This is a genomic window from Stenotrophomonas sp. FR024, assembly GCF_047500745.2.
In the GTDB taxonomy this organism is placed as follows: Bacteria; Pseudomonadota; Gammaproteobacteria; order Xanthomonadales; family Xanthomonadaceae; genus Stenotrophomonas; species Stenotrophomonas maltophilia_A.
Genome location: NZ_JAXAXM020000003.1, coordinates 54,943 through 167,855 on the forward strand (window position 1 = coordinate 54,943; position 112,913 = coordinate 167,855).

Annotated in this window: 103 protein-coding genes, 1 pseudogene and 2 riboswitches (2 of these 106 only partly in view); of the genes and pseudogenes, 56 read left to right on the forward strand and 48 right to left on the reverse strand. The window is 67.1% G+C overall.

What is annotated here, in order from left to right; all coding sequences use genetic code 11:
• Both ACMZ91_RS04315 and ACMZ91_RS04320 read right to left on the reverse strand, forming a co-directional pair.
• Window positions 1–637 carry the 5' end (the start) of an EAL domain-containing protein gene (locus ACMZ91_RS04315; protein WP_049424052.1) on the reverse strand. Its footprint begins 1,250 nt before the window's first position, so the window shows 637 of its 1,887 coding nt (coding positions 1–637); its start codon is at window positions 635–637; its stop codon lies beyond the left edge, outside the window.
• 44 nt (window positions 638–681) lie between these two features.
• Window positions 682–1,299: a DUF4126 domain-containing protein gene (locus ACMZ91_RS04320; protein WP_005411305.1), complete on the reverse strand. Its 618-nt coding sequence runs from the start codon at window positions 1,297–1,299 to the stop codon at window positions 682–684.
• 179 nt (window positions 1,300–1,478) lie between these two features.
• Here ACMZ91_RS04320 and ACMZ91_RS04325 point away from each other — a divergent pair, with 179 nt between their 5' ends.
• The 5 genes from ACMZ91_RS04325 (at window position 1,479) to ampE (ending at window position 5,189) form a co-directional block, all read left to right on the forward strand.
• Window positions 1,479–2,222, forward strand: coding sequence for a DUF6776 family protein (locus ACMZ91_RS04325; RefSeq protein WP_019336613.1), 744 nt, complete (start codon window positions 1,479–1,481; stop codon window positions 2,220–2,222).
• 4 nt (window positions 2,223–2,226) lie between these two features.
• Window positions 2,227–2,691: a bactofilin family protein gene (locus tag ACMZ91_RS04330; RefSeq protein ID WP_006398829.1), complete on the forward strand. Its 465-nt coding sequence runs from the start codon at window positions 2,227–2,229 to the stop codon at window positions 2,689–2,691.
• A gap of 31 nt (window positions 2,692–2,722) precedes the next feature.
• Window positions 2,723–3,115, forward strand: a complete 393-nt coding sequence (erpA, locus tag ACMZ91_RS04335; protein ID WP_005419789.1) for an iron-sulfur cluster insertion protein ErpA — start codon at window positions 2,723–2,725, stop codon at window positions 3,113–3,115.
• 146 nt (window positions 3,116–3,261) lie between these two features.
• Window positions 3,262–4,167: an NAD(+) diphosphatase gene (gene nudC / locus ACMZ91_RS04340; RefSeq protein WP_049424057.1), complete on the forward strand. Its 906-nt coding sequence runs from the start codon at window positions 3,262–3,264 to the stop codon at window positions 4,165–4,167.
• A gap of 134 nt (window positions 4,168–4,301) precedes the next feature.
• Window positions 4,302–5,189, forward strand: a complete 888-nt coding sequence (ampE, locus tag ACMZ91_RS04345; RefSeq protein WP_032127176.1) for a regulatory signaling modulator protein AmpE — start codon at window positions 4,302–4,304, stop codon at window positions 5,187–5,189.
• A 568-nt stretch (window positions 5,190–5,757) separates the two neighbouring features.
• On the opposite strand, the gene ACMZ91_RS04350 is transcribed toward ampE, so the two are convergent.
• The 10 genes from ACMZ91_RS04350 to ACMZ91_RS04395 all read right to left on the reverse strand — a co-directional run bounded on the left by ACMZ91_RS04350 (window position 5,758) and on the right by ACMZ91_RS04395 (window position 22,405).
• Window positions 5,758–6,183, reverse strand: a complete 426-nt coding sequence (locus ACMZ91_RS04350) for a DUF2752 domain-containing protein (protein WP_006473646.1) — start codon at window positions 6,181–6,183, stop codon at window positions 5,758–5,760.
• Window positions 6,184–6,226: 43 nt separating this feature from the next.
• Window positions 6,227–6,505, reverse strand: coding sequence for a CD225/dispanin family protein (locus tag ACMZ91_RS04355; protein WP_032127177.1), 279 nt, complete (start codon window positions 6,503–6,505; stop codon window positions 6,227–6,229).
• Window positions 6,506–6,539: 34 nt separating this feature from the next.
• Entirely contained in the window at window positions 6,540–6,827 is a 288-nt protein-coding gene (locus ACMZ91_RS04360; RefSeq protein WP_005419784.1) for a CD225/dispanin family protein, read from the reverse strand.
• A gap of 182 nt (window positions 6,828–7,009) precedes the next feature.
• Window positions 7,010–8,899: an MFS transporter gene (locus ACMZ91_RS04365; RefSeq protein ID WP_414578146.1), complete on the reverse strand. Its 1,890-nt coding sequence runs from the start codon at window positions 8,897–8,899 to the stop codon at window positions 7,010–7,012.
• A gap of 139 nt (window positions 8,900–9,038) precedes the next feature.
• Window positions 9,039–9,833 (reverse strand): SDR family NAD(P)-dependent oxidoreductase, encoded by a 795-nt coding sequence (locus ACMZ91_RS04370; protein ID WP_049461643.1) that lies wholly within the window; start codon window positions 9,831–9,833, stop codon window positions 9,039–9,041.
• A 140-nt stretch (window positions 9,834–9,973) separates the two neighbouring features.
• Entirely contained in the window at window positions 9,974–12,151 is a 2,178-nt protein-coding gene (yccS, locus tag ACMZ91_RS04375; RefSeq protein ID WP_149908981.1) for a YccS family putative transporter, read from the reverse strand.
• Between the two features lie 129 nt (window positions 12,152–12,280).
• A complete protein-coding gene (locus tag ACMZ91_RS04380; protein WP_248858381.1) occupies window positions 12,281–14,338 on the reverse strand; it encodes a TonB-dependent siderophore receptor in 2,058 nt (685 codons plus the stop codon).
• A 363-nt stretch (window positions 14,339–14,701) separates the two neighbouring features.
• Window positions 14,702–17,824, reverse strand: a complete 3,123-nt coding sequence (locus ACMZ91_RS04385; protein WP_049461640.1) for an efflux RND transporter permease subunit — start codon at window positions 17,822–17,824, stop codon at window positions 14,702–14,704.
• Window positions 17,825–17,855: 31 nt separating this feature from the next.
• Window positions 17,856–21,089, reverse strand: coding sequence for an efflux RND transporter permease subunit (locus ACMZ91_RS04390; RefSeq protein ID WP_100437674.1), 3,234 nt, complete (start codon window positions 21,087–21,089; stop codon window positions 17,856–17,858).
• Between the two features lie 74 nt (window positions 21,090–21,163).
• Window positions 21,164–22,405: an efflux RND transporter periplasmic adaptor subunit gene (locus ACMZ91_RS04395; protein WP_049461638.1), complete on the reverse strand. Its 1,242-nt coding sequence runs from the start codon at window positions 22,403–22,405 to the stop codon at window positions 21,164–21,166.
• Window positions 22,406–22,591: 186 nt separating this feature from the next.
• Between ACMZ91_RS04395 and ACMZ91_RS04400 the strand changes: the two genes are divergently transcribed.
• From ACMZ91_RS04400 to ACMZ91_RS04460, 13 genes are all read left to right on the forward strand, one after another.
• Complete coding sequence (locus tag ACMZ91_RS04400; RefSeq protein ID WP_414578148.1) at window positions 22,592–23,911, forward strand: M20 family metallopeptidase; 1,320 nt, start codon at window positions 22,592–22,594, stop codon at window positions 23,909–23,911.
• A 552-nt stretch (window positions 23,912–24,463) separates the two neighbouring features.
• A complete protein-coding gene (queF, locus tag ACMZ91_RS04405; protein ID WP_132810899.1) occupies window positions 24,464–25,282 on the forward strand; it encodes an NADPH-dependent 7-cyano-7-deazaguanine reductase QueF in 819 nt (272 codons plus the stop codon).
• 215 nt (window positions 25,283–25,497) lie between these two features.
• The gene (locus ACMZ91_RS04410; RefSeq protein ID WP_049401651.1) at window positions 25,498–25,791 is read left to right on the forward strand and encodes a LysM peptidoglycan-binding domain-containing protein; all 294 of its coding nucleotides are present in this window, start codon (window positions 25,498–25,500) and stop codon (window positions 25,789–25,791) included.
• 45 nt (window positions 25,792–25,836) lie between these two features.
• Window positions 25,837–26,346 (forward strand): hypothetical protein, encoded by a 510-nt coding sequence (locus tag ACMZ91_RS04415; RefSeq protein ID WP_049401650.1) that lies wholly within the window; start codon window positions 25,837–25,839, stop codon window positions 26,344–26,346.
• A gap of 162 nt (window positions 26,347–26,508) precedes the next feature.
• Entirely contained in the window at window positions 26,509–26,739 is a 231-nt protein-coding gene (locus ACMZ91_RS04420) for a hypothetical protein (RefSeq protein ID WP_134951482.1), read from the forward strand.
• A 1-nt stretch (window position 26,740) separates the two neighbouring features.
• The gene (locus tag ACMZ91_RS04425) at window positions 26,741–27,295 is read left to right on the forward strand and encodes a hypothetical protein (protein WP_223224701.1); all 555 of its coding nucleotides are present in this window, start codon (window positions 26,741–26,743) and stop codon (window positions 27,293–27,295) included.
• 228 nt (window positions 27,296–27,523) lie between these two features.
• Window positions 27,524–29,746, forward strand: coding sequence for an NADP-dependent isocitrate dehydrogenase (locus ACMZ91_RS04430; RefSeq protein ID WP_049463298.1), 2,223 nt, complete (start codon window positions 27,524–27,526; stop codon window positions 29,744–29,746).
• A gap of 308 nt (window positions 29,747–30,054) precedes the next feature.
• Window positions 30,055–31,020, forward strand: coding sequence for a hypothetical protein (locus tag ACMZ91_RS04435; protein ID WP_049463297.1), 966 nt, complete (start codon window positions 30,055–30,057; stop codon window positions 31,018–31,020).
• A complete protein-coding gene (locus ACMZ91_RS04440; RefSeq protein WP_049463296.1) occupies window positions 31,013–31,561 on the forward strand; it encodes a GTP-binding protein in 549 nt (182 codons plus the stop codon). Before ACMZ91_RS04435 ends, ACMZ91_RS04440 begins: the two co-directional genes overlap by 8 nt.
• Window positions 31,554–31,970, forward strand: coding sequence for a roadblock/LC7 domain-containing protein (locus ACMZ91_RS04445; RefSeq protein ID WP_049463295.1), 417 nt, complete (start codon window positions 31,554–31,556; stop codon window positions 31,968–31,970). Before ACMZ91_RS04440 ends, ACMZ91_RS04445 begins: the two co-directional genes overlap by 8 nt.
• A 53-nt stretch (window positions 31,971–32,023) precedes the next feature.
• Complete coding sequence (locus ACMZ91_RS04450) at window positions 32,024–32,383, forward strand: hypothetical protein (RefSeq protein ID WP_005419760.1); 360 nt, start codon at window positions 32,024–32,026, stop codon at window positions 32,381–32,383.
• A gap of 96 nt (window positions 32,384–32,479) precedes the next feature.
• Complete coding sequence (aceK, locus tag ACMZ91_RS04455) at window positions 32,480–34,210, forward strand: bifunctional isocitrate dehydrogenase kinase/phosphatase (protein ID WP_049463294.1); 1,731 nt, start codon at window positions 32,480–32,482, stop codon at window positions 34,208–34,210.
• A gap of 61 nt (window positions 34,211–34,271) precedes the next feature.
• Entirely contained in the window at window positions 34,272–35,162 is an 891-nt protein-coding gene (locus ACMZ91_RS04460) for an energy transducer TonB (protein WP_032130286.1), read from the forward strand.
• A gap of 34 nt (window positions 35,163–35,196) precedes the next feature.
• Here the strand turns inward: ACMZ91_RS04460 and ACMZ91_RS04465 are convergent, their stop codons facing one another.
• The 3 genes from ACMZ91_RS04465 to trxA form a co-directional block, all read right to left on the reverse strand.
• Window positions 35,197–36,771: a sensor domain-containing diguanylate cyclase gene (locus tag ACMZ91_RS04465; RefSeq protein ID WP_032130287.1), complete on the reverse strand. Its 1,575-nt coding sequence runs from the start codon at window positions 36,769–36,771 to the stop codon at window positions 35,197–35,199.
• Window positions 36,772–36,981: 210 nt separating this feature from the next.
• On the reverse strand, window positions 36,982–38,727 hold the full coding sequence (rho, locus tag ACMZ91_RS04470) for a transcription termination factor Rho (RefSeq protein WP_005414668.1): 1,746 nt from the start codon (window positions 38,725–38,727) through the stop codon (window positions 36,982–36,984).
• A 228-nt stretch (window positions 38,728–38,955) separates the two neighbouring features.
• Window positions 38,956–39,285 (reverse strand): thioredoxin, encoded by a 330-nt coding sequence (gene trxA / locus ACMZ91_RS04475; RefSeq protein ID WP_005411275.1) that lies wholly within the window; start codon window positions 39,283–39,285, stop codon window positions 38,956–38,958.
• A 511-nt stretch (window positions 39,286–39,796) separates the two neighbouring features.
• On the opposite strand from trxA, the gene rhlB reads away from it, so the two are divergent.
• The 5 genes from rhlB (at window position 39,797) to ung (ending at window position 44,909) form a co-directional block, all read left to right on the forward strand.
• Complete coding sequence (rhlB, locus tag ACMZ91_RS04480; RefSeq protein ID WP_032129537.1) at window positions 39,797–41,521, forward strand: ATP-dependent RNA helicase RhlB; 1,725 nt, start codon at window positions 39,797–39,799, stop codon at window positions 41,519–41,521.
• Between the two features lie 177 nt (window positions 41,522–41,698).
• The gene (ftsE, locus tag ACMZ91_RS04485; protein WP_005411273.1) at window positions 41,699–42,385 is read left to right on the forward strand and encodes a cell division ATP-binding protein FtsE; all 687 of its coding nucleotides are present in this window, start codon (window positions 41,699–41,701) and stop codon (window positions 42,383–42,385) included.
• A 3-nt stretch (window positions 42,386–42,388) separates the two neighbouring features.
• Window positions 42,389–43,336, forward strand: coding sequence for a permease-like cell division protein FtsX (ftsX, locus tag ACMZ91_RS04490; protein WP_005414664.1), 948 nt, complete (start codon window positions 42,389–42,391; stop codon window positions 43,334–43,336).
• A gap of 7 nt (window positions 43,337–43,343) precedes the next feature.
• Window positions 43,344–44,186 carry a response regulator gene (locus tag ACMZ91_RS04495; RefSeq protein ID WP_005411271.1) on the forward strand — a complete coding sequence of 281 codons (843 nt, stop codon included), beginning with the start codon at window positions 43,344–43,346 and terminating at the stop codon, window positions 44,184–44,186.
• A gap of 9 nt (window positions 44,187–44,195) precedes the next feature.
• Window positions 44,196–44,909 (forward strand): uracil-DNA glycosylase, encoded by a 714-nt coding sequence (ung, locus tag ACMZ91_RS04500; RefSeq protein ID WP_414577518.1) that lies wholly within the window; start codon window positions 44,196–44,198, stop codon window positions 44,907–44,909.
• Between the two features lie 37 nt (window positions 44,910–44,946).
• Here ung and ACMZ91_RS04505 read toward each other — a convergent pair whose 3' ends face one another.
• From ACMZ91_RS04505 to ACMZ91_RS04515, 3 genes are all read right to left on the reverse strand, one after another.
• Window positions 44,947–46,482 carry a serine hydrolase domain-containing protein gene (locus ACMZ91_RS04505; protein WP_414577520.1) on the reverse strand — a complete coding sequence of 512 codons (1,536 nt, stop codon included), beginning with the start codon at window positions 46,480–46,482 and terminating at the stop codon, window positions 44,947–44,949.
• A 128-nt stretch (window positions 46,483–46,610) separates the two neighbouring features.
• A complete protein-coding gene (locus ACMZ91_RS04510; protein WP_414577522.1) occupies window positions 46,611–48,140 on the reverse strand; it encodes a M56 family metallopeptidase in 1,530 nt (509 codons plus the stop codon).
• Complete coding sequence (locus tag ACMZ91_RS04515) at window positions 48,137–48,529, reverse strand: BlaI/MecI/CopY family transcriptional regulator (RefSeq protein ID WP_032129544.1); 393 nt, start codon at window positions 48,527–48,529, stop codon at window positions 48,137–48,139. The genes ACMZ91_RS04510 and ACMZ91_RS04515 overlap by 4 nt, the downstream gene beginning before the upstream one ends.
• A gap of 357 nt (window positions 48,530–48,886) precedes the next feature.
• Between ACMZ91_RS04515 and rpoH the strand changes: the two genes are divergently transcribed.
• The 3 genes from rpoH (at window position 48,887) to ACMZ91_RS04530 (ending at window position 50,638) form a co-directional block, all read left to right on the forward strand.
• Window positions 48,887–49,762: an RNA polymerase sigma factor RpoH gene (rpoH, locus tag ACMZ91_RS04520; protein WP_180838257.1), complete on the forward strand. Its 876-nt coding sequence runs from the start codon at window positions 48,887–48,889 to the stop codon at window positions 49,760–49,762.
• A gap of 176 nt (window positions 49,763–49,938) precedes the next feature.
• Complete coding sequence (locus tag ACMZ91_RS04525) at window positions 49,939–50,322, forward strand: type II toxin-antitoxin system RelE/ParE family toxin (protein ID WP_414577525.1); 384 nt, start codon at window positions 49,939–49,941, stop codon at window positions 50,320–50,322.
• The gene (locus tag ACMZ91_RS04530) at window positions 50,306–50,638 is read left to right on the forward strand and encodes a helix-turn-helix domain-containing protein (protein ID WP_019338970.1); all 333 of its coding nucleotides are present in this window, start codon (window positions 50,306–50,308) and stop codon (window positions 50,636–50,638) included. Before ACMZ91_RS04525 ends, ACMZ91_RS04530 begins: the two co-directional genes overlap by 17 nt.
• 123 nt (window positions 50,639–50,761) lie before the next feature.
• Here ACMZ91_RS04530 and purD read toward each other — a convergent pair whose 3' ends face one another.
• The 3 genes from purD to purH are packed head-to-tail and all read right to left on the reverse strand — an operon-like array spanning window position 50,762 to window position 54,582.
• A complete protein-coding gene (gene purD, locus ACMZ91_RS04535) occupies window positions 50,762–52,045 on the reverse strand; it encodes a phosphoribosylamine--glycine ligase (protein ID WP_414577528.1) in 1,284 nt (427 codons plus the stop codon).
• A gap of 58 nt (window positions 52,046–52,103) precedes the next feature.
• Window positions 52,104–52,982 carry a hypothetical protein gene (locus tag ACMZ91_RS04540; RefSeq protein WP_414577530.1) on the reverse strand — a complete coding sequence of 293 codons (879 nt, stop codon included), beginning with the start codon at window positions 52,980–52,982 and terminating at the stop codon, window positions 52,104–52,106.
• Window positions 52,983–52,998: 16 nt separating this feature from the next.
• Window positions 52,999–54,582: a bifunctional phosphoribosylaminoimidazolecarboxamide formyltransferase/IMP cyclohydrolase gene (gene purH / locus ACMZ91_RS04545; RefSeq protein WP_049423484.1), complete on the reverse strand. Its 1,584-nt coding sequence runs from the start codon at window positions 54,580–54,582 to the stop codon at window positions 52,999–53,001.
• 209 nt (window positions 54,583–54,791) lie between these two features.
• Between purH and ACMZ91_RS04550 the strand changes: the two genes are divergently transcribed.
• The 6 genes and pseudogenes from ACMZ91_RS04550 to ACMZ91_RS04575 all read left to right on the forward strand — a co-directional run bounded on the left by ACMZ91_RS04550 (window position 54,792) and on the right by ACMZ91_RS04575 (window position 60,592).
• Complete coding sequence (locus ACMZ91_RS04550) at window positions 54,792–55,409, forward strand: CDP-alcohol phosphatidyltransferase family protein (RefSeq protein ID WP_071229372.1); 618 nt, start codon at window positions 54,792–54,794, stop codon at window positions 55,407–55,409.
• Between the two features lie 34 nt (window positions 55,410–55,443).
• Window positions 55,444–57,195 (forward strand): bifunctional alpha/beta hydrolase/class I SAM-dependent methyltransferase, encoded by a 1,752-nt coding sequence (locus tag ACMZ91_RS04555; protein WP_277778238.1) that lies wholly within the window; start codon window positions 55,444–55,446, stop codon window positions 57,193–57,195.
• 23 nt (window positions 57,196–57,218) lie between these two features.
• Window positions 57,219–58,523, forward strand: a pseudogene (locus ACMZ91_RS04560) (phosphatase PAP2/dual specificity phosphatase family protein).
• Window positions 58,520–58,957, forward strand: a complete 438-nt coding sequence (locus tag ACMZ91_RS04565; RefSeq protein ID WP_277778239.1) for a hypothetical protein — start codon at window positions 58,520–58,522, stop codon at window positions 58,955–58,957. Before ACMZ91_RS04560 ends, ACMZ91_RS04565 begins: the two are co-directional and overlap by 4 nt.
• Before the next feature lie 13 nt (window positions 58,958–58,970).
• The gene (locus ACMZ91_RS04570; protein ID WP_005411260.1) at window positions 58,971–59,600 is read left to right on the forward strand and encodes a lysophospholipid acyltransferase family protein; all 630 of its coding nucleotides are present in this window, start codon (window positions 58,971–58,973) and stop codon (window positions 59,598–59,600) included.
• A complete protein-coding gene (locus tag ACMZ91_RS04575; protein ID WP_414577533.1) occupies window positions 59,597–60,592 on the forward strand; it encodes a phosphatidate cytidylyltransferase in 996 nt (331 codons plus the stop codon). The genes ACMZ91_RS04570 and ACMZ91_RS04575 overlap by 4 nt, the downstream gene beginning before the upstream one ends.
• 185 nt (window positions 60,593–60,777) lie before the next feature.
• On the opposite strand, the gene fis is transcribed toward ACMZ91_RS04575, so the two are convergent.
• From fis to prmA, 3 genes are all read right to left on the reverse strand, one after another.
• On the reverse strand, window positions 60,778–61,053 hold the full coding sequence (fis, locus tag ACMZ91_RS04580) for a DNA-binding transcriptional regulator Fis (protein ID WP_005419706.1): 276 nt from the start codon (window positions 61,051–61,053) through the stop codon (window positions 60,778–60,780).
• A gap of 114 nt (window positions 61,054–61,167) precedes the next feature.
• Entirely contained in the window at window positions 61,168–61,938 is a 771-nt protein-coding gene (locus ACMZ91_RS04585; protein WP_182266793.1) for a DUF3426 domain-containing protein, read from the reverse strand.
• Between the two features lie 42 nt (window positions 61,939–61,980).
• Window positions 61,981–62,901: a 50S ribosomal protein L11 methyltransferase gene (gene prmA / locus ACMZ91_RS04590; protein ID WP_049463300.1), complete on the reverse strand. Its 921-nt coding sequence runs from the start codon at window positions 62,899–62,901 to the stop codon at window positions 61,981–61,983.
• Between the two features lie 164 nt (window positions 62,902–63,065).
• On the opposite strand from prmA, the gene ACMZ91_RS04595 reads away from it, so the two are divergent.
• Window positions 63,066–64,031: a hypothetical protein gene (locus ACMZ91_RS04595; protein WP_032129558.1), complete on the forward strand. Its 966-nt coding sequence runs from the start codon at window positions 63,066–63,068 to the stop codon at window positions 64,029–64,031.
• Entirely contained in the window at window positions 64,028–64,402 is a 375-nt protein-coding gene (locus tag ACMZ91_RS04600; protein ID WP_010481078.1) for a hypothetical protein, read from the forward strand. The genes ACMZ91_RS04595 and ACMZ91_RS04600 overlap by 4 nt, the downstream gene beginning before the upstream one ends.
• 129 nt (window positions 64,403–64,531) lie before the next feature.
• Here ACMZ91_RS04600 and accC read toward each other — a convergent pair whose 3' ends face one another.
• The 5 genes from accC to ACMZ91_RS04625 form a co-directional block, all read right to left on the reverse strand.
• On the reverse strand, window positions 64,532–65,899 hold the full coding sequence (accC, locus tag ACMZ91_RS04605) for an acetyl-CoA carboxylase biotin carboxylase subunit (protein ID WP_032129559.1): 1,368 nt from the start codon (window positions 65,897–65,899) through the stop codon (window positions 64,532–64,534).
• 10 nt (window positions 65,900–65,909) lie between these two features.
• Complete coding sequence (accB, locus tag ACMZ91_RS04610) at window positions 65,910–66,389, reverse strand: acetyl-CoA carboxylase biotin carboxyl carrier protein (RefSeq protein ID WP_032129560.1); 480 nt, start codon at window positions 66,387–66,389, stop codon at window positions 65,910–65,912.
• Between the two features lie 53 nt (window positions 66,390–66,442).
• Window positions 66,443–66,868, reverse strand: a complete 426-nt coding sequence (locus ACMZ91_RS04615) for a lysozyme inhibitor LprI family protein (RefSeq protein WP_097048608.1) — start codon at window positions 66,866–66,868, stop codon at window positions 66,443–66,445.
• Entirely contained in the window at window positions 66,865–67,314 is a 450-nt protein-coding gene (gene aroQ / locus ACMZ91_RS04620; RefSeq protein WP_049423471.1) for a type II 3-dehydroquinate dehydratase, read from the reverse strand. Before aroQ ends, ACMZ91_RS04615 begins: the two co-directional genes overlap by 4 nt.
• Window positions 67,315–67,664: 350 nt before the next feature.
• Complete coding sequence (locus tag ACMZ91_RS04625) at window positions 67,665–68,393, reverse strand: DOPA 4,5-dioxygenase family protein (protein ID WP_049401742.1); 729 nt, start codon at window positions 68,391–68,393, stop codon at window positions 67,665–67,667.
• 165 nt (window positions 68,394–68,558) lie between these two features.
• Between ACMZ91_RS04625 and ACMZ91_RS04630 the strand changes: the two genes are divergently transcribed.
• A complete protein-coding gene (locus ACMZ91_RS04630) occupies window positions 68,559–69,386 on the forward strand; it encodes an isocitrate lyase/PEP mutase family protein (RefSeq protein WP_253145254.1) in 828 nt (275 codons plus the stop codon).
• A 73-nt stretch (window positions 69,387–69,459) separates the two neighbouring features.
• Here the strand turns inward: ACMZ91_RS04630 and ACMZ91_RS04635 are convergent, their stop codons facing one another.
• Window positions 69,460–69,993 (reverse strand): hypothetical protein, encoded by a 534-nt coding sequence (locus tag ACMZ91_RS04635; RefSeq protein WP_414577537.1) that lies wholly within the window; start codon window positions 69,991–69,993, stop codon window positions 69,460–69,462.
• A 126-nt stretch (window positions 69,994–70,119) separates the two neighbouring features.
• On the opposite strand from ACMZ91_RS04635, the gene ACMZ91_RS04640 reads away from it, so the two are divergent.
• Complete coding sequence (locus tag ACMZ91_RS04640) at window positions 70,120–70,716, forward strand: NAD(P)H-dependent oxidoreductase (protein WP_414577538.1); 597 nt, start codon at window positions 70,120–70,122, stop codon at window positions 70,714–70,716.
• 16 nt (window positions 70,717–70,732) lie between these two features.
• On the forward strand, window positions 70,733–71,326 hold the full coding sequence (locus tag ACMZ91_RS04645) for a TetR/AcrR family transcriptional regulator (RefSeq protein WP_032129566.1): 594 nt from the start codon (window positions 70,733–70,735) through the stop codon (window positions 71,324–71,326).
• Between the two features lie 5 nt (window positions 71,327–71,331).
• Here ACMZ91_RS04645 and ACMZ91_RS04650 read toward each other — a convergent pair whose 3' ends face one another.
• Window positions 71,332–72,126 (reverse strand): D-alanyl-D-alanine carboxypeptidase family protein, encoded by a 795-nt coding sequence (locus ACMZ91_RS04650; RefSeq protein WP_414577541.1) that lies wholly within the window; start codon window positions 72,124–72,126, stop codon window positions 71,332–71,334.
• A gap of 118 nt (window positions 72,127–72,244) precedes the next feature.
• On the opposite strand from ACMZ91_RS04650, the gene ACMZ91_RS04655 reads away from it, so the two are divergent.
• Window positions 72,245–73,792: an alkaline phosphatase gene (locus ACMZ91_RS04655; RefSeq protein WP_414577543.1), complete on the forward strand. Its 1,548-nt coding sequence runs from the start codon at window positions 72,245–72,247 to the stop codon at window positions 73,790–73,792.
• On the opposite strand, the gene ACMZ91_RS04660 is transcribed toward ACMZ91_RS04655, so the two are convergent.
• Window positions 73,789–73,974, reverse strand: a complete 186-nt coding sequence (locus ACMZ91_RS04660; protein WP_049463275.1) for a hypothetical protein — start codon at window positions 73,972–73,974, stop codon at window positions 73,789–73,791. The two genes, ACMZ91_RS04655 and ACMZ91_RS04660, sit on opposite strands and share 4 nt — an antisense overlap.
• Before the next feature lie 98 nt (window positions 73,975–74,072).
• Here ACMZ91_RS04660 and ACMZ91_RS04665 point away from each other — a divergent pair, with 98 nt between their 5' ends.
• The gene (locus ACMZ91_RS04665) at window positions 74,073–74,972 is read left to right on the forward strand and encodes a LysR substrate-binding domain-containing protein (protein WP_049463274.1); all 900 of its coding nucleotides are present in this window, start codon (window positions 74,073–74,075) and stop codon (window positions 74,970–74,972) included.
• Window positions 74,973–75,044: 72 nt separating this feature from the next.
• On the opposite strand, the gene ACMZ91_RS04670 is transcribed toward ACMZ91_RS04665, so the two are convergent.
• From ACMZ91_RS04670 to ACMZ91_RS04680, 3 genes are all read right to left on the reverse strand, one after another.
• Window positions 75,045–75,761 (reverse strand): ABC transporter substrate-binding protein, encoded by a 717-nt coding sequence (locus tag ACMZ91_RS04670; RefSeq protein ID WP_277778248.1) that lies wholly within the window; start codon window positions 75,759–75,761, stop codon window positions 75,045–75,047.
• 62 nt (window positions 75,762–75,823) lie between these two features.
• Complete coding sequence (locus ACMZ91_RS04675) at window positions 75,824–77,347, reverse strand: carotenoid oxygenase family protein (RefSeq protein WP_414577545.1); 1,524 nt, start codon at window positions 77,345–77,347, stop codon at window positions 75,824–75,826.
• Window positions 77,348–77,372: 25 nt separating this feature from the next.
• Window positions 77,373–77,795: a DUF2141 domain-containing protein gene (locus ACMZ91_RS04680; RefSeq protein ID WP_049463271.1), complete on the reverse strand. Its 423-nt coding sequence runs from the start codon at window positions 77,793–77,795 to the stop codon at window positions 77,373–77,375.
• 156 nt (window positions 77,796–77,951) lie between these two features.
• Between ACMZ91_RS04680 and ACMZ91_RS04685 the strand changes: the two genes are divergently transcribed.
• Genes ACMZ91_RS04685 through ACMZ91_RS04695 form a run of 3 tightly spaced genes read left to right on the forward strand, consistent with a single transcriptional unit; the run spans window position 77,952 to window position 80,081 of the window.
• The gene (locus ACMZ91_RS04685) at window positions 77,952–79,052 is read left to right on the forward strand and encodes a sensor histidine kinase (protein WP_049463270.1); all 1,101 of its coding nucleotides are present in this window, start codon (window positions 77,952–77,954) and stop codon (window positions 79,050–79,052) included.
• Window positions 79,049–79,687: a response regulator transcription factor gene (locus ACMZ91_RS04690; RefSeq protein ID WP_032129575.1), complete on the forward strand. Its 639-nt coding sequence runs from the start codon at window positions 79,049–79,051 to the stop codon at window positions 79,685–79,687. The genes ACMZ91_RS04685 and ACMZ91_RS04690 overlap by 4 nt, the downstream gene beginning before the upstream one ends.
• A 22-nt stretch (window positions 79,688–79,709) precedes the next feature.
• Complete coding sequence (locus tag ACMZ91_RS04695; protein ID WP_125895608.1) at window positions 79,710–80,081, forward strand: VOC family protein; 372 nt, start codon at window positions 79,710–79,712, stop codon at window positions 80,079–80,081.
• Window positions 80,082–80,172: 91 nt separating this feature from the next.
• Here the strand turns inward: ACMZ91_RS04695 and ACMZ91_RS04700 are convergent, their stop codons facing one another.
• Window positions 80,173–81,012: an arylamine N-acetyltransferase family protein gene (locus ACMZ91_RS04700; RefSeq protein WP_049463269.1), complete on the reverse strand. Its 840-nt coding sequence runs from the start codon at window positions 81,010–81,012 to the stop codon at window positions 80,173–80,175.
• Between the two features lie 202 nt (window positions 81,013–81,214).
• Here ACMZ91_RS04700 and ACMZ91_RS04705 point away from each other — a divergent pair, with 202 nt between their 5' ends.
• Window positions 81,215–83,752: a methyl-accepting chemotaxis protein gene (locus ACMZ91_RS04705; protein ID WP_414577548.1), complete on the forward strand. Its 2,538-nt coding sequence runs from the start codon at window positions 81,215–81,217 to the stop codon at window positions 83,750–83,752.
• Window positions 83,753–83,830: 78 nt separating this feature from the next.
• On the opposite strand, the gene ACMZ91_RS04710 is transcribed toward ACMZ91_RS04705, so the two are convergent.
• The 5 genes from ACMZ91_RS04710 to ACMZ91_RS04730 form a co-directional block, all read right to left on the reverse strand.
• The gene (locus ACMZ91_RS04710) at window positions 83,831–86,353 is read right to left on the reverse strand and encodes a PepSY domain-containing protein (RefSeq protein WP_414577550.1); all 2,523 of its coding nucleotides are present in this window, start codon (window positions 86,351–86,353) and stop codon (window positions 83,831–83,833) included.
• A 670-nt stretch (window positions 86,354–87,023) separates the two neighbouring features.
• Window positions 87,024–87,587 carry a TlpA family protein disulfide reductase gene (locus ACMZ91_RS04715; RefSeq protein ID WP_414576806.1) on the reverse strand — a complete coding sequence of 188 codons (564 nt, stop codon included), beginning with the start codon at window positions 87,585–87,587 and terminating at the stop codon, window positions 87,024–87,026.
• Complete coding sequence (locus tag ACMZ91_RS04720; RefSeq protein ID WP_049462805.1) at window positions 87,584–89,965, reverse strand: protein-disulfide reductase DsbD family protein; 2,382 nt, start codon at window positions 89,963–89,965, stop codon at window positions 87,584–87,586. Before ACMZ91_RS04720 ends, ACMZ91_RS04715 begins: the two co-directional genes overlap by 4 nt.
• The gene (cutA, locus tag ACMZ91_RS04725; RefSeq protein ID WP_014648595.1) at window positions 89,962–90,300 is read right to left on the reverse strand and encodes a divalent-cation tolerance protein CutA; all 339 of its coding nucleotides are present in this window, start codon (window positions 90,298–90,300) and stop codon (window positions 89,962–89,964) included. The genes ACMZ91_RS04720 and cutA overlap by 4 nt, the downstream gene beginning before the upstream one ends.
• 68 nt (window positions 90,301–90,368) lie before the next feature.
• Window positions 90,369–92,159: an endonuclease gene (locus ACMZ91_RS04730; protein ID WP_049462804.1), complete on the reverse strand. Its 1,791-nt coding sequence runs from the start codon at window positions 92,157–92,159 to the stop codon at window positions 90,369–90,371.
• Between the two features lie 312 nt (window positions 92,160–92,471).
• On the opposite strand from ACMZ91_RS04730, the gene ACMZ91_RS04735 reads away from it, so the two are divergent.
• The gene (locus ACMZ91_RS04735) at window positions 92,472–92,759 is read left to right on the forward strand and encodes a co-chaperone GroES (protein WP_005411227.1); all 288 of its coding nucleotides are present in this window, start codon (window positions 92,472–92,474) and stop codon (window positions 92,757–92,759) included.
• 81 nt (window positions 92,760–92,840) lie between these two features.
• Window positions 92,841–94,490, forward strand: coding sequence for a chaperonin GroEL (gene groL, locus ACMZ91_RS04740; protein ID WP_014038666.1), 1,650 nt, complete (start codon window positions 92,841–92,843; stop codon window positions 94,488–94,490).
• 88 nt (window positions 94,491–94,578) lie between these two features.
• Here groL and ACMZ91_RS04745 read toward each other — a convergent pair whose 3' ends face one another.
• Window positions 94,579–95,502, reverse strand: a complete 924-nt coding sequence (locus ACMZ91_RS04745; RefSeq protein ID WP_134951419.1) for a LysR substrate-binding domain-containing protein — start codon at window positions 95,500–95,502, stop codon at window positions 94,579–94,581.
• 246 nt (window positions 95,503–95,748) lie between these two features.
• On the opposite strand from ACMZ91_RS04745, the gene ACMZ91_RS04750 reads away from it, so the two are divergent.
• From ACMZ91_RS04750 to ACMZ91_RS04785, 8 genes are all read left to right on the forward strand, one after another.
• A complete protein-coding gene (locus tag ACMZ91_RS04750; RefSeq protein WP_414576809.1) occupies window positions 95,749–96,384 on the forward strand; it encodes a glutathione S-transferase family protein in 636 nt (211 codons plus the stop codon).
• A gap of 13 nt (window positions 96,385–96,397) precedes the next feature.
• Window positions 96,398–97,426, forward strand: a complete 1,029-nt coding sequence (locus tag ACMZ91_RS04755) for an LLM class oxidoreductase (RefSeq protein WP_134951421.1) — start codon at window positions 96,398–96,400, stop codon at window positions 97,424–97,426.
• Window positions 97,427–97,481: 55 nt separating this feature from the next.
• Window positions 97,482–97,982, forward strand: a complete 501-nt coding sequence (locus tag ACMZ91_RS04760) for a MarR family winged helix-turn-helix transcriptional regulator (RefSeq protein ID WP_414576811.1) — start codon at window positions 97,482–97,484, stop codon at window positions 97,980–97,982.
• On the forward strand, window positions 97,979–98,719 hold the full coding sequence (locus tag ACMZ91_RS04765) for a DNA alkylation repair protein (protein WP_414576813.1): 741 nt from the start codon (window positions 97,979–97,981) through the stop codon (window positions 98,717–98,719). The genes ACMZ91_RS04760 and ACMZ91_RS04765 overlap by 4 nt, the downstream gene beginning before the upstream one ends.
• Window positions 98,720–98,774: 55 nt before the next feature.
• Window positions 98,775–99,113: a DUF6616 family protein gene (locus ACMZ91_RS04770; RefSeq protein ID WP_149908988.1), complete on the forward strand. Its 339-nt coding sequence runs from the start codon at window positions 98,775–98,777 to the stop codon at window positions 99,111–99,113.
• A 112-nt stretch (window positions 99,114–99,225) separates the two neighbouring features.
• Window positions 99,226–99,483, forward strand: coding sequence for a hypothetical protein (locus tag ACMZ91_RS04775; RefSeq protein WP_005414620.1), 258 nt, complete (start codon window positions 99,226–99,228; stop codon window positions 99,481–99,483).
• Window positions 99,484–99,778: 295 nt separating this feature from the next.
• Window positions 99,779–100,852, forward strand: a complete 1,074-nt coding sequence (locus ACMZ91_RS04780; protein ID WP_094001122.1) for a 3-deoxy-7-phosphoheptulonate synthase — start codon at window positions 99,779–99,781, stop codon at window positions 100,850–100,852.
• 452 nt (window positions 100,853–101,304) lie between these two features.
• Window positions 101,305–101,616 (forward strand): DUF5076 domain-containing protein, encoded by a 312-nt coding sequence (locus tag ACMZ91_RS04785; RefSeq protein ID WP_080356512.1) that lies wholly within the window; start codon window positions 101,305–101,307, stop codon window positions 101,614–101,616.
• Window positions 101,617–101,659: 43 nt separating this feature from the next.
• Here ACMZ91_RS04785 and ACMZ91_RS04790 read toward each other — a convergent pair whose 3' ends face one another.
• The 4 genes from ACMZ91_RS04790 to ACMZ91_RS04805 all read right to left on the reverse strand — a co-directional run bounded on the left by ACMZ91_RS04790 (window position 101,660) and on the right by ACMZ91_RS04805 (window position 109,859).
• Window positions 101,660–104,719 (reverse strand): efflux RND transporter permease subunit, encoded by a 3,060-nt coding sequence (locus ACMZ91_RS04790; RefSeq protein WP_414576816.1) that lies wholly within the window; start codon window positions 104,717–104,719, stop codon window positions 101,660–101,662.
• A complete protein-coding gene (locus ACMZ91_RS04795; protein ID WP_414576817.1) occupies window positions 104,716–107,793 on the reverse strand; it encodes a multidrug efflux RND transporter permease subunit in 3,078 nt (1,025 codons plus the stop codon). The genes ACMZ91_RS04790 and ACMZ91_RS04795 overlap by 4 nt, the downstream gene beginning before the upstream one ends.
• The gene (locus ACMZ91_RS04800) at window positions 107,790–108,956 is read right to left on the reverse strand and encodes an MdtA/MuxA family multidrug efflux RND transporter periplasmic adaptor subunit (protein ID WP_006396352.1); all 1,167 of its coding nucleotides are present in this window, start codon (window positions 108,954–108,956) and stop codon (window positions 107,790–107,792) included. Before ACMZ91_RS04800 ends, ACMZ91_RS04795 begins: the two co-directional genes overlap by 4 nt.
• Before the next feature lie 285 nt (window positions 108,957–109,241).
• On the reverse strand, window positions 109,242–109,859 hold the full coding sequence (locus ACMZ91_RS04805; RefSeq protein ID WP_005411215.1) for a trimeric intracellular cation channel family protein: 618 nt from the start codon (window positions 109,857–109,859) through the stop codon (window positions 109,242–109,244).
• An 84-nt stretch (window positions 109,860–109,943) separates the two neighbouring features.
• A riboswitch (glycine riboswitch) is annotated at window positions 109,944–110,047 on the reverse strand.
• Between the two features lie 13 nt (window positions 110,048–110,060).
• A riboswitch (glycine riboswitch) is annotated at window positions 110,061–110,150 on the reverse strand.
• A gap of 40 nt (window positions 110,151–110,190) precedes the next feature.
• Here ACMZ91_RS04805 and ACMZ91_RS04810 point away from each other — a divergent pair.
• From ACMZ91_RS04810 to ACMZ91_RS04820, 3 genes are all read left to right on the forward strand, one after another.
• Entirely contained in the window at window positions 110,191–110,457 is a 267-nt protein-coding gene (locus ACMZ91_RS04810) for a GIY-YIG nuclease family protein (RefSeq protein ID WP_005419660.1), read from the forward strand.
• A gap of 94 nt (window positions 110,458–110,551) precedes the next feature.
• Window positions 110,552–110,944, forward strand: a complete 393-nt coding sequence (locus ACMZ91_RS04815; protein WP_279913387.1) for a hypothetical protein — start codon at window positions 110,552–110,554, stop codon at window positions 110,942–110,944.
• A 68-nt stretch (window positions 110,945–111,012) separates the two neighbouring features.
• On the forward strand, window positions 111,013–111,450 hold the full coding sequence (locus ACMZ91_RS04820) for a nuclear transport factor 2 family protein (RefSeq protein WP_049400992.1): 438 nt from the start codon (window positions 111,013–111,015) through the stop codon (window positions 111,448–111,450).
• Window positions 111,451–111,466: 16 nt separating this feature from the next.
• Here ACMZ91_RS04820 and ACMZ91_RS04825 read toward each other — a convergent pair whose 3' ends face one another.
• Entirely contained in the window at window positions 111,467–112,078 is a 612-nt protein-coding gene (locus ACMZ91_RS04825; protein ID WP_049400993.1) for a hypothetical protein, read from the reverse strand.
• 130 nt (window positions 112,079–112,208) lie between these two features.
• Window positions 112,209–112,913: the 3' portion of an NAD(P)/FAD-dependent oxidoreductase gene (locus tag ACMZ91_RS04830; RefSeq protein ID WP_414576820.1), read on the reverse strand. The gene runs 576 nt beyond the window's last position; the window shows 705 of its 1,281 coding nt (coding positions 577–1,281); its start codon lies off the right edge, out of view — the gene reads right to left on this strand; it ends in the stop codon at window positions 112,209–112,211.

Here is a 112,913-nt window from a genome sequence, read left to right on the forward strand (position 1 = left end):
CACCAGGCAGGGTCGCTGCCTGCGCACGTGCGCGGCGGATGCGGTTGGCCACGGCGGCGATCAGGTGGCGGGGGCGGATCGGCTTGCTCAGATAATCGTCGGCGCCGCTGTCGAGCACCTCGAACTGGCGTTCCGGGTCCGGATCGCCGCTCAGGAACACGATCGGCAGCAACTGCAGGCCAGGCTGCTGGCGGATCAGCGCGGTCAGGCGCATGCCGTCCAGGCCGGGCAGGTGCAGGTCCATCAGGATCAGGTCGGGCCGATGCTCCTTGATCGCCTGCAGCGCGCCGTCGGCATCGCTGTGCACGATCGCCTGCATGCCGGCGCCATGCAGCACGCTCTGTGCGAACAGGGCCTGCGCGCGGTCGTCCTCGACGATCAGCACGCGGTAGGGCGAATCGGAGGGCGGCGGCGCCTGGTCGTTGTTGCCAGCCTCGGCCAGCACGGCCGGGGCCGGCAACGGCGGCGGTGCGCTGCCGATCGATGCGGGTGCGTCGGAGGCGGCCAGCGGCGGAACCGCGGCCGGCGCTGCGGCGACCGCGCTCGCCGGTTCAGCGGTCCAGCGTTGCCAATGATCGGCCGGAGGGGTTTCAGCGCGTCCCGGGCGGGCGCCCGCGGGGGATTCGTTTGCGGCCATCGGTGCTCCTGGTGTTCGCGTCCATTATGCGACAAGCCCGGCGATCAACCGGTACCGGGCTGGCGTGGACTGTCGGGCGACGCACTGCGTGCCAGCCAGCGCACGCCCTTCCACAAGGTGCGCCAGACCAGCCACACCAGCAGCGCGCCGGCCAGGCTGCAGGCCAGCACCACGATCAGCGCGATCCACGGGTGTGCCAGGGCCAGGGCCAGGCCACCGACCACCACGGTGTCCTCGGCGGCGGAGGCCACCCAGTTGCTGGCAGGCTCGGGCGATGTATTGAGCAGGGCGCGGGTGCCGGCCTTCAGGCCATGGCTGGCCAGCGCGACACCGGCACCGGCAGCAAGTGCGCCGGTGCCCAGCTGCCCATCCGGCGACAGCGTGGCTGCGGCAAGGAAGGCACCTGCGGGTACGCGTGCCAGGGTCTGCACCAGATCCCACGCCGAGTCGACGCCGGGAATCTTGTCGGCGAAGAATTCGGTCACCGCCAGCGCTGCCGAGGTGCCCAGCACCCACCACGATTCCGTGGCCTGCAGGGCCGGCGGCAGGTCGACCCAGCCGAGCAGGCCGGCCAGGCCGACACCGAACACGGTGAGGTAGACGCGGATGCCGGCCAGCCAGGCCAGCAGGATGCCGATCACGAACAGGTGGGCTTCGGTCATGGCGATGCTCCGGCGACGGAACTGTGCAGGGGACCACACTATCGACGATGGCATGCCTGAACGCCACAGACGGTGGCTCGCCACTGCGCAGGAAACCCACCCGTCCTGTCATACACTAGCCCGTCGTTTGCCACAGGGGCCGTACCGGTGTCGCCCTCGCGATGCCCCGGAATCCACCCATGACCAACCGTCCTCCCATGCGCGTGCAGGTGCGCCTGCCCGGCGCGCCGCAACCGCCGGCCGACCGTCGCCGCCTGCTGGTGATCGGCGGCATCTGGCTGCTCAGCCTGGTGCTGGCCGTGCTGGGTGGCTGCTGGATGGCCACGCCGCGCGATGCACAGGGCCAGCGCCTGCAGGCCGCCGAGAAGCGCGCCGAGACGTTGCAGGCGCAGCTGACCGAACTGCGCCAGAAGCAGGCCACGCTGGAAGCCTCCGACCGCATCAGCCGCGCCGCCAACACCGAGGTGCAGTCCTCGCTGGCCGAACGCGATGAGGAAATCGCCGGCCTGCGTGCCGACGTTGCCTTCTATGAGCGCCTGGTGGGTTCGACCAGCCAGCGCAAGGGCCTGAACACCCATTCGATCGAGTTCAGCCCGGAAGCGGCCGGCACCTGGCAGTACACCGCCGTGCTGACACAGAACCTCAACCGCGGCGCCATCAGCCAGGGGCAGATGCGTTTCACCGTGGAAGGCGTCAAGAACGGCAAGCTGGCCACGATCAGCTGGGATGATCTGCACCAGCGCAGCAAGGTACCGGGACAGGATTACTCGTTCCGGTACTTCCAGCAGCTCACCGGCAGCGTGATGCTGCCGGCTGACTTCACCCCGCAACGCGTGCGGGTGACATTGGGGAGTGGTACGGGGGGTACCACCCAGGTATTCGACTGGAAACAGGCCGGTGCGCCGGCCGCCAAAGGGGAGTAGGCAGATGTTCGGAAGCAGCAAATCCAACCGTGAAGGCCAGCTGGTGGTGGATGCCCTGATCGGCAACCAGGTGGTGATCCGCGGTGATGTGGAATTCAGTGGTGGCCTGTATGTGGAAGGCCGCATCCACGGCAAGGTGATCGCCGCCGAAGGCGCCAGCGGCGCGACCTTGACGGTCGCCGAGCATGGCGTGATCGAAGGTGAGATCCGTGCCCAGGTGGTGGTCATCAGTGGACGCCTGGACGGCGACGTGCATGCCACCGAGAAGGTCGAACTGACCCCGAGCGCGCGGGTCAATGGCAACGTCCATTACCAGGTGGTGGAGATGAATGCGGGTGCCCAGCTGAACGGCCGCCTGATCCATGCCAGCGCCCCGATGGCGGCCCTGCCGGCCCCGGAAGGTGATGAGGCCAATGGCGGCAAGGGTGACACCGCCGCACGCCGCAAGCTGGCCGAGGCGATGGCTTGAAAGCCATCGTCGGCACCCCCATGCTGACACCATGAGCACGCTAGTCTCCCTGCCCGGCGCCACCCCGGTTGCCGCGCCCGATTACCAGTCGCTGGAGCGCCCGCTGAACTTCACCGAGTCGGCGGCCGCCAAGGTCAAATCCCTGATCCAGGAAGAGGGCAACCCCGACTTGGCCCTGCGCGTGTACATCGAAGGCGGTGGCTGTTCGGGCTTCCAGTACGGGTTCGAGTTCGACGAGAACCGTGCCGAGGATGACCTGGCGGTACAGACCAGCGGGGTGACCCTGCTGGTCGACCCGCTGAGCCTGCAGTACCTGATGGGCGCCGAGGTGGACTACACCGAGAGCCTGACCGGTGCCCAGTTCGTGATCCGCAACCCGAACGCCAAGACCACCTGCGGCTGCGGCAGCAGCTTCAGCATGTAAGAGACCTGTGGCCGGAAGGTGCCAACCAAGGTTGGCACCTCTGTAGATCCACGCCATGCGTGGATGCTGTGCCTGCACGCCCACACCGGCAGATTGCGCACAGCGCCGAACTTGCCACCTGCATCGATTGGCGGCACGCTTGCCGGATGCCCAATACTCCTTCGCCGCTTTCCGGTTTCGCTTTCGTTGGCGAACCGCTGGAGCGCGCCGATGCCCTGCGCGACGATGCCGATGCACTGGCGCGCCTGTGGCCGGGCGCGCGCATTCTCGTGCTCGATCAGGACGGCAGCGCCTTCACCGGCGATGACGACCAGCCGCTGGCGCTGACCGGCGCCGACATCGGCGGCGGCCCCGGTGCCGCGATCTTCCTTGGCCTGCGTGGCGAGCAGGCCTGGTTCTCGGTCGAAGCCGCCAACGTTACCGTCACGGCCCCGCGCCGCCTCGACCTGCGCCAGGCCGCACTGCTGTGGCCGATGGCCGATGCGACCGCCTTCAGCTATGCCCGCGGCATGTCCTACTGGCATTCGCGCACCCGCTTCTGCGGCGTGTGCGGCGGTGCCGTGGCGTTTGCCCGTGGCGGCTTCGTTGGCCGTTGCGCGCAGTGTTCCACCGAGCATTACCCGCGTGTCGATCCCGCCGTGATCGTCGCCGTGGAAAACCAGGGCCGGCTGCTGCTGGGCCGGCAGTCGAACTGGGCACCGCGGCGTTACTCGGTGCTGGCCGGCTTCGTGGAACCCGGCGAGACCTTCGAGCAGACCGTGGTGCGTGAAGTGCACGAGGAGAGCAAGGTACGGGTGACCGCCTGCCAGTACCTCGGTTCGCAGCCGTGGCCGTTCCCGGGCGCGCTGATGATCGGTTTCCGTGCACAGGCGCAGGATGACCTGCCGACCGTGGATGGCGAGCTGGAAGATGCGCGCTGGTTCAGTGCCGACGAGGTCGGCGCGGCACTGGCACGCGATGTGGAGGACGATGGCCAGGGCATCCGCCTGTCGCCGCCGATCTCGATTTCGCGCGGCCTGATCGAACACTGGTACCGGCAGCAGAAGGGCTGAGCGGGGCTGACGGTGGCGCCTGTATTGCCGCCACCTGAACACGGCCCGGGTTACAGTCCGGTTCACCGCTGAGGGCGCCGCTGCGACAGGTAAGGTAGCGACGCCGAGCGTTCTGTTTCGTAGGGAGACCTGCCATGTTCACCACCCTGGCCGCCGTGCTGGTGGCACTGGCCCTGGGCCATGTTGCCCCGGCCGCTGCCGCCTCGCTGCGCCGTTTCGACGGCTTCCGGCGTTGGCTGGGCTGGCTGGACGCGCGCGGTGGCAAGGCCTGGCAGGGGCCGGCAGGCGTTGCCCTGGCACTGCTGCCGCCGCTGCTGCTGATGGCGCTGCTGGCGTGGCTGCTGCGTGGGGTGCTGTTCGGCCTGCCGTCGCTGCTGCTGGGCGTGGCGGTGCTGGCGTGGTGCTGGGGCCCGCGCGATCTGGACCGCGATATCGAAGCGATCATCGATGCCGATGACGCGGCGACGCGCCAGGCCGCGGTGCGTAACCTGCAGGCGGCCGGTGGCAGCCTGCGCGAGGACATTCCGTCACTGGTCGAGGCAACCGTGCTCAACGCCTTGCGGCGCTGGTTCGCGGTGCTGTTCTGGTTCCTGCTGCTGGGCCCGGCCGGTGCTCTCGGTTACCGGCTGCTGGCGCTGATGGCGGAAAGCCCGATGCGTGCCCGCGTGCCGGTGGAGCCGCTGGCGCTGGCGCAGCGCCTGCTGGGCTGGATCGAGTGGCCGGTGGCGCAGCTGATGGCATTTTCGATGGCGCTGGTGGGCAACTTCGATACGGCGTGGAAGGCCTGGCGCCAGGCCCACGGCGAGCGCCTGGCCGGCAACATCGGCTTCCTCGGCGCGGTGGCGCGGGCCAGCGTCAATGCCGAGCTGCGCGAGGATGCGCACGATTACACCGAGGCGGGGCTGTTGCCGGTGTGGCAGCGGTTGCCGGACCTGCGGGATGCGATGAGCCTGGTGTGGAGGATGCTGCTGCTGTGGCTGGCGATCCTGGCCCTGCTGGTGATTGCAGGCTGGGTGACGTAGTTGCTTTGCAGGGCTTGCAGCCCTGCACCTGCAGAAGCAACGGCAACGGCAACGGCAACGGCAGGATTGCTGCGGGCTGGCGGGGTGGATCGGATGGCGGGGGACGCCGTGAATCCGTCCATGGAGGCTTGGTCGCCGCATCCATGCGGCTCACACCCCCGCCATCCGACCCACCCCGCCTTCGACAGATTCCCGCGGCTGTTGGTAGGTGTCGACCTTGGTCGACACGGTAGATCCACGCCATGCGTGGATGCAGAGCGAAGCGATCCGCTTCCGCTTTTGATCTTCTCTTTCTTTTCCGTGGTGGACGCGCACGGAAACTGTCCGTGGCCGGGCGGGATGGGTTTGCGGGGGTGTCCGCGGCATGGGCCCGAGGCATGCCTCGGGCGGGTTGGGCAGGAGGCTCAACCCCGGTCTTGCCGTGTGCGCAGGACAGCGCACACGAGCAAGCCGCGGCCAAGCCTCCACGGACGGATTCACGGCGTCCCCCGCAAACCCATCCCGCCCGGCCAACCCCATGATCGACAAACGCCGCCCACCACGAGGGGCTGCGCCGTTGGCTGGAAACCTAGATCGGTGCCAGTGCGGTGAACGGTGCCCACGGCAGGTTGCGCAGCAGCGCATACCCGGGCAGCACCCAGAGCCAGAACACGGGATTGGCCAGCACCCGCATCAGCGGGTCGAGCACACGCGGGCGGATGCCGGCGATGTTCAGCAGCATCAACAACAGGAACGGCAGGCTGATGACCAGCAGCGGGTTCATCGCCATCGCGCCGGGCAGGTCGAAGTGGACCAGGGAATACAGGCAGCGCGTGCTGCCACAGCCCGGGCAGTACAGGCCGGTCAGCGCGTACAGCGGGCAGCTCGGCAGGGGATTGCCGGCGACATACGGATTGACGTTGCGCAGCACCACCGTGGCACCCACGGCCAGGCCGGCGGAAACCAGCAGCGGTGCCCAGCGGGCGAGTCGGGAACGAGCGGGAAGCGCGGACATGCAACAACGGATCCGGCGCAGGCGCCGGATCCGTCCAGGCGTATCAGTAGTTGCCGTTGCTCATCGCGCCCATGCCGCCGAGCACAACGAAGAACAGCACGTACAGCACGACCAGCACGACCCAGGCGATGGCCGACCACATGGCCCACTTCTTGGCCTTGGCGGCGGAGTCCTGGGCGCCGGCGATGTCGCCGGCCGCCAGCTTGCCGTTGACCTGGGCGGCGTAGACGATCGACACGATGCCGGCCGGCAGGCAGCAGAACAGGGTGGTCAGGATCGCCCAGACCAGGTTGTTCGGGACCTGCGGAGTAGCAGTATTCATGGGTTCAAGCTCCTTGATGGGTGGTGGTGGTGAATCATTGGTCGGAAAGAGCGCCCAGTACGGCCAAGCCGCCGAACAGCCCGAACCACAACAGCAACAGGACCGGCAGGGCCACGGCCGAAGCCACCGCCCACCAGCCCGCTTTGCGCGACGCACTGTAGGCCCCCGGCAGGTCGCCGGCCGCGCGGCGGCCATCGACCTGGGAGGCGTACACGATCGACACCACGCCCAACGGCAGGCAGCAGAACAGCGTCGTCAGGATCGCCCAGACCAGATGGTTGGGGATGTAGACCGGACGGCTGAGCGGTGGTGGTTGATTCAAAGCGAGACTCCATTCCTTGGTGGCCGGCCATGATGAATCGGCCGGACCTCCCCCCTGTGGGTGCGTAATCTACCGCAACCTGCGTTGCATGTATGCGTTTACAGTCACGACATGTCGCGTACACCACTGGACGGTGACGTATGTGGGGGAGTCCGCTGGGCCCGCTCGGCGGGCCCATCTCGTCAGGCGTGATCGCCGCGCAGGGCCCGCACCTGGGCCTCCAGCACCGGCGCGCTGGTGCTGTGGCCATCCACGGCCGCTGCCGCCACCACCTCGACGGTGGCGCGGAAACGGCGCGGCACGCGCATGCGGCCCAGGCGGCTGTCGCGCCGGCTCCACATGCTCGACCACATGCCGCGCAGCGCCATCGGCACCACCGGCACCGGCCGCCGTTCGAGGATCTTCTCGACACCGGACTTGAACGGTGCCATCGCACCATCCTTGGTCAGCGCGCCTTCCGGGAAGATGCAGACCAGCTCGCCTTCGGCCAGCGCAGCGTCGATGTCATCGAACGCGCGCTGCATCAGCGCCGGGTCTTCGCGCGCACCGGCGATCGGGATCGCTTTGGCGGTCCGGAAGATCCAGCGCATCACCGGGATGTTGAAGATCTTGTAGTACATGACGAAGCGCACCGGGCGCGGGATCGTCGCCGACAGGATCAGTGCGTCCATGTAGCTGACATGGTTGCAGACCAGCAGCGCGGCGCCCTCGTCCGGCACGTTGGCCTCGATGCTGTGCGGGCGCAGGCGGTACAGGGTGCGCACCATCAGCCAGCTGAGGAAGCGCATCAGGAATTCGGGGACGATGGTGAAGATGTAGATCGCCACCAGTGCGTTGGCGATGGCCAGCGCCAGGAACTGCTGCGGGATGGTCCAGTGCAGCAGCTTGTGCGCGGCCAGCGACAGCAGGGCTGCGCCGACGATGAAACCGGAGTTCTGGATGTTCAGCGCCGCAAACACGCGCGACATCTGCGCCTTCGGCGTGCGGCTCTGGATCAGCGCGAACAGCGGCACCACGAAGATGCCGGTGAACAGGCCGATGCCGATCAGGTCGATGACGATGCGGATGCTGCCCGGCTGCTGCAGGAACGTCCCGATGGTCAGTCCGTGCACGGTCGCTTCGCCACTGCGGGCGAAATACAGGTCGAGCAGGAACGCGGTCATGCCGAACGCACCCAGCGGCACCAGGCCGATTTCCACCGTGCGCGCCGACAGCTTCTCGCACAGCAGCGAGCCAACGCCGGTGCCGACCGAGAACAGGGCCAGGGCGAACAGATACAGCTTGGGTTCGCCGCCGAGGTTGGCCAACGCGTAATTGGGCAGCTGCGATGTCAGCACGGTACCGACGAACCAGAACCAGGATACCCCGAGGATGGCGTTGCGCACCGCCTTCTGCTGCCGTGCCATGCGCAGCACGACCCGCGACTCCGGCAAGGGGTTCCAGTTGATCTTCAGGTTCGGATCGCCGGCGTCGACCTTGGGAATCAGGCGCGCCGCGATGTTGCCGCAGATGGCCAGAGCGATCACCGCTGTGGCTGCCACGATCGGACCGTGGCTGCCCGCAAGCAGGAACACAGAGCCGCCGATGATCATGCCGGACAGGATCGAGATCGAAGTACCCATCTCGACCAGGCCGTTGCCGCCCGTCAGTTCCTCGGGTTTCAGCACCGAGGGCAGTACCGAGTACTTTACCGGGCCGAACAGGGTCGACTGCATGCCGGTACAGAACAGCGCGACCAGCAGGAACGGCAGGCTCTCGGTGATGAAACCGACAGCCGCCATCGACATGATCACGATCTCCATGGTGGTGGTGATCACGATCAGCCGCGATTTCTCCAGTTTGTCGGCGATCTGCCCGGCCAGCGCCGAAAACAGGAAGTACGGCAGGATGAAGATGGCTGGCGCCAGCGTGGTGTAAAGCGAACGCTGCTCCTCCGAAACGCCCAGATAGAACAACAGGCCGATGATCGCCTGCCGGTACACGTTGTCGTTGAACGCTCCGAGCGCCTGGACGACGAAGAACGGCAGGAAACGGCGCTGGCGCAGCAGGGCGAACTGGTTGTGACCGGACATGGAGCCTCCTTGACCGGCGCAGCCTAGCATTCCTGCCTATCCGCCGGGACCATGGCGGGATGCATCCACGCATGGCGTGGATCTGCTGAAGCCCCACAACTGTGGGTGCGGACCGTTGGTCCGCACACCCTGATAGGTCTCAGACGATATCGTCGACCACGCCGCCATCCACGCGCAGCGCCGCACCCGAGGTCGCCGAGGCTTGCGGCGAGGCCAGGTACACCACCATGTTGGCCACTTCCTCGACCGTGGCGGTGCGCTGGATCACCGAAGACGGCCGGTGAGCCATCACGAACTCGCGGCCGATCTGCTCCAGTGGCTTGCCGCTGCGCTGGCGTTCATCTTCGAACATCGCCGCGAAACCGTCGGACAGGGTCGGGCCGGGCAGCACCGCGTTGACGGTGACGCCGCTGCCGGCCACGCGCTTGGCCAGGCCGCGCGACAGCGACAGCTGCGCGGTCTTGCTGACACCGTAGTGGATCATGTCGGCCGGAATGTTGCGTGCCGATTCGGACGAGATGAACAGCACGCGACCCCAGCCGGCATCGACCATCGCCGGCAGCAGTGCCCGCGACAGGCGCACGCCGGACATCACGTTGGTCTGCCAGTAACGTTCCCAGGTCGCGTCTTCGGTCTCGAAGAAGTCCTCGGGGCCGAAAATGCCGGCGTTGTTGACCAGGATGTCGACCTTGGGCAGGCCTGCCAGCAGCGTGTCGACGCCGGCCGCATCGGAGAGGTCGGCGGCCACGCCGAGCACGTCGGCACCCGGAACGGCGGCGAGCAGGCGCTGGCGGGCGCGTTCGACGCTGTCGGTGCTGCGGCCGTTGAGAATGATCCGCGCGCCCGCGTTGGCCAGGCCCTGGGCAATCGCCAGGCCGATGCCGGCGGTGGAGGCGGTGACCAGCGCGGTACGGCCGGTGAGTTCGATCTTCATGGAGGAATCCGGGGCAGGGGATCACCCAGTATCCGCGCGGGAACGTGATCGGGATGCATCGCCATACGCAACGCACGGTTGCACGCGATGCAGTAGATCCACGCCATGCGTGGATGGAATGTCCGACCAGCGATGAGGGATCAGGTCAGGCTGCGCACCGCTTTATTCGCCGCCGCCCGCACCTTCGGCAGCATCCGCAGCACCAGCGCCATCTGCGTGCGGATCAGCTGCAGCTTCGGCGGCATCGCCTCGTCGATCTGTTCCAGTTCGGCGGCCACCGCGCGGTCGGCATCATTGTCCTCTTCCGCGACCGGCTGCCGAGCGGTCAGGGCCGTCGCCAGCTGCTGCAGCGCCTTGCGCACGCGCTCACCGGCAGCCAGCGCCAGCGGATCGCCGGCGTAGCTGTCCACCTGGTCGCGGTGCGCACCCAGCGCCGACAGGTGCCCGAGCAGTGTGTTGGACAGCGCCAGGAAGTGGAAGCCGGCATCCAGATTGCGGCGCACATGGCCGGGCTCACGCAGCATGTTCGACAACGCGGTGGACAGCGCGGCGTCGGCGTTGTGCATGTCGCGGCGGGCGATGCGGTAGGCCAGATCGTCACGCATGCCGCTGCGGTACTGGCCCAGCACCGAATCCAGATAGCGCGCGGCGGTGTCCAGCACCCGCGCCAGCACAAGATGCAGCTGCCGGCCCTGCCAGTCGGGCAGGATCAGGAAGGCGGCCGCGGCGGCGATCGCACAACCCAGCAGCGTATCGACCATGCGCGGCACGATCAGCACGAAGCCGTCGCCGATCAGGTTGAAGCAGGTCAGGGCCATCACCGTGATCGCCGCCGACGCCACCAGGTAGCGGTCGGTGCGGGTGAAGAAGAACAGCAGCGCCGACAGCAGCGCGATCAGCAGCTGCACGTGCAGTTGCGGGAACAGCTGCAGCAGTGCCCAGGTCAGCACCAGGCCGGCCACGGTGCCGACGATGCGTTGTGCAAGGCGCTGGCGGGTCGCGCCGAAGTTGGGGCGGCACACGAACACGATGGTCAGCAGCACCCACGAGCCGTTCTGTGCATTGAACAAGCGGATTGCCGCGAAGCCGGCGATCAGGGCCAATGCCATGCGCAGGCCGTGGCGGAACAGGACCGAGCCGGGCGTGAGCTGCTGGCGCACGCGCACGCCCATCTCGCGCAGGGTGTGCGGGTTGCTGTCGCGCAGGCGGGTATCGACGTTGTCCAGGCTGGCCTCGGAGCGCTCGGCATCCAGCAGGCGGCGCTCGATGCTGCGCAGGTTGTGCACCAGCAGATCCAGCGAGCCAAGCAGTCGCTGCCACTGCGGCCGCTGCTGGTCGCGCAGATAGGCCAGCGCATCGGCCAGGTCGCGCCCGGCCTGCTGGTTGCTTTCGCCATACACGAACGGACGGCGCAGGCGGATCGCCTCGCCCAGTCGCGCGCAGGCCTGGCCCTGCAGGTCGAGCAGGCGCTGGCAGCGGTACAGCACGTCGCTGTGGAAGAAGGCATCGACCAGCGCGCCGTACGGGTAATGCGAGGAGCTGGCGCGCTCGTGGAAATCCTGCGCCATGTAGTACAGGCGCAGGTACAGGCCGGAATTGACGCCCGGCCGCCCGGAGCGGCCGAAGCGGGCCAGGATCGCGGTCTTGGCTTCGTTGAGCGCACCGACCACGCGCCGGTTCTGTTCGGCCAGGTCGAGCTGGCGACGCTGCAGGTCGGCCTCGCGCACCGGCTCGAACAGTGTTGCCTTCAACTGCAGGTAGCGGCCCAGTTCAACGTACAGTCGCGCCACGCGTTCGCGTACCGGACGGTTGGCGAACAGTGCGGTCCACAGGATCGACAGCAGGCCGTACCAGACCGCACCGGCCAGCAGGTGGCTGACCGCGTCCAGCGCGCTGTGCAGGTCGCTGGCGCCATGCTGCTCCAGCCCGATCATGGTGTAGATCGCCAGCGTTACCGTGGCCTGGGCGATGGACGCATAGCGCTCGCCGAGCGCACCCAGCAGGGTCAACCCGAAGGTGGACAGCGCCAGCGCGCCGATGAAGATCCATGGCCAGGGGAACAGCCAGATCACCGAAGCGGCGGCGAGGCAGAAGCACAGCAGCGACAGCAGTACCGCCTTGGTACGGCCCCACCAGTTGTCATCGGTCTCGGCGATGGCGCTGGCGATGATGCCGAGGAACACGCCGGGCAGGGCAGTGAGCGCGTCCAGCTGCCAGCACACGGCAAGCGCTGCGGTCAGGGCGATGAACACCCGAAGGCCATAACTGGCCTTTTCGTGGGCCCACAGGCGGCTGAGGCGGGATTCGCGGGCGGGCATGCAGGCTCGGTGGAAGGGTCTCCCACCATTATTGCGGGTGCGGGGTGAAATATGGAGTGCGGACCAACGGTCCGCACCCACCGTCCATGTGCGGGCCCGTCGTCCGCATGGACGGCGGGGACCGGCACCTTACATCTCCCAGCGCACGCTCACCGCGAACGTGCGCGGCAGGCCGGCGCCGGCGTTGGACCAGTACTTCCGGTTGGCCAGGTTCTCGACGCTGGCACGCAGGGTCACCGGATGGCCGGACGCCAGCAGGCGATAGCCGATGCCTGCATTCACCAGCGTGTAGTCAGGCAGCTTCAGGGTGTTGTCGGCGTCGTACCAGACATCGCCGTAGTAGCGCACGGCGGCATAGGTCTCCAAGCCGTCTACCCACGGCAGCTGGTAGGTGGCGTGCAGTACGCCGCTCCAGCGCGCAGCACCGGCGGTACGGTTGCCTTCCTGTGCGGCGCTGCCCGGGGACAGCTTGTCGTAGGTCGGATCCAGCCAGGTGACGCCGCCGCCGACGGTCAGTGCATCGTTGAGGTGCAGGTCGGCACTGGCTTCAATGCCTTCGTACAGCGTGATGCCGTCCTGCACCAGGCGCTTGCCGGCCGGCGTGAGCTCATCGATGTTGGCACCACGTTCCAGCCGGAACGCGGCCACGTTCGCATTCCAACGCGCCGCTTCGACCTTGGCCCCGATCTCGTACTGCTTGCTGATGGTGGGATCGAGCACGTCACCGGCGTTGATGTAGCTGTTGCCTACGCGGCTGCCCGCTTCGAGCGACTCGATGTAGCTGGCGTAGAGGGTGACCGCCTCGCTGGGCTTGAACATCACGGCGTAGGTCGGGGTGACCGGGTAGGTGTGGTACCGCCCCTTGGTTTCGAAGTCGTTGTAGCGCCAGCCCGCCAGCACCGACCAGCCGCTGCCGAGGTTCACCGTATCGCTTGCGAACACCGCCTGCTGCACCGTCTCGTCGCCGCGGGTCATCACCCGCGAACCAACGGCGTCGTGGCGGATGGCATGGCGCTGGTACAGGTTGGCGCGGCCAATCAGGTTCCACTCGTAGGGGCGGTCCCAGCCCAGTCCGGTCTGGTGGCTGATGCCCGCCACCACCTGATGCTGAAGGGGGCCGGTGCGGAAGCTGCCCTGCAGCATCGCCTGGGCCAGCTTCCACTCGCTCTTGCCACCCAGTTCGTAGACGTTGACGTCGTAGTCGCCGTTGAGATCGTCGATGTAGGCGAAGATCTTGTTGACGTCATTCCACGAGGTGGTGACGCCGTAACTCAGGCTGGCTTTCCAGTCGCTGTTGATCTGCCAGTTCAAGCCGGTCGACAGCAGGCTGGAGCGTGTGTCGTAGTAGGTGCCGGGCACGCTGTTGTCGGTATCTCCGGCGATCGGCCGCGGCAACGAGGTCAGGCCACGGAAGTAGTACTGCGGCGATTCCTCGCGCAGGTCGCGCGACTGGAACACACCGTCGAAGGTCCAGGTAAGCGCATCGCTCAGGCGCGCGTCCAGCGACAGTGCGCCCACCTTGCGATCGACGTGTCCGCCATTGAAGGTCTCGCCTTTTTCCTGGAAGGCGTTGAAGCGGTAGCCGAACATCTGCTCGTTGCCGAAGCGGCCGCCAACGTCGATGCCGCCGCTGACGATGCCTTGTTCGCGCCAGCCCAGCTGGGCGGAGAAGGTGGGCGTGTCCGTCGGCTTCTTGGTGATGTAGTTGACGATGCCGCCGGGGGTGCCGAAGCCATACAGGAATCCGCCCGGGCCTTTCAGCAGATCGACCTGTTCCATCACTTCCAGCGGCCATTCGGTGCCCCAGGAAGAGACCTGCAGGCCATTGACCCGGTAGCTGTCGTAGTTCAGCTCCAGACCGCGGTTGCGGATGGGCGAGCTCCAGCCACTGGCATAGGCGCTGACCTGGGTGCTGACCGAAGGGTCGAGCAGGAAGGCTTCGCCCAGCGAGACCACCTGGCGCTGCTCGATCTGCTCGCGGCCAACAGCGGTGATCGCGAACGGAGTGTCGCGCAGGGCGCGGTCGCCCAGTGCGCCAGCGTCGGTATGGGTGCGTTCGGCGGTGACCTTCACCGCATCCAGATCGGTGGCGTTACGGCTGACGGCCGGCGCTTCGGCATGGGCAGCGCAGGCGGCTGACAGGGCGATGGCCAGCAGGGCCAGGCGGGGGGAACGGGAAGGCAGCATCGATGGTGGTCCTCGACGGACGGCCACAGGCCATCCGCCCACGGGTGGGGGAAGGGGCAGTGGCTGGGATCACGCAGGCTGGCCGGAGATGGCAGCGGGGCGCCGCGAAGGGGCGCAGGACCATGGCTGGATGAGAATTGTTCTCTTTTCGTTACGGCACGTCAAACCCGGAGGTATGCGGACCAACGGTCCGCACCCACCATCCGTGCCCACGGTCCGCACCCACGGTCCGCGCTCACGGTCCGTACCCACCATCCGCTCCCACGGTAGTGCCGGCCGCTGGCCGGCAGATTGGCTGTACGGAGAACGCCGGCCAGCGGCCGGCGCTACCAGTAGATCCACGCCCTGCGTGGAAGGGCCCTTCTACGCCCGTTGCGCGCGCTTGAGCAGCTTCGCTTCGCGCCTGCGTGCGCGACGTGCGCGCCAGCGCTCGGCCAGGCACGAGAAGATCACGTACAGCGCCGGCGTGCTGAGCAGGGTCAGGCTCTGCGAGAACAGCAGGCCGCCGATCATCGCGATACCCAGCGGACGCCGCAGCTCGGACCCTTCGCCGAGGCCGATCGCCAGCGGCACAGCAGCCAGGATCGCCACCATCGTGGTCATCATGATCGGGCGGAAGCGCACGATGCTGGCCTCGCGGGCGGCGTCGCGGGGCGCCAGCCCGTGCTCGCGCTGCGCCACCAGCGCGAAGTCGATCATCATGATCGCGTTCTTCTTGACGATGCCGATCAGCAGCACCAGCGCGATCATCGAGATCACCGACAGTTCGGTATTGGTGCCGAACAACGCCAGCAGCGCACCTACGCCCGCCGCCGGCAGCGTGGACAGGATGGTGACCGGGTGGATCAGGCTCTCGTACAGCATGCCCAGCACCAGGTACACGGTCAGGATCGCGGCAAACACCAGGATCAGCATGTCGCTGGGGTCGGAGTTGAAGCCGAAGCCCGCATCATCGGCCAGGCGGATGTCACCGGGCATGCGCATGCCGGCCACGGTCGCGTCGATGATCGCCTTGGCCTCACCCATGCTCACGTTCGGAGCCAGGTTGTAGCTGAGGTCCATCGTCGTGTACTGGTTCTCGTGGGTGATCTGCGACGGGGCCAGGCCGGGCATCTGCGTGGCCACCGCGGTGATCGGCACCATGTCGCCGTTGCGCGCACGCACGTACACCTCGTCCAGCGCGGCGGGGGTGGCGGTCTGCGAGGGCAGGGCGTTGACCACCACGCTGTACTGGTTGATGTCCGAATAGATGGTGGAGATCTGGCGCTGGCCGAACGCACCGTACAGCGCACCGTCGATGGCACCCACGGTGATGCCCAGGCGTGCGGCCTTGGCGCGGTCGATCTGGATGTTCTGGCGCAGGCCGGCGTTGTCCACGTCGGTACCGACATCGCGCAGCTTGGGGTTCTTCTTCAGCTCCGCCTGCAGCTTGGGCAGCCATTCCTGCAGCGATGCCAGGTCGTTGCCCTGCAGCGAGATGCGGTACTGCGCGCCCTGGCTGGAACCGCCGCCATCGTTGCTGGGCAGATCCTGGATCGCGCGCAGGCGCAGCTGCAGGTCGGGGTAGCGGTCGGCCTTGGCGCTCAGTCGCGCCAGGGCATGTGCGGTGGTTTCGCGGCGGCCTTCCTTGCGTGATTTCAGCTCGACGTTGAACTGTGCGCTGGAGCCCTGGCGACCGCTGCCCAGGCGCACACCCACGGTCTTCACCGCCGGGTCGGCCATCAGCATGTCGGTGATGCGGCGCTGGCGGGCGACCATGTCCTCGAAGGATACGGTGGCGCTGGAGTTGGCGCGGCCCCAGATCAGGCCGGTGTCCTGCGGCGGGAACGCGCCCTTCTTCACCGCGCCGAACAGGAAGACGGTGGCACCGATCAGCAGCAGCGGCGTCAGCGACAGCAGCAGCGCATGGCGCAGAGAGAAATCCAGGAACACGGTGTAGATGCGCAGCATGCGCTCGTGGCCGGCATCCAGCCAACGGCCGAAGCGCGACGGCGGCGCCGTGTGGTCGTGGGCGCTGAGGAAGCGGCTGCACAGCGCCGGGGTCAGGGTCAGCGAGACGATCATCGAGACCACGATGGCCGCCACCAGGGTGACGGTGAACTCGCGGAAGAACGCGCCCATCATGCCGCTGGCGAACAGCAGCGGGATGAACACCGCCACCAGCGAGGCGGTGATCGAGACGATGGTGAAGCCGATCTCGCGCGCGCCGGTCAGCGCTGCCTGCATGCGCGGCATGCCTTCGTCGAGGTGGCGCATGATGTTCTCGATCACCACGATCGCATCGTCGACCACGAAGCCGATCGCGATCACCAGCGCCAGCAGGCTCAGATTGTTCAGGGTGAAACCCATCACGTACATCACCAGCGCGGCACCGGCCAGCGACAGCGGCACGGTCACTGCGGCGATCAGCGTGGGTGCCAGCCGGCGCAGGAACAGCGCCATGGTCAGCACCACCATCGCCAGGCTGATCAGCAGAGTGATCTGCACTTCATGCAGCGACGAGCGGATGGTCGGCGTACGGTCGAAGTACGGCGTCATCGTTGTACCCGGCTGCAGATAGTCGCGCAGGGCGGGAATCTGTGCCTTGACCCGGTCCACGGTCTCCACGATGTTGGCGCCGGCGCGGGTGAACACGTACATCACCACCGCCGGCTTGTGGTCGAACCACGCCGCCTGGTAGGCATCCTGCTGGCCGTCGTAGACGTTGGCGATGTCCTTCAGCCGGATCACCCGGCCATCGCCCTGGGTCTTGACCACCAGGTCGGCGAAGTCGGCGGCGCGTGCCACCGAATCGTTGGCGATGATCGCGGTGGTGGTGTTGCCATCGCTGAGGAAGCCGGTGGGCGAGGTCACGTTGGCCGCGCGCACGGCGTTGCGCAGGTCGTCGGCGGTCAGGCCGAGTGCGTTCATCAGGCGCAGGTTGACGTCCACGCGTACCGCCGGCGTCGAGGCACCGGCGATGTCGACCGAAGCAACACCGCTGATCTGGCGGATGCGCTGCGCCAGCAGCGAGTCGGCCACGTTGTACAGCTCATCGGCCGACTGCGTCTGCGAGGTGAGCGCGATGGCGATCACCGGGTCGTCGTTCGGGTTCGCCTTCTGGTACATCGGCGAGCCCATGCCCGAAGGCAGGTCGGCCTGTGCCGAGTTGATCGCGGTCTGTACGTCCAGTGCCGCCGAATCGATGTTGTGGCCGCTCTGGAAGATCATGAACACCAGCGAGCTGCCTTCCGAGCTCGACGAGCGCATGCGGTCGATGCCCGGCAGCTGGCCGAGATGACGTTCCAGCGGCGCGGTGACCGTGGAGGCCATGGTTGCCGCATCGGCACCGGACTGGCTGGCGTGCACGAAGATCACCGGGATCTCGATGTTCGGCAGCGCCGACACGCCCAGCCGCAGGTAGCAGATCAGGCCGACCATGAACAGGCCGATGGCCAGTAGCGCGGTGCCGATCGGGCGGCGGATGAAGGGGCCGGACAGGTTCATCGTGCGGCCCCCCGCGGCAGCGGGGCGTGGATCATGCCTGCGGCTCCTGCAGCGAACCGTCGCGCAGTGCGCGCTGCTCGCGGCGGCGGGCCAGCCATTCGGAGAAGCGCTCCATATACAGGTAGATCACCGGCGTGGTGTACAGGGTCACCAGCTGCGACAGCAGCAGGCCGCCGACGATGGCGATGCCCAGCGGGCGGCGCAGTTCCGAACCGATGCCGGTGCCCAGTGCCAACGGCAGCGCGCCGAGCATGGCCGCGGCGGTGGTCATCATGATCGGGCGGAAGCGCAGCAGGCAGGCGCGGCGGATCGCTTCATGCGCGTTGGCGCCGGCGCGGCGCGCCTCGATCGCGAAGTCCACCATCATGATGCCGTTCTTCTTGACGATGCCGATCAGCAGCACGATGCCGACGATGCCATCCACCGACAGGCTCAGCCCGCACAGCATCAGTGCCAGCAGCGCGCCGACACCGGCCGGCGGCAGCGTGGAGATGATCGTGATCGGGTGAATGTAGCTCTCGTAGAGCACGCCCAGCACGATGTAGATCACCACCAGCGAGGCCAGCAGCAGCCACACCACATCGGTCTGGCTGCCGGTGAATTCGGCGGCCTTGCCGATGAATTCGGCATGCAGGTGGGTGGGCATGTCCAGGCTGTCCTTGGTCTCCTGGATTGCACGCACGGCTTCGGACAGCGAATAGCCCGGCGCCACGTTGAACGAGACCGTCACTGCCGGCAGCTGCTGCTGGTGGCTGACCACCAGCGGTGCACTGCTGACCTTGCCTTCGGCCAGTGCCGACAGCGGAATGATGCTGCCCGCGCCGACGGTGATGCCGGTGTTCTGCGCGCCGATGCCGGTAGCCGTCGATGAGTTCGACGAGGTGACCTGGCCGAAACTGGTGGCATTGGTGCCGGTCAGTGCACCGGCACCATTGGAGGCAACGGCCAGCTGTTCCATCAGCGCGGTGCTGGTGCGGAACTCCGGCGCCACTTCCAGCACAACCCGATACTGGTTGAGTTCGGTGAAGATGGTCGAGATCTGGCGCTGGCCGAACGCATCGTAGAGGGTGTCGTCGATGGTCTGCATCGGCACGCCCAGCACGCTGGCCTTGTCGCGGTCGATGTTCAGTTCAAGCGCGCGGCCCTGGTTGGACAGGTTGTTGTCGACGTCGGCCAGTTCCGGGCGCTTGCGCAGCGCTTCGGTCAGGCGTGTGGCCTGGGTGGCCACGGTCGCCGGATCGACGTCCGACAGCGAGTACTGGTACTCGGTGGCGGCCACGCGGGTATCCAGGGTCACGTCCTGGACCGGCTTCAGGTACAGGGCCACGCCCGGAATACCGGCCACCGCCTTCTGCAGGCGCGGCAGGATCTTGTCCAGGCCGTCGCGCTCGCCGCGTTCCTTCAGCACGATCGACAGCTGGCCCTGGTTGAGCGTGGGGTTCATGCTGCCCGCGCCGATGAAGGCTGACACGCCGGTCACGTCCGGGTCCTGGCGCAGCGCTTCGGCCACCTGCTTGGTGCGCTGCTCCATCTGCGGGAAGGCGATGTTCTGGTCAGCCTGGACCACGCCGGTGATCAGGCCGGTGTCCTGTTCGGGCAGCAGGCCCTTGGGAATCAGCACGTACAGCAGCACGGTCAGCACCAGTGCGCCGCCGGCCACGGCCAGGGTCAGGCGCTGGTGGTCCAGCACCCAGTCCAGGCTGCGCTCGTACAGGCCGACGGTGCGCGTCCACAGGTTCTGCTTGCCGGCCGCCGCCGCACGCTCATGTGCGTCCTCGCCTTCGGGCAAGGCGTCGGGCTTGAGCAGGTAGGCGCACATCATCGGGGTCAGCGTCAGCGAGATCAGCATCGACAGCACGACGGCGATGCTCAGCACCCACGCGAACTCGTGGAACAGGCGGCCGGTGACGCCGGGCATCAGCAGCAGCGGCAGGAACACCGCCACCAGCGAAACGGTCAGCGACAGCACGGTGAAGCCGATCTGGCGCGCACCGATTTCGGCCGCTTCCTTGCCACTCTTGCCCTGCTCGATGTAACGCACGATGTTCTCGATCATCACGATCGCATCGTCGACCACGAAGCCGGTGGCCACCACCAGCGCCATCAGCGAGAGGTTGTCCAGCGACATGCCGGCAAAGGCCATCACCGCGAAGGTGCCGGCCAGCGACAACGGCACCGCCACCGAGGGAATGATCGTGGCCCACAGGCGGCGCAGGAACACGAAGATCACCGCCACCACCAGTCCGATGGTCAAGATCAGGGTGAACTGCACCTCATGCACCGAGGCGCGGATGGTCTCGGTACGGTCGTTGAAGATCTCCAGGTGCACGTCGGCTGGCAGCACGCCCTGCAGCTGCGGCAGGATCGCGCGGATGCGCTCGACGGTCTGCACGATGTTGGCGCCGGGCTGGCGGCGCACTTCCAGCAGCACCGCCGGCTTGCCATCGGCCCAGGCGGCCAGCTGGTCGTTCTCCACGCCATCAACCACTTCGGCCACGTCGGACAAACGCACGGGACGTCCGTTCTTGTAGCTGATGATGGTGTCGCGGTACTCGGCGGCACTGGTGAGCTGGTCGTTGGTACCAATGCTGTAGGACTGGGTCTTGCCGTTCAGCGAACCCTTCGGCGCGTTGACGTTGGCCTGGGTCAGCGCGCTGCGCAGCTGTTCCAGGGTCAGGCCCATGTTCGACAGCTGCGCCGGATTGACCTGGATGCGCACGGCCGGGCGCACGTTGCCGGCGATCGAGACCAGGCCCACGCCCTGCACCTGCGACAGTCGCTGGGCCAGGATCGAGTCGGCGTAGTTGTTGACGTCGCGCAGCGGGCGCGTGTCAGAGGTCAGTTTCAGGGTAACGATGGCCGCGTCGGCCGGATTCACCCGGTTGTAGACCGGCTGGTAGGGCAGCGACGAGGGCAGGGTGGCCTGGCGGATCGCCGCCTGCACGTCCTGCGCGGCAATGTCGATGTTCCGGTCCATCGAGAACTGCAGGATGATCGTGGACAACCCGGCCGACGAGTCGGAGGTCATCAGCTCCAGCCCGGAGATCTGCCCGAACTGGCGCTCCAGCGGCGTGGTGACCAGCGAGGCCATGGTGGTGGCGTTGGCGCCGGGGTACTGGGTGGTGACCACCAGGCTGGGCGCATCGATTTCCGGCAGCGCCGACACCGGCAGCTTGCGGTAACCGAGGATGCCCAGCAGCAACAGGCCCGCCATCAGCAGCGAGGTGGCGATGGGGCGGCGGATGAAGATCGTCGAAAAGCCCACGGACTGATCCTTGCTGGCACTTCAATGTCGGCGCCGGCAGGCTTGCCGGCGCGAGGGAGGTCGGTAGCCTGCGCTCAGCGCGGGCCGCCGCCACGACGGCCACCGCCGCCGTTCTTCTGCTCGGCGGCCTTCAGCTCGGCTTCGCTCGGCACCGCCGGGGTTTCGCCCGGCTTCAGCGCGGTGACCTTGCTGCCCGGCTTCAAGCGGAACTGGCCTTCACTGACCACCCGCTCGCCGCCCTTCAGGCCCTCGGCGATCTGCACCTGGCTGTCACCCACTTCCACGCCGCTGCGCACGGTCTGCATCTTCACCGTGTTGTCGCCCTGCACCACATAGACGTACTCGCCGTCCGGGCCACGCAGCACCGCCTGGGTCGGAATGACCACGCCACCGGCAATCGTGCGCAGCTGCATGCGCACGTTGACGAACTGGCCCGGCCACAGGCCGTTGTCGGTGTTGTCGAAGATCGCGCGCGCCTTGAACGTGCCGCTGTCGGCACTGATCAGGTTGTCGACCACGTCAAGCTTGCCGTCGCCGGACAGCACGTGCGAATCGGCGCGGTCCAGTGCCGCGACGGGTACCGCACCGGCGGCCTGCGCCTGGCGCACATCGCCGAGCTGGCGCTCGGGCAGGTTGAACAGCACGTGGATCGGATGGATCTGGGTCAGCGTGACCAGCGCGGTGCCGGCGTTGACCACGTTGCCGGCGTCGACCGCGCGGATGCCGGCGATGCCGGTGATCGGCGCGGTGACCTTGGTGTACTGCAGCTGCACCTGCGCCGAGCGCATGCTGGCCTCGTTCGCCGCGACAGCGCTTTCGTACTGTGCCACTTGATTTCGCTGTGTATCCAGATCGGTCTTGGCGACGAACTGGCGATACTCCGGCGCGTTCGAGCGCTGGTAGTTGGAACGCGCGGTGGCCAGCAGCGCCTCGTTCTGGCGCTTGGATGCCACCGCCTGGTCGTAGCTGGCCTGGGCGGTGCGCGGGTCGATCACCGCCAGCACATCGCCCTTCTTCACTTCCTGGCCTTCGCGGAAATTCAGGCTCATCAGCTGGCCGCCAACCTGCGGGCTGACGGTGACGGTGTTCATTGCGGTCACCGTACCCAGCGCACTGGCATAGACCGGCACGTCCTGGCGTGCCGCATCCACCACGGTCACCGGCACCGGGCCGGCATCCGGGTCTTCACCGCCCTGGCGCGCAGCTGCCGCCGGGCCACCGGCCTTGTCCTTGCCCCCGCCGAGTACGCGCAGGCCGACCACGGCCAGCACCAGTACCGCCACGACCAGCAGCACGATCTTCCAAACACGTGACATTCAAGGACTCCAAGAGGGCTGGACGGGGCACGGCCCCGGTTGGCAATGCGCAAAGCATACCTGCGCCACATCACGTTTCCTGCATGACGGATGGGACGGGCGCTAAGACCGGATCCGGCCGCGGAGGTTCCCGTAGCGGCGGTGTTGCCCTACATTCAGCTGGAACCCCCTGCCGTGGAGATCGTGATGCGCCGTTCGTTGCTGCTGTCCGCCCTGCTGCTGGCCCTGCCGGCTCTTGCCCACGCCCAGGACGGGCAACGCCCGGAGGTGACCGCCGCCGCGCAGCGGCTGCAGGCCAAGGTGGTCGAATGGCGCCGCGACTTCCACCAGCATCCGGAGTTGTCCAACCGCGAGGCACGCACCTCGGCCGAGGTCGCCAAGCGCCTGCGTGCGATGGGCTTGAAGCCGAAGACCGGCATCGCCCATCACGGCGTGGTGGCGATCATCGAAGGCGGAAAGCCAGGCCCGAAGATCGCGCTGCGCGCCGACATGGACGCGTTGCCGGTGACCGAGCAGACCGGCCTGCCGTTCGCCTCGAAGGCCACTGACCAGTACCGCGGGCAGACGGTGGGCGTGATGCATGCCTGCGGCCATGACGCGCATACCGCCACCCTGCTCGGCGTGGCCGAAGCACTGGTCGCGATGAAGAAGGACCTGCCGGGCCAGGTGATGCTGATCTTCCAGCCGGCCGAGGAGGGCGCACCGCCGCCGGAAGAGGGTGGCGCCGCGCTGATGCTGAAGGAAGGCCTGTTCGCTGATTTCAAGCCGGAAGCCGTGTTTGGCCTGCATGTGTTCTCCAGCGTGCAGGCTGGGCAGATCGCGGTGCGCGGTGGCCCGCTGATGGCCGCCTCGGATCGTTTCGGGATCAAGGTGATCGGTCGCCAGACGCATGGCTCGGCGCCGTGGAATGGTGTTGATCCGATCGTCGCCACCGCTGACCTGGTCGGCACGGCGCAGACCATCGTCAGCCGCCGCGCGAACCTGTCCAAGCAGCCGGCGGTGCTGACCTTCGGTGCGATCAACGGCGGCATCCGCTACAACATCATTCCGGACGAGGTGGAGATGGTCGGCACCATCCGCACCTTCGACGAGGGCATGCGGCAGCAGATCTTCGCCGACCTGCGCAACGTGGCCGAACACACCGCCGCCGCGCACGGTGCGAAGGCGGTGACCGACATCTACGAATCGGAGGGCAACCCGGCCACGGTGAACGACCCGGCGCTGACCGCGAAGATGCTGCCGAGCCTGCAGGCGGTGGTGGGCAAGGACAACGTGTACGAGCCACCGCTGCAGATGGGCGCGGAGGATTTCTCGCTGTACGCGAAGGAAGTGCCGGGGATGTTCTTCTTCGTCGGTTCGACCAGCGCGGGCATCGACCCGGCGACGGCACCGGCGAATCATTCGCCGAAGTTCCTGCTGGATGAGAAGGCGCTGGATGTCGGGTTGCGGGCGTTGCTGCAGGTGAGCCTGGATTACCTGCACGGTGCAGGTACTCCCGCGGGGTGAGGGTTTCCGGCAGGGCTTGCAGCCCTGCACCCGCAGAGGCCAAGGCAACAGCCGGAGCAACGGCAGAAGCCGGCTATCTGTGGGTTGGCGGGGCGGGTCCGGTGGCAGGGGACGGCGCAAGTACGTCCCTGTAGCCTCGGTCGCCGCATCCATGCGGCTCACGCCCCTGCCACCGGACCCACCCCGCCTTCGACGGTTTCCCGCGAACTGTCGGAACGGCGCTCTGCTTTGGTAGGTGTCGACCTTGGTCGACACGGGCAGACATCGAGAATGTCTGAAGGATCAGCTTTTGATTTTGATTTTCTGATCTTTCCCGTGGTGGATCGGCGGCAGAAATGTGTCCGGGGGCCGGGCGGGTGGGGATGGCGGGGTATCCGCGCCATGGATGGCGCGGCTAAGCCTCCAGGGACGGATTCACGGCGTCCCCGCCAGCCCCACCCGCCCGGCCCGCATCCGGGAGTCGGGGCTTCCTGCGACCCACCCACCACGGAGGGGCTCCGCCGTTGGCCGGCCCGGCCGAAGGCCCGCTTCTGGCGCGATACAATGCCCCCCATGAACACCCCACAGGATTCCAGCCTCGGTCGCGAGGTCAGTTACCCGTCGCAGTACGATCCCGGCCTGCTGTTTCCCATCCCCCGCAGCGGCGCCCGCGCCGAGATCGGCCTCGACGACGCCGCGTTGCCGTTCGTCGGCCATGACCGCTGGCATGCCTTCGAGCTGAGCTGGCTCGACACGCGTGGCAAGCCGCAGGTCGCCGTCGCCACCGTGCAGGTGCCGTGCACCTCGCCGCGCCTGATCGAATCGAAGTCGTTCAAGCTGTACCTGAATTCCCTCAACAGCACCCGTATCGACAGCGCCGAGGCACTGCGCGCGCGCATCGTCGACGACCTGTCTGCCTGCGCCGGTGCGCCGGTCCAGATCGAGTTCGGCCTGCCGGGCCTGCGTGAGACGCCGCTCGGTGAATCCATCGACGGGCTGGATGTGGAGATCGACTGCTACGGCCCGCCGCAGGCGGACTTTCTGACTGCCGACGCGGGCGAGGTGGTGGAGGAGACCCTGGTCTCGTCGCTGCTGAAGTCCAACTGCCCGGTCACCGGCCAGCCGGACTGGGCAACGGTCAGCCTGCGTTACCGTGGGCCGAAGATCGACCGCGCGGGCCTGCTGCGCTACCTGGTCAGCTACCGCGAGCACGCCGAGTTCCACGAGCAGTGCGTTGAGCGGATCTTCAGCGAAGTGTCCGCCCGCTGCCAGCCGCAGTGGCTGGAAGTGGAGGCCCGCTATACCCGCCGTGGTGGCCTGGACATCAATCCCTGGCGCGCCAGCCCCGGCATCGCTGCCCCGGCCGCGACCTACCGCGAACTGCGGCAATAACCGCCGCAGGCGGTTACGGGTAGTGCCGGCCGCTGGCCGGCAATCGGCCAAGGCCGGATCCCCCTGGCACAGCCGGCCAGCGGCCGGCACTACCGGGCACCGGCTCTCCCGATTGTTCAGCCGCCCCCGGGGGCGGCTTCACATCTGCACCATCCCCATTTAACAACCTCCATGGCACCGTGCGAACCACGTAGTCATGCAGACGGGAGTTGTGGATGAGTACCGAGAAGAAAGCCGATTTCTCCGGCGTCAGTGCCAGCGTCGACAGTACCGCCGAACAGGTGCCGAAGGCGGACTTCTCCGGCGTGAGCGCTTCGGTGGACAGCACCGCCGACGTTGTGAGCGGCGGCACCTACACCGTGCAGAAGGGTGACTCGCTGTCGAAGATCGCCAAGCAGCACCTGGGCGATGCCAACGCCTGGAAGAAGATCTTCGAAGCCAATCGCGATGTGCTTGATGACCCGGACAAGATCTTCCCGGGCCAGACCCTGAAACTGCCGCCGAAGTAAGCCGGCGATCGAACGCCGTCCGACAATCCCTGGGAGGAACCCCGAATGATCAAGACCACCCCGCTCCAGACCGCCCTGATCGCCGCCCTGCTGGGCAGCGTTGCCCTGGTCGGTTGCAAGAAGAAGGAAGAGTCGACCGACAGCAATGCCGCTCCGGCAGCGACCGCGCCGGCTGAGCCGGCCCCGGCGCCGATGACCGGCGCACCGCCGCCGATGGCAGAAGCCGCTGCCGTCAGCGTCTCGGCCGTCACCGTCGGCAAGACCGCAGCCGCCGACAAGTCGGTTGCGACGACAGCATTGTTCGCACCGAAGGATGACGTCATCGTCTCGGTCAAGACCGACGGCGCTGCCAACAACGTCACCGTTGGCGCGAAGCTGACCTACCAGGACGGCCAGGTGGCCGGCGAACAGAACGCCACCCTGAACTCCAGTGGCGCGGAAACCACCAACGTCACGTTCAAGAATGCAAAGGGCTGGCCGGCCGGCAAGTACCGCGCCGAAGTCACCGTCGATGGCAAGGCGGCCGGAACGCCGCAGGAGTTCGAGGTCAAGTAAGTCCTGCCGACTCTCTCCCGGCAGGGCTCACGATGGACGCAGCCGCGAGGCTGCGTCCTTTTTTATTGGGCGATACTCGGAAGCACTCCGCGGGCCGCCCGTAATGAGATAAAGCTTGTCAACGGGGAAACCTCCCACCGCAGCGGACGGAGTTTCGCGGAGTTGGGCGGAAAGAAGGGCGAGATCAATGTCCTGGATAGATTTGACAAGGGTGTTGTTCCTCATGAAGTGTCACATCTTGGCGGTGTGGATGATCTTTATGACAAGACGACGGGGCTGCCCAATCCTGCACGTGGCGACGGAATCATGAATAGGGTTCCCGGTGTGGTTGACAGCCATACCATCGGTGGAATTGTGGAAGGCGATTCGGCGGTTCAAAAACGGGAGCGTTGAGATGCTTGCACGCATTTTGGTTTTCTTCGCTTTCTTGTGCCCGCTCACCTCGTGGGCCCAGGAATCTAGCCTGTGGAGCTACAGCTGCGACCACTTTCTGTACGGCGCCTGCCTGCGCGTGCCGACAGGCATGTCCGTGACCTACGAGGCACCCGTTGACTTTGGTCTGCACCGAATCAGGTATGAAGGTAGGGAAGTCGCCTTGATCTACGAGGGCGATGCCCCCGAAAAGCCTGCGTCAGGAAGCACGCCGGATCTGCGCTTCACGGACGGCGGATATGTCGTGTCGGGGTATGCAAGGGCGGAAGGAGGTTCCACCCGGTACGACGTCTACGTTCGACCCGGATCGTCTGGCGCCGGTTCGCTGCACATCCGCGGCTCTGCAGCGACGGCTGATGAACTCGCCAGCCTGGCCGCCGTCGTTGGGGGATTGCGCATCTGCAACTTCCAGCAAAGCAAGCGCTCACAGACATTGACCTGTCCAAGGCGTGCCGAGTGGGGGCCGCGATTGTCGGAATGGGTCATGCGTTCCTCCACGAGCGCGAAGTCGAACTAGCCATCAAGCCTCAGCTTCCAGACCGGAAGCGAGCCAACGACGAAACACAGCGGTCCAGTACCGCTGCGTATGGCACGGCTTTGCCCCGCGCGGCTGAAAACGCGACAATGCAGGGGTTTCCCCGCCGCGCGCCCACCCTGACGGCGGCGGGGGAAGTGACACGGTTGCACGTGGCCCGGCGCTGGCGCCGGCCTTCCCCTGAGCATTGCTACAGAGTCCAAGTCCCCCATGTCCAAGATCCTCTACACGCTGACCGACGAAGCACCGTTCCTGGCCACCCAGTCGCTGCTGCCGATCGTTGGTGCCTACACCGCCACTGCCGGCATCGTGGTGGAAACCCGTGACATCTCGCTGTCCGGCCGCATCCTGTCGCTGTTCCCTGAGCTGCTGAGCGACGCGCAGAAGGTCAGCGACGACCTGGCCGAGCTGGGCCAGCTGGCGACCACCCCGGACGCCAACATCATCAAGCTGCCGAACATCTCCGCTTCGGTGCCGCAGCTGAAGGCGGCCATCAAGGAACTGCAGGACCAGGGCTATCCGCTGCCGGATTACCCGGAAACCCCGGCTGACGACCAGCAGCGCGACTACAAGGCGCGCTACGACAAGGTCAAGGGCAGCGCGGTGAACCCGGTGCTGCGCGAAGGCAACTCCGACCGCCGCGCACCGCTGTCGGTGAAGAACTATGCGCGCAAGCACCCGCACCGCATGGGCGCCTGGGCCTCGGATTCGAAGTCGCACGTCGCGCACATGGCCGCCGGTGATTTCTACGGCAGCGAAAAGTCGGCCACCCTGGCCAACGCCGGTTCGCTGAAGATCACCTTCCACGGCAAGGACGGCAGCACCGTCGTGCTGAAGGAAAAGACCGCGGTCAAGGCCGGCGAGATCGTCGACGCCGCCGTCATGAGCCGCAAGGCACTGGCCGCCTTCATCGGCGAGCAGATCGCCGATGCCAAGGCCCAGGGCGTGCTGTTCTCGCTGCACCTGAAGGCGACCATGATGAAGGTCTCCGACCCGATCATGTTCGGCGTGGCGGTCAACGAGTTCTACAAGGACGTGCTGGCCAAGCACGCCGACGTGCTCAAGCAGGCGGGTTTCGATGCCAACAACGGCATCGGTGACCTGGCCGCACGCCTGCCGTCGCTGCCGGAAGCCACCCGCGCTGCGATCGAAGCCGACCTCGCCGCCGAGTACGCACAGCGTCCGGGCGTGGCCATGGTCAACTCGGACAAGGGCATCACCAACCTGCACGTGCCGAGCGACGTGATCGTCGATGCCTCGATGCCGGCGATGATCCGCGACTCCGGCAAGATGTGGAACGCCGAAGGCAAGCTGCAGGACACCAAGGCGGTCATTCCGGATCGCTGCTACGCCGGTGTGTACCAGGCCGTCATCGACGACTGCAAGGCGCACGGCGCCTTCGACCCGGCCACCATGGGTTCGGTGCCGAACGTCGGCCTGATGGCGCAGAAGGCCGAAGAGTACGGCTCGCACGACAAGACCTTCCAGATCGCTGCCGATGGCGTGGTCAAGGTCACTGACGATGCCGGCACCGTGGTGTTCGAGCACGCCGTGGAAGCCGGTGACATCTGGCGCATGTGCCAGACCAAGGACGCGCCGATCCAGGACTGGGTCAAGCTGGCCGTCGAACGCGCCCGCCTGAGCAGCACCCCGGCCGTGTTCTGGCTCGATGCCGCCCGCGCCCACGACGCGCAGGTCATCGCCAAGGTCGAGCAGTACCTGAAGAACCACGACACCAGCGGCCTGGATATCCGCATCCTTCCGCCGGTGGAAGCCACCGCGTTCTCGCTGGACCGCATCCGCAAGGGCGAGGACACCATCTCGGTGACCGGCAACGTGCTGCGCGACTACCTGACCGACCTGTTCCCGATCATGGAGCTGGGTACCAGCGCCAAGATGCTGTCGATCGTGCCGCTGATGGCCGGTGGCGGCCTGTTCGAGACCGGCGCCGGTGGTTCGGCCCCGAAGCACGTGCAGCAGTTCGTTGAAGAGGACTACCTGCGCTGGGATTCGCTGGGCGAATTCCTGGCCTTGGCCGCGTCGCTGGAACACCTGGGCAACCGCTACGACAACGCCGCAGCCCGCGTGCTGGCCAAGGCGCTGGACGAAGCCAACGGCCAGTTCCTGGACAACGACAAGTCGCCGTCGCGCAAGCTGGGTGGCATCGACAACCGCGGCAGCCACTTCTACATCGCGCTGTACTGGGCGCAGGCGCTGGCCGCGCAGGACGAAGACGCCGCACTGAAGGCACGCTTCGCCCCGCTGGCCAAGGCGCTGACCGACAACGAGCAGAAGATCGTTGACGAGCTGATCGCGGTGCAGGGCAAGGCCGTGGACATCGGCGGCTACTACCGCCCGGACGTGGCCAAGGCCAGCAAGGCGATGCGCCCGAGCGCGACCTTCAACGCCGCGCTGGAGCAGCTGCGCGGCTGATCCATCGCCGCTCGGCCGTGACACCGGAACCCGCGCTTCGGCGCGGGTTTCTTTTTGGGCCAGGATTACTGCGGCCCTTCATCCACGCATGGCGTGGATCTACCGGGGACCAGAACCGTGACATCCATCGGCTGTCGGAATGCCGTCAAAGGGGCATGAAACTTGCCCGCGATGGCCGTCGCAGAACGGATAGGAGACAGCCTGCAACCGCCCTCGATCTGAGCAGTCGATCACGACGGCTGCCGCTGGCGATGCCCTAGCCTTGGCGACGCGAGGCCACCGGGGAGGTGGCCGCACGGGGAACACGGATGGCACGCGTGCTGGTAGTGGGAACCGACATCCAGGGCGAGCAGGCCCTGCTGCAGCGGCTGCGCGTGGCATCGGCCCTGCCGGACGGCCAGATCCGCCGCAGCCAGGACCTGGATGATTGCGATCTGCTGGTCATCCGCGATACGCCGGCGCTGCGCAACGCGGCCCAGCGCATGCGTCAGCAGCGTCCGCGACTGCAGTGCTGGATCGAAGACCTGGGCGGCCAGCTGCGTGACGGTGATGGGCACCAGGACGTGCTTGACGATGGTGCCATCGGCCGCGCGCTGCGCCGCATGCAGTTGGCACCGGAGCCCATGGCCATGCACGCACCCGCACCGATCCGTCTGGCCGATGGTGCACACGCCATCACCCGCCTGCTGCGCGAGCGGCTGCCGCTGCGACAGGGGCAGGCACTGTTGAGTGATGCGGGCGAGCCTCTGCTGCTGATGGATCTGGAGCACGACCAGGCCGTGCTGCTGCAGGAACCGGCTGCGGCGCTGGTGGAGCGTCTGGCCGATGCCTTCGAACGCCTGCAACTGGATGCGCTGACACCCGCACGCCTGCAGGCGCTGGCCGGTGAGCGGCCACGCCAGCCACTGCGACCGCTGCTGTGGCAGTGGGCGCAACGCAGCCGCCATTGGCAGGCATTGGACGAACGCCTGCGTGGCGCTTCAGTGAAGCTGCTGCGCTGGCCGGACTTCCGCGTACTGGGCCACGACCATGATGGCTTCCGCCTGTGTTCGCTGCTGCTCAAGCGCGCGTGCACGGTTGACGAGTGCGTGATGCTGCTTGATTTGCCGGCTGCGGCGGTGCGCGATTTCATCCATGCCGCCTACCTGTGCGGCTACGCGCAGCTGCAGACTGCACCGGCGGCGCCGCTGATGGCGACAGGTGGCACCCGCACCGACAACGGCCTGCTTGCCCGCCTGTGGCGGCACCTGCGCGGGAGCGAACGCAATGCGTGAGCACAAGGTGGTGGTGCTTGGCGGCATGGGCAGCGGCAAGTCGACCCTGGTACGCAGCATCGCGGTTGGCGCGGTGGTCGACACGGATGTGGCCAACAGTGATCGCTTCGGCGCCGACAAGGCCTCCACCACCGTAGCGCTGGACTACGCAGACATCGACCTGCCCAATGGCGAACGCCTGCGTCTCTACGGCACACCCGGCCAGCAGCGTTTCGATTTCCTGTGGCCGATCCTGCTGCAGGGCGCGCGTGGCGCGGTGCTGCTGCTGGATGCGCGTCGTGCCGGGCTGGCCAGCGAGCTGGAGGACTACCTGCAGGTGCTGCAGCCGTTCGCATCATCCCTGGCACTGGTGGTGGCGGTCACCCACCTGGACCAGGCACCGCAGGCCGCACTGGACGACTGGGCCGCCCGTGCCAGCCTTGACGACCAACCACTGCCGCTGCTGGCGGTGGATGCCCGCGACCGCGAACAGGGACTGTTGCTGATGGATGTGTTGATGAGCGAAATGGAAGCGCACGCACTGGTGGCGGCGCATGGCTGACGGGCAGATGGCGGTACTGCCCGATGCCGGTCAGCGTGAGCGACTGCAGCCGCTGCTGCAGGACCTGCAGCAGCGGGTCGAAGGCGTGCGCACGGTGGTGCTGGCCAGTGTCGATGGCTTCGCCCTGGTCAGTGCCGGGGCCGGAGGGCGCGGTGAGCGGCTGGCGGCGATGACCAGCGCGATGCTGGCGCTGGCCGCGGCAGTGGGCCGCGAACTGCTGCTGGGCGATCTGCAGACGCTGATGCTGGAGGCCGGGGGCGGCAAGGTGCTGATGCTGGCGATCCAGGCCGAAGGGCGCGCACCGCTGCTGCTGATGGCGGCCTGCGACCAGCGCAGCGTGATCGGCCAGGTGCTGTGGCAGAGCAGGGAATGTGGCCAGGCGATCCTGGCCGAACTCGGCGGATCGTGAGCCCGGCCGCAGGGGAACGAGGGGCTCGAACCAACATCGACAAGGGGTGCGACGTGGCTGGATTGAATGAATCGTTGAACGCACTGATGGGCATCGACGGCGCGCAGGCAGTGGCGCTGGTCGACTACGAAAGCGGCATGCTGCTGGGCGAAGCCGGTGCCGGCATGGACATGGAAGTGGCCGCCGCCGGCAACACTGAAGTGATCCGCGCCAAGATGAAGACCGCCGCGTCGCTGAACCTCAACGACAGCATCGAGGACATCCTGATCTCGCTGGGCAAGGCGTACCACATCATGCGCCCGGTGGCGAAGAAGAAGGGCCTGTTCTTCTACATCGTGCTGGACCGGACCAAATCCAACCTGGCGCTGGCGCGGCGCAAGGTGCAGGACGTAGAGGCCGAACTGGCGATCTGATCCACCGGCGCGTTGTAGAGTCGAGCTTGCTCGACTCTACACAAGCCACCCCACGCCAGCGTATGGTGGAGACGGTCCTCCCCGGGTACGCCGTGCATGTCAGAGCCTGTCATCGCAACCGTACTGGCGCCGCGTATCGCCGGTGCCATCCGCGATGGTTTCGAGCAGTACCATGCCCGCTTCGCGGCGATCACCGCGCGGGCGCGGCAGCGCTTCGAGCAGCGCGATTGGGCTGGTGCGCGACAGGATGCGGTCGAGCGCATCGCCCTGTACGACCTGTGCATCGCCGAGCAGATGGATGCGTTGCGCCGCCTCGCCGATGACGCGATCGGCGAGCGCGCGCTGTGGCTGCAGGTGCACGCGCAGTACAGCGCGCTGCTGCAGGGCCTGATCGACGCCGAGCTGTACAAGACCTTCTACAACACGCTGTCGCGGCGCCTGTTCGCTACCCGCGGCGTGGACCCGGCGCTGGAATTCATTGCTTTCGACGTCGAGCCCTCCGATGCAATCACCCATCCTGTCGCGCGGCATACCTACGCGGTCTCGCCGACGCGGCCGGTGGAGGCCCTGCAACGCGTGCTGGCCGACTACCGCTTCGACATCCCCTATGCGCACCAGCTGCGCTGTGCGGCGGCCATCGCCGTGCGCCTGCAGGACGACCTCGCCCATTGGGGGGACACGCCGGTACGCAGCATCGAACTGCTCGACACGGTGTTCTACCGCGAGCGCCGCGCTTACCTGGTTGGCCGCGTGTTCGGCGAGCATCGCTTTTCGCCATGCGTGATTGCCCTGGTCAACGATGCGCGCGGCCTGCGTGCCGATGCGGTGCTGACCCGGCGCCGTGATGTCGCCCATCTGTTTGGCGTGTCGCGCAGCTACTTCCAGGCTGACCTGGGCACCGTGGGCGACGCGGTGGTGTTCCTGCGCAGCCTGCTGCCGGGCAAGCCGATCGACGAGATCTACACGGTGCTGGGACGTGCCAAGCAGGGCAAGACCGAGCGCTACCGAACCTTCTTCCGCCACTTCAACGAGCATCCGCAGGAACGGCTGGTGCATGCCGAAGGCACGCCGGGCATGGTCATGGCGGTGTTCACCCTGCCCAGTTATCCATTGGTGTTCAAGCTGATCCGTGACCGTTTCGCCTGGCCCAAGGCAATGTCGCGGCAGCAGGTGGAAGAGAAGTACGCGCTGGTGTTCAATCTCGATCGTGTCGGCCGCCTGCTTGATGCGCAGCCTTATCGCCACCTGCGTTTCCCGCGCGAGCGCTTCGCGCCGGCCCTGCTGGAAGAGCTGCTGCAGCAGTGCGCGCAGAGCGTACGTGTCGATGGCGACGAGGTCGAAGTCGCACTGTGCTATGTGCAACGTCGTTTCCGACCTTTGAACCTGTACCTGCGCGAGCAGTCCGGCGAGGCGGTGCGCGCGGCGGTGCTCGACTACGCGCAGGCGATCACCGACATGGCGCGCAACAACATCTTCCCCGGCGACATGCTGCCGAAGAACTTCGGTGTGTCACGGCACGGCCGGGCCGTGTTCTATGACTATGACGAGCTGTGCCTGGTCAGCGACTGCGTGTTCCGCGCCTGGCCGCAGCCACGCACGCCAGAGGAAGCGATGGCCGACGAGCCGTGGTTCCATGTCGGCCCGCGCGACGTGTTTCCCGAGCGCTTCGGTCCGTTCATGGGCCTGCCTGCTGCGGAGCTGGCAGCCGTGCGCGAGCACTACCGGCACCTGTTCGACCCGGGCTGGTGGCAGGGCCTGCAGGAACGCTTCGCCCGGGGTGATTATCCGGACACGCCGCCCTACGCGGGCGCACACCGGCTGGCGTGAACCGGCTGTCATGGCGGCTGGGACTGGGATAGGCTCGCCGTTCATCACCAAGGATCCGGCAATGATGCGTTCCCCACTGTTTCTCGCCCTCGCGCTGGCCGTAGGTGCCGGCGCCCCCCTGCTTGCAGGCGATGCCACTGCGCAGACCGCACGTGCTGTACGTGCGACTGCGGAAATGAGCATGGTGCTGTCCGGTCATATCGAGGTCACGCCGGAGGGCGCGGTCCGTTCGCTGGTGCTGGACCAGAAAGCCATGGTGGCCCCGAGCATCGCCTCCTTCGTGGAAGGCACCATCGGTGGCTGGCGCTTCGAGCCCACGCTGCGCGATGGCCAGGCGGTGGCCACGCGGGCCCCTTTGCGCGTTCGCCTGCGCGGCAAGGCTGCGGCCGATGGCGGTTATGAAATCAGCATGACCAGTGTCGACTTCAGCGAGTACGATCCGAAGGCCACCGATTCGGTGACCCAGCTGCACATGACGCCGCCGCGCTACCCGGAAGCGGCCTACCGTAACGGTGGCCAGGGTGAGGTGCTGCTGTTGGTCAAGGTGGCCCGTGACGGAACAGTGGCCGATGTGGCCGCCGAGCAGGTGAACATGGCCGTGGTCGCACCTGAGCGGACCCTGGCCAAGATGCGCGACATCCTGGCCAGAGCCAGTGTCAGCACCGCCCGCACGTGGACCTTCAAGCCGCCGACCACCGGCGAGGACAGCACCCGGGACAGCTGGACGGTTCGCATCCCGGTGAACTTCGCCCTGAACAATGATCCCAATGCAGTGGCGGAACGCTATGGCCGCTGGCGCGCCTTCATTCCGGGGCCGCGGCAGACCGTCCCGTGGCGCGAGGCGGACCCGGTCGAGCAGGTCGGCAGCGATCTGCTGCCGGAAGGCGGCGTCTACATGGTGGACGGCGCCAAGCGCGGCCTGCGCCTGCTGACCCCGCTGGCGCAGGGCTGAGACCCGCTGCGGAGCCGGGCAGCCCGGCTCCGCGTCAGTCGGCGTACGGGTAGACCACCACCCGGTTGCGGCCCTGTTCCTTGGCCATGTACAGCGCCTTGTCGGCCAGCCGCAGCGCCTGTTCTGCGTCGACATGGAAGCTGGGGAAGTGGGCCACGCCCAGCGATACGGTGATGGTGCCGACCGGTTCGAACGGATGGTCGGCGATGTGCTGGCGCAGGCGTTCACCGGCCTGGCGGGCCGATTCAGTACTGATGCCCGGCAGCAGCAGCAGGAATTCCTCGCCGCCGGCGCGGCAGAGGATGTCGCTGTCGCGCGAGTAGCGGCGCATCTGGTCGGCGATGTGGACGATGGCGTTGTCGCCGACGTCATGCCCGTAACTGTCGTTGATCGACTTGAAGCGATCGATGTCCAGCGCCAGGATCGCGAACGGAATGCCCTGCACCTGCAGCGCATCCAGCGCCTGCTGCAGCCCGCGGCGGTTGAGCAGGCCGGTCAGCGGGTCGGTGCGGCTGGCACGGTTGAGCGTGCCGATACGATCCTGCAGCGCATTGAAGCTGTGCAGCACCGCCTGTTTGAGCTGGGCGACCTCGAAGTACCAGGCGCGGATGCCGCTGACGTGGTTGATCGCGTTGCCGGTGTCCTCGCCGCCCTGCACGTTGCGCGCCAGCTGCCACAGCGGCATCGAAATGCGGCGCGCGAACCACCAGGTGACCAGCAGCGACAGCAGGCCGAGTGGAATCGCATTCCAGATCACTGCGGTCATCAACCGCGATAGCGGCTGCAGGGTGGCCTCGGTCGGGCGCTGCGCGATGATGCCCCAGCCGGTGGCCGCCACCGGTGCATAGCCGGCCAGCATCGACACGCCGCGGTTGTTGCGTACCTGCTGTGCGCCCCGTTCTCCGCGCACCACGGCCTTCACCGCCGGGTTGCCGACCACGTAGTCACCCACCCGCTTGCCATCGGCGTGGTACAGCAGGCGGCCATTGCGGTCCACCACGTACAGGTAGGAACCGTCGCGGTAGTAGTGCTTGCCCAGCAGCGTGTGCAGTGCACTGCGCTGGCGCAGGTACAGGGTGCCGCTGACATAGCCGCGATAGCGGCCCTGGCGGTCGAAGATCGGGTGCGACAGCGACACCAGCAGCTTGCCGGTGGCCGATTGGTAGGGATCGCTGATCATGGGCTGGCGCGCCGCCAGTGCCGCGTTGTTGCCGACACTGTGCAGCACCTCACCCTGCAGCTGCAGGGTCTGCGGCGAGGTGGCGATCACCAGGCCGTCGGCATCCACCACCAGCGAGGAGTTGAAGCTGCTGGACTGCAGCTGCAGGCGGCTGGCTTCATCCTGGGCCTGCTTCGGATCAAGGTCGTCCTCGCCCAGGCGGGTCGCGGCATAGGCCAGCTGCTGCTGCGCGGCCAGCAGGAAGTTCTGGGTGGTCTCGGCCAGCTTGGTGGCGTAGACGCGGTTGGCTTCCAGGGTATTGCCGACCAGCTGGTCGCGCTGCACCCGGTAGCTGGCCAGCAGGGTGTTGGCCAGCGCGATGATGGCGCTGAGCAGGGCCAGGGCGAGGATCAGCTTGCCCAGGTTGAGGCGGGGAGACAGCGTTCGCATGCGTCGACGGATCCGGCAGGAGGCTGGACCCGACCGGTTCTCCGGAAGGGGCGACAGCGGGAATCGGTGGCAGGGCCCACGGGGGCCGGGCAGGGTATCGCGCGGATTATCGCCAAAAGCGGGCGCCAGCGAAGTGAAGTGCGTCGCCCTGCAGGCAAAAAAAAACCTGCCGCAGCGAGCGGCAGGTTTCTTCTGATGCAGCGCCAGGGATCAGCGCTTCATCGAACCGAAGAACTCGTCGTTGGACTTGGTGTTCTTCATCTTGTCGAGCAGGAACTCCATCGCGGCCATTTCATCCATCGGATGCAGCAGCTTGCGCAGGATCCAGATCTTCTGCAGCAGCTCCGGTTCGATCAGCAGGTCTTCGCGGCGGGTGCCGGAACGGTTGATGTCGATGGCCGGGAACACGCGCTTTTCAGCAATACGGCGGCTCAGGTGCACTTCGCTGTTGCCGGTGCCCTTGAACTCTTCGTAGATCACCTCGTCCATCTTCGAGCCGGTATCGACCAGCGCGGTGGCGATGATGGTCAGGCTGCCGCCTTCTTCCACGTTGCGCGCGGCACCGAAGAAGCGCTTCGGGCGGTGCAGGGCGTTGGCGTCCACACCACCGGTCAGCACCTTGCCCGAGCTCGGCACCACGTTGTTGTAGGCGCGGGCCAGGCGGGTGATCGAGTCGAGCAGGATCACCACGTCCTTCTTGTGCTCGACCAGGCGCTTGGCGCGCTCGATGACCATTTCGGCCACCTGCACGTGGCGCGCGGCCGGCTCGTCGAAGGTCGAGCTGATGACCTCGCCGCGCACGGTGCGCTGCATCTCGGTCACTTCTTCCGGGCGTTCGTCGATCAGCAGCACGATCAGGTGCACGTCCGGATGGTTGGTGGTGATGGCGGTGGCGACCTGCTGCATCATCATGGTCTTGCCGGCCTTCGGCTGCGACACGATGAGCGAGCGCTGGCCCTTGCCCTGCGGGGCCATCAGGTCGAGGATGCGGCCGGTGATGTCTTCCGACGAACCGTTGCCGCGCTCCAGGGTGAAGCGGCGGCGCGGGAACAGTGCGGTCAGGTTCTCGAACAGCACCTTGTTCTTCGACGCTTCGATCGGCTCGCCGTTGATGGTGTCGACGATGTTCAGCGCGAAGTAGCGCTCGCCGTCCTTCGGGAAGCGGATGCGGCCGGAGATGTGGTCGCCGGTGCGCAGGTTGAAGCGGCGGATCTGGCTGGGCGAGATGTAGGTGTCGTCCGGGCCGGCCAGGTAGCTGGCTTCAGCCGCGCGCAGGAAGCCGAAGCCGTCCGGCAGGATTTCCAGTACGCCGTCGGCGGCGACGCCGTCACCGTGGCGGGTCAGCACCTTCAGCAGGGCGAAGATCACGTCCTGCTTGCGGGCACGGGCCACGCCTTCGGAGATCTGCAGCTGCTCGGCGATTTCCAGCAGCTTCTGTGCCGGCATGCGCTTGAGGTCGCTCAGCGAGTAGACCGGGAAGCCCTCGGGCACGTTGGCGTGCGGACGCGGCACGAAGGGCTGCTGCTCGCCGCCGTCGTTGGGCATGCCGTCGTCGCGGAAGCGGTTGTTGTTGCGGTCACGGTCGCGGCGGTTGCGGAAGCGGTCACGGCGGTTGCCCTGGCCTTGCCCCTGGCCCTGCTGGCCGTTCTGGTTGTACGGGTTCTGGCCCTGGTTCTGGCCGCCCCCCTGGTGGTTCTGCTGCCGCGGCTGGCCGGATTCGCGACCCTCACCACCTTCGCCACCGCCACTGCTGGCAGGGGCCTCGGCGGCGGGCGCGCTCGGTGCGGGGGCGGGGGCCGGTGCCTCGGGCGCGGCGGCCAGCGGCAGGGTCGGCTGCGCCGGAGCGGCGCTGGTTTCGGCGGCTGCCGGGGCGGCGGCCTTGCTCACGCGGGGCTTGCGCACGCGCTTTTCGGCGGGCGCATCGGCGCTGCCGGTTTCGGAAGTGTTATCGGACAAGAGCGTTATTCCTCGCTTGAAGGTGCGAGCGCCCGGCTGGGGCGGCGAACGTTGGGAATGGGTCTGGAAGAAACTGCGTCCAGAGGGTGCGGCACGCGAACGCGGCCGGATGTGCCGACACTATCATCGGCCTGCGGCGCCGTGCAAGGGCTGCCGGGAACAGCATTCATCATGGACGCTGGGCGTCCGCCGGCAGCCGCGGGTGGCGGCTGCCGGAAAACAGCAGGATCAGGCCAGGGCCTTGTCCAGCAGGCCGGCCAGCTGGGCCTTGCCCACCGCGCCGATCTGCTCGCCGACCTTCTCGCCGTCCTTGAACACGACCAGGTACGGAATCGAACGCACGTGGTACTTGGCGGCCAGCGCACGGTTGTGGTCGACGTTGACCTTGGCGATCTTGGCGCGGCCCTGGTAGGCGTCGGCCAGTTCGTCCAGCGCCGGGGCGATCATCTTGCACGGGCCACACCACTCGGCCCAGAAATCGACCAGCACCGGTTCCTTGGAATTCAGCACTGCGCTATCAAAGTCGGCGTCGCCGACATGTACAACCTTGTCGCTCATCTTGGTTTCTCGTCTTGGATTGCACCCGGCCATGCCGGAGGTGGGTGAACTGGGCCATGCCCGGTGGCGCGACCCTCGTCGTTGCCTCGCGGCGCACTGCCACGGTGCGTTCGGCGGGATGCCTGGACGCTCACGGCCGGCAGTGTACCCCTATCGCAGGGCGGGGACAGGCGCCGGCTGGAACCCAGCGTATCGTGATCGCTTCGAAGCCCGGTATGTGTCGGATTTCACTGTCTTCCCGAAGATGGGGGTGGCAGCGGGCGACACCAGCGGGACCGGCGGGGTCGTTCAAGTCCGGTGTGGCTGGATGAAGGCGCGTCGTCTCTCCATCCGGTGAGACCGGGCATTCCGGTTTGCCTGCCCGAGTGCGTTAAACTGGGCCATTGTGCGGCGCGCGGACCGGGTGGTCCCAGCCTGCCAACCCGCCGCAGGGGCCGCAGTTTGCGACGGTGCCCCTAGACGATGAAGTGCCAGCCGCCCCACGGGCCGGCGGCCATACCAAGACGGACTCATGAGCGACAAACCGCTGACCGATTTGACCTTTTCCTCCTTCGAGCTGCACCCGGCCCTGCAGGCCGGCCTTGAAGGAGCCGGATTCACCCGCTGCACCCCGATCCAGGCGCTGACCCTGCCGGTCGCGCTGCCCGGTGGTGATGTTGCCGGCCAGGCCCAGACCGGCACCGGCAAGACCCTGGCCTTCCTGGTCGCTGTCGTGAACCGCCTGCTGACGCGTCCGGCGCTGGCCGATCGCAAGCCGGAAGATCCGCGTGCGCTGATCCTCGCCCCGACCCGCGAGCTGGCCATCCAGATCCACAAGGATGCGGTGAAGTTCGGTTCCGACCTGGGCCTGCGTTTCGCTCTGGTCTACGGCGGCGTGGATTACGACAAGCAGCGCGAACTGCTGCAGCAGGGCGTGGACGTGATCATCGCCACCCCGGGCCGCCTGATCGACTACGTGAAGCAGCACAAGGTGGTCTCGCTGCACGCCTGCGAGATCTGCGTGCTGGACGAAGCCGACCGCATGTTCGACCTGGGCTTCATCAAGGACATCCGCTTCCTGCTGCGCCGCATGCCCGAGCGCACCACCCGCCAGACCCTGCTGTTCAGTGCCACCCTCAGCCACCGCGTGCTGGAGCTGGCCTACGAGCACATGAACGAACCGCAGAAGCTGGTGGTTGAAGCCGAGACCATCACCGCCGCGCGCGTGCGCCAGCGCATCTACTTCCCGGCGGACGACGAGAAGATCCCGCTGCTGCTGGGTCTGCTGTCGCGCAGCGAAGGCGCGCGCACCATGGTCTTCGTCAACACCAAGGTGTTCGTCGAACGCGTCGCCCGTTCGCTGGAAAAGGCCGGCTACCGCGTCGGCGTGCTGTCCGGCGACGTGCCGCAGAAGAAGCGTGAGAGCCTGCTCAACCGCTTCCAGAAGGGCCAGCTGGAAATCCTGGTGGCCACCGACGTGGCCGCGCGCGGCCTGCACATCGATGGCATCAAGTACGTCTACAACTACGACCTGCCGTTCGACGCCGAAGACTACGTGCACCGCATCGGCCGTACCGCGCGCCTGGGCGAAGAGGGCGATGCGATCAGCTTCGCCTGCGAGCGCTACGCGATGGGCCTGCCGGACATCGAGGCCTATATCGAGCAGAAGATTCCGTCCGAGCCGGTCACCAAGGAACTGCTGACGCCGCTGCCGCGCCCGGAACGCCCGGCCCCGGCTGCGGGCGAGGAAGGCGAGGACAACGAAAGCGTCGGCCAGATCTTCCGCGAAGCGCGCGAAGCCCGCGCTGCCGAGGAAGAGCGCCGTGGCGGTGGCCGCAGTGGCGGCCGTTCCGGCAGTGGTGGTGGCCGCGGTGGCCGCGACGGTGAGCGCAGCGGCGAGCGCCGTTCGCGTGGCCCGCGCAAGCCGCGCGTGGAAGGCGAGCAGGGCGCTGCCGCCCCGGCCGCCGGTGCCGAAGGCGCTGCCGCGCAGGCCCCGCGTCCGCCGCGCCCGCCGCGTGCTGAAGGCGCACCGGAAGGTGCGGTGGACGGTGAGCACAAGCCGCGCAAGCGCCGTCGTCGTCGCCACGGCCGTCCGGTCGAAGGTGCCGAGGGTGTGCAGAACGCCGCCGGCAATGGCGCCAGCCCGGTCACCCCGGTGCAGGTGGTGGCCAAGCCGGTGCGCACGGCTGCTGATACCGGCGATTCGTTCCTGACCCGCATCGGCCGCAAGATCCGCCGGATGCTGTCGGGTAGCTGATCGGCGCTGTCGATCAGCGGGTAGCACCCGACCGTTGGTCGGGTGGCTTCAAGGGCGTGCCGGCCAACGGTCGGCACCCACCCTGGCCGGCAGCTGTGTGGGTTGCCGGCCAGCGGCCGGCACTACCGATCGTGTGACCGTCTCCACGACGTCGCGCCGGTCCTGCATAATCGGGGCATGAGTGTCCTGCGCTTCGACAATGTCAGCAAACAGTACGCCGGTGGCCACGAGGCACTGACCGATGTCAGCTTCGAGGTCGCGCCGGGCGAGATGCTGTTCGTCACCGGCCATTCCGGTGCGGGCAAAAGCACCCTGCTCAAGTTGATCCATCTGGACGAGCGGCCCAGCCGTGGCGCGGTGGTGTTCGACGAGCGCAACCTGCTGAAGGTGCGTGGCGGCGATGTGCCCCGCCACCGTCGCGCGGTGGGTGCGGTCTACCAGGACCACCGCCTGCTGATGGACCGCTCGATCGCCGAGAACGTGGCGCTGCCGCTGATCCTGCGCGGCACCCGCCGTGGCGACATCAGCAAGCGCGTGCGCTCGGTGCTGGAACGGATGGGCCTGGGCCACCGCGAGAAGGCGCTGCCCTCGCAGCTGTCGGCCGGTGAGCAGCAGCGCGTCGGCATCGCCCGCGCCATCGTCGGTGAGCCCAAGCTGCTGGTGGCCGATGAGCCGACCGGCAACCTCGACCCGACCCTGGCGGCGGAGATCATGGCCCTGTTCGCCGAGCTGCCCGCGCGCGGCACCAGCGTGCTGGTGGTCAGCCACGACCTGCCGCTGCTGCGCCGCATGCGCAAGCGCGTGCTGATCCTCGACCACGGCCGGCTGGTGGATGACATCTCGCCGCAGGATCTGGCGGAGTAACGCATGGCGAAGAACGAAAACAGCGAAGCCGCCGCCCCCTCGCGCGTGGGCGTCTGGTTCCAGCACCACGCGCACAGCGTGGTGTTCAGCCTCGGCCGTGCCTGCCGCAAGCCGTGGGCGACCCTGCTGACGGTGATGGTCATGGCGCTGGCGCTGGCCCTGCCGCTGGGCCTGTCGATCGCGCTGGACAACCTCAAGCAGTTCGCCGGCAGCGTGCAGCAGTCGCGCGACATCAATGTGTTCCTGAAGGGCAACGTCGATGGCCCCGGCGCGCTGCGCCTGGCCGGCCAGCTGCGCGACCGCGACGACGTGGCCGAAGTGAACGTGCGCACGCCCGAGCAGGGCCTGCAGGAACTGCGCGACGCCGGCCTCGGCGAGGCGATCGACGCACTCAATGACAACCCGCTGCCCTCGCTGCTGGTGATCACCCCCGGCCAGGGCAAGGACGACGCGCGCCTGGCACGCGCGCTGGAGAGCCTGCCCGAGGCCGACCTGGTGCAGCACGATGCACTGTGGCGCCAGCGCCTGGATGCCTGGCTGGCGTTCGGCGCGCGGCTGGTGCAGGTGCTGTCGGTCCTGCTCGGCGTCGGTGCCGCGCTGGTGGTCGGCAACACCGTGCGCCTGGACATCCAGGCCCGCCGCGAAGAGATCGGCGTGCTGCAGCTGCTCGGCGCCAGTGATGGCTTCATCCGCCGCCCGTTCCTGTACCTGGGTGCGTGGTATGGCCTGGGCGCCGGCGCGGTTGCGCTGGCGCTGATCGGCGCCGCCGGTGCCGCACTGCGCGTGCCGCTGGCCGAACTCTCGCGCAGCTACGGCAGCCCGTTCGTGCTGCACGGCCTGGACCTGCTGCACGGCGGCCTGGTCCTGCTCGGCACGCTGCTGCTGGGCTGGCTGGGCGCGTGGCTGGTTACCGGCCACTTCCTGCGCCAGACCCGCCCGACCGACACCTGAGACCGGCATGCAACCGCAAGCGCTGAAGCACCTTGAAGGGCCCGCGACGCGGGTGATGGTGGTCGATGGCTCGAAGCTGGTCCGCAAGCTGATCGCCGACGTCCTGCAGCGCGACCTGCCGGGCGTGGAGGTGATCGGCTGCGACAGCATCGAGGATGCGCAGCAGGCGCTGGCGCAGGGCCCGGTGGACCTGGTGACCACCTCGCTGACCCTGCGTGATGGCGACGGCCTGGCGCTGGCGCGGATGGTCCGCGAAGCGGCCGGCCAGGCCTATGTGCCTGTGATCGTGGTGTCCGGCGATGCCCAGCAGCACCTGGAGCAGCGTCGCTTCACCGAGTACGTCACCGACTATTTCGACAAGGCGCTGGGCCACGAGGCGCTGGCGACCTTCATCCGCGGCTATGTGCAGCCGCAGACCATTCCCGGCGCGACCATCCTCTACATCGAGGACAGCCGCGTGGTGGCCGAGGCCACCAAGCGCATGCTCGAACGCCAGCAGTTGAACGTGCTGCACGTGGTCAGCGCCGAAGAGGCGTTCACCCTGCTCACCGCCGAGTCGCTGGGCCGCAGCCGCCACCGCATCGACCTGGTGCTGACCGACGTCACCCTGAAGGGCGAACTGAGCGGCCGCGACGTGGTGCAGCGCGTGCGCGTGGACTTCGGCTACGGCAAGCGCCGCCTGCCGGTGCTGGTGATGACCGGCGACGGCAACCCGCACAACCAGACCGGGCTGCTGCAGTCCGGCGCCAACGACCTGGTGCTCAAGCCGATCGAAGAACGGCTGCTGGTCACCAAGGTGCTGTTCCAGCTGCGCCTGGCCCGGTTGAACGATGGACCCCTGATTCGATGAAGTGGTGCAATGATTGATGAAGTAGCGGACACCCCGGCGATCCAGCTGGAACCGAGCTGGAAGCAGCATGTCGGCGATTACCTCCTGCAGCCGCAGATGCGCGAGCTGTCCGGCTTCCTGCGCCAGCGCAAGGCCAGTGGCGCGGCGGTATTCCCGCCCGGCCCGCAGATCTTCGCCGCGTTCGACGCCACGCCATTTGAGCAGGTGAAGGTGGTGATCCTCGGCCAGGACCCGTACCACGGCCGTGGCCAGGCGCATGGCCTGAGTTTCTCGGTGCCGCCGGGCGTGCCGGTGCCGCCGTCGCTGCTGAACATCTACAAGGAGATCGAGAGCGATCTCGGTATCCCGCGCCCGGACCACGGCTGCCTGATCCCATGGGCGCAGCGCGGCGTGCTGCTGCTCAATGCCGTGCTGACGGTGGAGGAGGGCAAGGCCGGCGCACACCAGGGCCGCGGCTGGGAAGGCTTCACCGATCACGTGGTGGACGTGCTCAACCGCGAACGCGAAGGCTTGGTGTTCATGCTCTGGGGTGCCTACGCGCAGCAGAAGGGCAAGGTCATTGATACCCGCCGCCACCGTGTGCTGAAGTCGCCGCACCCGTCGCCGCTGTCGGCCCACCGCGGCTTCCTGGGCTGCCAGCATTTCTCGATGGCCAACGAGTACCTGCAGCGCCGCGGCCAGGCCCCGATCGACTGGTCGCTGCCGCCGCGTTCGGCGCTCTGAGCGGGCCGGGCAGTAGCCCGGCGCCGCCAGCGATGGATCAATGGCCCGCTGCTGGCGCGATATCCGCGCGCCGATAGTAGGCACGCGCGCCTTCGGCAATCACGCTGAGGGCTTGGACCGTGCCGTCGCCACCACGGTGGAACAGCAGCTCCGCACCTACGCTGCCGGCGAGGAAGCGGACAGGGGTCAGTGCCTGGAGCATGACGGCCTTGCCCCGTCCTGGAAGGCGCAGTTCCAGTCCCGCTTGGCCTGCCTGTACGTCCAACGTCGTGGCTTCGAACCAGTCAGCGAGACCGCCGCGGACGTCCATCGGCAGCGCGCCATCGAGTACGAAGTGGCCGCTGAAACCTGGGTAGCTGTCGCGCAGAAGCGCCGGGTCAAGCGTGCGGATGACTGGTTTGGCATTGTGGCCGAGTGCGTCGGAAAGGGCATTGCGGATTTCCCCGCGCAGTGCGGGGCCGTTGTCGCCATTGGTCAGGATGACGAATCCATCGCCGCTCTCCGGGTAGCCTTCGATGCCGGCGTGATAGCTGTCATTGCTGCCATTGTGGAAGAAGCGGCGACTGGCGCCGTTGCCGGCCAGCTCCGGTCCCAGGCCACGACCGGCCGGCGCCACTTCGCTGACCATCTGCAGGGCCAATGACTGCGGCAGCCATCCATCCTTGGTGCGGATGCTGCGCAGCAGGGCCGCGACGAACAGGCCCATGTCGTTGGCGCTGGTCCACAGCCCGGACGCCGCCTGTTCCGGAAAGCTCTGCCAGCCGCGTGGCAGGGCCTCCGGCAGGCCTTTGTTGTCGTGCGCATGGGCAACGTTGCCGTAGCCGGCAGGCAAGGGGCTCTGGTACGTGCTGCGGGACATGCCCAGTGGCGCGAACACCTCGCGACGTGCGACGTCGGCGAATGCTCTGCCCGTCAGGTCTTCGATCGCCAGCTGCACCACCGTGTAGCCGCCACCGGAATAGTCGACCTGCTGGCCGGGCGCGTGGATCAGGCGTATCGGTTCATTCTTTGCAGGCGCCAGTCCATCCAGTGTCTGCAGCAAGGTCGGCAAGCGTTCGGCGGGCTGGTAGTCCTGGAAGCCATGCACATTGAAGCCGGCGGTGTGCGACAGCAGCATGCGCAGGTTGATCGGCGGGTGCAGTCCCTGCGCATCGGCAGGCACATGCCAGCGGCGCAGGCGTGGATCGATGTTCTCCTCCAGCGAGACCTTGCCGGCAGCAACCAGCTTCAGGGTGGTCGCCGCAGCGCCCATCTTGCTGACCGAGCCCACCGAGAACACGGTATCGGCATCCACCGCGTCGCGCGTGCCTGCCTGGCGCAGGCCGTACCCGGCGGCGTACACCACCTTGCCATCGCGGATCACCGCAACGGCGGCACCCGGCACCTTGTAATGGGCAAGGCGTTCCTCGATCGACCATCGCGGCAGCGCCGCGCCCAGCGGGGCCGTGCCGGGGCGCAGGCCATGGGCCATTGCCTGGGCAAAGCGCGCAGCGTCTTCAGCGACGGCGTCGGTGGCCATCACGCGGAACGGGCTCAGGCAGGCCAGCAGCGAACACAGCAACAGGCGGTTCATCATCGACATCCTTGCAGGAGTGGAAGAGGGTTGGGATCGGCGCAGGGGTTGCCACGCACGCCTGCCGCGTCCGGTCGTTGCGGGTGGAACGGGGTCAGCGCCGCAGTGCAGGAGGCGATGCGGCGGCGTCAGCGTCGTTCGCGGCGGGCGCCCTGCGCCAGCAGGTAGTCGCGCACGGCCGCGTTGCCGGCCTGGTTCAGCGGTGTCCGCCAGCGCCCCAGCCAGCCGTCGGCTTCCACGCCCAGGTTGATGTCGGCGCCGTGCGCGAGCAGGTACTGCACGGTGACCAGGTGGCCTTCGCGCGAGGCATTGATCAGCGGTGTCTCGTCATAGGTCACGACCCGGTTGACGTCGGCGCCGGCCTGCACCAGCTGCTCGATGATGGGTTGCAGGCCCAGCGCGGAGGCGACGATCAACGGATTGCCCTCGCCCAGTGCGGCGCGATCGGGGTCGGCCCCCAGCTGCAGCAGGGCGTTGACCATCGCCGGGTCGCGTGCGCGGACGGCCTGGATCAGCGCCGTGCCATCGCCGAGCACGCGTGCATCGAGATCGACGCCCGCCGCCGCCAACGCGCGGACCTGCACGAGGTCATGCGTGCCGGCGGCCTGGAGCAGGGTGTTGACGCGCGTATCGGAGGCGCTGGCAGCCGGCGATGGGGCGAGCCGTGGTGAGACAGCCACCGCGGTGCCGGCGCAGGCCAGCAGAAGCAGCAGGCCCAGCACCAGCAGGCTGTGGCGCCGGGGGGCGTGGGGCGTGGCGTCCACCAGCTGATCGATGCGCTGCGCCAGCTGGCTGCGTGCACTGAACATGCCCAGCGCCAGCGTGGGTGCCTCCTCGCGCAGGGCCTGCAGCTGTTCGACGCTGGCCAGCAGCGAACCTGCATAGTCCAGCGGTTCGCGTGCCTGCATCGCAGCGCGTGCATCACAGGCCATCTCGCGCAGTACCGCCAGGCGTGCCTGGGCAACGTGCAGCAGCGGGTTCCACCAGAACAGTGCTGTTCCCGCCCGCAGCAGCGTGCTTGTCCACAGGTCACGGCGCTGCAGGTGTGCAATCTCGTGGCGGACGATGTCGCGCAGCACGCTGTTGTCCAGGCGGGCCAGCAGCGGGCGCGGCAGCAGGATCGTCGGGCGCCATAGGCCGACGACCATCGGCCCGTCGACGGCGCAGGTGGCGATCATCACGTGGGCGGGCACGATGTCGGCCAGGACCGCGCGCAGTCCGGCGGATGCCGGTTGCGCCATCCGCCGCAGCCGGCGTGCGTGCAGCATCGCATCCAGCAGGCGCATGCCCAGCCACAGGGTGCCCAGCAGCCACAGCAATGCGAGCAGTGTCGGCAGGGTCTTCGGCAGTTCAACGTAGTAGATGTCGGGCTGCCGTCCAGCTTCGAAGATGGCTTCTTCCGCCGTTGCCCCTTCGCCGGGCATGGGGTGGAACGCAGCCGCGGGCGGTGCCGGTGCGGGCAGGGTGGTCGACCAGCCCGGCAGGAAGGCGCTGAGCGGCAGCAGCAGGGCAACGGCCATCGCGGCGGCCAGCAGCCAGGAGCGTTGTTCGGCACTGAGGGCCCGCCGCCGTGCCAGCCACAGCGCGGGCAGCAGCACGATTGCGGACAACAGCAACTGTCGTGCGCCCAATGCCATCGCCAGGTCGATGAGGTTCATTCCTTCCTCCCGGCCCTGGCATCGCTGATGCGCTGCTGCAGTGCCTGCAGTTCGTTGCGGTCGATTTCGCGTTCGTCCACCAGGTGCTGTGCCAACACGTTCGGTGAGCCGTCGAAGAACTGATGCAGCAGATGGTCGAGCGCTTGCCGGCGGGCCTGCTCGCGGCTGAGCGTGGCGTGATAGATGTAGGCGCGACCTTCCTGGCGATGACTGACAAAGCCCTTCTTCGCCAGCACGTTGAACATGGTCAGCACCGTGGTGTACGCGACCGGCTTGTGTTCGCCGAGCACATCCGCCACATCGCGGACGGACGCTTCGCCCTTGTCCCAGAGGATGTCGAGGATGGCCTGCTCGGCGGGGGTGGGATTCTGCGAGACAGGGCGGGCCATGCGCTTCTACGTATGAATTAGTTGATGCATCGGAGCATGTCGCCGGATGGCTGTCAACGGGTTTCTTAGTAGTAAAGGTGCGGCCCTCAGCCTTCGGGCCTGAACACCCGGCAACGTCTTCTGGCCTGAATGGGCCTCAAGAACGGCCCGTTCAGCTCCGCTTGACCGGAATCGGCCGGTTTCCAGCAGGTAATTGATTGAATTCCAAGGGATTGTGAATCCCGAAAAGCATGCTCGCCACTGTCATCAAATCGCGCTACGGTAGGGCTCTGTTTGGGACCAGTGTTGCATCAATAGGATGCTGGAACTTTTTCCTCCTTTAGCAGTCCAAATCCCGGACTGCTAAGATGGGTGCCTATGAGCCAGAACACCTCTACTGCCCTTGTGGCAAACAATCTCCCGATTCCCAGTGCGCTCGGTTCGCTGGACGCCTACATCGGTGCCGTGCACCAGATCCCGGTGCTGTCGGTCGATGACGAACAGGACCTGGCCCGTCGCTTCCGCGACGGCAACGATCTGGACGCCGCCCGCGAGCTGGTGCATTCGCACCTGCGCTTCGTGGTGCACGTGGCCCGCGGCTACAACGGCTACGGCCTTGCGCTGGGCGACCTGATCCAGGAAGGCAACATCGGCCTGATGAAGGCGGTCAAGCGCTTCGACCCGGACATGGGCGTGCGCCTGGTCTCCTTTGCCGTGCACTGGATCCGTGCCGAGATGCACGAGTTCATCCTGAAGAACTGGCGCATCGTGAAGGTCGCCACCACCAAGGCGCAGCGTAAGCTGTTCTTCAACCTGCGCAAGTCGAAGACGCGCCTGGGCTGGATGAACGCGGCTGAGGTCAGCGCGGTGGCGAAGGACCTGAACGTGTCCGAGCGCGAGGTCATGGAAATGGAGTCGCGCCTGTCCGGTCGCGATATCGGTTTCGATGCGCCGGCCGACGAAGACAACGAACACGCGCCGCCGTCGCCGGCTGCGTACCTGGTTGCCAACGACGAAGACCCGTCGATGGCCTACGAACGTGCAGACAGCGAAGACAACCAGATGCAGCTGCTGCGCGAAGGCCTCGCCGAGCTGGACGCCCGCTCGCGCGACATCATCCGCCGCCGCTGGCTGGATGCCGACAGCAAGGTGACGCTGCAGGAGCTGGCCGACGAGTACGGCGTGTCCGCCGAGCGCATCCGCCAGGTTGAAGCGAACGCGCTGAAGAAGATGAAGGCGCTGTTCACCGCGTAAGCGGAAAGGCGTCGCAATTGTGAAAGGCTCGGCAGCAGTGCCGGGCCTTTTTCGTTTGTGGGGCTTAGCTACGCATGACGTGGCTCTATTCTGACGCCAGGACGGTGGTTGCGCCGACCTGATCATGTGCTGGATGCTGATGTTCACGCTGTACCACGCAGTGGCACGGTATGATCATGCCACGCGTCTTCCTCACACGAAGTTTCAATCGCAGCATGCGCAGGACCACCCTGTCCGACGCTGCGCCGTACCGGTCGGTACGTGAAATGGAAGCGGGTCTGGTGGATGCTGATCTTGGCGGCGGAATCTTCAAGAAGCGCGTTGCCTTGCCGGGGCGAGGAAAGCGTGGGAGCGTTCGAATCATCGTCGCTACACAGCGAGGCGGGCATTGGTTCTTACTTTTCGGCTACGAGAAGAATGAGCGTGCTGCGATCACGAATGCGGAACGCGATGCGCTGCAGTTGTACGCATCGGAGTTCCTGAAAATGAGTGCGGCGCAGTTGAATCGTGCCGTGGAGTACGGGGATCTACAGGAGATCAGCCATGACGAAGACCCCTGAGCGACGGCGCGCGAAAAGTGCGCTTCTTGAAGCAGTGCATGATGCCGCTGTGAGTCTGCACGCGCATGGTTTCATCGATAAACGTCGATTGAGCAGCTACGAAGCGCTTTGCCTTGAGCCGGTGCCTGAGTACAGCAGTGCCCAGATACGTGCCCTGCGTACGTCATTGCAGCTCAGTCAGCCGGTCTTTGCGGGAGTTCTCAATACCAGCGTTTCCACCGTACGCAGCTGGGAGCAGGGCGAAAAGAAGCCCAGCGGACCGTCACTGAAGTTGCTTAACCTGATTGATCGGAAGGGACTCGAAGCAGTCCTGTAAAGCAAAGGCCCGGTTCTGCCGGGCCTTTGCTTTTCCGAGGTGTTCAATCCACGCGTGGCGTGGATCTACCCCGGCGGTGTGGCGCCTGTAGAGCCACGCCATGCGTGGCTGCGGCGCCGGACCTCACCCCTCGCGTGCGATCGCCCGCCAGCCGATGTCGTTGCGGTGGAACTCATTGGCCCAGGTCACCTTGGCCACGCCTGCATACGCATTCGCCTGCGCGTCGCGCACGCTGTCGCCCAGTGCGGCCACGCACAGAACGCGGCCGCCGGCGCTGACGACCTGGTCCTGCGCATCCAATGCCGTACCGGCATGGAACACCTTGGCACTGGCCGGCACATCATCCAGGCCGGAAATCACGTCACCGGTGATCGGTGCTTCCGGGTAGGGCTTCGCGGCCAGCACCACGCCCAGCGACGGGCGCGGATCCCAGTGTGCTTCCACCTGATCCAGGCGGCCGTCGATGGCGGCTTCCACCAGCTCCACCAGATCCGACTGCAGGCGCAGCATCACCGGCTGGGTTTCCGGATCGCCGAAGCGCACGTTGAATTCGATCACCTTCGGCGCGCCGCTGGCATCGATCATCAGGCCGGCATAGAGGAAGCCGGTGAACGGGATGCCGTCGGCGATCATGCCCTGCACGGTCGGGTTCACTACCTCGCGCATCACGCGGGCGTGCACCTCCGGGGTGACCACCGGGGCCGGCGAATAGGCGCCCATGCCGCCGGTATTCGGGCCGGTATCGCCGTCGCCGACGCGCTTGTGGTCCTGCGAGGTGGCCATCGGCAGCGCATGCACGCCGTCCACCATCGAAATGAAGCTGGCTTCCTCGCCGTCGAGGAATTCCTCGATCACCACGCGGGCACCGGCATCGCCGAACGCGTTGCCCGAGAGCATGTCACGCACCGCGTCCTCGGCTTCGGCCAGGGTCATCGCCACGATCACGCCCTTGCCGGCGGCCAGGCCATCGGCCTTGACCACGATCGGTGCGCCCTTGTCGCGGATGTAGGCCAGCGCGGCGTCCACCTCGGTGTGCACGGCGTAGAACGCGGTGGGGATGTTGTGGCGGGCCAGGAAGTCCTTGGCGTAGGCCTTGCTGCCTTCCAGCTGCGCGGCAGCAGCGGTCGGCCCGAAGATACGCAGGCCGGCGGCGCGGAAGCGGTCGACCACGCCGGCCACCAGCGGTACTTCCGGGCCGACCACGGTCAGCGCCACGCCTTCGGCCTGTGCCAGCGCCAGCAGGCCGTCGATATCGGTGACCTTGACCGCCACGTTGCGGCACTTGTCTTCGCTGGCAGTGCCGGCGTTGCCGGGCGCCACGATCACTTCGGTGACACGGGAGGACTGGGCCAGCTTCCATGCCAGGGCGTGTTCGCGGCCGCCAGAGCCGATGACAAGTACGTTCATCACGAGATTCCAGATTGCGTGGGAAGGGAAGATCGATGTCCCCGGCGGCGCGCGTGGTTCACTCGCAGCCTTCGCGTCGCAGCGATTCGGGGAAGGAATAGGCCCAGGTCTTCGGGTCCAGGGTGAAGCGGTGTTCCTGCCGGACCTGCTTGCCACCGCAGGTGGTGCCGGTTTCGTCGATCAGCAATGGCCAGACCCGCGCGCTGCGGTCGCTGTCGTCGAAACGCAGGGCGAAATCGATGCTGAAACGGCGGGTGCGGCAGTCGTTGGCGGTGTCCGGGTCGGTACTGGCGTCGACCGTGTCGCACTCGTACTGGGCGTCATTGTCGATATGGCTGCGCAGGCTGCCACTGGCCACCAGGCCGTTCGGGCCCGGCAGGATCAGCGACTGCGAGAGCAGCGAGAAGCCCTGCCCGAACCAGCCGTCCTCGACGCGGAAACCATAGAAGTCACTGCCGGCGCGGATGATGCTGGCGGTGCCGGGCTGGCCGCCGCTACCGAAGCGCTCGCCGGTCAGTTCGCTGGTCACCTCGAAGCCATCGCCCTTGGGGCGCAGCACAAAGAACTCGATGGTTCCCGGGTCGATGTGCGCGCCATCGACCAGCGCACCGCACACGGCCAACAACTGCTGCCAGCTGTCCCCGCTCACCACCGGTTGTTCCGCGCAGACCTGCCAGTCCACCGCATGGGTATCGCCATCGTCGGTCCAGCTGCCGCGCCATTCAGCGGAGAGCGTGGCGTTGCTGCCGTAGCGCTGGACCAGGAACGCCTGCAGTCGAGCGGTGCGGCTGACATGCTGCGCCGGTGAGGCGGGGGCCATCGCAGGCGCATCTGCCTTCGGGCTCGCGCTGGGCTCGACAGCAGGCTTGCAGCCGGCCAGCATGGCCGCGCCCGCGAGGGCGAGGGCGGCCAGCGATTTCATTGAAACTGTGGACATCCGTGTCGCTCCAGGATCAGTGGCGGAAGTGGCGCACGCCGGTGAACACCATGGCCAGGCCATGTTCGTCGGCGGCGGCGATCACTTCGGCATCGCGCATCGAACCGCCCGGCTGGATGACCGCCTTGATGCCGGCGGCGGCAGCGGCGTCGATGCCGTCGCGGAACGGGAAGAACGCATCGGAGGCCATCACCGAGCCCTCGACCACCAGGTTCGCATCGGCGGCCTTGATGCCGGCGATGCGGGCCGAGTACACGCGGCTCATCTGGCCGGCACCGACACCAATGGTGCGGTTGTCCTTGGCATAGACGATCGCGTTGGATTTCACGAACTTGGCCACCTTCCAGGCGAACAGCAGGTCGGTGAACTGCTTGTCGGTCGGCGCCAGCTTGCTGACCACCTTCAGTTCGTCGCGGGTCATGCCGCGGTTGTCCGAGGACTGCAGCAGCAGGCCCGAGCCGACGCGCTTGCTGTCGAAGTTGTTCAGGCCATCGCCGTGCGGGATGCGCAGCACGCGCACGTTGGCCTTCTTCTGCGCGTATTCCAGCGCGGCCGGCTCGTAGTCCGGGGCAATCAGCACTTCCACGAACTGGCGGTCCAGGATCACCTTGGCAGTGGCGGCGTCCAGCGGCTTGTTGAAGGCGATGATGCCGCCGAAGGCGCTGGTCGGGTCGGTGGCGTAGGCCAGCTCGTAGGCGTCGCCGTTGCCGGCACCGACGGCCACGCCGCACGGGTTGGCGTGCTTGACGATGACGCAGGCCGGTGCATCGAACTGGCGCACGCATTCCCACGCCGCGTCGGCATCGGCCAGGTTGTTGTAGCTCAGTTCCTTGCCCTGCAGCTGCTGGAAGGTGGCCAGCGTGCCCGGCACCGGATACAGGTCGCGGTAGAACGCGCCGCTCTGGTGCGGGTTCTCGCCGTAGCGCAGGTCCATCACCTTCACGAAGGTGGAGTTCATCTGTGCCGGGTACTCGGTACGCGCCGGCACCGCAGCGTCGGTGGCGGTGACCGCCGACAGGTAGTTGCTGATCGCGGCGTCGTACTGGGCGACGCGGTTGAACGCGGCCACCGAGAACGCGAAGCGGGTGGCAGCCGACAGCTGGCCGTTGTTGGCCTCCAGCGAGGCCAGCAGCTCGGCGTACTGCGACGGATCGGTGGACACCGCCACGCGGGCGAAGTTCTTGGCCGCCGAGCGCAGCATGGCCGGGCCGCCGATGTCGATGTTCTCGACCGCGTCGGCCAGGGTGCAATCGGCCTTGGCGGTGACCGACTCGAACGGGTACAGGTTCAGCACCAGCAGGTCGATGGCACCGATGCCGTGCTCGGCCATGACCGCATCATCCAGGCCGGAACGGCCCAGCAGGCCGCCATGCACCATCGGGTGCAGGGTCTTGACCCGGCCGTCCATCATTTCCGGGAAGCCGGTGACGTCGGCCACGTCCTTCACGGCCAGGCCGGCATCGCGGATCGCCTTGGCGGTGCCGCCGGTGGACAGCAGCTCCACGCCGCGTGCCGCCAGCGCAGTGGCCAACTCGACCAGACCGGTCTTGTCGGAAACGGAGAGGAGGGCCCGGCGGACGGGCAACAGATCAGCAGTCATGGGACAGAATCGGCAGCGAAGCGGGGCCGATATTGTAGGCGGTGGGGGCCGGTGGCGGGCGCCGCCGGGCGAAATCGGCTGCCGGCGCGGGCCTGCGGCCCCCTTCGGCACAGCCCGGTTGGTTGCAGACTGCAAGCAATCCGATGGGGCGGCATCGCCCCGATCGGGTAGGCTGTGCCCGGACTGCCAAGGATCAGCAGGTACAGATCGTGTCGATCTATGCATTGAAAGGACGTTTCCAGGACCTGTTGCGTCCGGCCGTACGCGGCCTGTACCGCATGGGGATCACCGCCAATACGGTGACCGTGGCCGCCGCCGTGGTCTCGCTGCTGGTGGCTGCCGCCGTGTGGTGCTGCGCGCCGGCCCAGCCCCTGCTGTACCTGCTGCTGCCGCTGTGGATGCTGCTGCGCATGGCACTCAACGCGGTGGACGGCATGCTGGCCCGCGAGTTCGGCCAGCAGTCGAGGCTGGGCGCCTATCTGAACGAGCTGTGCGATGTGATCGCCGACGCGGCGCTGTACCTGAGCCTGCTCAGCGTGCCGGGCGTGCGCCCGGAAGCGCTGTGGCTGCTGGCCTGGACGGCGGCCCTGAGCGAGTACACCGGGGTGCTGGGGCTGATGGTCGGTGCCAGCCGCCGCTATGACGGCCCGATGGGCAAGAGCGACCGCGCGTTCGTCATCGGCGTGCTGGGCCTGCTGCTGGCGTTCGGCTGGGGGGCTGCGATGACTGTCACTGGCGTGGCCGCGGCCATGGCGGTGCTGTGCGTGCTGACGATGATCAATCGCGTCCGTCGCGGACTGCGGGAAGCGGCGGTTTCGCCGAATTAATCAAGCAGATACAAAAAGACAATCAGGAGATTGCATGCGTCAGGCGCAGGAACGGGAATTCCACAGCTTCGACCAGGTACCGCTGTTCTACCGGTACTGGGCGAGCACCACCGCGACCCCAGCCACCAAGGCTGTCGTGCTGCTGCATCGCGGCCATGAACATTCTGGCCGGGTCACCCACCTGGTCGATGAGCTGGACCTGCCCGACACCGCCTTCTTCGCCTGGGATGCACGCGGTAATGGCTGTTCGCCCGGCGCACGTGGCGATGCCCCGGGCTTCCCGGCGCTGGTGCGTGATCTGGACAGCTTCATCGCCCACATCGGCGCCGAGCATGGCATCGCGGTGGAAGACATCGTGGTGATCGCACAGAGCGTGGGGGCGGTGGTCGCCGCCACCTGGGTGCACGACTACGCGCCGCGCCTGCGCGCGCTGGTGATGGCTTCGCCGGCGTTCAAGGTGAAGCTGTACGTGCCGTTCGCACGCCCGGGCCTGGCCTTGATGCAGAAGCTGCGCGGCAATTTCTTCGTCAACAGCTACGTCAAGCCGCAGTGGCTGACCCACGATCCGGCGCGGGTGGAAAGCTACCGCACCGATCCGCTGATCACCCGGCCGATCTCGGTGCGCGTGCTGCTGGGCCTGTACGAAGCGGCCGACCGCATCGTCGCCGATGCGCAGGCGATCAGCGTGCCGGTGCAGCTGCTGGTGTCCGGCTCGGATTTCGTGGTGCACCGTGGCCCGCAGGACCGCTTCTACGAGCGCCTGTCCAGCCCGATCAAGGAGCGCGTGCATCTGCCGGGCTTCTTCCACGACACGCTGGGCGAGCGCGATCGGGCGCCGGCGCTGGCGCGTATCCGCAGTTTCATCCAGGCACGTTTCGCCGAGCCGCTGCGCGAACTGTCGCGGCGCGATGCGCACCGCCATGGGCCGACTTTCGAAGAATCGGAGATCCTGGCCTGGCCACCGGAACGCAACAGCCTGGCCGACCTGCGCTGGCGCGTGGTACGTGGCGGCCTGCGCTTCGGCGGAACGTTGTCCGAAGGCATCGCGCTGGGTCTGCAGACCGGATTCGATTCGGGCAGCACGCTCGACTACATCTATCGCGATGAGGCGCGCGGCAAGGGCCCGTTGGGGCGCATGGTCGATCGCAACTATCTGGATGCGATCGGCTGGCGCGGCATCCGCATTCGCGGCCAGCACCTGCAGGAACTGCTGCGCGACGCTGCCCAGCGCCTGCGCGGGCAGGGCACGCCGGTGCGCGTGCTGGACGTGGCCGCCGGCCATGGCCGCTACGTGCTGGAAGCGCTGGGCCAGGGCGAACAGCGCGCCGAGCGCATCGTGCTGCGCGACTTCAGTGATCTGAACGTCACCCAGGGTCAGGCCTTGATCGAGCGCCTGGGGGCGGCCGACATCGCGCGCTTCGAGCAGGGTGATGCGTTCGACCCGGCACAGCTGGCCAAGGTCGATCCAGCACCGACGCTGGCGGTGGTATCGGGCCTGTACGAACTGTTCCCCGACAACGATGCGGTGCTGCGCTCGCTGCAGGGCATTGCTGCGACGGTGCCGGCGGGCGGCTACCTGGCCTATACCGGCCAGCCGTGGCACCCGCAGCTGGAGTTCATCGCACGCGCACTGACCAGCCACCGTGGCGGCGCCGCGTGGGTGATGCGCCGCCGTACCCAGCAGGAAATGGACGAGCTGGTGCGCCTGGCCGGGTTCGAGAAGGTGGCGCAGCGTATCGACGACTTCGGCATCTTCACGGTGTCGCTGGCGCGCCGGACCGCGTGATGGCGACGCTCGCCGCATCCCCGCTGGCCGCAGAGGGGCGCCCCTGGCGGCGCGCCCTGTTGTGGCTGGCCCTGCTGGGCCCATTTTTTTTCGCCAGCTATGGCTTCGCCAACTGGATGGCTGGCCGCCATGCCGAACTGCCGGTGATGGCGTTCGGATGGGAAACGCAGATTCCGTTCGTACCGTGGACGATCGTGCCGTACTGGTCGATCGATCTGTTCTAAGCGGTTTCCTTCTTCCTGTGCCGGCAACGGTTGGAGCTGGACCGGCATGCGTTGCGGTTGTTCAGTGCACAGTTGATCGCGGTGACCTGCTTCCTGCTGTGGCCACTGCGCTTCAGTTTCGAGCGGCCGGAGATCGGCGGTGTGTTCGGTTGGTTGTTCGATGTGCTGCTGGGCTTCGACAAACCGTTCAACCAGGCGCCATCACTGCACATCGTGTTGCTGATCGTGCTGTGGGTGAAATTCGCGCAGTACCTGCATGGGGTGTGGCGTTGGGTACTGCATGTGTGGGCGCTGCTGATCGGCGTCTCGGTGCTGACCACCTTCCAGCATCATTTCATCGATATCCCGACCGGCCTGCTGGCCGGTTGGCTGTGCGTGTGGCTGTGGCCGGAGCAGGGCACGCCACCCTTGCGTGCCTGGCGCACCGCGCGTGACGCCAGACGTTGGCGCCTGGCAGCGCTGTACCTGCTGGGGGCCGCTGCATTGCTGGTGCCGGTGGTGCTTCTGCGTGGCGCGGCGTTGTGGCTGCTGTGGCCGGTGGTATCGCTGCTGCTGGTGGCGTTGGCGTATGCGGGGCTCGGTACGGCGGTGTTCCAGAAGCGTGCCGATGGTCGCCTGACCATGGCGGCACGCTGGTTGCTGGCGCCGTACCTGGGTGCGGCCTGGATCAATTCGCGGCTGTGGACGCGGCGTGCGCCGCAGCCGGTGCCGGTGATGGACGGTGTATGGCTGGGGCGTGTTCCCTGCGCTGCATTGCCGGCACCCTTGGTCGGCGTGGTCGATGCCTGTGCCGAACTGTCCTGTCGTGCACCGGGCGCGGCGTATGCCAGCGTGCCGATGCTGGACCTGGTGGTGCCCACGCCGCACCAGTTGCGCGAGGCGGCCGAGGTCATCGAGCGGCTGCGTGCGCATGGACCGTTGCTGGTGTGTTGCGCGCTGGGCTATTCGCGCAGTGCTGCCAGTGTGGCGGCCTGGCTGCTGCGCAGTGGTCGTGCCACCGATACCGATGCCGCGGTGGCGATCGTGCGCACGGCACGTCCGGGCGTCGTGCTGGGCGCGGCGCATCTGCATGCCATCACTGCTGCAGCGGGAGCACGCACGTGAGTACCGTTCCCGATCTGGTGACCATGCAGCTGCTGCTGCGGCAGGGCCGTTGGCCGGCCGGCCTGTCGCTGGGCCTGCTGCTGGTGGCGCTGCTGCTGCTCGGCACCGAACCTGGCCTGGCGATGATTGCCGCCGGCCTGTTGCTGCTCAGTGTTGCCGCGGGCCTCGCGCAGGCTTACCAGGCATGGCGGGTTGGTCTGGACGCGAGTCTGCTGCAGCTGCTGCGTAATGAAGGCCTGGACGGCGAAGCCGCCGCGCGCCGTATCGATCAGGTGCTGCATGACAGCGGCTTGCGCCGCGTATCGTCCGATGCGCCGCTGCGCGGCTGGGACCTGCGCTGGGCAGGCATGCGTCGCCTGCTGCTGCGGCAGTACCTGCTGACAGGCGTGCAGGGTGCGCTGCTGGTGCTGGCCGTGTTGTGGCCGCAGACGTGAACCGGAGGGACCGATGTTCGCTGAATTGATTGCGCGCGCCTGCAGTGGCGCGATCCATGTAGTTACCGGCGCCCGCGCGCTGTGGATCGGTTGCGCGCCGTCCAGCGAGCGCCGTGTGTACTACGGCAACCACGCCAGCCATGGCGACTTCGTGCTGATCTGGTCGTCGATGCCGCCAGCGTTGCGGCGCCAGGTGCGGCCAGTTGCCGCGGCCGAATACTGGCAGCGCGACGGCCTGCGTCGCTACCTGATCGATGCGGTGTTCAACGGCGTGCTGGTCGAGCGCGAGGCCGGCCATCGCCAGCAGGATCCGCTGCAGGCCCTGCGTGACGCGGTGGACGAAGACTGCTCGCTGATCCTGTTTCCGGAAGGTACCCGCAACGTGGGCGATGAGCCGCTGCTGCCGTTCAAGAGCGGCATCTATCACCTGGCACGGCAACGGCCGGAGCTGGAATTCGTGCCGGTGTGGATCGACAACCTGAAGCGGGTGATGCCCAAGGGCCGGTTCCTGCCGCTGCCGCTGCTGTGCACGGCCACCTTCGGTACGCCGCTGCGGCTGCAGGCCGACGAGGACAAGGCGGCCTTCCTGGCCCGCAGCCGGCAGGCGCTGCTGGACCTGGCGCCGAACGGGGGGCGCGCATGAGTTTCCTGATCGATGTGTCCGGCGACCTGGCAACGCAGAGCGTGGGCCAGCAGACCGGCCTGCTGTTCGCTGGCGTCGGTGCGGTGCTGGTACTGGCCACGCTGGTGGCCGAAACGCTGCGATGGCGCCAGCGCGGCAGGCCCAGCGCGGTCATCGCCAACCTGGTGTCGCGCATCCGCGCGTGGTGGGTAATGGCGATCGTGGTCGGGCTGGCGCTGTTCTTCGGCCGCGCCGGGGTGATCGTGCTGTTCGCGATCATCTCGCTGTTCGCCCTGCGCGAGTTCATCACCCTGGCGCCGACCCGCTCAGGCGATTACTACGCGCTGCTGGCCGCGTTCTACATCGTGCTGCCGTGGCAGTACTACCTGGTGTGGATCGACTGGTACGGCATGTACACGCTGCTGATTCCGGTCTATGCGTTCCTGTTCCTGCCGATCCTGTCGACCATCGGCGGCGATACCACGCACTACCTGGAGCGCACGGCGAAGGTGCAGTGGGGGCTGATGATCTGCGTGTTCTGCATCTCGCACGTGCCGCTGCTGCTGAACCTGCACGTGCCGGGCCATGACCCCTCGCGCAACGTGCTGCTGTTTGCTTTCCTGGTGATCGTGGTGCAGTCCTCGGACGTGCTGCAGTACATCTGGGGCAAGCTGCTGGGCAGGCATCTGATTGCGCCGAAGCTGTCGCCGTCGAAGACGGTGGAGGGCTTCGTGGGCGGTGTGCTGAGTGCCAGTGCGCTGGGTGCGGCGCTGTGGTGGATCACCCCATTCACGCCGCTGCAGGCGTTCGGCCTGTCGCTGCTGATCAACCTGATGGGGTTCTGGGGCGGCCTGGTGATGTCGGCGATCAAGCGCGATCGTGGCATCAAGGACTGGGGCCACATGATCGAGGGCCATGGCGGCATGCTCGACCGGCTGGACTCGGTGTGCTTCGCCGCGCCGGTGTTCTTCCACGTGGTGCGGTATTACTGGAAGGCGGGCGGCGGCGGTTGATTCTGCCGGCTTCCATCCACGCATGGCGTGGATCTACTGGCGGGCGGGGGCGGTTTACTCTGCCGGGCCTTCATCCACGCATGGCGTTGATCTACCGGTAGTGCCGGCCGCTGGTCGGCAACTGCAACATCCTGCCATCGTTCATGGGGTTGCCGGCCAGCGGCCGGCACTACCCTGGTGCGCGCTTACGCGCTGATGCCGTATTCCTTCAGCTTCTTGCGCAGGGTGGCACGGTGGATGCCCAGCATCGCGGCGGCGCGGCTCTGGTTGCCTTCGCAGTGGTTGAGCACTTCCACGAACAGCGGAATCTCCATCTCGCGCAGCACGATCTCGTAGACATCGTCCGCATCGCAGCCATCAAGGTCACGCAGGTAGCGGCGCACGGACTGGGCGACGTGTTCACGCAGCGGTGGCCGGGGAGCGCCACGACTGTTGTCAGGACGAGAAAGGACAGCGTTCAAGGGGGTTCCCGATTCGGTTGGCCCGTGCGCGCGGAGCGCGCGGCCGGACGAGGTGGTGGCGGCCAGTCTAGCGCGAGCGTGCCCGGCCTGCCACGGCTGGTCGCCTCTCCCCGGTCAGAGGAAGTCGAAGGTGAATGCGACGGTGGACGCAGCGGGCTCCTGCAACCGGAAGGCGACGCGCGCGCTCTGGCCCGGTTCCAGCAGGGCTGCACCGGGGTTCTCGCCCAGGTACTGCGCGGGCGTGAACACGCCGCTGCCGATCACCCGGCCATCGGCATCGGACAATGACAACCGCAGGTCCGGCCACGCCTGTGCCCAGCGCGCATCGTTGCGGATGCTGGCCTGCACCTGCAGCACGCCGGCCTGGCCCGGCAGGGGGCGGATCTCGCGGCTGGTCATGGTGAACGCAGTGGGCTCGTGCCAGGCAGGCAGGCTGCAGCGCAGCACGCCGCACAGCGTGCCCAGCCATGCGCGGTTGCCGGCGTCGGCGGCCAGCCGCGCGCGGTCGGCCAGCACGCTCTGCAGTACCAGCAGCAATGCCAGCCCGGCGACCAGCAGCCAGTGCCAGCGGGGTGTTGGCAGCGTGCGCGTGCGCGCGCTGCCGAGGAAGCTGGGGGCATCACTGGCGACCGCCGTTGCCTGCACCGCGACCGGCGCCGGCTCGATGGCCGCTGCTTCATCAACGATGACAACGTCATCGTCGTGTCGCATCTCTGTCGCCGGTGGGCGTGCCAGGTCGATGGGCTCGGCCTGCATCTGCTCCACAGGCGCTGCGTGCCGGGCTTCGTCCTGCATGCGCGCATCGGTCGCAGGCGCAGGTTCACCCTCCGGCGTCGTGCGCAGGAAGGTGGCCAGGGGACGGCGCGGTGGGTTCGGCTCGGACATGCTCAGGGCGCGGGCTCGGATCCAGCGGTCATTCAACCACGATCAGGCGCGGCGCACGCCGGTGATGCGCATCCAGTCGCCATCCTGGGTGGCCTGCAGATCGTCGAACCATGCTGCATAGCGCTGCAGCAGTTCGCCTTCCTGGCCATGCAGGATGCCGGACAGGGCGATGCGGCCACCGGCAGCAACGCGCGCAGCCAGCAGTTCGGCCAGCGCATCCAGCGCCGAGGCGAGGATGTTGGCGACCACGATCGGATAGGTCGCGACCGGTTCGTCCTGCGGCAGGTACACATGCATGCGGGCCTGCTCGCCGTTGCGCTCGGCATTGTCGGCGGTGGCGACCAGGGCCTGCGGATCGTTGTCCACGCCGATGGCTTCGGCGGCGCCCAGCTTCAGCGCGGCCAGTGCGAGGATGCCCGAGCCGCAACCGAAGTCGAGCACGCGCTGGCCCTGCAGCAGGCCATCGACCGCCAACTGGTCCAGCCAGCGCAGGCACAGTGCGGTGGTCGGGTGGGTGCCCGAACCGAACGCCAGGCCCGGGTCCAACCGCACCACGGCGGCATCGGCGGCCTGTGCGGCATCGGGCAGTTCATGGTTCCACGGCACGATCCAGGTACGGCTGCCGAAGTCCATCGGCTGGAACTGGTCGAGCCAGGCACGTTCCCAGTCTTCATCCTCGACCGCGCGGAAGCTGCCGCTGCTCCAGTCCAGCTCCGGATCGAAGGATTCCAGTGCGGCCAGCAGCAACAGCGCGTTGCTGTCGGCGGGGAACAGCGCGCTCAGCACCAGCGTGTCCCACAGCGGGGTCTCGCCCACGCCCGGTTCGAGAATGGCCTGTTCGTTGCTGGTATCGGCCTCGGCATCGAGCAGGGTCACGGCCAGTGCACCAACGTCCTCCAGCGCATTTTCATAGCGGGGCTGGGTGGCTTCGGTGCAGCGCAGGGTCAGTTCCAGGAACGGCATGGTGGTTGGGGGCAATCGCAGGAAAGGGGGCCATGCTAGACCATCGGGGCGTCTCCGTATTGCCTGAGATGCCGCTCCGAGATGAACGAAGCCCGTTCAGACAGGCCCGTCGGGCCTTGCTAAACTTCGTGCTTTCCTATGCGCCGCATCGCCTACCGCCGCCGATGGCCTTCGCTCCGACCCTGAAAACCTGGTTGCTCGTACTGCCGGCTGTGGCCGTGCTGGGCGTGGCCGGTTATCGGGCCAGCGGCCATGCTGCGACGTCTTCGGTAGCGTCGGCGGATCTGGCAGGTGCGGTCGCGGCCGCTGACAGTGCGGCGCCGCTGCCGGTGATGCCGGAGGCGCTCGCGCGCCGCCTGGCACCCTTCGAGCGTGGCAACGCATTGCCGTCCGGGCTGCCCCTGGATCTCCGCGCCGATATCGAAGACGCCACCGACCTGTATGCCTATGCTCAGCGGTTGCGTGCCCAGGCGGACGAAGGCAACCACGAGGCGCGCTGGATGCTCAGCCGTGTCTATGACTATTGCGCGCAGTACGCGGTCGATCCGGGTGGCTACCGCTTGGACAACAACGTGCTGGCCGGGCTGGGCCTGACCGCCGCACCGGCGATGGTGCAGGCGCGCGAACGCGTCGCGCAGCGTTGCGGTGGTTTCGTGCCGGGCGACAAGCTGGGCACGGCCTTGGTGCTGTCCGAACGTCGCAAGGCGGCCGCACAAGGCAATCTGGCTGCTGAGGCTGCGTTGTTCGCCGAGGGCGAACCGCTGCAGGACAGCCCCGAGTACCGCCGTGACCTGGTTGAACGGGTGCGCACCTCGCGCGACCCGGAGGCCTTCATGGCGATCGCACCGGGCATGGGCGTGCGCGCCTCGGGTGACCGCGCGCTCAACGGCCTGGTGGCGGGCGAGCAGCTCAGTGAACTCGCATGGCGGCTTGCGGCCTGCGAACTCGGTCTACCGTGTGGGGCAGACAGTGTGCTGGTCAACAGTTTTTGTGCGAACGGAGGGATCTGTTCGCAGGATGGTACGCAGGATTTCCGGGATTTCGTGTATGACGCTGCGGTATCGCGGCAGGGCGCTGGGAAGATGAAGGAATGGATCAAGCGATTGGTTGGAAAGAGGAACGAGCAATGAACTACCGCCGATTCCTGCACGGGGCCAAGTTCTGGTTCTGGGTGGCCCTGTTCGTGGCCTACTCGGCCGGCGCGGTTGGCCTGTTGATGATCGATACCTATGAAGATCGCTACCGGCATCTGTCGAAGGTGGAACTGACCACGGTGAAGGCGCAGGAAGACGTGCGCCGTGCCGGTGCCAGCCAGGTGGCCGCGGTCTATCGCGCGCAGAGCGGTATGCCGTTCGCGTCGCTGCCGGCGGGCAGCACCTTCCAGGTGGTGTGGCCGGATGGTTCGACCGAGACCATGGTGATCGTCGACCCGACGTCGCCCAATGGCGTGCGTCCGCTGGCGAACTCGCAGATTCCGGCCGAAGCTGCCGACAAGCGCTGATGCGCCTGCTGTAGCGCCGAGCCCACGCTCGGCTGAGCTTTCCGGCAAGCCGAGCATGGGCTCGGCGCTGCAGCAACAGAAAAGGGCGGGGATATCCCCGCCCTTTTCGTGTCCAGCACGTGGCGCCGATCAGGTCAGCGCGATCGGCTTGTTCTTGCGTTCGGCCAGGCGCTTTTCCAGGTAGTGGATGTTCTGGCCACCGGCCTGGAAGCCCTTGTCGCGCATGATCCGCTGCTGCAGGGCGACGTTGGTCTTGATGCCATCGACCACCATTTCGCTCAGTGCCACGCGCATGCGGGCAATGGCGGTTTCGCGGTCCGGGCCGTGCACGATCAGCTTGCCGATCATCGAGTCGTAGTTCGACGGCACGCGGTAGCCACTGTAGATGTGGGTGTCCACGCGCACGCCGGGGCCGCCCGGCGGATGGAAGCCGGTGATGGTGCCCGGGCTCGGCACGAAGGTTTCAGCATCTTCGGCGTTGATGCGGCACTCGATGGCATGGCCGGTCAGCACCACGTCGCTCTGCTTGATCGACAGCTTCTGGCCGGCGGCGATCTTCAGCTGCTCAGCCACCAGGTCGATGCCGGTGACCATTTCGGTAACCGGATGTTCCACCTGGATGCGGGTGTTCATTTCGATGAAGTAGAAGCGGCCGTCCTCGTACAGGAACTCGAACGTGCCGGCACCACGGTAGCCGATGCGTACGCAGGCTTCGGTGCAGACCTTGCCGATCTGCTCGCGCTGCTCGGCAGTGATGCCCGGTGCCGGCGCTTCTTCCACCACCTTCTGGTGGCGGCGCTGCATCGAGCAGTCACGCTCGCCCAGGTGGATGGCGTTGCCCTGGCCGTCGGCCAGTACCTGGATTTCCACGTGGCGCGGGTTCTCCAGGAACTTCTCCATGTAGACCTCGCCATTGCCGAACGCGGCCTTGGCCTCGCTCTTGGTGGTTTCGATCGAGGTCTTCAGCGAGGCTTCGGCGTGCACCACGCGCATGCCGCGGCCACCGCCACCACCGGCCGCCTTGATGATGACCGGGTAGCCGATCTCACGGGCGATCTTGGTGTTGGCGACGATGTCTTCGCCCAGCGGGCCGCCCGAGCCGGGCACGCACGGCACGCCGGCGGACTTCATCGCGCGGATGGCTTCGACCTTGTCACCCATCATGCGGATGGTGTCGGCCTTGGGGCCGATGAAGATGAAACCGGACTCTTCCACGCGCTCGGCGAAGTCGGCGTTCTCCGACAGGAAGCCGTAGCCCGGGTGGATGGCCTGGGCGTCGGTGACTTCCGCCGCGGCGATCAGTGCCGGGATGTTGAGGTAGCTCTGCGGCGACGGCGCCGGACCGATGCAGACCGACTCGTCGGCCATGGCCACGTGCTTGAGGTTGCGGTCGACCGTGGAATGTACGGCCACCGTGCGGATGCCGAGGGTGTGGCACGCGCGCAGGATGCGCAGCGCGATTTCCCCTCGGTTGGCGATGACGACTTTGTCGAGCATGGCGTGCCCCTCAGCCGATCACGAACAGCGGCTGGTCGAATTCGACCGGCTGGCCGTTCTCGCCGAGGATGGCGACGATGGTGCCGGACTTGTCGGCTTCGATCGGGTTGAACATCTTCATCGCTTCGATGATGGCCAGGGTCTCGCCTTCCTTGACCTGCTGGCCAACGCTGACGAACGCAGGCTTGTCCGGGGCGGACGACGCGTAGAAGGTGCCGACCATCGGCGAGCGCAGCACGTGGCCTTCCGGCAGCGCCGGGCCCGGCTTGGCGGTGCCACCGGTGGAGGCTTCGGTCGGCGACTGCATCGGCATCGCCTGCGGCGCCGGAGCGGCCGGAGCGGCGTACACCGGGGCGGCGACCGGGGCGGCATAGCCGGCCACCGGGGCGCGCGACAGGCGCACCGACTCTTCGCCTTCCTTGATTTCGATTTCAGCCAGGTTCGACTCTTCCAGCAGGTCGATCAGCTTCTTGATTTTGCGGAGATCCATGGTGGCCTCTTTGCTCTTGATGTCAGTGTGGTGGGAAGCGCATCGCGCTCGGGTCAAAGCAGTTCGTAGAACTCGCGCAGCTGCCGCGTACGGTCGCGCGTCTGGGTGATCAGGCACTGCATCTTCGCAGGGTTGCGCGAGGTGCCGTCTGCATTGAAGGCGTAGACTGCCTCGCAGTCTGCATCGCGCAGGGTTATCCAGATGCGCTGGGCCTTCACCAGCTGCTGTTCGGCCGCTGCGCAGCGGCTGCAGCTGCCATCGGCGGCCTGCGCCTTCAGTTCGCCGCGCGCCTGGACGTAAACGGCGTTCAATGCGCTGTCGGCGTCATCCAGGCGATCGGAATCGCACATGTCGCGCTCGTAGCCGCCGGTCGCCTGCGCGCAATCAATGCCGGCGGCCGCGCGCTCGGCGGCGACGCTGGCGCCGCACACGCCGGCCCACAGCACGATGCAGGCAAGCACTCTTGGGAGCATCTTCACGCGCGGGCCGCCTGCACGCGCAGCAGCGCCGCGTCCATCGCGTAGCGGTAGCTGTCGGCGCCGAAACCGCAGACCACGCCCACGGCCTTGTCACTGAAGTAGCTGTGCTGGCGGAACGGTTCGCGGGTATGCGGGTTGGACAGGTGGATCTCGATGAACGGCACCGCCACCGCCGCCAGCGCATCGCGCAGGGCGACCGAGGTGTGGGTGAAGGCAGCGGGGTTGATCAGGATGAAAGCGGTTCCGTCGTCGCGTGCGGCCTGCACGCGGTCCACCAGCACGTGCTCGGCATTGGACTGCAGGCTCTCCACCGCGTGCCCGGCAGCCGAGGCCTGGGCGGCCAGCGCCTGGTCGATGTCGGCCAGCGTGGTGTGGCCGTAGACCTCCGGCTCGCGGGTGCCGAGCAGGTTGAGGTTGGGGCCGTGCAGGACCAGCAGCTTCGCCATGGGATCCGGAAGACGGGAAAGGGCGGCAGTCTGGCGGAACCGGCGGATGCTGTCCAGTTCGGCGAAGTTTGCAGCGTTTCAATCGATTGTTTGAAATTCCCCGGAGGGCTTGCGGCCGTATGGCGGGCGCTGGATCAAGGCGCGCTGAACGCCGTGCAGCTGGGGGATGCGTGCACGTAGGCCGACGATGGCGGCAGGCCGGGCGATGACCGATGCCGCAACGGGCTGTGATGCGGTAGATCCACGCCATGCGTGGATGAAGGAAGTTCGGTGCGCAGCAGGCTACGCACCCACCGAGGGGCAGCCCAGGGTGCGCTGCACGCCACCCACCGCCCCCGCCACGCACCCGCTCACGTCTCCAGCGGCACCGTCGGCACCACGTTCGGGAACACCTCCTCCAAGGGCTCCCGTTCCCCCGGCTTCGGTGCCGGCCAGTTGTAGGCGTTCACCGGCTGCGCGCGGTTCACCCACAACGCGTAATACAGATGGTCGGCGCGGCCATCACCGGTATTGGGGTGGATCAGGATGGTCAGGCCCAGGCTGTTGAGCTGCAGCCATGGCACCAGCACCGGCAGCAGGTCGTTGGTGAAGCCGAAATAGAACGACGGGGTGACGTGCGGTCCGCGTGGTTCCAGGTTCCAGTTGCCCAGCTCCACCGGGAAGCGCTCGGCCGCCCAGCGCCGCAGCAGCGCAGCTTTCTCGAAGCTGTCCTCGTCGAAGTAGATATGCGCGTGATAGCTCTTGATGTCGGTGTAGGCACGTGGGGTCGCGGGCAGGGTGGCCTCCCCGGGACGCACGCTGGCTGGACGCGGGGTCGGTTCGCTGGCGGTGACCTGGCCCCAGGGGCTGCTGCCCTTCACCGGCGGCGGGACGATGGCACGGAAGCCGGGGCGCCCGGGTTCGGTGGTGTTCACCGTGCTTTCGCCGCGCGGGGCTGCGGCGGCGGTCGACGCACTGGCCAGGCCGCCGGCGGCCAGACCGGCCGATGCGATCAGGCGGCGGCGTGTGGGCGAAAGCAGGTCGGCCCAGTGGGCGTCATCGTCGCCGGCGTCGATCAAGGTCAGCGGGTCCGGGTGCATGAAGGGCTCCGTGGCGGCATCGTGTGGGCAGGCAAGCACGCTCGGGCACCTGCATCCACAGCGTCCAATAAGCAGGTGGCATCACCTCATGCAGGTTTGCGCCGTCGTCGTTGAGCCCGGCTGCAGGGCGGGCTAGGGTGCAGGTCTGCCGCCCCGGAGCCCGCCATGACCTCGCCCGATGCCGATACCCAACGCAAGCGCGCGGCCTTCCGCCAGCTGCATGCAGCAGGGTGCTTCGTACTGCCCAATCCATGGGACGTGGGCAGTGCGCGCTACCTGCAGCGGCAGGGCTTCCAGGCACTGGCCACGACCAGTGCCGGCTGTGCCTGGAGCGAAGGGCGGCCGGACGGAGCGGTTTCGCTGCAGGCCACGCTGGACCATCTGCGCCTGATGGCGGCAGCGACGCCGCTGCCGTTGAACGCCGATTTCGGCGATGGTTTCGGTGATACGCCGCAGAAGGTGCAGGAGGCGGTGGCCGCGGCGATCGACACCGGCATCGCGGCGTTGTCGATCGAGGATGCCAGCGGCGTCGCCGATGCACCGCTGCGTCCGATCGATCAGGCGGTGGAGCGCATGCGCGCTGCCCGTGCAGCCATCGACCGCGCTGGCGGCGACGTGCTGCTGGTTGGCCGTGCCGAGAACTTCTTCGTCGGCGTGCCGGATCTGCCGGACACCCTGCAGCGCCTGCGCGCCTATGCCGAGGCCGGTGCAGACGTGCTGTATGCACCAGGCATCAGCACGCGCGAGCAGATCAGCGCGGTGGTTGCCGCCGCAGGGTCGAAGCCGGTGAACCTGCTGGTCGGTGGGCCGACACCGCTGAGCCTGCAGGACATCGCTGCACTCGGCGTCCGCCGCGTCAGCCTGGGCGGCGCATTGGCCCGTGCTGCATGGGGCGGACTGATGCAGGCGACACAGCCGATCGTGCAGGCCGGACGCTTCGACGGCCTGCAGCAGGCGGCTTCCGGGGCCGCGTTGAACGCGCTGTTCCGTTGAGCGAAATCCCGGTGCAGTCCCAGACCAGCAGGGATAGTAGATCCACGCCATGCGTGGATGGATGCGCCTGCGATTACAGCGCTTCCATCCCACCCCTGGGCAGCGTCACCCCAGGCTCCAACGCTGGCAGCAGTTGCCGCAGCAGCGCGGGATTGTCCAGCAACGCAGCACCGTCAATGAAACTCCATTGGGCTGTGCCGACGCGGCGCACGGCGAGCATGAACGAGGTGCTGCGCATCGGCGCCTCGCGCACGCGCAGCAGTGACTGGCGCGGTACGAAGCAGACTTCCTCGTCACCGGCCGCATAGGTGCGGCCCGGCACGCCCGCTTCGTCGCTGATGATGGTGACCCCGGCCTTGCGCAGTTCCTTTACCGTGTCGCGGGTCATCCGTGCATAGGCCTCGTCGCCGCCGGCCAGCTGCTTCAGGCTGGGATGGGTGCGCGCGATGATCAGCTCGGTATCGCCACGGGCGAAGGCGTCCATCATCGCCTGTACCTCCTTGCGCAATGTGGCTGAGTCTTCCGGGCTGAGTTCACCGGCCAACGCTGGCGCAACGGCCATTGCCATCGGCAGGGCCAGCAGAAGGGCAAGCAGGTATCGGTGCATCGTCGGGTATCTCAGCGGAAACCGGCGCACTATACGGTGGATGCGGAAACAGCGTCCCACGCATGGCGCTGGTGTCCCGGGCGTCACTACTTACTATTGGTAGTTAGTGAATTCCGGACATCCCCCATGCACACCCTCATCGTTACCGCCCATCCTGAATCCGCCGCGTTGACCCATGCCATCGCCAGGCGCATCGGCGAAGCCATCACCGCAACGGATGCCGCCAACACCGTGACCCTCGCCGATCTGATGGCCGAAGGCTTCGATCCGCGCTTCAACTCGCACGACCAGGCGCTGTTCCGTGGCACCGGCGCACCTCCAGCCGACGTCGCCGCCGAGCAGGCGCGGCTGGATGCTGCCGACACGCTGGTACTGGTCTATCCGCTGTACTGGTGGTCGTTCCCCGCACTGCTGAAGGGCTGGATCGATCGCGTGTTCACCCAGGGCTGGGCCTACCAGGACGGTGCAGACGGCAAGGTGCAGAAGAAGCTGCAGCGGTTGCGCGTGCACCTGGTCGGCATCGGTGGAGCCGGCGCGGACATGGTCGAACGTCGTGGCTACGGCGCGGCGATGAAGACGCAGATCGACATGGGCATCTTCGACTACTGCGGCGCGCGCGTGCTGACGTCAGAACTGCTGCTGGATGCCGATACCGGTGCGGCCGAAACGCATCTGCAGACCGCGCTGGCGATCGGCCGTAAAATCGGAACTCCGATGCACTGATCGCCGTGTTCCGCCGATGCCTGCCAACGCCGCTCCCACGCGCCGCCGATTGACCCGCGAGCAACGCGCCCGCCAGTTGCTGGACGTGGCCTGGGCGCTGGTTGGCGAAGAAGGCACCGACGCGTTGACCCTGGGTCGGCTGGCCGAGGCAGCGGGCGTGACCAAGCCGGTGGCCTACGATCACTTCGTGACCCGCAACGGCCTGCTGGCCGCGCTCTACGATGACTACGACGGTCGCCAGACGGTGGTCTTCAACGAGCGCATCGGCCGCGCACGGGCGCAGTTGGCCGATCGTGCGGCGGCCATCGCCTCCGGCTACATCGACTGCATCCTCAGCCAGGGCAGTGAAGTGCAGGGCATCCTCGCCGCGCTGGTGGGCGCGCCGGAACTGCACGAGGTGCGGCGGCGCTACCAGCAGGATTTCATCGACAACTGCGACGCCTGGCTGGGCCCGTTTGCTGCCGACGGCACGGTGCCACTGGCCGGGCGCTGGGCGATTCTCGGTGCGGCCGAAGCCCTGTCCGAAGCCGTGGCAGCAGGCGCGCTGGACAAGGCCGCAGCCGAAGCCGAGCTGCAGCGGCTGATCGTGGCAACGGTCAAGCGGCGCTGAGCCGCTCAGGCGTCGGCGGTGCTGTCGGCCAGCGCCGCGAACCCGGCGGCCAGCCGCTCCCGCACAAGGGCATCGCGTGCGTCGCGGCTTTCAGAACCCAGCACCACGGTGATCAGGCGTACCGGCTGATCCCGCCCGGGCACTGCCCGGCAGGCGGTGGCGGCCAGGCAGAAGCCTGCGGCCTGGGTGTAGCCGGTCTTCAAGCCATCCACGCCGTCATCGCCAAGCAGGGCGTTCTGGTTGCTGCGGCTGAAGCTGCCGTGCGCGAACACGCGCTGCGCGGTGATCGCCAGGATCTGCGGATGATCGTTCAACAGGCAGGCGGCCAGCACCGCCATGTCGCGCGCGCTGGACGCATGGTGCGGGGTGGTGATGCCGGACACGCTGGCGAACCAGCTGCTGCGCAGGCCAAGCTGGCGCGCGTGCCGGTTCATGCGGTCCAGGAACGCAGGCTGTGATCCGTCCAGATGGCGCGCGATGGCCAGCGCCGCGTCATTGCCGGAGACGATCATCAGTCCTTCCAGCAGGCGCGCGAGGGTGACTGTTTCACCGGGCACCAGGCCCATGCGCGTTTCATCATCGGCCACCGCGTGCACATCCTCGGCGGCGATGGTGACCGCTTCGTCCCACGCGCCTCCGTTCTCTTCGACGCATTCGTACGCCGCATAGGCGGTCATCAGCTTGGTCAGCGAGGCCGGTTGCCGCGCGATGTCCGCGTTGTGCTGATGGACCACCGCGAAAGTTGCCGCATCGAGGGTGATCGAGGACAACGGCGCGCGCTCAGTAGCGGGAGACGGCATGGATGGGCCGATGGAGGAGGGCCTGCAGGATAGCCCGCGGCGGCTGCATGAAGCTGCAATATTGAAACGATATAACGTACCGCCATTGTGGGCCGCCGTTGGCCCGACGGGACATCCGATGACTGCACGCATGCCACGCCGTTGGCTCCATTCCTCGCTGCTGCTTGCGTTGGCTACGCTGGGTGGCTGCCAGCCCAACCTGCGCGCCGAGGCTGTTGCTTCCGCCCCAGCGCGCCCGCACAACGTGATCGTGATGATCAACGACGGTGCCGGTTGGGGCACCTGGGACGCCGCCGCCTACTGGCAATACGGCAGCCGCGAAGGGGCGCCGTATGCGGATTTTCCGCAGCGCCTGGCGGTAACCACCTTCCCGTTGAACGCCAGCAGCCAGCCGACCCGCGACAACGCGCAGACCCTGGGCTACGACGCGGGCAAGGCCTGGGATGACACACCGGTTCCTGCGCAGGACCTGCCGTTTGCGGGCTACCAGTACCTGGCTGCGGTGGCTACCGACAGTGCGGCGGCGGGCACCGCGTTGTCCTCGGGCATCAAGACCTACAACAACGCCATCAATTACAACAACGATGGCAATCCGGTCGAGTTCAACACGCTGCGCGCCAAGCGGCTGGGCATGGCGACCGGTGTGGTGACTTCGGTACCGTTCGCGCATGCCACGCCGGCCGCGTTCGCGGCGCAGAACGAATCGCGCAACAACTATCACGCCATCGCCCATCAGATGCTGGCACAGGGGCATATGGACCTGGTGATGGGCACCGGAGGCCCTGGCTACAGCGTTGATGGTCGCGCCTGTGACGAGAGTGCCGGCACGGCCAAGGCCGAGGGATGTGCGAACCCGTGGGAATGGGTGTCGCAGCAGGATTGGCAGCAGCTGGAAGCGGGCAGCACCATCGGCGGCAATCCGTCGGGGCCGTGGCGCCTGATCCGCAGCAAGGAAGCGTTCGCCGCGCTGGCGCAGGGACGGTTGCCGGCCGACCGGCCGCTGATCGGCGTGCCGCGCGTGGCCAACACGCTGCAGCAGGCGCGCCAGCTGCAGGTGCTGGGCAAGGATGCGGCCACGCCTTCCGGTGTGAGGAAGATCGACAGCGTGCCGGATCTTGCCACCATGACCCGTGGCGCGCTGCAATTCCTGCAGCAGCGTTCGTCCAACGGCCTGTTCCTGATGGTGGAAGGTGGCGCCACCGACTGGGCCGCCCATACCAGTGCCTGCGGCACTGAATGGCACTACGGCCAGTGCAGCGACCAGCCGCAGTACGGCCGGCTGATCGAGGAAACCGTGGAGTTCAACGACGCGGTGACAGCAGTGATCGAGTGGATCGAACGCAACGGTGGCTGGGAGCGCAACCTGCTGATCGTCACCACCGACCACGACAACAGCATGCCGATGGGCCCGGATGCACAGAACGTCGCCTTCGAGCCGGTGCGCAACAACGGCCGTGGGCGCATGCCCGGGATCAGCTTCCGTCCCACCGGCAACCATTCCAATGCGCTGGTGCCGTTGTGGGCCAAGGGCGCGGGCGCGGAGCTGCTGGGCCAGCGCGTGCGGGGCGTTGATGCCGGCTACCGTCAGCACGTGCGCTGGAACGACGGCAGTTACATCGACAACACCGACGTGGCTGCGGCGGTGCAGGAAGCGCTGCAGCGTTAGGGGTGTGCCGGCCGCTGGCTGGCAGCTGCAGGTTTCCCGGTCGGCGAGGTTGCCGGCCAGCGGCCGGCACTACCGGGGGCGGTGCTGGGCGGCGGCGTCGGCGACGGGCTGGCCAGCTGGCGTGCCAGCTCGACACTGGCCACGTGGCCGTGCAGGAACAACAAGCCGCTGAAGATGTTCATGAGCGTGCCTCCACTTGAGTGGATTGCACGATACGGGCAGCATGGACGGGCAAAAAGCGACATTTCCGCAAGCATGCCTTGAGAGGAATTCAAGCCTGATGTCCCGCCCTCCGCTCCATGCCCTGCAGGGCTTCGTGGCTGCTGCCCGGCTCGGCAACCTGTCGCGTGCCGCTGCGTCGATGAATGTGACCGTCAGTGCGCTCAGCCATCAGATGCGGCAGCTGGAAGAACGGCTCGGGCAGCCGCTGCTGATCCGCCAGCCGCGTGGTGTCACCCTCACCCTTGAGGGGCAGCGCCTGCTCGACCAGGTCGGACCGCATCTGGATGCGATCAACGAAGCCTTCCAGCCCTATGCCGCACGTGCCGAGCACGTGCTGACGATCAGCGCGGTGCCGTCGATGGCGTCGGCCTGGCTGGTGCCGCGCCTGGGTCACTTCGTGGCCGAGCATCCACAGATCGAGATCAACCTGCAGTCGAGTGAACGCCTGATTGATTTCGAGCGGCAGCGCCAGTTCGACGCCGCGCTGCGTCTGGGCAGCGGGCAATGGCCGGGCCTGGTGGTGGAACCGCTGTTCGACGAGTGGCTGGTGCCGATGGCGAGCCCGGCGCTGATCGAACGCATGGGCGGCATTGACCGTGTGCCGTTGACCCGGTGGCCGCTGCTCGGTGATCCGGATGGCGCGTGGGGCGCCTGGTTCGCGTTGAGCGGGCAGAGCCCACCGTCGCGTTTCGTGGCGGTGCTGGATGATTCGGAGGCGCACCATCGCGCCGCTCTGGATGGCGTGGGCGTAGCGCTCGGGCGGGTGACGCGGGCGCGGCTGCTGCTGGATTCGGGCCAGCTGGTTGCACTGTCCAGCCAGCGCCTGAAAACCGACTGGCCGCATTGGCTGGTGTACCCGCAGCGCTCGGCCAGCCATCGCGGTTTCCTTGCGTTCCGCGACTGGCTGCACGCGCAGGCCGCCGAGCACGTGCGGCACATGGCAGACGCACATCTATAGCGTCGAGCCATGCTCGACCATTGCATCTGGATCTGTAGCGTCGAGCCATGCTCGACTGCTGGTGCTCTACAGTCACCGAACCAGCGTGACCGCCTGCCCGGCACGCGCGAACGCTGCCTCAAGCAACGGGCCTGCCTTGATCGCCTCCACTTCCTCGAACAACGCCCGCAATGCATCGGCCGGGCGTGAGGCCGGCGCCGCCACTGCCTGCTGGATCGCGGTGAAACGGCCGGCCAGCACACGGTGGCCGGGATGCACCTGCGCCCATGCTTCCAGCGGCTGGCGTACACCGGCGGCGGCATCCAGGCGCTGCTGATCGAACAGGGTGATGGCCGCCGCCGAGGTCTCCGCCCGCTCGATCGTGGCGTGGCGCAGTTCGCGACTGAGGAACAGGTCATAGGCCGCGCCACGCCCCACCGCGATGCGCAGCCCCTCGCGATCCAGGTCGGCCACCTGCTGCGCAGGGCTGTCCTCGCGCACCAGATAGGTGCCTTCGATCTCCACATACGGAGCACTGAAGGCAATGCGGTCGGCGCGTGCCGGATCGATGGCCAGGAAGGCCAGATCCCAGCCGTCTTCGCCTGCTGCCTCGACCACCGAGGCTGCGGCATCGTGGCAGGTGAAGCGAGCCTGCACCCCCATCCGTTGCGCCAATGCGGTAGCCAGTTCCAGTGAGGGGCCGCGCGGTGAGCGCGCATCGCCCTGGGCCAGCACCGGGTTGCCCAGGTTGATCGCCACGCGCAGGAAACCGTGTGGTGCCAGCGTACTTCGGTGGTCGGCCAGGGACATGCGGGACTCCACGGGGCAGGGGAGACCCAGCATGCCAATAACGGTGTCCGCGTGGCGTGGAATCAGCCGCGCGCGGCGAAGGTGCCGTGGAAGCCCAGTGGTACCGCATAGGGCAGCCAGGCCTGTGCCAGCGGACCGTCGTCCAGGTGGCGGGCATCGAGCACCGCCAGGCCGCTGCGCTTGTTCACCGGGTCAAGCAGGGTGCCGATCAGCCAGCCATCATCGGCGTTGCGGCTGCCCGGGCGCGGTACGAACACATGCTCTTCGGCCATGATGTCCGGGCCATAGTTCCACAGCTGGCGGCGCCCGTGCTCGATGTCGAACGCGGCCACGGCGTTGAAGTACGGCGCATTGGCCGTGCCGTCGATGGTCGGCGCATACAGCCGTGCGCCACGTGTGTTCGCCGAGCGCGGGTCGAACAACGGGAACTCCACTGCGCTGATGCCCAGCGGCTGCCAGCGGGCCTGGCCACGACGCAGGTCCAGATGCAGCTCGACCAGGCTGGCGCCACTGTTGGCCGCGTGTGCGCCATCACCGGCCATCGCTTCCTTCATCGGCGAGCGCGCCTCATTGATGTCGTCGTGGCGCACTGCGCGCAGCACGATGCCGCCAGCGCGGGTGAACGCGTCGCCGAAGTGGTAGATCGCCGCGAACGGGGCCTCGAACCATTGCGCCTTGTCCGGCGCATCCTTGGCGACCACCGCGATCCGCACCGGACGCTGCGGTGCGAACTGCATGCGCTCGAAGAAGCTGCCACCTGCGCCGGTGAAATCGAACGGCATCATCACGAACACCAGGTGCTGGTCGGTCATCGCGAAGGCATGCAGGTAGCCATGCTCGGGTGTTTCGATCACATTGGCGCTGCGCAGCTGGCCGTCCGCACCGATGTGCCAGACCAGCAGGCCATGGCCCCCCATCAGGCTGATCGAGCCGAAGTTCCAGAGGCTGCCGTCGCGGTCGCGCAGCGGGTGCGCCGAGAACGGCAGTGCGGCGAGGTCCGGACGCCAGGTCACCGGACCCAGCGTCTGCAGGGAATCGGGGTCTACTTCGAATGCCGAGCCGGACTCGCACAGCGCGAACAGGCGGCCATTGATCATGGTTACCGAGGTATTGGCCACGTTGGCATCGTCGTTGTTTCGAACTGCCAGCGCACCGGGAACGCTGGTGCCGGCAGCCGGATACTGGAAGCGGCCGGCCTTCTGTTCACGAGTGAATTTCGGCGTGGCGACCATGCGCCCGTGATGGGTCAGGCTGCCATCACCATTGAAGCGCCAGCCATGCACCATGCCGTCGCCGTCGAACCAGTGGTCATAGCGGAAGCCATCGCGCTCGGTCCACGCCGGGCCGTTGCGGTACAGCGTACCGGCCAGGCCCGCTGGCAGTTTTCCCTGCAGTTGCACGGTGGCCGGGCCGAGGCTTTCGCTGCCGACGCTGCGCCAGCCAAGCAGCCACGGGTGTTCCTGCATGCCCTGCGCGAACCGCGCCGGGTCGCCGGCGAAGGCGGGAGCGCTGCGCAGCGCGGTGGCGCCCAGGGCCAGACAGGCACTGCTGCTGAGCAGGGTACGAAGGAAGCGGCGACGGTCCATGGTGGCCTCGGGTATGGATGCGGAATCAGCGCAGGGTGATGTCGATGGCGGTGCCGGCGGCCGGCACGTCGACGCGCGCCTCGTCGAAGGTCGGCTTGCGCATCACCTGCGGGTTGTTGCTGAAGCCGTAGCCTTCCACCGGCATCCCGACCAGGTTGGTGTCGAGCTTGCCGTTGTCGTTCTCGTCGTGGGTGAGCAGCACGGCATAGCTGCCGGCCGGCACGCCCTTGAACGTGAAGTGGGCGCTGTCGCCGCTGGGCGCCGCCTGCTGGGCCTGCACGGGCTTGGCCTTGCCGTCCCAGGCGGCGGCGTTGCCGACCAACGCAACGCGCAGGGTGCCGGTCTGCGCGCGGACGTCGTGCACGGTCACGGCCAGGTCGGCGGCGTGGGCACTGCCGGCCAGGGCCAGGGCAGTCAGTGCGGTGCTGAGCAGGGCGGTGCGGATCATGGCAGTGGCTCCGGAAGTGTGTGTGGCGGTGTGGAGCCAGTCTGCGTGGGGCGCTGCACCGGGTTCAGGGCCAGTGGTCATCGATTCGACGTGCCAGAAGTCACTTTCTGCGCCGGACCCATTGCCGCCGGCGTGCGCGGCCGTCAGCATCTGGCCATGCCCAGCCTGTTCCGCCATCTGTTGCGTCCGCTCAGCCTTGCCGGCCTGATCACCGTGCTGGTGGTCGGCCTGTCGTTCGCAGTGCAGCGCAGTGGCGCCGGGCTGAGCCTGCTGTTGCTTGCTGTGTTCCTGCTGCTGTTCGTGGTGCACGGCTGGGCGTCGATGCCATCCCGCGTGCGCGCCGCTGCTGCGGTGTTGCAGGCGCTGCTGGCGGTTGTGCTGGTTGCGCTGCAGCCGCGTACCGGTACCGCCCCGGTGCTGCTGGTGGTGCTGGTTGCACAGCTGGCCGAACACTGGCCGCCGCGCTTCGTGCTGGGCGTTGCGCTGCTGGCCAACCTGGCGGTGTATGCCGTGCTCCGCCACAGCGGCTTCAGCCAGCCGCTGCTGGTGGTGTTGCTGTATGGCGGTTTCCAGGCCTTCGCCGCGCTGACCGCGCACTATGCCCGCAGCACGGCGCTGGCCCGCGACGACCTGGCCCGGGTCAACGCCGACCTGCTGGCCACCCGCGCGCTGCTGGCCGACAGCGCACGCGATGCCGAGCGCCTGCGCCTGGCGCGCGAGCTGCACGATGTGGCCGGGCACAAGCTCACCGCGATGCGGCTCAACCTGCGCGCCCTGGCCGCAGACCCTGCGCTGGCCGGCCGCGAAGGGCTGGTGCTGGCCGAACAGTTGTCCGGCGAGTTGCTGGCCGACATCCGCCAGGTGGTGCAGTCGATGCGCGATGATCGCGGCCTCGATCTGGCCACCGCGCTGCATGCGCTGGCCGCACCCTTCCCACGACCGAAGCTGCAGCTGCAGATCGGCGACGGGGTGCGCGTGGCTGACCCGTTGATGGCCGAGACCGTGCTGCGGCTGGTACAGGAGGCCCTGACCAATGCCGCCCGGCACGGCAATGCAGACACCGTGTGGTTGACGATCAGTGAAGAGGAATCCCAGTTGCGTATCGATATCCGCGATGATGGCCAGCGCGCCGAACGCATCCGCGAGGGCAATGGCATCGCCGGCATGCGCGAGCGCCTGGCGGCCGTACAGGGGCGGCTGGAGTTGGCCCGAACCGCGCAGGGCGGCATGCATCTGACCGCGCGGTTGCCGGCATGAGCCCGGCCGCAATCCGCGTAGCGCTGGCCGACGACCAGGCATTGGTGCGTGCAGGCCTGCGTGCGCTGCTGCAGGGCCTGGGGGTGGACGTGGTGCTGGAGGCCGAGGATGGCCAGGCCCTGCTGGATGCGCTGGATACGCAGCGCGTGGACGTGGTGCTCAGTGACATCCGCATGCCAGGGCTGGATGGGATCGAGGCACTGCGCCAGCTGCGCGCGCGCGGCGATGCCACGCCGTGGCTGCTGCTGACCACCTTCGATGAAAGTGATCTGCTGCTGCGCGCCAGCGAGGCCGGCGCACAGGGCTTCCTGCTCAAGGATGCCGCGCCGGCCGACCTGCGCGAGGCCATCGAACGCGTTGCCGCTGGCGAGACCCTGCTGCTGCCGGTCAGTACCGATCCGGTGCGCGCGCGTTACCGCTTCCACGATGAAGCGCCGCCCACCGATACCTTCGGCGAACGTGAAGTGGCAATCCTGCGCCTGCTGGCCGGGGGCTACAGCAACAAGGAGATCGCGCGCAGCCTGTTCCTGGCCGAGGGCACGGTGAAGAACTACGTGTCCGCCATACTCGACAAGCTGGGCACCCGCGATCGCACCCGTGCAGTGCTGAAGGCGATTACCCTGCGCATCATCTGAGTGGACGTGGCAAGGAATGTCAGTGAACCCGATCCTGCATGTGGAAATCCCGGCCAGTGACCTGGACCGGGCCATCACGTTCTACCAGCGATGGCTGCAGGTTGCGGTGGACGAACCCATCGTGCTGCACGACTGCCGGATGGCCTATCTACCGTTTTCCGATGAGGCCGCCGGTGCCAGCATTGCGCTCGTGCACGGCGCGGACTATCTGCCTTCCGAGCAGGGCGCGCGCATCTACATCGGCGTCGATGACCTGGATGCCAGCCTCGACCGTGCGCTGCAGGCCGGAGCCGAGCTGCGCTTCGGCCCGGCCGATGCCGGCGATTGGCGCGTGGCCGAGATCCGCGACAGCGAAGGCAACCGTATCGCATTGCAGGCGCGCACAGCGCCATAACGTCAACGCTGCGGTGCGCGCATCTGTAGAGTCGAGCTTGCTCGACTGATTTTGACGTCGCCGTAGATGCATCAGTCGAGCAAGCTCGACTCTACAGCGTCGCGGCGCGTGAGCGCTGCAGCCAGTCATTGATGGCTGGGTCCAGCCGCGGGTCGTCCGGAAGCTGGATGCCGAAGCGCTGCTCCAGCACGTCGCGCACATCACCCACATCATGCAGCGGGCGCTTGTCCGGTGCCTGTCCGGGGCGGTACTCGGTGTAGTTGCCGCTGCCGATGGTGCGGCGCCAGTCCGGCCCGGTCAGCGACGCGCGCAACTGGCCGGGGAAACTGGAATCGGGATGGGTACATACGTACCAGTTGCCCACCACGTTGTCGATCGGCGCCGGCGCCTGCAGATCGAAGCGGTACATCACCCGCCAGCCGTCGCTGGATTCGGCCGACAGCATGAAATCACCGCCGTCTCCCAACCGCTGCAACAGATAGCGTTCGTGCGGGGTGGCCTGCGGCTGCGGGTCATGCAGGCGCAGCGGTACGGTCGGGGTCAGGCTGCCAAAACCGGCATCCACCAGCCAGTCATCGCCGTCCACCTGCACGCGCAGCAGCAGATGGGTACGCGCGGTCAGTTCGCCGTCCTGGGCGGCCAGCAGTACGCGCGCGCTCAATGGCTGGGCATCGAAGCCCAAGGCCTGCAGCAGCGCCAGCAACCCACCATTGAGCTCGAAGCAGTAGCCACCGCGGCACTCGTCAAGCAGCTTGCGCTGCACGCTGTCCAGGTCGATCGGCACCGCATCGCGCAGCAGGCAGCTGAGGGTTTCGAAGGGCAGCAGTGCGTTGTGGCGCTGCTGCAGCAGGGTCAGGCCGGCCAGGGTCCGTGGTGGCGGCGCATCCAGCTGCAGGCGCTGCAGGTAGCGGGGGACATCGAGCCTCGTCATGGGGGCACCGGGCGGGGAAGGGAGGTCCACTGTGCTCCCCCAACCGGGGTTGAGGTCAAGCACGGCGGCCGTGTCATGCCCCCGTCGCCTGCACCCGGTACAAAGACCGCGTCCGCCAGTGACGGGGGACGCAGACGAAAAAAGGCCTAAAGTTGACCTGAATCCGGCCGATACAGGTGCGTCCTTCCGCCTGGAGTCTGTCATGTCGGCCGTTGTCCCCCACCTCCGGTCCCTGCGCACGCGTCTTGCCACGTTGCGCTCGGCGTCCCCCGGCCTGCTGCTGTGGCTGCAACCACACCGGCTCAGCGTGGCCAACAAGCTCAAGGCGACCCTGTGGGTCTGTGGCCTGGGGCTGGTGGCGATCGCCGCTGTCTACGCCTGGACTGGCCATGCCAACGCCCTGGCCGCGCGCAGCCAGGCCAGCTACCAGCGCGGCAGCGATCTGGCTGCCAGCCTGTCCACGCGGGTGGCCGAAGCGCGCCGCCTGCAGACCCAGTATGCACGCAGTTTCGATGATGCTGACCGCAGCCAGTTGCTGGCAGCACAGAAGGCCCTGCAGGCTGACCTGCAGGCGCTTCGCGCGATGCCGATGGACGCCGGCCGACGCAAGGCGCTGCAGGTGCTGACCGAATCGGCCGACGCGTTCTCGCAGGGTGTCGCCGCCCTGTTTGAACGGGTCGACGAGATGGGCCGCGGTGAGGCCGGCCTCGCTGCACAGCTGCAGCAGGCCGCCGAAACCCTGCAGGCACAGGTGGATGCGCTGCAGCGGCCGTCGCTGGCGCTGTCCCTGCAGAAGATGCGAAGGCAGGAGGCCCTGCTGCTGCTCGACGGTGATTCCACCCACGCCGACCGCGCCAGCGAGGAAAAGCTGCCGTTCGACCTCGCGCTGGCGGGCCTGCCCGCGGATGCGCAGGACGCCCTGCGCAGCGGGATGGAGGGCTATCAAGGCGCCCTGCTGGGGTATACCGCTGCCCGCGTCGGCCTGGATGTGGAAGCGCAGTCGCTGCTGGATACCGCCGCGGGCGTAGCGCCGGCGCTTGCCGCTTTCCAGCAGGCGCAGGTGGCAGCGCTGGCCAAGGCGCAGGCGCGCCAGCAGGTCGGCGCGCGCACGATGAGCGTGCTGTTCGCACTGACCCTGCTGCTGGTGGCCGGCGTGCTGATCACCAGCCTGGTGCTGGTGCTGCGTGCGGTGCGCCAGCCGATCCAGGACACCCTGCGTTTCGCCAGCGACATCGCCGACGACCGCCTCGACACCACTCTGCGCGTCTACAACGCCAACGATGAGATCGGCCAGCTGGCCCGACGCCTGGTCGACATGCAGCAGCGCCTGCGCGCGCGCATCGAGACCGAACGTGCTGTGGCGCGCGGCAACACCCGCGTGCGCCAGGCGCTGGACAGTGCGCAGACCGGGCTGATGGTGGTCGATGCCGAAGGCCTGGTGGCGTACGCCAATCCGGCGCTGCTGGAGCAGCTTGAACTCCAGGTTGAAGATCTGGTGGGGAGCGATGCGGTGCGCCTGCATCCGGCACTGGTAAGCCTGGCCGGCGTGCGACAACGCGAAGAACGCGAGATCGGCCATTGCGGTGTGCGCTATCAGCTGATCGCCAATCCCATTGTCGACGAGGGGCATTTCCTCGGCGTGGCGGTGGAATGGCGCAGTCGCGCGCTGGAAACCCTGCTGGAAACCGAAGTGGCAGCCCTGGTCGACGCGGCCGCGCACGGTGACCTGCACGGGCGCATCGCGCTGGAGGGGAAGCAGGGCTTTGTGCGTACGCTGTCGACCAGCATCAATCGCCTGTTGACCACCTTCGAGACCAACCTTGGCGATCTGCAGGCGCTTCTGGCCGCGCTGGCCCGCGGTGACCTCAGCGTGCGCATGGAAGGTGAACTGCAGGGCGTGTTCGCGCGCATGCGCGATGATGCCAACGCCACCGTCGCGCAACTGGGCCGCATCGTCACCCGCATCCAGCAGGCCACGTCCAGCCTCGATACCGGTGTCGGCGAGATCGTTGCCGGTCACCATGATCTGTCGCAGCGCACCGAGCAGCAGGCGGTCAATCTGGAAGAGACGGCAGCGTCGATGCACGAGCTGACCGACACTGTTGGCCGCAATGCCGATGCCGCGGGCCGTGCGGATGCGCTGGTCAAGGGCGCGGCGGCAGTGGCCCAGCGCGGCGGCGAGGCGGTCGGCCAGGTGGTGGCAACCATGCATGGCATCAGCGAAGCCTCACGGCGGATCGGTGACATCACCCAGCTGATTGATGGCATCGCCTTCCAGACCAACATCCTCGCGCTCAACGCAGCAGTGGAAGCGGCGCGCGCTGGAGAGCAGGGCCGCAGCTTCGCCGTCGTGGCTGCCGAAGTGCGCCTGCTGGCTCAGCGCAGCGCGGAGGCGGCCAAGCAGATCAAGGGATTGATCGAGGATTCGGTGGCGCGTGTGGGCCAGGGCAACCAGCAGGCCGAACAGGCCGGCACCACGATGGGCGAGATTGTCGGCAGCGTGCAGCAGCTGGCGGATCTGCTGGCCGGGATCCGCAGCGCGTCGCAGGACCAGCATGCCGGCATCGCCCAGGTGAACCAGACCATCGTGCAGATGGAGGCCAGTACACAGCGCAACGCCAGTCTGGTGGAAGAGGCGGGGGCCTCGACCGCGCAGATGCAGGCGCAGGTGCATGCCCTGGCAGAAGCCGTGGGCGCGTTCCGTCTGCAGTCGATGCCACAGGCGCGCGCTGCGGCCTGATCCCGCTCCGGTAGTGCCGGTCGCTGGCCGGCACCGTCGATGATCCTGCCGGCCAGCGGTCGGCACTACCCTTGTGGCTCAGTACACGTCGCGCCGGTAGCGCCCGGTCTCCAGCAGCGTTTCCACAACCTCATCGCCCAGCGCAGCGCGCAGCACCTGGTCCACGCCTTCGGCCATGCCCTGCAGCGAGCCGCAGACATGAATCACCGCACCACGCTGCATCCATTCGCGCAGCGCATCGGTGGCGGCATGCAGGCAATCCTGCACGTAACCACCTTCGCCATCGCGCGAGAACGCCAGGTCCACCCGCGCGAGATGGCCATCGGCCTGCCACGCTTCGATCTCGTCGGCGAACAGGAAGTCGTGCGCGCGCTGGCGCTCACCGAACAGCAGCCAGTGCCCGTGCTCGCCTGTGTGGGCAGCTTCGCGCAACAGGCTGCGCAGACCCGCGATGCCGGTGCCATTGCCGACCAGCACCATCGGCACACCGCCAATGCGATGGAAACCGGGGTTGCGATGCACACGGGCCACGATGCTGGCACCGACCGGGGCATGCAGCGCCAGCCAGCCCGAGCCCAGCCCGGCTCGACCCGACAGGTCATGCACCAGGCGCACCACCAGTTCCACCACTTCATCACTCGTGGAGGAGGCGATGGAGTATTCGCGTCCGGGCAGCGTTGGCAATCCGGACAGCCACAGGCATGCATCCTGCACCGCCAGCGCGGCGTCGGCCTCGGGCAGCTCGCGTTCACTGGCCAGCGCCAGCAGGGTGCGTGGGTGGCCGTCCACCAGCAGCGGCTGCAGCGGATCCAACCCATGTGCCTTCAACACGGCGCTGGCGTGCCGTGCGTTGTGCCGGGGCGCGATATGCAGGATGTCGCCCGCCTGCCACTGCACGTCGGCCGGTGGCGCAAGACGGATGCGCCAGATGGCACCACCGATGCTGCCCGGATTGAGCCGGTCGCGGCCGAGCAGCCGCCACTCATGCATCTGCGTGGCCGCTGGCAGTACGCTGTCATCGGTGACGATGCCGGTCAGCGCGCCCAGCTGCAGCTGCCATTGGCGCAAGGCCGCTACCGAGGCGGCATCGACTTCGATGCGGTCGAACAACGGGCGCGCGCCGTTGCCGAGCAGCCAGCCATCAACCTGGCGACCGAAGCCGCAGTAGTGCGGGTACTGTCGGTCACCCAGCGCCAGCAATCCAAACTGCAGGCCTGACAGGTCGAGTGTCTGTGCCATCAGCCGTCGTGCAGCGCCTCGCGCCGCATCCGGTGGCTCGCCGTCGCCGAAGGTGCTCAGTACCCACAGCACCTGCGCGGTGCGTGCCAGCTGCGCGGCATCGACGCGGGCCAGTGGCAGCACCTGCACCGCATGACCGGACGCCTGCAGCTGCGCGGCGGCGCGCCATGCCAGTTGTTCTCCCAGTCCACTCTGGCTGGCATGCACCACCAGCCACGGCGTACCACCGCCATCGGCAGGCGTTGCTGGCAGCGACTGGCGCAGGTCACGCGCGGCGCGCTGGCTGCGGCGGCGGTCCAGGTAGAGCATCCAGCCGGTGATGAAGAACAGGCTCATGCCCAGGCTGCTGAGCATCACCACCACGCGCCCGGGCACGCCGAAGTAGCTGCCCGAGTGCAGCGCGAACACGCTGGTGGCCAGCTGCGCGCCGGCGCCCTGGCGCGCATAGGGGCGGGCATCGAGCGTGGCCCCCGTGCCTGGGTCCAGCTGCAGCAGATCATGCGCGCGGTCATGCTGGCCGCCGCGCTGCGACGGATCACCGGCCATCACCCGCACGTTCAGTGCCTGCCCCGGCTTCTCCGGCAGGCGCAGGTCGATGTAGCCGGTGCGCACGCCGGGCAGTGCGTACAGCGTGGCTTCGATGCGTTCCAGGTTCAGGGCGGCGTCGGTGGCGACCTTGTGCTTGGCGGCCGGTGCGACGCCCAGCAGGGTGTTGGCGGCACTGCGATACCAGTCGAACGACCACCACAGGCCGGTCAGCGCACTCATCAGGTAGATCAACAGCACCCAGGTGCCGACCACCGAGTGCAGGCTCCACAGGAAGCCACGGCCGCGGCGTTTCCATTCCACCGCCAGCCAGCTGCGCCAGTGCCACCAGCGCCGCGGCCAGCGCAGGTAGAGCCCGGACAGGGTGAAGAACAGCAGCGCGATGGCACAACTGCCGGTGATCCATTTGCCGCGTTCGCCGGCGGCGAGGTGGCGATGCAGATCCTCGACGAAATCGAAGAACGCCTGCCCGCGCAGGGCGCTGAAGCGCTCGCCGGTGTACGGATCGAAGTAGACCCAGTGTTCCTTGCCGCCAGCGAAGCGCGCCACCGAGGGCCGTTGCCCGGTGGCATCCACGCGCAGGCGTTGCAGGGGGCGATCACTGCCGGCCTGCAGCAGCGGCACCAGTTCGCTGAGTTCAAGCGGAAGCTGGCCGTCGGCATGGTGCTCGGCGATCTCGGCGAAGCCGGGATTGGCCGCGCGCAGCAGTTCATCCTCGAAGGACAGCACGGCGCCGCTGAGGCCCATCACGGCCAGCACGGCACCGGCGGTGATGCCCAGCAGCCAGTGCAGTTGGAACAGGACGTTCTTGAACATCGAAGGAGGAGGGCCTGGAGGGCTGCCGCCCGTATCCTGCGCAACAGCAAATGAGAATTAGTCGCGGAATTCTCCGTGGCGCCCCGGCTGTGGTCAAGCAGGGGATATCGGCCGGGCGCCGCCCGGCACCCGCGGTAGTGCCGGCCGCTGGCCGGCAACCTCAGAAGCAACAGCCGAAGCAACAGCCGAAGCAACAGCGGGTTTCCTGTGAGGAGGCGGGGTGGGTCCGGTTGCGGGGGACGGCGTGAATACGTCCATGTAGCCTCGGTCGCGCCATCCATGGCGCTCACGCCCCCTCAACCGGACCCACCCCGCCTTCGACAGTTTCCTGCGATCTGTCGGAAATACTTTTGGGGTCAGATCCGTTTTCCGCAGTAAAACGGATCTGACCCCGGAATTTCATTCGATATCTGACAGATGTGTCGACCAAGGTCGACACCTACCAACAGCCGCGAAGATCTGTCAGAGGTGGGGCGGTGTCGGAGTGCGGGGTGTCAGCCGCATGGATGCGGCTGCCAAGCTTACAGGGATGTACTTGCAGCGTCCCCGCACTCCGATACCGTCCCGCCATCCCACGGAATGCCCGCTTTGGCTTTGGCTGTTGCCGTTGCCGTTGCCGTTGCCGTTGCATTGAGCAGGTGCAGGGCTGCAAGCCCTGCAAAAAACACCCTCACTTCACCCAGCTGTCGATCTCGCCGTGGGCGAACGGCCCCAGCTTCGCCTTCACCAGCCGGCCCTGTGCATCGAACAGCACGCTGTAGGGCAGCAGGCCCTGCGTATTGCCCAGCTGCACGCTGGCATCGCGTGGCCCGGGTGTCTCGATCACGATCGGGTAATCCACCGGTACCCGCTGCAGGAAACCGCGCACGTCTTCCGGCGTATCCAGCGCCAGGCCAAGAACCTGCACACGGTTGTCGCCCTGGGTGTGGGCAAAGCGCGCCAGTTCAGGCATTTCTTCAACGCAGGGCGCGCACCAGCTGGCCCAGACATTGATCAACAGCGGGCGGCCGGTAGCGTGCTGGCGCAGGTCCAGCGGTCGGCCTTCAAGATCGGGCAGCGACAGCGCGGGCAGGCTGTCGCCGACCTGCAGGGCGGGTGCCACCGCCGCCACCGCAGGCGCCGCTGGCATGGCCTCAGGCGCAGCCGGCGCGGGAGCCAATTGATGCCCGGCCCACAGGCCGAGGCCGGCGGCCAGCACCGCTGTCCACAGCAGCGCTGGCCGTTGCCATTTCATCGTGCGGTGCGCAGCAGCGCTTCCTCGACCACCGCCTGGGTCAGCAGGGTCGGCAGCACGGTCGGCGGTGCGCCGGGGCCGTACACCACGTACAGCGGCACGCCCACGGCCTTGTGCTCTTCCAGGAACGTGGTGATCTGCGGATCGACGTTGGTGTAGTCACCGCGCATGTACACCGCGTTGGTGCGCTTGAGCAGTTCCTTGAACTCTGGGCGCGACAGCACGGCGCGCTCGTTGGCCTTGCAGCTCACGCACCAGTCGGCGGTCATGTTCACGAACACCACGCGGTTGTCGGCGCGCAGGCGATCCAGCAGCTGCGGCGAGTATTCGACCACGTTGTCAGTGGCTGCCTGTGCGGCACGCGCCGGCGCTGCCAGCTGGGTCACGCCCCAGGCCGGAACCAGTGCACCGATCGCCAGCAGCACGCCGAGCAGGGTGACGGCGCGCGAGCCGGTCCAGCGGTTGCGTTCAAACAGCCACAGACCGAAGGCCAGCAGCAGCAGGCCACCCAGCACCAGCGCCATGCCGTCCACGCCGCGCTGCTTGCCCAGCACCCACAGCAGCCACAGCACGGTGGCATACATCGGGAAGGCCAGCACGTGCTTGAGCGTTTCCATCCACGGGCCCGGCTTGGGCAGGCGGCGCGCCAGCGCCGGCACGAAGCCGATCAGCAGGAACGGCAGGGCCAGGCCCAGGCCGAGGAACAGGAACACGGTCATCGCCTTCAGCGGCGGGGCAATGAACGCGTAGGCAATCGCGCCGCCCATGAACGGGCCGACGCAGGCACTGCCGACCACGCAGGCCAGCGCACCGGTGAAGAAATCACCGGCCGGGCCACTGCGGCTGGCCAGCGACTGGCCGAGGTTGCCGATGCCGCCGCCCAGTGTGAACACGCCGGACAGGCTCAGGCCCACCGCGAACATGATGTAGGCCAGCGCCGCCACCACGCCCGGGTGCTGCAGCTGGAAGCCGATGCCGACGGCGTTGCCGATCGCGCGCAGGCCAACCATCAACGCACCGATCACCGCGAACGCGACCAAGACGCCCAGCGTGTACCAGAGGGCATGGCTGCGCGCGCGCTGCGGGCTTTCGCCACTCTGCGCCAGGCTCAGGACCTTCAGCGACAGGATCGGCAGCACGCAGGGCATCAGGTTCAGTACCAGGCCACCGGCCAACGCCAGCAGCAGGACCCATACGAACGAACGGTCCGGATTCGGCGTGGTCACCGGCGGTCGCGTGCGCAGCGCGTTGTCACCCTGTGCATCGGCGGCGAACTCACTGCTGGCGGTGCCGTCACCTGCAGCAGGGGTCGTGGCATCCGTATTGGGCACGGTTGGCAGCAGGCGCAGCGGTGCGCCGTTGGCGGCTTCGCGTGGTGCGCCGTTGGCAGCGGGCAGCGGGCTGATCACCTCATTGCGCGGTGGCGCCTGGTCGGCACTGCTGCTGACCTTGCCGGCCGGAATGGACAGCTTCACCCGGCGGGTCATCGGCGGGTAGCAGATGCCATCGGTCTGGCAACCCTGGAAGGTCACCACCAGAGTGCTGTCGACCGCATCGGCGATGGAGCGGCGCAGCGGCAGCGGCACTTCCACCTGGTTGAAGTACACCGAGACATCGCCGAAGTGTTCGTCGCGATGCGACTGTGCGGCAGGCCAGCGCAGCTTGTCGGCCAGCACCCCGGTGCTGCCGTCCAGCTTCACCGATGTGCGGTCGCGATACAGGTAGTAGCCCGGTGCCGGGCTGAAGCGCAGCAGCAGGGTATTGCCGTCGCTGGCGATGGCGTCGAAGCCGAACGCCTGCTCCGACGGCAGCGGCAGCGCCTGGCTGTTGCTGGCCGCGCCCGGCAGGCGCAGGCCACCGCTGTTGCCGGCACCGGCCAGCGGGTTGTTGAACGGGCTTGCCGCACCGGCACGCGCGGCAGGCACCGCGGCCGCCGCACCGGCGCCCGGCAGCGTGACCTGCACCACGCGCTTCTGCGGCGGGTAGCAGACACCGGCATCGGCGCAGCCCTGGTAACGCACTTCCAGGCTGATGGTGCCGGCGGCGTCGGTCGGCGTGCCGGGCAGGGTGGCCTGCAGGCGTTCGCGATAGGTTTCGACTTCGCCGAAGAAATCGTCGTGGTGCTTGTCGCCCTTGGGCATCTGCAGCGCGCCGGCATTGAAGGCCGGGTCGGCCTTGACGCTGGTGCGGTGGCGATACAGGTAATAGCCCGGTGCGATCTTGAACTGCAGTTGCACCTGGCCCCGTTCGGGGGCGCTGGCGGTCAGCGCGAACGCCTGGTCCACCGGCAGCAGGTCCTTCTCATCCAGCGCGAAGGCCGGCAGCGAGAGCCACAACAGGGCGCACAAGGCGGCGCCGCGCGCAAACAGAGTCTTCAATCAGTGTCCTCCCGGGTCTGTGCCCGGATCCAGTCCAGATACGCCGGCAGGCCGGCCCGGGTTTCGACCGCAATGCACTCCGGGAGTTCATACGGATGCAGTGCGACGATCCGGGCAATCGCGTCATCGACGCGGCTCGCGGTGGTTTTCACCAGCAGCTGCAGTTCGGCGTCGGTGGTCACCTCGCCCTGCCAGCGGTAGGTGGACTGCGCGCCATCGAGGCGGGTCACGCACGCGGCCAGGCGCTCGCCGACCAGCGCGTGCGCGATGCGCTCGGCACTGGCCCGGTCCGGGCAGGTGGTCAACAGCAGCAGGACGGGATCGACGGTCGACATGACCGTCGAGTATAGGGCCGCCGCCGGGTCAGGGCCCGGCGGCGGCAGTGGACCGCTGCGTTGCGCGGTCAGTTGGCCAGCTGGCAGGAGGCCGGCTTGGCCGAGGTGAACAGGCCCGGGGTCGCCCACTCGGGGTGGTCGATGAACGGGTTGCGGTTGCCCTGGAAGCTGTAGATCACGTCGTTGCGGGCACGCTCGGCATCATCCGGCGGATCGGACAGGTGCCAGTCGATCAGCGTCGAGAGCAGGCCCATGTAGGCCGGCGAACTGCTGGTCTTGACGATCCTGCTGCGGTCGTCGGTCAGCTCCAGGTCCGGCTCGGACTGGCCGGTGGCCGCATCCTTGCCGCCCTCGTAGCGGATCGCCATGTACATCACCGCACGTGCCATGTCGCCCTTGCGCTTGCCCCACACCTCGAAGGTGCCGGTGTTGCCGTCCGGCGTGCGCACCCAGTTGGAGTTGCCCGGGTAGCCGCCGCTGCCGCCGCCCTGGCCGTTGTTGGCCTCGGTGGCGCGTTCGCCGCAGTTGGCGTCGCACTTGCCGAACGGCTTGTTGCCACGGTCGGCGTTCCACTGCGCGTCGGTCAGGTACAGCATGTGGGTGTCGGTGTACGGCGCGTACGGCAGGCCCTTGTCGCCGGTGGTGCTGGCAAAGCCCAGCGAGTTCGGCCAGGTGTGCTCGCGGTTGTACTTCAGGCCGCCGCCGCTGCCGGCGCGGTCGGTCACCTTGGCGTAGCTGCGGTTGCGGTACGCATCCAGGATCCTGCCGCTGTTGTTCGGATCCTCGTCGGCGATTTCCAGGATGGTCCAGGTGCTGGTGCCCGAGCCGCTGTACGGGTAGGCGGTGTGGCCCTTGATGGTGGCGTGCAGCGAGCAGCGCAGCTGGCTGGGGCTGCTGGTATTGACCTTGGAGTAGTAACCGGCCGGCACGCCCGGGTTGCCCGGGTCCGGATTGCCGCCGGTGCTGGCCACGGTGAAGGCGATGCGGCTGTCGGCGGCGGGGTGCGCCCCCTGCAGGTCGGTGATGCGCGCGGCGCGGATGTCGAAGCGGCAGGCTTCACCGGCCACCAGCGCGGTGTTGGTGGACAGCTTCACGCTGCGGCCGCTGGCCGGGTAGGTCAGCGGCACGATGCCGGAGGTACCGCAGCTCAGCGCGAACGCGCCGCTGGCCAGGTTCACCGTCTCGCTGAACACCACTTCCAGATCGGCCGCGGCCGGGAAGGTGCTGCTGCCCTGCGCCGGGGTGGTGGTGGACACCGACGGCGGCGTGTTCGGGCCCGGGGTGCCGCCGCCGCTGAAGGTCTGGCCGTTGTTGCAGCTGCCGAAGGTCTGCCTGGCCGACTCGGCCCAGGTGAAGTGGGCGTACTGGCTGCCGCTGCCGGTCAGCTGCAGCGAGGTGCCGGGGGCCGTGCTGTTGGTCTCGGCCACCGGAATGTTCTGGCTGGTCATGCCGGCGGCAGGGCCACCGGAGGCGGTGATGGCGCCCTCGTAGCTGAGGAACTGGACCACCTTGCCGCTGGCGTCGACCAGGGCGATGCCGTCGTTCGGGCCGTTCTGGATGCCGTTGGTCGGGTAGTTGACCACGGCGATGCTGGCGCTGCCGCAACCGGCGGCGGTGCCGGCCGGGACCGGGTTGTTGGCGTAGACCGTGGCGGCCGAAGGATTGCTGCCGTTGTAGAGGTAGAGGCGGTAGCCGGACAGGTCTTCACCTGCGGTAGCGACCACTTCGATGACTTCGCCGACGTCACCGGCGGCGGTGCTGTCGTCGTAGTGCAGTTCATTGATGAAGACCTCGGCCTGGGCCGGCGCCGCGGCCAGTGCCAGCAGGCAGGCGGCGGCAAGCGGGGACAGCAATCGCATCGACTACTCCTTGTGATTGGGAATGCCTGACCGAGCCTAAGGCCGATCCAGTGACACTTTGTCGTAAATGAACGTCAGATATCTGACAGTGCGACGCTTGTCACCGAAATTGTCCAGGACCGACGCCGTGGCCGAGGCGCGCGGGTGGAAAAAATTTTTTCATTCCGCCCTTGAAAGGGGGCGGCGCGGCTCCATCTCTGCCCTGCTCCCGACGTTGTCGGGTTTCTTCACGTGCGGTTCTGGCACTCGCCTGGGGTGAGTGCTAACATCGCCGGACTTTTTTAGACCAATCAATCACTTAAGAGGTCTCCTATGAGCATCAAGCCGCTGCACGACCGCGTTGTGGTCAAGCCGATCGAAGCCGACGAAATCTCCGCCGGTGGCATCGTCATCCCCGACTCGGCCAAGGAAAAGTCCACCAAGGGTGAGGTCGTGGCCGTCGGCCCGGGCAAGCCGCTGGACAACGGCAACGTGCGCGCGCCGTCGCTGAAGGTCGGCGACAAGGTCATCTATGGCCAGTACGCCGGCAGCTCGTACAAGAGCGAAGGCGTCGAATACAAGGTCCTGCGCGAAGACGACGTGCTCGCCGTCATCGGCTGAGCCTCGGCGCGACCTGTTTCAACCTGATCCCAAACTCCCAGCCGCCGGGCATCGTCCGGCGCTACCAATGAGGTAAATGCAATGGCTGCCAAGGATATTCGTTTCGGTGAAGACGCCCGTTCGCGCATGGTGCGCGGCGTCAACGTTCTCGCCAATGCCGTCAAGGCCACCCTGGGCCCGAAGGGCCGCAACGTCGTGCTGGAAAAGAGCTTCGGCGCCCCGACCATCACCAAGGACGGCGTCTCCGTCGCCAAGGAAATCGAACTGGCTGACAAGTTCGAGAACATGGGCGCGCAGATGGTGAAGGAAGTTGCTTCGCGCACCAACGACGATGCCGGCGACGGCACCACCACCGCCACCGTGCTGGCCCAGGCCCTGATCCGCGAAGGCGCCAAGGCTGTTGCCGCCGGCATGAACCCGATGGACCTGAAGCGTGGTATCGACAAGGCCGTCGTGGCCGCCGTTGCCGAGCTGAAGACCATCTCCAAGCCGACGGCTGACGACAAGGCGATTGCCCAGGTCGGTACCATCTCGGCCAACTCGGACGAGTCGATCGGCCAGATCATCGCTGACGCGATGAAGGAAGTCGGCAAGGAAGGCGTGATCACCGTTGAAGAAGGCTCGGGCCTGGACAACGAGCTGGACGTGGTCAAGGGCATGCAGTTCGACCGCGGCTACCTGTCCCCGTACTTCATCAACAACCAGCAGTCGCAGACCGCTGACCTGGATGACCCGTTCATCCTGCTGCACGACAAGAAGATCTCCAACGTCCGTGACCTGCTGCCGGTGCTGGAAGGCGTCGCCAAGGCCGGCAAGCCGCTGCTGATCGTGGCCGAAGAAGTCGAAGGCGAAGCGCTGGCGACCCTGGTGGTCAACACCATCCGTGGCATCGTCAAGGTCGTGGCCGTCAAGGCACCGGGCTTCGGCGACCGTCGCAAGGCGATGCTGGAAGACATGGCCGTGCTGACCGGCGGCACCGTGATCTCCGAAGAAGTGGGCCTGTCGCTGGAAAAGGCCACCATCAAGGACCTGGGCCGCGCCAAGAAGGTGCAGGTCTCCAAGGAAAACACCACCATCATCGATGGCGTGGGTGACAAGGCTGCCGTCGACGCACGCGTCGGCCAGATCAAGACCCAGATCCAGGACACCTCCTCGGATTACGACCGCGAGAAGCTGCAGGAACGCGTGGCCAAGCTGGCCGGTGGCGTTGCCGTGATCAAGGTCGGTGCTTCGACCGAAATCGAGATGAAGGAAAAGAAGGATCGCGTCGACGACGCCCTGCACGCTACCCGTGCAGCCGTTGAAGAAGGCGTGGTCCCGGGCGGCGGCGTGGCCCTGGTCCGTGCGGTCACCGCACTGGCCGGCCTGAAGGGTGCCAACGAAGACCAGAACCACGGCATCCAGATCGCCCTGCGCGCGATGGAAGCCCCGCTGCGCGAAATCGTGGCCAACGCCGGTGAAGAACCGTCGGTCATCATCAACAAGGTCAAGGAAGGCACCGGCAGCTTCGGCTACAACGCCGCCACCGGCGAGTTCGGCGACATGCTGCAGTTCGGCATCCTGGACCCGACCAAGGTGACCCGTTCGGCGCTGCAGAACGCGGCCTCGATCGCTGGCCTGATGATCACCACCGAAGCCATGGTTGCCGAAGCTCCGAAGAAGGACGAGCCGGCCATGGGTGGCGCCGGTGGCATGGGCGGCATGGGTGGCATGGGCGGCATGGACTTCTAAGTCCCCACGTTCGCCCCGCAATGAAAAACCCCGCCGCAAGGCGGGGTTTTTTTGTGGCCGGCTGCAACGGCATCGCTTTCCGAGCGGCTTATCCTGCGTCCTGCAGGGTGTGTGTGCCTGCTGCCTGCGGCGTCATCAATGCTGCATGCAACCAGGTCATGAAAGCAGGTATCGCCGCGTTGGCCTCGCCGTCCGCACGCGTCACCGCGTAGTAGGCGAAGGCCTGTGGCCAGGGCTGGTCGATCACCACCTGCAGCCGGCCATTGGCGAGTTCTTCGGCCGCGTGGATGTCGCGCACCAGGGCGATGCCTTGCCCGGCCACCGCCGCGCGGATCAGCAACAGGTCGTCATCGAACGCAGGGCCGCGCTCCAGTCGTTCATCGATGGGCAGATCCAGTGCCTGGAACCACAGCCGCCAGTCGCTGCGGTCGGCGTCCTGCAGCAGCGGCAACTGCAGGCAATCCTGCACCGTACCCACGGCAGGCGCGCTGGCCAGCAGCGCAGGGCTGGCCACCGGCAGCAGTACCGGCGCCAGAAGATGCTCGGCATGCAGGCCAGGGTAGCGGCCCAGTCCATGACGGATCGCGATGTCCACCCCCTCGCGGCGCAGGTCGACCAACGCCGCGCTCGAGTCCAGCTGCACGTCCACCTGCGGATGCAACGCACTGAACCCGCCCAGTCGCGGCGCCAACCACTGTGCGGCGAAGCTCGGTGCCGCGCTGATGCGTAGCGTGCACCGTGTTTCCCAGCGTTCGAGTGTCTGCAGGCTCTGTGCGATCTGATCGAAGGCCTGCAGCAGCTCCGGATACACACGCGCGCCGGCTGCACTGAGCACCACGCCATGCCGGGTGCGGTCGAACAGGCTCACGCCCAGCCGCTCCTGCAGCTGTCGAAGCTGCTGGCTGATTGCACCAGGTGTCACCCCCATCGCATCGGCGGCGGCGGTCAGGCTGCCATGTCGGCCAGTTTCAACGAAGGCCCGCAGGCCCAGCAGCGGCAGCACCGCACCCATCTCAACTCTCCTGTAACCGCGTCGGCACGCGCCGCGCTGCGACAGCATATCGACCGCACTGCAGCCTGTCGCGCGCGCGTCGCGCACGTTGAGCCCCGCTCAACTCACCGTGCAGGAGACATCGTTTCCCCGCGACGCAGGCCTTTCCTAGACTGCCTGCACGGCTGCTGCAGCGCCCGTTCCCGCATCGCCCGGCCACCTTCAACGGCCGATGCATGCCGTCGCTCCCTGCCGTCCAGGATTCCCATGAACGAACCTTCGCTGCACCTGTACTCCGACAGTTCTCCCAATGGCTTCAAGGCCACCATCGCACTGGAAGAACTGGGTCTTCCCTATCACCTTCACCACGTCCACATCGCCGATGGTGAACATCGCCATCCCGACTTCCTGCGGCTCAACCCGCATGGCCGCATTCCCGTGCTGGAAGATCGCGCGCGCGGCATCGTTGTCTTCGAGTCGGCGGCGATCCTGATGTATTTGGCCGAACAGGGCAATGCGTTGCTGCCTTCCGAACCGGTTGCGCGCTGGGAGACGCTGACCTGGCTGATGTTCCATGCCGCCAGCGTCGGCCCGATCCTCGGCCAGCGCGTGCACTTCGAGCATTTCGCACAACAGCCCGATTCCGCGGCAATCGAACGCTACCGCCGCCTGAGCGACGAGCTGTTCGGCGTACTCGACCAGCGCCTGCAGGGACGCGAGTGGTTGGCTGGCGATCACTACTCGATTGCCGACATCGCCCACTTCGGCTGGCTGCACATCGCCCGCATCATCGACATCGATTTGTCGCGGCATCGCCATCTGGATGCGTGGTACGCACGGGTTGCCGCACGCCCTGCGGTACAGCGCGGCGTGCAGCTGCCCGAGCCGGCCACCGGACCGTAAGGAGGCGACGCATATGAACGATTCCATTGCAGTGCCGGGCGCGTCGGCGCCGGTCTTTGCCACGCACCCGGGCTACCAGCGCATGTTCCGCGCCGACGCGCTGACCCTGGGCATCTACCTGCCGCTGCGCTTCTACCAGGGCGACATGGCCGTGCTGCAGGGCCAGGCGCGGTGGGTGGAGGAGATCGACCGCCATGGCTTCGCTGCGGTATGGGTGCGTGACGTACCGCTGTTCGATCCGTTGTTCGGCGATGCGGGGCAGCTGTTCGATCCATTCACCTACCTTGCGTGGCTGGCAGCGCGCACACAGCGCGTGGCCCTGGCCACCGGCAGCGTGGTGCTGCCACTGCGCCATCCGATCGATCTGGCCAAGGCCGCGGCGTCGATCGATCAGCTGTCCGGTGGGCGGCTGGTGATGGGTGTGGCGTCCGGTGATCGACCGCTGGAGTTTCCGGCCTATGGACTGGAGCACGCGGCGCGCGGAGAGCGTTTTGCCACCGCAATGAACGAGATGCGCCGTTGGCTGCAACCGGGCACGGATGGGCGGATGACACATGCCGGTGCCGAGCAGGGCGTGCAGTTGCTGCCGCCCACGGTCAGTGGCCGCGTTCCGCTGATCGTCACCGGTGGCGCACGCCAGCCACTGGAATGGATCGGCCAGCATGCCGATGGCTGGCTGACCTACCCAGAGGCCACCCATGACAACGCTGGTCCGCAGCGGCTGGCCGCGAAGATCGGCGCCTGGCGCGCGCTGATTCCGGACGGCGGCTTCCGTCCGCACATGACCAACGAATGGATCGACCTGGTGGACGATCCGGATCATCCACGCATGCCGCTGCGGGGTGGCTTCACCCTGCGCACCGGCCGCAAGGGTCTGATCGATCTGCTGCAGGCCTGGCAGCGGGCCGGCGTCAACCATGCCGCACTGGGGATCCAGTTCGCCGAGCGGCCTGCCGGCGAGGTGCTGCAGGAGCTGGCCGAGGAGGTACTGCCATTGTTCCCGTCGCATCCCGGGCCGGCGGCGAAGGTGATGGACTGGTAGCCACGCCGAAGCGGATGGCATATGATTAGGTGCCTAATCATATGCTCATCACGAGATGATCGAAGCCAAGCACCATGCCCTGATGGATGAGGCGCAGCGACGCGGCCACGCCAACGTCGCGCAGCTGCGCCTGTGCTTCCAGCTGCTCTCGTTGTCGTCGTCCATCGACCACGATTGCGCCACCCGGCTGGCGCCACACGGGCTCAGTGAGGGTCGCTTCATCGTGCTGTTCCTGCTGCATGGGGCCGGTGGCACGTTGTCGCCCCACGAGCTGGCCGAACGCGCAGGCGTCACCCGCGCCACCATCAGCGGCCTGCTCGATGGCCTGCAGCGCGAAGAACTGCTGCAGCGTCGCAGCGATGCTGAGGATGGCCGTCGCCTGCAGATCGTATTGGCCGCACGGGGAAAACGCTTGGCCGAGACACTGTTTGACCAGCACACACAGTGGATCGGTGGCCTGTTCAATGGTCTGGATACCGATGAACAGCAGCAGCTGTCGCGGTTGCTGCACAAGGTCTGGCAGCACACCGATGCTGGACGAGAGTCTGCAGCATGAGCCCGGCGATTGCGGCGCAACGCCTGCATGAACTCAACACCGGTCGCGTTGCCACCACCCATCTGGCCGAATGCCTGGCAGTGGATTTCGCCGCGTTGCTGCAGGTGGTGGCGCCTGCGCTTGCACCGGAAGCGCTGCAACGCATGCGGGATGCCTCAGGCAAGGGCATCACGCTGCGCATGGCCCTGGCCGCGCAACTGCTGCGTGAGGCGGGGCAGGGTGCGCCTGAGTTCTGGCAGGATCACAGCTCCGATACCGTGCGTGGCTGGGCCTGCTATCTGGTCGGCAGCGATGCCCGCGCAACGTTGGCAGAGAAGCTGCAGCAGATGCGCACGCTGGCCGATGACCCACACTTCGGTGTGCGCGAATGGGCGTGGCTGGCGCTACGCACGGACATCGTTGCCGCGCCGATGCAGGCGCTTGAGTACCTGCAACCCTGGACACAGGAAACATCGCCGTACCTGCGCCGCTTCGCCTGTGAAGCGCTGCGCCCACGCGGTGTCTGGGCCACGCATATCGCACTGTTCAAGCAGCATCCGGAACTTGCGTTACCCATGTTGGAAGCACTGGCTGACGACCCGGAACGCTATGTGCAGGATTCGGTCGGCAACTGGCTCAATGACGCCGGCAAGACTCATCCGCAGTGGCTGCGCGAGCTGTGCACGCGTTGGCAGCACGAGCGCCACAGCGACGCCAACGCCTACATCCGCAAACGCGCATTGCGCTCGTTCCGGTAGTGCCGGCCGCTGGCCGGCAACCCCGCAACCCCGTAAACCTCAAGGACGAACCACCATGTCGCACACCTTCATCGAGCTCTACACCGCCACACCAGCCTGGACCGCACTCCCGCCCGAGCAGCGGAATGCCTTCTTCGCCCGTATTGGCGCGGGCATGCAGCAGTTCGATCCAGCCCGCATCACGCCGCTGGCGATGGGCCGCATTGCCACGGACGTACCGCACGGCAGTGGTGAGCAGTTCTATGCCGTCTGGTGCTGCGCCAGCCGCGAGGAGGCCGACGCGCTGGTGGCGGGCATCGCCGCCACCGGCTGGCACGACTACTTCACCACCACCCATGCGGTAGGCGCGGTGGACGACATGGCCCAGCATCTGGCTGATCTGGCTGCGTTGTAGCGGCGCGAAGAGCGCTCGCATAGCGCAGCCCACGGCATGGATGGCACATGCGCCTGTCACCCAGACACGGTAAACAGTGCATTGCCCATGTCCATCCGCAGGGAAGTCGATCATGCAGAGCACGCTCCAGGTCACGCTGTTCGGCCCTCTTGGCGACAGCCCGGCGTTGCAGTTGCCGGGCCTGGAGGGGCCGTCGGTGGCCATCCCGGAATCGGCCCTGCGGCGGTTGGTTTCCGACCTCTACACCGCGCGTTCCCTGCTCAACCCCGAGCAGCTGGACGAAGCCAGGCAGGAGCTGGACCGCGTGCTGGAGCGCTGGGCCGACATCCATGAGGGCCTGCTGCTGGACGTGGAAGTGCATGGTAAATGAGCAACTTCGCGTGGCTGCCGCCGCGTAGGCATGGCTGGTGCGCACCTCGCTGAACCGCGTCCCCAGTTGCGGATGAAACATTTTGCACTGCGCAAAAGCTGTGCTATCAATAGATCCCATGAACGCAGCCGCCACCCGCTTTTACTGGTATTACTTTCCGAAGCCACTGGCGGAGGAAGGACTGCGCTCACCCTGAAGAAAGCTTCAGACGCATTCCCGAAAGCCGCCAGCGAACCTGGCGGCTTTTTTCATGCCGCCACGCTGGGGGCCCCCAACGTTCCGGAGATCTCCTGCAATGCCCCCGCACACCGACGACCTGCGTATCCGCACCATCGAACCGCTGACACCGCCTGCCCAGCTGCTGGCGATGCTGCCTTGTGACGATGAAGCTTCCGACACCGTCAGCGCCTCGCGCGCGGCCCTGCACCAGATCCTGCATGGCCGTGACGACCGCCTGGCGGTGGTGGTTGGCCCGTGCTCGATCCACGACCCGAAGGCCGCCATCGAGTACGCCCAGCGCCTGAAGCCGCTGCGTGACGCGCTGGCCGGAGAACTTGAAATCGTCATGCGCGTGTACTTCGAGAAGCCGCGCACCACGGTGGGCTGGAAGGGCCTGATCAACGACCCGGACCTGGACGGCAGCTTCAGGATCGACAAGGGCCTGCGCATCGCCCGCGGCCTGCTGCGCGACATCAACAAACTCGGCCTGCCGGCCGGTGTCGAATTCCTCGACGTGATCTCGCCGCAGTACATCGCCGACCTGGTGGCATGGGGCGCCATCGGCGCACGCACCACCGAAAGCCAGGTGCATCGCGAGCTGGCGTCGGGGCTGTCGTGCCCGGTCGGCTTCAAGAACGGCACCGATGGCAACGTGAAGATCGCCGCTGACGCGGTGGGTGCCGCGTCCAATCCGCATCACTTCCTGTCGGTCACCAAGCAGGGTGGCACCGCCATCGTGTCGACCACCGGCAACCCGGACTGCCATGTGATCCTGCGCGGCGGCAAGCAGCCGAACTACGACGCCGGCAGTGTCGCCGAGGCCTGCCAGGTGCTGGCCAAGGCCAAGCTGCCGACGCGCCTGATGATCGACGCCAGCCATGCCAACAGCCTGAAGAACCCGGAGAACCAGCCGAAGGTGATCGAGGACATCGCCGTTCAGCTGGAAGACGGCGAACAGCGCATCGTTGGCGTGATGATCGAGAGCCATCTGGTCGGCGGCCGCCAGGAACTGGTGGAAGGCCAGCCGCTGGTCTATGGGCAGAGCATCACCGATGGCTGCATCGACTGGGACACCACCGTCACGGTGCTGGAGCGACTGGCTGCGGCCGTGCGCGCCCGTCGCGACGTGAAGGTATCCGAAGCAGCTTGATGGAAGCCGCCTGAGTGCGGCACGTGTGTGGATGGCGGCCAGCGCCTGCGGGGGTGCGGCCGCGATCAGGGCCGGTCGGAGTTGGAGACCGGCCCATCTGCACCGGCGATGCGCCTGGCGCTGCGCATGAGCGACAGCGCCAGGTACATCGCCGGGGTGGCAGTAGAACCACGCCATGCGTGGACGATTCGCCGTCCCCGGCAATGACGGCTACGACCTGCTGGAGGCCACATTTGTCGCGGGCCCATCGGGTCGCACCCGGCACGCCAAGTGGTCCAGTCCGCGCAGTGCGTTGATCCGACTTGGATACGTAGAGTCGAGCTTGCTCGACTGCGGAAAAACGTGCACCAACGGCAGTCGAGCAAGCTCGACTCTACTCAAGGTCCGCAGTAGATCCACGCCATGCATGGATGTGGGCCACAATGCGATCACTTCTCCTTGCGGCTGCCGCCATGAAAGAACTGATCATCCCTGAAGCTGCCCAACGCGACGAATCTTCGGTCGAGATGATTCGCGTGTGGATCGCTGAGCGCGGGCTGCATGCATCATTGAAAGTGGGGCTGTACGAGGATCGCCCCGACATCCGCGAAGAACGTGCCTGGGGGCGAATTCTTGCAGATGTTGCCCAGCACGTTGCCGACGCGCTGGTGACCAGTGAGGGCATGGACCGTGACGTGGTGGTCGAGGCCATCAAGGCAGCCTTCAACGAGGAGCTGCAGGCGCCATCCAGCGGCCGGTCCGGCGGGTTCGTCGTGCGGCATTGACGGTAGATCCACGCCACGCGTGGATGAATTCCCCGCCCCACCTTCACCGCTTCGCCCGAATCCTCGCCAACGCCAGATACATCGCCGGGGTCGTGTACAGCGTCAACCATTGGCTGACCAGCAAGCCGCCGACAATCGCAATGCCCAGCGGTTGCCGCAGCTCCCAGCCTTCCCCATTGGCCAGCATCAGCGGCAGCGTGCCCAGCAGCGCTGCCAGCGAGGTCATCAGGATCGGCCGCAGGCGCAACCGTGCGGCTTCCATCACTGAATCCTGCGCGCTCAGCCCGCGCCGCTCGCCGGCCAGTGCGAAATCCACCAGCAGGATGGTGTTCTTCATCACCACGCCCACCAGCAGGAACAGGCCGAGCAGGGCGATCAGGTTCAGTTCGTTGCCGAACAGCCACAGCGCCAGCAGCGCACCGACACCGGCCGAGGGCAGGGTGGACAGGATCACCAGCGGCTGCAGGAAGCTCTCGTAGAGGATGCCCAGCACCAGGTAGACCGCCAGCGTGGCGCCCAGCACCAGCCATAGCTGGCGCGCGCGCAGCTGATCCAGCCCGCCGGCTTCACCGGACAGTTTTCCCTGGACCGAACGCGGCAGCATCAGTTTCGACATCGCACCATCGATCGCCTGTGTGGCCTGTTCCAATCCTACGCCCGGTGCCAGTGCGAACTCGATCCAGATCGAGGCGAACTGCTCGCTGTGGTACACCCGGTCCGGTGCCATGCCATAGCGCCAGCTGGCGATGCTCGACAGCGGAATGCGCTGGCCGTTGCCATCGATCACCTGCAGGCGTGACAGCGTGCCCGGGTCCTGGGTGTGCTTCGGGTCCAGCTCCATCACCACGCGGTACTGGTTGAGGCTGTCGTACAGCGTGGCGACCTGGCGCTGGCTGAAGGAGTTGTTGAGCATGTTGGCCACCGTGCGCAGGTCCACGCCGTGGCGCGCGGCTGCTTCGCGGTCGATATCCAGCACCACCTGGCGCATGCCCGCTTCACCCTGTGCTTCCACGTCAACCAGTTCGGGCAGGCCACGCAGGGCGGCAGCCACCTTCGGTGCCCATTCGCGCAGGGGCGCTGTATCGGCTGAAAGCAGCTGGAACTCGTACTTGCCGCTGCTGCCGGCGCCCTCCAGGCGGATGTCCTGGTCCACCCACAGATAGAGATTGCCGCCGGGCAGCTTGGGCAGCCGCGCGCGCAGGCGGTCGATCACCTGCTGGCTGGACACCTTGCGCTCGGCCAGCGGCTTCATCTTGATCATGATGAAGGCGTTGTTGACCCCGTTGCTGCCACCGATGTAGCCGATGATGTCCTCGATGGCCGGATCGGACAGCAACAGCTTCCTGTACGCATCGATCTTCGGTTGCATGGCCTGGAAGGACAGGCCGTCATCGCCGCGCGCGAAGCCGCGCAGCTGCGCGGTGTCCTGCTTGGGCACGATGCCCTTGGGCACCTGCTGGAACAGCCACGTGTTAAGCGCGATGACTGCAACGAAGGCCAGCAACGGCCAGCGCAGCCGGCGCAGGCTGGCCTGAAGCGTGCGCAGGTAGGCGCTGCGCACACGTTCGAACAGCGCATTGCTGCCCCGCTGCCAGCGCGAGGGTTGCTGCGCGGCATCCACGAACAATCGTGCACACAGCATCGGCACCAGGCTCAGCGCGACCAGCACGGAGACCGTCATGGCCGCCACCAGGGTCAACGAGAATTCGCGGAACAGGCGTTCGACGAAGTCGTCCAGGAACAGGATGGAGACGAACACCACGGCCAGTGCAACGTTCATCGACAGCAGCGTGGCACCGACTTCCGATGCGCCACGCACCGCCGCCTGCCAGCGGTCAGCGCCCAGCTCGCGATGGCGGGCGATGTTCTCCAGCACCACGATGGCATCGTCCACCACCAGCACCGCCGCGACAATCAACGCCATCAGCGAGAGCGTGTTGAGCGAGAAGCCCATCAGCGCGATCAGCGCCAGCGTACCGAACAGCACCACCGGAATCGCCACGCTGGGCACCAGTGCAGCACGCCAGTGGCCGAGGAAGACCAGCACCACCAGCACCACCAGTACGATCGCCAGCACCAGGGTGAGCTCTGCCTCATGCAGGGTGGCGCGGATCACCGGCGAGCGGTCCATCACCAGCCGCATGTCCACGCCGGAGGGCAGCAGTGCATGCAGCTGGGGCAGCTGGGCCTGGATGGCATCGACGGTGGCGATGATGTTGGCGCCGGGTTGGCGGCTGACGATCAGCAGCACGGCGGGGCGTTCGTTGTGGAAGCCGCTGGCGTAACGGTCTTCCACGCCATCGGCAACGGCGGCGACATCGCCCAGCCGCAGCGTGCGGTCGTCGCTGACCTTCAATGCCAGTTCGCGGTACTGCGCGGCCTGGCGCAGCTGCAGCGGCGCTTCCAGCTGCCACTGCTGGCGGTCATCGCCCACGGCACCCATCGGGCGCATGGCGTTGGCGCGGCCGATGGCCTGGGCCACGTCCTCCAGCGCCAGGCCTGCATGGTTCAGTGCATTCGGGTCCAGCGATACACGCACGGCGGGCAAGGCGCTGCCGCCCACCTGCACTTCGCCCACGCCCGGTACCTGCGACAGCTTCTGCGCCAGCACGGTGGAGGCCAGGTCATACAGCTGGCCTGGCGAACGCGTGTCCGAGGTCAGTGCCAGCGCCAGGATCGGTGCCTGTGAGGGATTGACCTTGCGGTACTGCGGCATGCCGGGCATGCCACTGGGCAACTGCCCGCGTGCGAGGTTGATCGCGGCCTGCACTTCACGTGCGGCCTCATCGATGTCACGGCCGAGCACGAACTTCAGTTCGATCTGGGTCTGGCCCTGGGTGCTGGCCGAATCGATGCGCGAGATGCCGGGCAGGCTGCCCAGCGCACGCTCCAGCGGCGTGGCCACGGTGGCGGCCATCGATTCGGGCGACGCGCCGGGCAGGCTGGCGCTGACTTCGATGGCCGGGTAATCGACCTGTGGCAGCGGCGCCACCGGCAACAGGCGCAATGCCAGCAGGCCGGCCAGCACCAGCGCCACCGCCAGCAGGATCGTCGCAACCGGGCGCTGCACGCAGGCCTGCGCCAGGCGCGCGATGGGGGTCACGCGCGCGCCTCGTCAACCGCCACCGGGGACGCTGCACGGCCACGCTGCAGGCGGTCGAAGGCCAGGTAGATCACCGGCGTGGTGAACAGGGTCAGCACCTGGCTGACCAGCAGCCCCCCCACCATCACCCAGCCGAGTGGCTGCCGCAGCTCTGCGCCGGAACCACTGGCCAGCATCAGCGGCACTGCGCCGAACAGCGCGGCCAGCGTGGTCATCAGGATCGGCCGGAAACGCAGCAGCGCGGCCTGATGGATCGCCTCGCGCGGTGACATGCCGCGTGTGCGCTGCGCGTCCAGCGCGAAGTCGATCATCATGATCGCGTTCTTCTTCACCAGGCCGATCAGCAGCACGATGCCGATCACCGCGATCAGGTCCAGGCTGCGTCCGCTTACCCACAGCGCAGCCAGCGCACCGACGGTGGCCGAGGGCAGGGTGGAGAGGATGGTGATGGGGTGGATGAAGCTCTCGTAGAGCACGCCCAGCACGATGTACATCACCACCACCGCGGCCAGGATCAGCCACAGTGTGGACGACAGCGAGCTGCTGAAGGCCGCTGCGGCACCCTGCAGGCGAAGTTCGATGCTCTGCGGCAGGTTCACCTGTGCGCGCGCGGCGTGCACAGCCTCCACCGCTTCGCCCAGCGAAGCGCCCGGGGCAAGGTTGAACGACAGCGTGGCCGCCGGGAACTGGCCCACGTGATTGCGTAGCAGTGCGGACGGACCCACCTCTACCCGCGCCACCGCACCCAGCGGCACGGTCTGCCCACTGCTGCTGCGCACACGCAGGCCCGTGATCGCCTCCGGCCCGGGCTGTCGTGAAGGATCGGCCTCCAGCACCACCCGGTACTGGCTGGCCTGGGTGAAGATGGTCGAAATCTGGCGCTGCCCATAGGCGTCGTACAGCGCATCGGCTACTGCTTCCACGCTTACGCCCAGGCGCGCCGCCGCATCGCGGTCGATCGCCACGCGCGCCTGCCGGCCCTGCATCTGCAGATCGCTGGCGACATCGCGCAGTGCAGGTTGCTGGCGTAGCGCCTGCAGCAGCTTCGGGGTCCAGCGTTCCAGTGTTTCAAGATCCGGCGTGGTCAGGGTGAACTGGTACTGGGTGCGGCTGATGCGGTCTTCGATGCCCAGCTCCTGTACCGGCTGCAGGTACAGGGTGATGCCGGGGATCTTCGACACGCGCTGTTGCAGGCGCGCCATCACCACGGCGGCGCCATCGCGGTCGCCGTGCGGTTTCAGCTCGATCAGCAGGCGGCCGGTATTGAGCGTGGCATTGTTGCCGTCCACGCCGATGTAGGACGAGACGCTGGCCACCGCCTCGTCGGCTTCGATGGCCGCCGCCAGCGCCTGCTGGCGCTCGCGCATGGCCTGGAATGAGATCGCCTGCGGCGCTTCGCTGATGCCCTGCACCAGGCCGGCATCCTGCACCGGGAAGAAACCCTTGGGCACGGCGAAGTACAGCGCCACGGTCAGTGCGAGGGTGGCAACGGTGGCCAGCAACATCAGCGGCTGGCGCTGCAGCACCCAGCGCAGCTGGCGGTCGTAGAGGCCGATGACGCGGTCGAAGACATCGGGCGCATGTGCAGTCTTCGCGTGCGGCTTCAGGAACCGCGCGCACAGCATCGGCGTCAGCGTCAGCGAGACCACCAGCGAAATGCCGATGGCTACAGCCAGTGTCACTGCGAACTCATGGAACAGTGCACCCACCAGGTCGGCCATGAACAGCAGCGGGATCAGCACCGCGATCAGCGAAACAGTCAGCGACACCAGGGTGAAGCCGATCTCGGCTGCGCCTTTCAGCGCTGCATCGCGGGGGCTTTCGCCTTCCTCCAGATGGCGGGCGATGTTCTCCAGCATCACGATGGCATCGTCCACCACGAAGCCGGTGGCGATGGTCAGCGCCATCAGCGTGAGGTTGTTGAGCGAATAGCCGGCCAGCAGCATCACCGCGAAGGTGCCGATGAGCGACAGCGGCACCGCGACGCTGGGAATGAGCGTGGCCGGCAGATTGCGCAGGAACACCCAGGTGACCAGCACCACCAGGCCGATGGCCAGTACCAGTTCTTTCTGCACGCCGCGCACCGACGCGCGGATCGATTCGGTGCGGTCGCTCAGTACATTCATCTGCACGCCGGCGGGCAGCGTGGCCTGCAGCTGCGGCAGCAGCGTACGCACCTGCTCGACCACGGCGATCACGTTGGCGCCGGGCTGGCGCTGGATGTTCACCAGCACTGCCGGCGTGGTACCGCTCCACGCAGCCAACTGGCGGTTCTCGGCGCCATCGGTAATGGTGGCTACATCGCCCAGCCGCAGCGGCGCGCCGTCGCGCCAGGCCAGTACCAGGGCACGGTACTCATCCACGCTGCGCATCTGATCGTTGGCATCGAGCATCACCGCGCGGATCGGGCCATCGAAACTGCCCTTGGGCAGGTTGACGTTGGCGGCGGCGATGGCGGTGCGGATGTGGTCCATGCCCAGGTTGTTGGCGGCCAGCGCCGCTGGATTGACCTGGATGCGCACCGCCGGGCGCTGGCCACCGGCCAGGCTGACCAGGCCGACGCCGGGCAACTGCGCCAGGCGCTGGGCGATGCGCGTATCCACCAGATCGTGCACCTGCGGCAGCGACAGGCCTTGCGAGGTCACCGCCAGTGTCAGGATGGGGGTGTCGGCCGGGTTGACCTTGCGGTACACCGGCGGCACCGGCAGGTCCCCGGGCAGGAAGCTGCCCGCCGCGTTGATGGCGGCCTGCACGTCCTGCTCAGCCACACCCAGCGACACCTCCAGCCCGAACTGCAGGGTGATGACCGAGGCACCACCGGAACTGGTCGACGACAGTTGTTTCAGGCCGGGAATCTGCCCGAGCTGGCGCTCCAGCGGTGCGGTGATGGTGCGTGTGGTCAGTTCGGGGCTGGCCCCCGGATACAGCGTGGTGATCTGGATGATCGGGTAATCGACCTGCGGCAGCGCCGCCACCGGCAGCAGGCGATAGGCCAGCACGCCGGACAGCAGCAGCGCCACCATCAGGAGAGTCGTTGCGACCGGGCGCAGGATGAACGGGCGCGAGAGGTTCATGCGCCGGCCTTGGTCGCGGCCTCCTCGGTGATGATCTCCACCGCCGTGCCGTCTTCCAGCCCGTCGATGCCTTCGATCACCACCTTGTCCCCTGCGGCCAGCCCGGAGCGCACGGCCACGCGTCCATCATCGGCTGGACCGAGCACCACGGTGCGGCGTTGTGCCTTGCTGTCCTTGTCGACGATATGCACGTAGTTGCCCTGGCTGCCGAACTGCACGGCGGCATCGGGAATCAGCAGCGCGGGCTGCTCGCCCAGCTGCAGGCGGACGTTGACGAACTGGTTGGGGAACAGCGCCAGATCGTGGTTGTCGAAGTGCGCACGCAGTTTCAACGTGCCGGTGGTGGTATCGATGCGGTTGTCGACGCTGGACAGCGAGCCGCGGGCCAGCTGCCGGCGTTCTTCGCGGTCCCAGGTTTCCACCGCCAGTGCCGGTTGCGCCTGCACGGCATCGAGCAGCGCAGGCAGCTCGGGTTCGGGCACCGTGAACAGCACGCTGATCGGCGCGGTCTGCGCCAGCGTCACCAGGCCTTCGGCATCGCTGGCGCGCACCAGGTTGCCCACGTCCAAACGGCGCAGCCCGACGCGGCCACTGACCGGCGCGGTGATGCGGGTGTACTGCAGCTGCAGGCGCGCTTCATCAACAGACGCCTGATCGCTGAGGCGGCGGCCCTGCAGCTGGCGCACCTTGCTCTGCTGGTCGCTCAGTTCCTGCCCGGACACGTAGTTCTGCTTCTGCAGTTCGCGGTAGCGCTGCAGCTGGCGCTCGGCGTTTTCCAGCTCGGCCAGATTCTGCTGCTGGGTACCCTGAGCCTGTGCCAGCTTCACTTCATACGGGCGCGGGTCGATCTGCGCCAGCAGATCGCCGGCCTTCACCTGCTGGCCTTCCTGGAAATGCAGCCGCAGCAGTTCGCCATCCACGCGGCTGCGTACCACCACGCTGTGCAGCGGGGTGACCGTACCGACCGCCTTCAGGCGCAGCACCAGCGGCTCGGCGCTGGCGCGTGCCACGCGTACCGGCACCGTCTTGCCCGGCGCATCGTCGCTGCTGCCGGCACCATTCCGGGGCCACAGCCACCACGCCAGAAGGGCGGCGAGGGCGATGGCCAGCACCGCCCACAACAGGCGGGCACGACGGAAGCGGGAATTTTCGGCGACAGACATGGGGCATCCTGCGCCCTGCGCGCGCAGGGACATGCGGGCCCGTCGGCGCGTTCACGGCACCACGGGCAGCGGGGAGGGAGTTGTCTGGCGGGGCCGCGGGCGCGGCGTGGCTGGATGCCGTCGCGGCAGCGACGGGGTGACAATGGTAGCCAATCACCCCGGCCAATGCCGCATGACCATGGTCATGCAACGCATTCGGTAGTGCCGGCCGCTGGCCGGCAACCTGCCGGAATCTGCGGGCGTGTGCCGTGTTGCCGGCCAGCGGCCGACACTACCGACAAACAATCAATGCACTTCGTCGTGATAGACGAACTTCGGCATTTCCCAGCGGTAGTGGATCGCCAGCAGGCGCAGCGCGAAGCCGCCGCCGAGGCAGCACAGGATCGCGGTGGCGTCGGCCACGCCCCAGTGCAGCAGCAACAGGTAGGCCGCGCCGGTCAGCAGCGCGATGATCGCGTACAGCTCCTTCTGGAAGATCAGCGGCACCTCGTTGCAGAGAATGTCGCGCAGCACGCCGCCGAACGCGCCGGTCAGCATGCCGGCGATCAGCACGATCGGCATGGCATGGCCGGCCTCGCGCGCGATCGAACAGCCGATCAGGGTGAAGGCGATCAGGCCCAGGCCATCGAGCACCAGGAAGGTGCGGCGGAAGTGGTGCATCCAGCGCGCCACCCAGGTGGCGATCAGCGCCGCGCACACGGTGAATCCCAGGTACTCGGGATGCTTCACCCAGCCCAGCGGGTAGTGGCCGAGCAGGATGTCGCGCAGCGAACCGCCCCCGAGGGCGGTGACGCAGGCGATCATGACCACCCCGAACAGGTCCATGCGGCGACGGCCGGCGGACAGCGCGCCGGTCATGGCTTCGGCGGAAATGGCGATCAGGTAGATGATGGACAGCAGCATGGGACAGGCTCCGGGCGCGGTGGGGCCGGCCATGCGCGACTACCGCCACTGCCTGCGCAATGACGGGATGACGATGACCGGTGCCGCTCCCGCTGTCCTTTTGCCTGAGAGTTCAGCGGCGTTGGCCGCGTGCCCCTTCGGCGGATCGTCCCGGGCGTGCCCGGTGACCTCTCTCCAGCTCGGCGAGTCGAATGCATGGTTGGTGGGATTCCAGCCCACCGGCCTGAGCGATCATGGGAGCCTGCGCCTTCGGCGGGCGCCAGCGCGGCGCCTCTCTCCTGCATTCGGGCGCCAGTATATCCGCTGCAGTGCAGCACGGCATAATCGGGGCATGGCCCCGTCCCTCCGCCCGTGGTTCCTGTACCTGCTCGAATGCCGCGATGGCAGCTATTACGCCGGCATCAGCACCGACGTGGACGCGCGTTTCGCCGCCCACCAGGCCGGCAAGGGCGCGCGCTACACCCGGGCCCGGCCGCCGCTGCGCGTGCTGGCCGTGCGCGAGTACCCGGACCGGGCCGCCGCCTCCCGCGCCGAATGGCAGCTCAAGCAACAGCCGCGCGAACGCAAACTGGCCTGGCTGCAGGCCCCGGTCCTGTAGATCCACGCCATGCGTGGATGGTGTGCTGGGCCATGCCATCATCGCCACATCCATCGACACAGGAAGCGGTCCGATGAAATCCTGCTGGATGCTGATGTTGACGTTCTGTATCCCCCTGTCGGCCTGCGCCCAGACTCCGCCACCGCTGCAGCACGGGCAGATCGGCAGCGCCGCCGAACTGGCCGCACAGCGCGGCCCGGACACGCCCGAGCCCATCCACCTGCGCCGCGACCAGGTGCCGCCCGATCTGGTCGACCTGATCCCGCTGGCCGAAAAATGGGGCATCGGCGATGACCTGCTGCGCGATGAGATGCAGGAACATGCCACCGACGCGGAAAAGCGCGCGATAGCTGATGCGCTGAAGCATCGGCATGCGCGCATCTCCGCCTGGCTCGACAGTTTCCCGCAGGGCCAGCCGATGACCGACGAAGCGGCCGCGTTCCTGTACATGCAGCTGAGCGTCGACGAAATGGGCCTGATGCAGTAGATCCACGCCATGCGTGGATGCGGCTTGCCCATGCGATGATCGCCCCGCGCCCAGAGCCGGAGACCCGGATGTCCACGATTGCCCTGCTGTTCGCTCTTTCCGCAGCAACGAGCCCTGCCGCCGACCCGGCCACCATCGCGGCCATCGAAGCCACCTGCCACGATTACGTCGACGGCCAGCTGGAGGCCGACCCGCAGCGCGTCGCCCGCTCCCTGCACCCGGACCTGGCCAAGCGCGCGGTGCTCGGCGATACACCCGACGAACGCCTGGGCCTGCGCCGCATGTCGAAGGAAGAGCTGGTCGCGTTGACGAAGCAGGGCGCGCTGAAGACCCCGAAGGATCAATGGGACCGCCGCTGCACGGTGCTGGACGTGACCGGCAACGCCGCCTCGGTGCGGCTGGAAACCCCGTGGTTCGTCGACTACTTCCACATGGGCCGCTTCGACCAGCGCTGGGTCATCGTCAATGCACTGTGGTACCCGAAGCCGAAGGCAGACGTTCGCTAGCTGTTGATAGTTAAGTTCACGACAGATTTATATTCTTCGGCAACCCTGTCGTAAGTGTGTAACTGATTCCACGATCGTCGAACTCCTTCTGAATCCAAAGAGTTGTCTTCATTGTCAATGTAACGCACATGATGAATAGCTTTTTTGGATTGCCGGAGTTCCAACTGTGAGTCTGCTTCGCCAAGCGACCTTGCGGATCGATGCCGGAGCTCTCAATGACGAAACTAGAGCAGCTGTTGACAGGATGTTCTGGTGCTGCGTTATCGATCAGAGCTGAAAGCGACTCAACGTCATTGGCCGCCATGTTGTACTTGAGTCGATGGGAGTATCTGTTTCTTGCAGTATTTAACTTGTCCAGGGCTTTGAAGATTCCGATCTCAAGGCCGAGATTCCTGGCAATCGCTAGCTTCGTTTTGAATGGAACGAAGTCTATGCCTGCAAATAAGTCATCTGTGTAGGTGCGCTTTGAACACCAGATGTTGATGAACTCCTCCATGATCAAATGGAATTTCAAAGCCACCGCCGCTTCATCGTGAGAATTGAGCATCGAAAGCAGAGTGGCTTGATCAAATATTTCCGCGAAATCACCCCCGACTTCGACGTACTTGTCTGATGATGTGGTTTCCATATCTATCCTCTTCAGTGATTCATCAGTTGCTCAGTGCCTCGTGCTTCGATTGGATCGACTCTGAGACGACATGTCAGAAGAACATGTCATTCCATCTACGGGCCGGTGATGGCCGCCAAAAGTGCAGACCCTATCGCCTCGGTCGCCGGTCTTCCTGGTCATCACCAAAGATGATGCGCGCGCTGCGCTGGTAGCTCCAGTACGCCACGGCCCAGTTCAGCAGCACCACGATGCGGTTGCGGAAGCCGATCAGGAAGAACACGTGTGCGGCCAGCCAGAACCACCAGGCGAGGACGCCCGAGATTTGCAGCCTGCCCAGGTGCACGATGGCGGCCATGCGGCCGATGGTGGCCAGGTTGCCGAAGTCGGCGTACTTGAACGGCCCCGGTGCGGCCTTGCCATGCAGGCGCGCGCGGAGCACCTCGGCCACGTACTTGCCCATCTGCTTGGCGGCGGGCGCAACGCCGGGTACCGGCTTGCCATTGGCCTGGTTCAGTGCGGCCAGGTCACCGGCCACGAACAGCTCGGGGTGCCCAGGCAGGGTGAGGTCGGGTTGCACCTGCACGCGTCCAGCGCGGTCCAGTGGCACCTCCAGGGTGCGCGCCAGCGGTGAAGCGGCCACGCCGGCGGCCCACACCACGGTGCGGGCCGGCACGAACTGATCGCCGAGCTTGAAGCCCTGGCTGTCGATGTCGCTCACCGGGGTACCGGTCAGCACCTCCACGCCCAGTTTTTCCAGTTGCCGCCGTGCCTTCAGCGAAAGCACTTCCGGGAACGAAGACAACACGCGCGGGCCGGCTTCGACCAGCCGCACCTTGGCGCTGGCCGGATCGAT

Coding starts and splice junctions, on each gene's coding strand:
- ung (WP_414577518.1), top strand. CDS start 44,196: ATGATTGATGAAGTAGCGGACACCCCGGCGATCCAGCTGGAACCGAGC.
- accB (WP_032129560.1), bottom strand. CDS start 66,389: ATGGATCTCCGCAAAATCAAGAAGCTGATCGACCTGCTGGAAGAGTCG.
- ACMZ91_RS04675 (WP_414577545.1), bottom strand. CDS start 77,347: ATGGACCGTCGCCGCTTCCTTCGTACCCTGCTCAGCAGCAGTGCCTGT.
- ampE (WP_032127176.1), top strand. CDS start 4,302: ATGTTCACCACCCTGGCCGCCGTGCTGGTGGCACTGGCCCTGGGCCAT.
- ACMZ91_RS04350 (WP_006473646.1), bottom strand. CDS start 6,183: ATGTCCGCGCTTCCCGCTCGTTCCCGACTCGCCCGCTGGGCACCGCTG.
- ACMZ91_RS04705 (WP_414577548.1), top strand. CDS start 81,215: ATGTCGGCCGTTGTCCCCCACCTCCGGTCCCTGCGCACGCGTCTTGCC.
- ACMZ91_RS04510 (WP_414577522.1), bottom strand. CDS start 48,140: ATGAACCTCATCGACCTGGCGATGGCATTGGGCGCACGACAGTTGCTG.
- ACMZ91_RS04735 (WP_005411227.1), top strand. CDS start 92,472: ATGAGCATCAAGCCGCTGCACGACCGCGTTGTGGTCAAGCCGATCGAA.
- ACMZ91_RS04690 (WP_032129575.1), top strand. CDS start 79,049: ATGAGCCCGGCCGCAATCCGCGTAGCGCTGGCCGACGACCAGGCATTG.
- ACMZ91_RS04365 (WP_414578146.1), bottom strand. CDS start 8,899: ATGTCCGGTCACAACCAGTTCGCCCTGCTGCGCCAGCGCCGTTTCCTG.
- ACMZ91_RS04460 (WP_032130286.1), top strand. CDS start 34,272: ATGATGCGTTCCCCACTGTTTCTCGCCCTCGCGCTGGCCGTAGGTGCC.
- ACMZ91_RS04575 (WP_414577533.1), top strand. CDS start 59,597: ATGAGTTTCCTGATCGATGTGTCCGGCGACCTGGCAACGCAGAGCGTG.
- ACMZ91_RS04785 (WP_080356512.1), top strand. CDS start 101,305: ATGAAAGAACTGATCATCCCTGAAGCTGCCCAACGCGACGAATCTTCG.
- aceK (WP_049463294.1), top strand. CDS start 32,480: ATGTCAGAGCCTGTCATCGCAACCGTACTGGCGCCGCGTATCGCCGGT.
- ACMZ91_RS04325 (WP_019336613.1), top strand. CDS start 1,479: ATGACCAACCGTCCTCCCATGCGCGTGCAGGTGCGCCTGCCCGGCGCG.
- ftsX (WP_005414664.1), top strand. CDS start 42,389: ATGGCGAAGAACGAAAACAGCGAAGCCGCCGCCCCCTCGCGCGTGGGC.
- ACMZ91_RS04775 (WP_005414620.1), top strand. CDS start 99,226: ATGCAGAGCACGCTCCAGGTCACGCTGTTCGGCCCTCTTGGCGACAGC.
- ACMZ91_RS04765 (WP_414576813.1), top strand. CDS start 97,979: ATGAGCCCGGCGATTGCGGCGCAACGCCTGCATGAACTCAACACCGGT.
- ACMZ91_RS04745 (WP_134951419.1), bottom strand. CDS start 95,502: ATGGGTGCGGTGCTGCCGCTGCTGGGCCTGCGGGCCTTCGTTGAAACT.
- ACMZ91_RS04715 (WP_414576806.1), bottom strand. CDS start 87,587: ATGAAATGGCAACGGCCAGCGCTGCTGTGGACAGCGGTGCTGGCCGCC.
- ACMZ91_RS04435 (WP_049463297.1), top strand. CDS start 30,055: ATGGCACGCGTGCTGGTAGTGGGAACCGACATCCAGGGCGAGCAGGCC.
- ACMZ91_RS04625 (WP_049401742.1), bottom strand. CDS start 68,393: ATGCACCCGGACCCGCTGACCTTGATCGACGCCGGCGACGATGACGCC.
- ACMZ91_RS04355 (WP_032127177.1), bottom strand. CDS start 6,505: ATGAATACTGCTACTCCGCAGGTCCCGAACAACCTGGTCTGGGCGATC.
- ACMZ91_RS04425 (WP_223224701.1), top strand. CDS start 26,741: ATGCTTGCACGCATTTTGGTTTTCTTCGCTTTCTTGTGCCCGCTCACC.
- ACMZ91_RS04650 (WP_414577541.1), bottom strand. CDS start 72,126: ATGCCGTCTCCCGCTACTGAGCGCGCGCCGTTGTCCTCGATCACCCTC.
- ACMZ91_RS04770 (WP_149908988.1), top strand. CDS start 98,775: ATGTCGCACACCTTCATCGAGCTCTACACCGCCACACCAGCCTGGACC.
- groL (WP_014038666.1), top strand. CDS start 92,841: ATGGCTGCCAAGGATATTCGTTTCGGTGAAGACGCCCGTTCGCGCATG.
- ACMZ91_RS04530 (WP_019338970.1), top strand. CDS start 50,306: ATGACGAAGACCCCTGAGCGACGGCGCGCGAAAAGTGCGCTTCTTGAA.
- ACMZ91_RS04380 (WP_248858381.1), bottom strand. CDS start 14,338: ATGCTGCCTTCCCGTTCCCCCCGCCTGGCCCTGCTGGCCATCGCCCTG.
- ACMZ91_RS04395 (WP_049461638.1), bottom strand. CDS start 22,405: ATGTCACGTGTTTGGAAGATCGTGCTGCTGGTCGTGGCGGTACTGGTG.
- ACMZ91_RS04800 (WP_006396352.1), bottom strand. CDS start 108,956: ATGTCTGTCGCCGAAAATTCCCGCTTCCGTCGTGCCCGCCTGTTGTGG.
- ACMZ91_RS04430 (WP_049463298.1), top strand. CDS start 27,524: ATGTCCAAGATCCTCTACACGCTGACCGACGAAGCACCGTTCCTGGCC.
- ACMZ91_RS04525 (WP_414577525.1), top strand. CDS start 49,939: ATGCCACGCGTCTTCCTCACACGAAGTTTCAATCGCAGCATGCGCAGG.
- queF (WP_132810899.1), top strand. CDS start 24,464: ATGAACACCCCACAGGATTCCAGCCTCGGTCGCGAGGTCAGTTACCCG.
- trxA (WP_005411275.1), bottom strand. CDS start 39,285: ATGAGCGACAAGGTTGTACATGTCGGCGACGCCGACTTTGATAGCGCA.
- ACMZ91_RS04385 (WP_049461640.1), bottom strand. CDS start 17,824: ATGAACCTGTCCGGCCCCTTCATCCGCCGCCCGATCGGCACCGCGCTA.
- purD (WP_414577528.1), bottom strand. CDS start 52,045: ATGAACGTACTTGTCATCGGCTCTGGCGGCCGCGAACACGCCCTGGCA.
- ACMZ91_RS04685 (WP_049463270.1), top strand. CDS start 77,952: ATGCCCAGCCTGTTCCGCCATCTGTTGCGTCCGCTCAGCCTTGCCGGC.
- ACMZ91_RS04495 (WP_005411271.1), top strand. CDS start 43,344: ATGCAACCGCAAGCGCTGAAGCACCTTGAAGGGCCCGCGACGCGGGTG.
- cutA (WP_014648595.1), bottom strand. CDS start 90,300: ATGTCGACCGTCGATCCCGTCCTGCTGCTGTTGACCACCTGCCCGGAC.
- ACMZ91_RS04670 (WP_277778248.1), bottom strand. CDS start 75,761: ATGTCCCTGGCCGACCACCGAAGTACGCTGGCACCACACGGTTTCCTG.
- ACMZ91_RS04445 (WP_049463295.1), top strand. CDS start 31,554: ATGGCTGACGGGCAGATGGCGGTACTGCCCGATGCCGGTCAGCGTGAG.
- ACMZ91_RS04540 (WP_414577530.1), bottom strand. CDS start 52,982: ATGTCCACAGTTTCAATGAAATCGCTGGCCGCCCTCGCCCTCGCGGGC.
- aroQ (WP_049423471.1), bottom strand. CDS start 67,314: ATGGCGAAGCTGCTGGTCCTGCACGGCCCCAACCTCAACCTGCTCGGC.
- rhlB (WP_032129537.1), top strand. CDS start 39,797: ATGAGCGACAAACCGCTGACCGATTTGACCTTTTCCTCCTTCGAGCTG.
- ACMZ91_RS04700 (WP_049463269.1), bottom strand. CDS start 81,012: ATGACGAGGCTCGATGTCCCCCGCTACCTGCAGCGCCTGCAGCTGGAT.
- prmA (WP_049463300.1), bottom strand. CDS start 62,901: ATGCCGTTCCTGGAACTGACCCTGCGCTGCACCGAAGCCACCCAGCCC.
- ACMZ91_RS04330 (WP_006398829.1), top strand. CDS start 2,227: ATGTTCGGAAGCAGCAAATCCAACCGTGAAGGCCAGCTGGTGGTGGAT.
- rpoH (WP_180838257.1), top strand. CDS start 48,887: ATGAGCCAGAACACCTCTACTGCCCTTGTGGCAAACAATCTCCCGATT.
- ACMZ91_RS04555 (WP_277778238.1), top strand. CDS start 55,444: ATGCGTCAGGCGCAGGAACGGGAATTCCACAGCTTCGACCAGGTACCG.
- ACMZ91_RS04810 (WP_005419660.1), top strand. CDS start 110,191: ATGGCCCCGTCCCTCCGCCCGTGGTTCCTGTACCTGCTCGAATGCCGC.
- ACMZ91_RS04515 (WP_032129544.1), bottom strand. CDS start 48,529: ATGGCCCGCCCTGTCTCGCAGAATCCCACCCCCGCCGAGCAGGCCATC.
- ACMZ91_RS04640 (WP_414577538.1), top strand. CDS start 70,120: ATGCACACCCTCATCGTTACCGCCCATCCTGAATCCGCCGCGTTGACC.
- ACMZ91_RS04655 (WP_414577543.1), top strand. CDS start 72,245: ATGACTGCACGCATGCCACGCCGTTGGCTCCATTCCTCGCTGCTGCTT.
- ACMZ91_RS04665 (WP_049463274.1), top strand. CDS start 74,073: ATGTCCCGCCCTCCGCTCCATGCCCTGCAGGGCTTCGTGGCTGCTGCC.
- ACMZ91_RS04320 (WP_005411305.1), bottom strand. CDS start 1,299: ATGACCGAAGCCCACCTGTTCGTGATCGGCATCCTGCTGGCCTGGCTG.
- ACMZ91_RS04465 (WP_032130287.1), bottom strand. CDS start 36,771: ATGCGAACGCTGTCTCCCCGCCTCAACCTGGGCAAGCTGATCCTCGCC.
- ACMZ91_RS04585 (WP_182266793.1), bottom strand. CDS start 61,938: ATGTCCGAGCCGAACCCACCGCGCCGTCCCCTGGCCACCTTCCTGCGC.
- ACMZ91_RS04505 (WP_414577520.1), bottom strand. CDS start 46,482: ATGAACCGCCTGTTGCTGTGTTCGCTGCTGGCCTGCCTGAGCCCGTTC.
- ACMZ91_RS04780 (WP_094001122.1), top strand. CDS start 99,779: ATGCCCCCGCACACCGACGACCTGCGTATCCGCACCATCGAACCGCTG.
- ACMZ91_RS04755 (WP_134951421.1), top strand. CDS start 96,398: ATGAACGATTCCATTGCAGTGCCGGGCGCGTCGGCGCCGGTCTTTGCC.
- ACMZ91_RS04415 (WP_049401650.1), top strand. CDS start 25,837: ATGATCAAGACCACCCCGCTCCAGACCGCCCTGATCGCCGCCCTGCTG.
- ACMZ91_RS04410 (WP_049401651.1), top strand. CDS start 25,498: ATGAGTACCGAGAAGAAAGCCGATTTCTCCGGCGTCAGTGCCAGCGTC.
- ACMZ91_RS04660 (WP_049463275.1), bottom strand. CDS start 73,974: ATGAACATCTTCAGCGGCTTGTTGTTCCTGCACGGCCACGTGGCCAGT.
- ACMZ91_RS04815 (WP_279913387.1), top strand. CDS start 110,552: ATGTTGACGTTCTGTATCCCCCTGTCGGCCTGCGCCCAGACTCCGCCA.
- ACMZ91_RS04730 (WP_049462804.1), bottom strand. CDS start 92,159: ATGCGATTGCTGTCCCCGCTTGCCGCCGCCTGCCTGCTGGCACTGGCC.
- ACMZ91_RS04635 (WP_414577537.1), bottom strand. CDS start 69,993: ATGCACCGATACCTGCTTGCCCTTCTGCTGGCCCTGCCGATGGCAATG.
- ACMZ91_RS04370 (WP_049461643.1), bottom strand. CDS start 9,833: ATGAAGATCGAACTCACCGGCCGTACCGCGCTGGTCACCGCCTCCACC.
- ACMZ91_RS04645 (WP_032129566.1), top strand. CDS start 70,733: ATGCCTGCCAACGCCGCTCCCACGCGCCGCCGATTGACCCGCGAGCAA.
- yccS (WP_149908981.1), bottom strand. CDS start 12,151: ATGCCCGCCCGCGAATCCCGCCTCAGCCGCCTGTGGGCCCACGAAAAG.
- accC (WP_032129559.1), bottom strand. CDS start 65,899: ATGCTCGACAAAGTCGTCATCGCCAACCGAGGGGAAATCGCGCTGCGC.
- ACMZ91_RS04805 (WP_005411215.1), bottom strand. CDS start 109,859: ATGCTGCTGTCCATCATCTACCTGATCGCCATTTCCGCCGAAGCCATG.
- ACMZ91_RS04400 (WP_414578148.1), top strand. CDS start 22,592: ATGCGCCGTTCGTTGCTGCTGTCCGCCCTGCTGCTGGCCCTGCCGGCT.
- erpA (WP_005419789.1), top strand. CDS start 2,723: ATGAGCACGCTAGTCTCCCTGCCCGGCGCCACCCCGGTTGCCGCGCCC.
- ACMZ91_RS04825 (WP_049400993.1), bottom strand. CDS start 112,078: ATGGAAACCACATCATCAGACAAGTACGTCGAAGTCGGGGGTGATTTC.
- ftsE (WP_005411273.1), top strand. CDS start 41,699: ATGAGTGTCCTGCGCTTCGACAATGTCAGCAAACAGTACGCCGGTGGC.
- ACMZ91_RS04760 (WP_414576811.1), top strand. CDS start 97,482: ATGATCGAAGCCAAGCACCATGCCCTGATGGATGAGGCGCAGCGACGC.
- ACMZ91_RS04750 (WP_414576809.1), top strand. CDS start 95,749: ATGAACGAACCTTCGCTGCACCTGTACTCCGACAGTTCTCCCAATGGC.
- purH (WP_049423484.1), bottom strand. CDS start 54,582: ATGACTGCTGATCTGTTGCCCGTCCGCCGGGCCCTCCTCTCCGTTTCC.
- ACMZ91_RS04795 (WP_414576817.1), bottom strand. CDS start 107,793: ATGAACCTCTCGCGCCCGTTCATCCTGCGCCCGGTCGCAACGACTCTC.
- nudC (WP_049424057.1), top strand. CDS start 3,262: ATGCCCAATACTCCTTCGCCGCTTTCCGGTTTCGCTTTCGTTGGCGAA.
- ACMZ91_RS04570 (WP_005411260.1), top strand. CDS start 58,971: ATGTTCGCTGAATTGATTGCGCGCGCCTGCAGTGGCGCGATCCATGTA.
- ACMZ91_RS04680 (WP_049463271.1), bottom strand. CDS start 77,795: ATGATCCGCACCGCCCTGCTCAGCACCGCACTGACTGCCCTGGCCCTG.
- ACMZ91_RS04630 (WP_253145254.1), top strand. CDS start 68,559: ATGACCTCGCCCGATGCCGATACCCAACGCAAGCGCGCGGCCTTCCGC.
- ACMZ91_RS04710 (WP_414577550.1), bottom strand. CDS start 86,353: ATGTTCAAGAACGTCCTGTTCCAACTGCACTGGCTGCTGGGCATCACC.
- ACMZ91_RS04440 (WP_049463296.1), top strand. CDS start 31,013: ATGCGTGAGCACAAGGTGGTGGTGCTTGGCGGCATGGGCAGCGGCAAG.
- ACMZ91_RS04595 (WP_032129558.1), top strand. CDS start 63,066: ATGGCCTTCGCTCCGACCCTGAAAACCTGGTTGCTCGTACTGCCGGCT.
- ACMZ91_RS04820 (WP_049400992.1), top strand. CDS start 111,013: ATGTCCACGATTGCCCTGCTGTTCGCTCTTTCCGCAGCAACGAGCCCT.
- ACMZ91_RS04600 (WP_010481078.1), top strand. CDS start 64,028: ATGAACTACCGCCGATTCCTGCACGGGGCCAAGTTCTGGTTCTGGGTG.